Consider the following 115343-nt stretch of genomic DNA (forward strand, 5'->3'; position numbering starts at 1 on the left):
CTGCGGATGATGCTATGACCATCCTGTGTGAGCCCCCAGCCCTCGCCGTCATAGTGCAGCGTCTTGAGCTGGCGGAAGCTGAAACGGTCGTAGACGAAGGCGGTATTTGCCTTCCAGGTGAGCTGCACCAGCGTGCTGCCCCAGTCGGTGAGGCCTTCGGCAAAGTATTTCGGATCAATGTCCAGCTTCTGCAGCGCCCGCCCGGTTTCGAGATCGTCCATCCGCAGCGTGGAATGGCCATTGAGGCCGGTGCTCTCGTAAAGATGGCCATCGACAAAGATGAGGCCCTGCGTGAAAGAGTTCGGGTCGTGCGGATAGGTGTGAACGATGCTGTACGTATCGGCGTGTGTGCCGGGGTGTGTTTCCTGGGCGAAGCCGTGCGAGACCAGCGTGAGCAGGAAGAGAAGGAGGAAGGCCGGACGGAGACGAAGCATAGCTTAGGGATTCACTCGCGAGAGGTAGAAGCGGAAGAAAGCCGAGGGATCGGAGCTCAGGCAGGCATCGACATTGGGCGTGCCGGGTGTACGGCGCGTGAAGCCCTTGTCGCCCACGACGAGATGCAGCGGCGTGGTGGGGCAGATGCCGGGATGCACGGCGTAGGCGACGGTCATCGGATCGAAGAGTGTTGGAGTGAGTGCAGGACCGGCATAGGGCGAGTTCTTGCTCCACTCCGTTTCTAGCTCATGAAGCTGGTCGATAAGCGGGCTTTTCCGGGAGAAAAGCGTCTGTAATTGGTCGGAAGGGAACTTGAGGATCGTCGAATCGAGCGGCATCAACGCAATCGGGACGCCGGATGCAAAGACCTTTTGCGCGGCGGGAATGTCGCAGAGGATATTCCACTCGGGATCGGCGTGCGTGTGACCGTCGTAGCCACGCTCGACCGAGCCGCCCATGATGACGATGCGCTTCAGCTTGCGAAAGGTCGCTGGTTCCTTTTCTATCGCTGCTGCGAGATTGGTTTCCGGGCCGATGGCGAGCAGTGTGATCTGCCCAGGATGGCGCCGGATCTGGTCGAGGAGAAAATCCGGACCGGTGAGAGGCGAGAGATTGCGATCGTTTCCAGCGCGTGCGTAATCGGCTTGGGTGAAGCTGGTCTTCGGTGGTGTGGGCACACCGGTGGCAACAGGGACGGATGCGAAACCCGTTGCATCGAGATAGCGGCGCGCAAGACGTGCGCGGAGACGCGTATCGCCGAATGCGGTCGTGACACCGAGAAGCTTCAGCTCGGGACTGCGCTCGATCAGGGCAACGGCGAAGGCATCATCGATGTCGTCTCCGATGTCGGTATCGAGGATGACGAGTTGCTGCGGCGGCTGGGCTGCGAGAACCCGGCCTGCGGAGGGTATGAGCAGGCCGAGCAGTGCAAGTCCGGAGAGGACGGCGCGCCGCAGAGACTCAGGCATGGTCCTTCTCTTTTGAGCGAAGAGAAGCCAGCATAAGCAGGATGCCGCCGATCACGATCGCCGAGTCGGCTACATTGAAGTCCGGCCAGTGGTAGTGGACGATGTGGACCTCAAGGAAGTCGATGACGAGGCCGGTGCGAATGCGATCCCACAGGTTGCCGATGTCGCCGCCGAGGACCAGCGCCAGCGCAATCGTGGTCATGGTCATCCGGCGCCCAATGCGCAGCAGGATGCCGAAGACCACGATGGCCGCAAGCAGCGAAAACGCAACGAGAAACCAGCGCGTGTGATCGGGGTGCGGCGAATCTGTAAACAGGCTGAAGGCCGCGCCCGGATTGAGGATGTGCGAGATACGGAAAACGCCCGGGATCACGGTGATCGCCGAGCCTTCTCCTACGTTGTCCGAGACCAGGTGCTTCGTCCAGCGGTCGAGGCCGATGGTGAGGACGGAGATGCCGAGAAGCCATCCCCGCATATCGAGAGTCTGGTTGCGGGCGAGGGTCACGCGTTCACGCTCCCCGCAGCCTCAACGGGTGCAAACTCCGGCATCTGGCGCAGGGCAGAGGCGCAGCGTCCGCAGACATTGTTCCACGGGCCGAATTGCGCGGTGTCGGTGCGGTAGTTCCAGCAACGCTCGCACTTTACGCCGTCTGCGGGACCGACACCTACTGTTACAGCACTACTTCCAGTGGAGTCGCTCATGGCTTCTACTGACACCTGCGAGACGTTGAGCAACTCCTTTAATCCAGACTGAAATGCCCGTAGGCTCTCCAACAGAGTCCCGCGCGCAGATACGCTGACCTTGGCCTCTAGGGACTTTCCGATCTTTTTTTCTTTTCGTAGTTCTTCCAGCCTGACAAAAACTATCTCTCTCAACGAGAGTAAATCTGCCCAACTTTTGAGCAGCGCTTCGTCCTTCGCCGCGATCTCGTCAGGCTGCGGGAAGAGCGCGAGATGCACGCTGGCTTCGCGGCCTTCAATCTTCGGCAGGTAGCTCCAGATCTCTTCGGCAGTAAAGGTGAGCATCGGAGCGACGAGGCGCACGAGCGCCTCTGCGATCTTCCAGATCACGGTCTGCGCGGAGCGGCGTTCGATGCTGACCGGCGCGAAGGTGTACATGCGGTCTTTGAGCACGTCGAGGTAGAGCGCGCTCAGGTCCACGATGGTGAACTCGTTGATCGCGTGATAGACGCGATGGAATTCGAATTCGTCGTACCAGGCCGTGACCTTCTCGGTGAGCTCGCGGGTGCGGGCCAGCATGTAGCGATCGAGCGGCAGCAACTCGCTTTCGGTGACGGCATCCTTTGCAGGATCGAAGCCGCTGAGGTTGCCGAGCAGGAAGCGGAAGGTATTGCGCAGCTTGCGGTAGTTTTCGGCAGCACGCTGCATCAGGTTTTCGCTGGCGGTCACGTCCTCGCGGAAGTCGACGCTGGCGGCCCATAGGCGGACGATTTCGGCGCCGAGGCGGTCGGCGATATCGACAGGGTCGACACCGTTGCCGAGCGACTTCGAGAAGGCGCGGCCCTGTTCGTCGAGGGTCCAGCCGACAGTAGCGACCTTTTGATAAGGAGCCTGCTCCTTGATTGCGGTCGAGCAGAGCAGCGACGAGTGGAACCAGCCACGATGCTGATCCGCGCCTTCGATATAAAGCGAGGCAGGGAACTGGAGCTCCGGATTATCGACGAGCACGGCGTTCCAGCTGGTGCCGGAGTCAAACCAGACGTCGAGGATGTCAGTTTCCTTGCGGAAGGCGTCGAGTCCTTCGGACTTCTGCGCGTTGCCGCACTTGGAGCATGTGGTGCCGGCAGGCAGCAGGTCGGCAACCGAGTACTTGTGCCACGCCTCCGCGCCTTCTTCATGGAAGAGACCGACGACCTTCTGGTGAAGGGCGTGATCGTTCAGCGGCTCGTGGCACGCATTGCAGAGGAAGACGGCGATGGGCACACCCCATAGACGCTGGCGCGAGATGCACCAGTCAGGCCGGGTGGCAATCATGTTCGAAATGCGCTCTTCGCCCCAGGACGGATCCCAGGTCACGCGTTTGATCTCGTCGAGCGCGCGCTGGCGGAAGGTTGTTTCCGAACCGTCCGGGTTCTTCAGCGGCGTCTCCATGCCGATGAACCACTGTTCAGTGGCGCGGAAGATGACGGGGTTGTGGCAGCGCCAGCAGTGCGGATAGGAGTGGTAGATATCCTGGCGGCCCATGAGGACGCCGCGCTCCTGGAGGTGCTCGATGATGAGCGGGTTCGCCTCCCAGACGGTCTTGCCTTCCCACTGCGGCAGACCATTGCGCAGGCGGCCTTCGTTGTCCACATTGCAGACCTGCTCGAGGCCGTAGCGTGCGCCGGTGTAGAAGTCGTCCGCACCGTGAGCCGGAGCGGTGTGCACGGCGCCGGTGCCGGCGTCGGCCGTCACGTAATCGGCGTTGACGCCGAGGATGGTGCGCTGATCGAGGAAAGGATGACGGAAGGTGACGCGGTCGAGCTGCGCTCCCTTGAAATTCGCGATCTCCTTTGCGCTCTCGAGCTTGCAGGCTTCGCGCACGGCGGCGGCGAGGCCTTCGGCCACCACATAGACATTTCCGTCCTGCTCGAGCGCGACATAGTCGAATTCAGGGTGGAAGGCGACGGCGAGCGATGCGGGCAGCGTCCAGGGGGTCGTGGTCCAGATGATGGTCCAGACAGTTTTGCCGGCGAGCGCGGGATCGATGGCCTCAGGCGCGCTGGTTAGCGGGTAGCGGACGTAGACGCTGGGGCTGGTGTGCTGCTCGTACTCGACCTCGGCTTCGGCGAGGGCGGTCTTGTCGTGCAGGCACCAGTAGACCGGCTTCAGGCCCTTGTAGACGAAGCCCTTTTCGAAGAAGTCGTAAAAGCTCTCCAGGGTCTTGGCCTCGTAGGGCTTCGACATGGTGAGGTAGGGCTTATCCCAGTGGGCAAAAACGCCGAGGCGCACGAGCTGCGAGCGCTGGAGATCGATGAACTTCTGCGCGTATTCGCGGCAGGCGCGGAGCACCGAAAGCGCCGGCATTTCGAGCTTCTTGCGGCCAAGTTTCTCGTCGACCTTGATCTCGATGGGCAGGCCGTGGCAATCCCATCCCGGGACGAGCGGGGCATCGTAGCCGACCATGGTCTTCGACTTAAGGATGAAGTCTTTAATGCACTTCTGCAGCGCGTGCCCCAGGTGAATGGGGCCGTTGGCATAGGGAGGGCCGTAGTGGAGAATGTACTTCTCCGCTCCCTTCCTGGCCTTGCGAATCTGCTCGTAGAGGCCTTCCTCGGACCACTGCTTGAGGCGAAGCGGCTCATTCTGCGGCAGATTCGCCTTCATGGGGAACTTGGTTTCGGGCAGGGTAAGGGTCGCCTTGAGTTCGGGCGCTGCGGACATCATGTCTCCTACGTCGTGGTCCGGCCCTGCTATGCCTGAAGCGGGCCGTGGGGATATGTCTAAAAATTCATTGTATCGCTGGAAGAGACTGCGGATTGCGTAACTTAGGCCTGAGACTCTCGTCTATTAAGGGAGAAAGGCGGCGGAGATGGTTTCATCCCGCATCCCACCTCAGCAGAATTGCACCAGTTTCAAGACAAGTGGACCATCGGTCGTCCATAATGGGGGGATAGCCGGAACCTTGATCGACCGGCAGAGACTATGGGCAACGAGCAGCTCTTGACACCTCCGGATCTGGAATCACCCAAAACGCGGCCGTCAGAAGAGGAAGCACACCTTCTGGTAGAAGCCGACGGTTCCATGTGGTCGTCGCTGATTGCAAATTTGCGCGACGCCTTCTCATCTTCGAAGCAGCCTCCGCTTCAATTGAGTTCTCAGCCAGTAGCAGTCGTAGACGCAACCAAGACCGAACCGGTCTGGAAAACATTACTTGGGAGCGTGCAGGACCTGCTGTTTCCCAAGAAGCAGCCCCCGCTCGAGCTGACGTCTCAGCCGGTCGCGGTCGTGGATCGCATGGCGGTCAAGCGCGATCCGGTCTCGACGGGCGTGGCGGTTGTGCTTCACCTGCTGATCCTGTTGGCGCTGTTCTACGCATGGAAGCAGTGGAAGACGCGGCCGATCGAGAAGAAGCAGGTGGTCACGAACGTGGATGTGAAGCCGTTCATTCCCATGACGGTGAAGATGAAGGAGTCCATGGGCGGCGGCGGTGGCGGCGGTGCGCACGAGCTGGTTGAGGCGTCCAAGGGCAAGCTGCCCAAGATCGCGAAGACGCAGACTGTGCCTCCGCAGATCATCCGCAACGACCATCCGAAGCTGGCAGTCGAGCCAACGATCGTGATGCCGCAGCAGGTGAAGCTGCCGGACAATCCGAACATGCCGAATATCGGCCTGCCGAACTCTCCCCAGGTGGCGTTGGCCTCACAGGGCTCGGGCTCCGGTTCGGGTTTTGGCAACGGCAAGGGCGGAGGGATCGGTTCCGGCTCGGGCGGCGGCGTTGGACCGGGTGAGGGCGGCGGCTACGGTGGCGGTGTGATGCATCCGGGCGGCGGCGTTTCTGCTCCGCAGGTGGTTTACTCGGTCGACCCGGAATTCTCCGACGAAGCGCGTCGTGCCAAGTACCAGGGCATCTGCGTGGTTTCGGTGATCGTCGACCCGCAGGGCAATCCGCAGAGGGTTCACGTAGTTCGGCCGCTGGGCATGGGACTGGACGAGAAGGCCATCGAAGCGGTGAAGCAGTACAAGTTCAAGCCGGCATACTACCAGGGCCATCCGGTAGCCGTGGAAGTGAACATCGAAGTGAACTTCCGCATCTACTAGACCTGTCAAGCGAATGCAGAAAGGCCCGGGACATCCCGGGCCTTTCTGCGTTCGGAGGGATCAATTGCCGCTCGGACTTGCGCTGGCCGAATTTGCGCTTTCCTGGCCGGTGGCGGCTGGAGTGACGCCTGACTCGATCGTCGGCACAGGCTCCCGGGTGAGTTCAGGCGTGATGACAACTACAAGCTGCTGGTCCTGCAGGGCTCCGTTGCGGTTCGTGGTGGAGAGGCCGGGCAGCCCGGTGTTTGTTGTGGTGTCGGAATTGGTGAGGTTGCTCACCATCACTGTGGACATGCCGGGCTGGACTGAGATCGCGGAAGTGAATTCCTCGCTGTCGAGGACGGGATTGCCGTTCGCCGAACTGCCTTCGAGTGAGGCCAGAGCCAGCTTGAGGCTGAGATCCATGCTGCCGTTCCCATGAATCACCGGAGTAGCCTCGAGCGACACACCGAGATCGGCGTATTGAATCGCAGGCTGTGCGAGGGTGCTGGAAGATGTCGCCGCGTTGGTGGTCAGGCTGGTGGAGGTCGAGGTATAGGATTCCGTGATAATCGGATACTTTTCGCCGATGTGCAGCTTGCCGGTCTCATTATTTAACAGGTGCATCGTCGCATCCTGAAGCTGGGTGACCGTCGTGTCGGTGAGACTCATGTTCAGGCTTGCCGAATCCGGCTCAACGCCCGTCGTCGTGATGCCGTTGCCGAAGACCTCGAAGGATGAGCCGAGCGGAGAATTCCCGGCATATCCGTAGAGGACGAGCAGTGCCGCTTCCTCGATGACGCTGGTTGAGCTGGTGATGAGCCCTTCTTCAATAGCTGCTTCAATCACTGAGGAGTTGTCGGCGACCAGCTGATCCGCCTCCGTTGCGACGTTAAAGATCGCGGTGCTGGCCGGCGGCGTCAAACCTGCATCCAGATTGCGGTCACGACTGGTGACGTAGCACCTCACATGCAGGAGAACCTGGGTGTCATGGGTGTAAAGGCTGCGGAGGGTCGCGTTCACCTGCCGCAGCGTCTCAGGATCCGCAGTGAGAGTGATGCCGCCGCTTTGGAATGCCGAATTCGAAAGGCTGAATACATTCTTGAGAATGCTCTCGACATCGGTCTGGCGTTGCGATGCCTTCATGGCCAGTCCGGGAAGGTGAATCGTCTCGGTGTCCTTCTGGAGATATTGCTTCTGATTCGCGTCGGTGTTCGGAACGACGAGAATGATGTTCTGTTCTGTGGGGATGAAGAGTGTGTTGGTGAGCAGCGCGAGCATATCGCGCGTCGTGGATAGGTCGCTGCCATCGATATCGAAACGAAGTGGCTGGCGCGGCGGATTCCCGAGGAACTGTGGGGACTTGCCGAACTCTGCCAGGGCCTGCGTGATCACACTCTGCGCATTGCCGCGCAGATGAAAATCGTGGATTTGTTTCGCGGGATGGCCGGGCGTATCTGCATAGGCGGGCCAGGAGAACAAGGCAAGCGTTAACACGCACGCAAGCGCATTCTTTTTTCCAGAGGCTACGCTTCGCGGGGCGAACGGTCTTCCCGCTCCTCGCGTCTGTTGATTCATGAACGGTTCTACTCCGAGCATTTTGCGGGTCATCTACTAGACGGCCGGCCGCGGAGAACTGTTCGTCCGGCAGGGTTTCGAACGCATACGCGGTTGCGGTGCGCCTGCTGTGAAGACAAGCACTTTCATTGGCAGGATGGATGATCAGCAAGATTTCAGATAAGCAGTTGCGCAGAGCCACGGCCATTTCGCTGCTCGCGACCTTCGGGATGACGACGACAGCGATGGCCGAGTCGGCGAAGAAGCTCTTTAAGGAAGGTCAGACCGCTGAGGCGCGGAACGACCTCGATACGGCGTTCAAGGATTATGCGGCGGCGCTGCAGAAATCTCCCGAGGATCTCGCCTACAAAGTCGCCGTAGACCGCATCCGCACCCTGGTAGCGGCAACGCACATCCACAAGGGCGAAAGCCTGGTTCAGGGAGGGCAGGAGACGCAGGGGCTTGTAGAGTTTTTCCGCGCCAGAGAGCTCGATCCAGCCAATGAGCTAGCGCAGCAGGACATCGCGAAGACAGAGGCTTCCATCCGCCAGCATGAACAGAAGGAAGCGCAGCCTGCCGAATCGTCTGACGACACAGATGATGCAGCGCCACCGCCACATCTCGATCCGCTGCCGCCTACTCCGATGACTCTGCATATGACGGAGCAGGTTCCGACGCTCTACCGGACGATTGCGAAGATTGCGAATCTGAATGTGCTGGTGGACCCGGAACTCCCGTCGAAGACCGTCACACTCGATCTCAAAGACGTCGAGCCCGCAGAGGCGCTGCGCATTCTGGAGCAGCTTTCCGGCACGTTCTTCAAGCCGGTGACCCATAACACGATCTATGTGGCAGCGGACAGCCGGGCCAAGCGCAAGGCTCTGGAATCACAGGCGGTTCGCACGTTCTATCTGCAGAATGTCTCGGTGCAGAGCGATCTGAATGATGTGAATACGACCCTGCGGCAGATTCTGCAGAATGCGCGCTTCTCCACGGTGCCGGGACAGAATGCCATCGTGATGCGCGGCACTCCCGACGAGCTGCTGCTTGCGAAGGACGTGATCCAGGACATCGACCGTCCCAAGCCGGAGGTCCTCGTCGACGTCTACGTGATGGAGGTCAGCCGCGACAAAGAGCGGGAGCTGGGCCTCTCGCCGCCGACCTCGCTGTCTGTAACCTCGAATTCCGACACCACGACCACCCTGAATGCGATAGGCAGGAACTCTTCGTACAGCTACTCCATCGGTGAGGCGCAGGCCGAGTTGCTGTTATCCGATGCAACGACGCGCCTGCTGCAGAACCCCACCGTGCGCGCTCTCGATGGTCAGAAGGCAACGCTGACCATCGGTGAGAAGATTCCGTACTCCACCGGCTCCTATACGACTGCCACCTCCTCTACTTCGAGCGCAGTCGAAACACAGTTCCAGTACATCGACGTGGGCGTCAAGGTGGAAATGACTCCAATGATCCACGAGAACCGGGATGTCACGCTAAAGATGGCAGTGGAAGTTTCTTCGGAGCTCTCTCAGGACGACATCGACGGCGTAGAAGAGCCGGTGATCGGAGAACAGAAGGCCGAGGAGACAGTCCGTCTGAAAGACGGGGAACCAAGCATCCTGGCAGGACTCGTCGAAAAGGAGCTCACCGGATCGGTGAGTGGCTGGCCAGGCCTGGGTGAGATCCCGATTGTGAAATATCTCTTCAGTACGCAGGAGCACGAAGATGTGAAGGAAGAAATCGTCTTCATGCTGGTGCCGCACATCGTGCGCGCGGTGCAGACCGACGGCAGTGCCGGACGGGAGATCGACAGCGGAAACGGCGATTCGGTGCACATCGAGCGCATCGCGAAGGCAAAGCCGATCGAGACGGCAAAACCGGTTGTGGTGCCTGCTTCGACGACGGAACCGGCGCAGGCTACTCCGAACGCTCATCCTTAACGGCAGGTCTAATTCCAAACATGAGCCCGGCGCCTCCATGGTGCCGGGCTTATTGCTTTTCCTGCTTCTCCGTATCTGCGGTTTTCGCCTTGCCGCTGCCGGCGCATACAGGACAATCCTGTGTATCCCATGCTCCGCATTTATACGGATTCCGCACCGGAAGCTTTCCTGTTCCCATGCAGCGAGGGCAATCAATTAGTTCCATGGATGCAGCTCCTTATGCAGGGCGATTTTGATGGAGGGGACTTGGAAATGGTGCGCCCAGAAGGATTCGAACCTCCGACCTATTGATTCGTAGTCAATCGCTCTATCCAACTGAGCTATAGGCGCATGGTGGGATGCTTATATTTTTGCCGCAGCTTGTTCTGCGGATGCGATCTCAACCCGGGAGGGGAAATCATTTTGCTGCTTAAGTGCTTGATTCGTATGGTGCGCCCAGAAGGATTCGAACCTCCGACCTATTGATTCGTAGTCAATCGCTCTATCCAACTGAGCTATGGGCGCACACTGTGAGGCCTGATTTCTCGCCTCAACTTCATTCAATATAGCAACTTACCGGTTCCGATGCAACGTGCCGGGGGCATTTCCTGAGGATATCTCCCGGTACGCCTTTGGATGCCGGCGATTACTTTGCCGGGGCGGGTGCGACGGCTTCTTCAACGACTGGTTGCGGCGGGATCAGGGGCAGCTCTTCGACGAGATCGACACCGGCGCGGCGGAGCAGTTCGTAGACAGTCGGCTTGGTCAGGCGCGTGGCGTCGTACTCGACACGGATGGTCTTCCACTCCTTGTCGATCTGGATGCGACGGATGCCGTACACCTCACGGGTGTTACCGAGGGCGAAGACAGCGGCTTCTGTGGGGTGTTTCTCGTAGCGGTAGAGAACCTCGAGCTGCGTCATGCCAGCCATCATAGCAAGGACTCTGGCAGAAGAGACAGGGCATCTGTCACACCCCGTTGCGAGGTGTGGCGGGAAGCTACAGACTGCGGAGGAAACTTTGGATCTCCGGGCTGCTCCAGTCGGCTGGACCGATGAATTTGCGCCGGATGCGGCCGCTTGGATCGATGACATAACTCTCCGGCGGGCGGGTGGTGCCGAAGGCGAGGTTCGATTTCTGGCTGCGGTCCAGGGTGATGACCATATTGGTGAGGTGATTGTCCTGGATGTACTGCCGGTAGTCGGCCGGTTCGGAGTCGAAGGCGACTGCGAGCACAACGAGATTCGGAATCTTGTTCTGAAGCTGCTCCATGGAGGGAAATTCCTGGATGCAGTAGACGCACCACGAGGCCCAGAAATTGAGAACGACAGTCTTGCCGCGGTACTGGTCAAGGCTGACGGTGCGGCCTTCGTCCTGGATGGTGAAGTTGGGAGCGAGTTCACCGACCTGCGCGGGATGATCACCGCGATTGCAGCCGGAAATTGCAAAGATGCTGCATGCCAGCAGAGCAGCCGCTGCGCAAAGGGAAAGGCCTCTTCTCCAGATCGTCACCTTCTTATAATAGAGCCGTGTACGAGCCCTCTGCTGAAGCGACTCTGCGACTTTCCGTTATCGTTCCCGCCCGCAACGAGGAAGACTGCCTCGGCGACTGCCTGCGCTCACTGGTGGTGCAGTCTGACGACACCTGGCTGCTCGGCCGCGATTGGGAAATCCTGCTGATAAACGATGGCTCGACCGATCGTACTGCAGAGATTGCCCGCAGCTTTGCGGGCGTCACGGTCATGGCCGCGCCCGCTCTCGAAAAGGGCTGGACGGGCAAGGGCAACGCGGTATGGGCCGGGGCGAAGGCTGCTCGGGGCGCATGGCTGCTCTTCACCGATGCAGATACAGTCCACGAACCGGGGCACCTGAGCCGCGCAATCGTGGAGGCGGAGCGACACGCGGTGACAATGCTCTCCTATTCGCCCCGGCAGGTGGTGACGGGGCTGATGCAGAAGGCACTGATGCCGCTGGTCTTCAGCGAGCTGGCAATGGCCTATCCGCCGGCAAAGGTCTCCGATCCGGCGAGCCATGCGGCCGCTGCGAACGGGCAGTTTCTGCTGGTGAGGCGTGAGGAGTACTTCGCGAACGGTGGCCATGAAACCGTGAAAAGCGCCGTGCTCGAGGACGTGGAGCTGGCGGTGATCTGGAAGCGCCGCAAGCTGGGGTTGCGCTTCCGCTACGCGCCGGAAGCGGTGGCAACGCGCATGTATCGCAGCTTCGGAGCGATGTGTGAGGGCTGGACGAAGAACCTGGCACTGCTTTTCGGCAATCCTCTGGCGCTCGCGGCGTGGCGGATTCTGGATTTCTTCCTCCTTCTGGGATTGCCGATCCTCACGATATGGCTCTACGAGCACAGGCTCAGACCGATGTATGTGGCCGTGCTGGTTTTGCTATGGATACGGAATCTGTGGCGCTTCTACCGGCGGGTAGCAAAATCGAATTTTCCATTCTTCGATTGCCTGGTGACACCGCTGGCGTTGCCGCTCTTCGCGGTGCTGTTGTACCGGAGCTGGTTTCACCACACCATCACCAAGCGGGTAAGCTGGAAGGGACGCGAATACGCCAGCAGCAATCGGTGAAGCCGGAGGCTGACTTCCGGCATCTACGCTGAAGGTAGCCATTGCATGATTCTGTTAACGCGCAAAGCCGAGTTTTCCGCCGCACACTATTACTGGAACTCCGCATGGAGTGAAGAAGAAAACCTGCGCCGCTTCGGCAAGTGCGCCAATCGCAACGGCCACGGTCACAATTACACGCTCGAAGTTACGGTTGCCGGCGAAGTCGATCCCGATACAGGGTTTGTCGTCGATCTCAAGCAGCTCAAGGATGTGATCGAGCGCGAGGTGGTGAGTGTTTATGACCATCGCCACCTGAACCTCGAAGTCCCGGAGTTTACAAAGGCGATTCCGACGACGGAGAACATCGCCGTCGCAACGTGGAAGCGGCTCGACGGTAAGATTCCCGGGGCGAAGCTTTATCGCGTACGCGTCTACGAGTTACCCGAGCTGTTTGCCGACTATTACGGAGAGTAATGAAAGCCTACTTTGGACGACGCTACATGCTGAGCGCCTCGCACAGGCTGCACTCCGAGCATCTGAGCGCGGAGCAGAACCGCGCGACCTACGGCAAGTGCAATAATCCGCACGGGCACGGGCATAATTATTTCCTCGAGATCGTGGTCGGGGGGCCGCTGGACGAGGTGACCGGCATGGTTTGCGACCTGGTGGAACTGGACGCGTGTGTGCGCCGCGAGGTGATCGAGGTCTTCGACCACACGAACCTGAACCTGCATGAAGATTTCCGCGACCTGGTGCCGACGACAGAGAATTTCAATATCGTTGTGCATCGCAGACTTACGGCGGCGTTCCCGCTGGCCTACGGTTCGGCAGAAATTGCATCGGTTCGCATCGAGGAAACCTCCAATAATTCATTTGAGTTTCCGGTACCAGCACCGGGGACGGCGCAAGGCTTTGGAAAGGGAAGTGCGGCATGAAGAACAACCACGTGGCGACGATGCCGGCAGTGAAGACCGCAGCCAAGGGCGCGGCAAAGGATCTGCACGAAGAAGTAACGGTGAAGACCGGGCTTGAGGGCGTCTCGACGCAGGACATGTACCGCGAGCTGTTGCGGCGCTTCGACGAAGATCCAACGCGGGATGGCCTAATCCGCACACCGGAGCGCGTGGAGAAAGCGATGAGCTTTCTTACCCACGGCTATAACCAGGACCCTACAGCGATCCTGCGTGGCGCGCTCTTCGACGTCGATTACGACGAAATGGTCATCGTGAAGGACATCGAGATGTTCTCGCTGTGTGAGCACCACATGCTGCCGTTCTTCGGCCGCGTGCACGTGGCGTATATCCCGAACGGAAAGGTCATCGGGCTGAGCAAGATTCCGCGTCTCGTGGAGGTCTTTGCGCGGCGCCTGCAGGTGCAGGAGCGGCTGACGCGGCAGATCGCAGAGGCCATTGACGAGGCCATCCATCCGCAGGGCGTGGGCGTGGTGATCGAGGCCCGGCACCTGTGCATGATGATGCGCGGCGTGGAAAAGCAGAATTCGTCGACGGTGACCTCGGCCATGCTAGGTGTCTTCCAGAAACAGAACACACGCAATGAATTCCTCTCGCTGGTGCGCGAGCGGGGACAGCTCTCGTTCTAACTGCAGCTTCTCGAGAATGGTTTCTCCACGGGCCGGGCACTTATCATGGGTAAGTGAACGGTCTGTTAATCATCGATAAGCCCGGTGGGATGACTTCGCACGATGTGGTGGCGCGGGTGCGCCGCGCCACTGGCGAAAAGTCCATCGGGCACCTTGGAACCCTCGATCCCATGGCCACCGGCGTTCTGCCGCTGCTGCTGGGTAAGTACACGCGTCTGGCGCAGTTTTATGGCGCTCATGCGAAGAGCTACACCGGCACTATCCGTTTCGGATTCTCAACGGACACCTACGATGCCGAAGGGCAGGCAAACTCCGAGCCGGTGCCGGTAACATTCGGACTCAACGAAGTCCTGGCAGCGGCCTCGCGTTTCTCGGGGGAGATGGATCAGCTGCCGCCCCCTGTTTCCGCGAAGAAGATCGGCGGCAAGCCCGCCTATCAGATTGTGCGCGAGGGTGGCACGCCACAGCTGAAGACGGCACGCGTGCGTATCGACGAATTTGCCATCACCGAGTTTGAAGGCGACACGGCTGCATTTCGCATGAAGATATCGGCCGGCGGCTATGTGCGTTCGGTCGCGCATGAGCTGGGGCAGGCATTGGGGACAGGCGCTCATCTCTCGAGCCTACGGCGCGTGGCCTCCGGGCCATTCCACATCGAACAGGCGTTGCCGCTCGATGAGATCGAATCGCTGGGGCGTGCCGGCGAGCTTGCGATGCAGCTGCCGCATCCGCGCACACTGCTGCCGGAGATCCCGAGCGTGACGGCGGACATGGAGACAATCGGCCGCATGCGCAACGGCATGCAGGTAAATCTGCCCGAGTTCACGCAGGCCCCGCTGGTGAAGGTCTTCAGCGGGCAACGTGAGCTTGCGGGAGTCGCGAGGCGCATCGCGGGGACACTGTTTCATCCGACGGTGGTGCTGGCTTAGCCGACTGGCTATTTTCTGAGCAGAGGCTTGAGCAGGCCGTAGATATTCTCGGCGACAAGCTGATTGCCCTTCGCCGTAGCATGGATGCCGTCGGGCTGGATGGTACCGGGCACGGTGTAGACGTGCGCGTAGAGGAAGGGCAGCAGTGGGATGCTGTATTTCTGCGCGGCGAGCTGATAGGTCTGATTGAAGTCGTGGATGTAATCCTGGCCGTAATCGGGCGGCAGAGTGATGCCTGCCAGCACGACCTTCACGCCTGCGCCCTTGAGCGCAGCAATCATCTGATCAAGATTGGCGCGAGTTGCCGTGATGGGCAGGCCGCGCAATCCGTCATTGCCGCCGAACTCGACGACGACAATGGCAGGATGCGCAGCGAGCACGTCTTTTACGCGGGCCAATCCGTCTTTCGTCGTATCGCCGCTGATGCCTTTGTTGATGACGTGGTAGTGATATCCCCGTGTGTCGAGCAGTTGCTGCAGGTAGTCTGGGTAAGCGTGGCCGGCTTCGGCGCCGTGCCCTGCGGTGAGGCTGTCCCCAAAGCAGGCAATGACAGGCGGATTTTCGTGCGTGGCCGCCTGCGTTGCGGGATGGACGAAAAAGAAAGCAGCGGCGAGTACCAGAGAAAACAGCTTCACGCGAGCATTGTAGCCTGAAGAAGGACGGGGACCGGGATGATCGAAGTTCGTGGCTTGAGGAAGTCGATTCGCAACGGCGCGCGCACGGTGGATATTCTTCGCGGCATCGATCTGCTGATTCCGCAGGGGCAGTTCGTCGCGATCATGGGAGCTTCGGGCTCAGGCAAGAGCACCCTGCTGGGGCTATTAGCCGGACTGGACTCCCCGACCGAAGGCGATGTGCTGCTGGATGGCGTAGCCATCGGCGGACTCGATGAAGACCGCCTGGCCTTGGTGCGAGGAAGCAAGATTGGATTCGTCTTTCAGTCCTACCAGCTGATTCCTACGCTCACGGCGCTCGAGAACGTGCTGCTGCCGCATGAGCTGAATGCTCGTGGCGATGGACGCGCGAAGGCAACGCAGCTGCTGACCGCGGTGGGTCTCGCCGACCGTCTGCAACATTATCCGATCCAGCTTTCGGGCGGGGAACAGCAGCGCGTCGCGCTGGCCAGGGCCTTTATGCTGGAGCCGCCTATCGTGCTCGCGGATGAGCCGACCGGCAACCTGGATTCCGTGAATGGCCAGCACGTGCTGGAACTGCTGACCGGGCGGCAGAGAGCCTCGCAAACCACGCTGGTGATGGTAACGCACGATCCCCAGGTGGCTGCGCGCGCCGACCGGCAAATTCATCTGCGCGACGGGCTCGTGGTTTCTGATGTGCTGGCTGCGGAGCCGGTGCTATGAGCGATGCCGCGAAGCCTGCCCTGCCCTGGGGAAGCGCAGCACGGATTGCCTGGCGAGAACTGCGCGCCTCGCGTGCGAAGTTCCTCTTTGTGCTGCTGTCCGTGGCTGTCGGAGTCGCATCGCTGACGGGCGTGCGCGGTTTCAGCCAGTCTTTCCAGAAGGCACTCCTGGGCGATGCGCGCAGCATTATGGCCGCTGACCTATCGGCACGCATGTTTCGACTGCCGACGCAGCGCGAGTCGCAGGAGCTGGACGCTCTGGCGAGCAAAGGCGTGGAGCGGACCGAGGTTACGGAAACGGTTTCGATGGCTTCAGTCCATGGCGATCCGGTGCCACTGCTGGTCTCGCTGAAGGCTGTCGATCCGAATGAATATCCGTTCTATGGAACGGTGGTGCTGAATCCATCACAGCCGCTGCGCCAGGCTCTTGGCGATGACACGGCACTGGTGGATGACAATCTGCTGGTGCGCCTGCATGCGAAAGTAGGCGACCAGTTGAAGATCGGCAACCGCTATCTGCGGATTTCTGCCGTGATTTTGCGCGAACCGGATCGCATGTCAGCCGGTGTGGGATTAGGCCCGCGGGTGATGATTACCCGCCACGCGATGGAGTTGAGTGGCCTGCTCGGCGAAGGCAGTCGCGCGACGGAACGCTATCTCTTTAAGCTGCCGGGCAAAGGGGAAAGCATTGCCACGCTGCGTCCGCAGCTGGAGCGCATTTTGCCGGATGCGCAGATTTCCGACTTTCGCGAGACCAGCCCGGAGATTACGAATGGTCTCGATCGTGCGACCGGCCTGCTGAGCCTCATCTGCCTGGTGGCGATGGTGCTGGGTGCGATCGGTGTGGCGATGGCCATGCGCGCGCATCTGCAGCAGCGTATGGAAGTCCTCGCCATCATGAAGGCGATCGGCGCGCGCTCGTCGGACATCCTCCGTATCTATCTGCTGCAAACGGTCTTCCTCGGTCTTGCCGGTGGCTTGCTCGGTGTTGTCTTCGGCTTCGCTGTCGAGATGACGCTGCCAACACTCTTCGGCGCCTTGTTGCCGCTGCGGCCACCATTGGCGCTGGCCGTACGCCCGGTGGGCGCGGCTCTGGCGACTGGGGTGTTGACGACGCTGTTGTTCTGCCTACCTCCGCTACTCGATGTCCGGCACGTGCGGCCGATTGCCGTCCTGAGGCGGCAGGTGGAAGCGGCACAGGGGGATCGCCGCCGTAATTTCTTCCGGGATCGATGGCTACAGTGGGCAGCAATTGCGATCATCGTTGCGGGGCTGGCTGCGATTGCCGGCGTCCTGTCCGATTCATGGCAGAGCGGTGTAGTCTTCGCCGCCTGCCTCTCTGCCGTGCTCTTCACGACGCTGGTTGCAGCATTCCTCCTCCTGCGCATTCTGCGATGGTTTCTCAGCCGCACAAGGCTGCATCTTCCCTCTGCGCTTCGGCATGGGCTCGCGAATCTCTATCGGCCGGGGAATCAGTCGGCGGCTGTGCTTGCGGCGCTGGGTACGGGAGTGATGCTGATCTCCGCGGTCTTCCTGATGCAGCGTGCAGTGGTGCAGGAGATGCACAGCGCTGCGGCACCCGACACGCCGAACGTGTTCCTCGTCGATATTGCAAAGGACGAAGTGGACGGCGTGCGCACGCTGCTGGAGAAACAGCCGGGCGTGCAAGGCAGGCTGGAGACAATCCCGGTGATTTCTTCCCGCATCCTGAGTATTGATGGTGTGGATGTAGAGCAACTGCGGGTGAAGAACTATGCGAAGCGCCTGCTGCGCTCAGCGGCGATTACCTGGGCCAGCGCGGAGCCTCGCGGCACGAAGATCAGCGAAGGCCACTGGTGGGCGAGCGATCAGGAGCCGTCTCTCGCCGTGGTGGATAATGTTGCGCGCCGCCTACAGCTTCATCTTGGGTCAAAGGTTGTCTTTTCGGCCGACGATAAGGAAATCGCTACGACGGTTGCTGCCATCTACAAAGTGGACGGCGAGCATGCGTTCGCACGTAGCGAGTTCATCCTTGCGCCCGGCTTGCTGAAGGATGTACCTGCGACCTGGTATGGAGCGGTTCACATTGCGCCCGGTCAGATTCCTGCGCTGGAGCGAACGCTGTTCACCGCCTATCCGACGGTAACGGTGGTGAATCTTGCAGACATCTTCGAGACGATCCAGGGAGTGGTCGATCACATCACGATGGTGATCCGCTTCCTTGCAGGCTTTTCGATCCTGTCTGGCGCGATCATCCTCGCTTCCAGCGTGGCGAGCACACGCTTTCGCAGGATCCGCGAGGTTGTCGTCCTCAAGACGCTCGGCGCTCGCCGTGGCCGGATCGCGCAGGTGTTCAGCGTGGAGTTTGTTGTGCTCGGACTGCTTGCAGGATTGGTGGGAGCGTTGTTTGCGAACCTGCTGGCGCGCATTCTGCTGCATCGCATGGATGTGGCGTTCCACTTTGTGTGGGGCGGCAGCGCGGTCGCGGTGGCATGCACTGCCGTGTTAGCAGTGGTGACCGGATGGATCGCTAGCTTCAGAATTCTCGGGCAGAAGCCGCTCGAGGTACTGCGTGAGGAATAGAGCAGCGATGCTTATGCTGAAGCAGGGTTTCCGAGATAGGTGACCTCAACCAGCGTGCAGTCGTCGGCGGATGAGGCTGCGCCGCAGAAGGTCGAAAGGCTCGCGAAGATATCCTGCAGCTGCTGGCTTTGACTGAAGGCCGTTTCCAGGCGGCTGTTGCCGAAGAAGCCGTCGCATTCGTCGACCGCTTCCGTAACGCCGTCGGTGACGAGCAGCAGGCGTGTGCCAGGCTCGAGCTGCGCCTCATGCTGCTGGAAGTCGGCGTTCTCGATCATTCCCACGGGCAGGTTTGACTGTGAGAGTTCACGGACCGCCTCACCTGTCTTGAGCAGCGGATGCACGTGACCGCAGTTCACGTAGGTGAGGCGGCCATTGTTCTCGAGGCGAACGATGACGATGGTGGCGTACTTGCTGATGTCCTTGACGCAGATGTAGCGGTTGAGAGCGCGAGCGATCTGCGCGAGTGGCTGATCGGCGGCAAGCTGCGCGTAGACCATGCCTTGCAGCGTCTGCGCCAGCAGCGCTGCTGAGACACCTTTGCCGGAGACGTCGGCAATGACAACGTAAACACAGCCGTCGCCTTCCACGGCGTCATAAAAGTCGCCCCCGATCTCCTTGCAGGGAGCAAAACGCGCCTCGATCCGAGCATATTCGGTGCGTGGGGGCTGTACGGCCATCAGGTCCTGCTGGATACTGGCCGCAATGTTCAGCTCTTCGCGATAGCGGCGGGCGTGTTCTTCCTCGATGGCAAGCTGCGCGTTCTCCATCAGAGCCGCGGCTTCCGTTGCGATGGTCTTGAGCAGGTCGTTGTCGACCTTGGTCAGCCTGCCGGGGTTAAGCCGGTTGTCGAGATAGAGAATGCCGAGGACGTCACCGCGCTGCGTTTCTGCATTGATCCTGCGGCTGCGGAGCGGGATGCAGATGATAGTGCGAATATTCTGGGCGATGATGCTGTCAGAAGGCGCTCCGGTTTCGGCGCTCAGCGTATCGGTGACGATGAACTGCCCGTCCCCCTGAATGGCCTGCTGGATGGCGCTATGCGAGATCGTGACTTCGTCGCTGAGGGCAGAGCCGTCGCTGGCGCGGCCCACGGCAATTTTTAAGGATTTTGTCTCCGCGTCGGGCAGAAGTACAAAGCCACGCTCGATGCGGGTGAGCTCGAGGGTCGTTTCGACGAGCGCGGACAGAATCTGGTCGACAGCTCCGACATCGTTTAGCTTGCGCGCTGCTTCGAGAAACCAGCTGAGCTTTTCGATTGCGGTGTTGGGCTCGTTCGCTGGATGGAGCTGATTGATGAGCGACCGCATCGTGGACCCGGAGACATGGCCGCGGACGCCGAAGCGCAGCAGTGGACCGTCCGTGGTGCCGAAATGAATGGCGTCATTCAGCTCAAGCTTATGCCGCTGTACCTTCCGGCCATTTACAAAGGTTCCGTGGCGGCTTCCGCGGTCCACGAGGATGAAGTTTCCAGCTTCGAACTGAATCTCGGCGTGGCGCCGTGAGATGTATTCGTGTTCCAGCAGCAGGTCGCTCCCCGGCATACGGCCCACAGTGAATGGGCTCCGGGTGACGAAGAGCTGCACTTCGCGGGCGCCATCGATCAGGGTGAGCGGGGTAGATGGAAGCTCTGTCATACGCGGACTCCGGGAAAAAGAACGGCAGGGGAGCAGCAATGCAGATGCGATTATAACCAGCAAGGCTGGAAACCGGAGGATTACCCGTCGTTTACAAGGGAGATGTGCCGCAAGAGTAAGAGCTGCACGTCAGAGCGGAGCCGTTCTGGGGCAGCTCCGCTCTGACAACCGAAGACCTCCTACTTCGACTGCGCGTCGAGAGCGAGGTTCAGGGCCAGCACGTTGACACGTGGCTCGCCGAGGATGCCGAACTGGCGTCCGGTAATGTGGGCTTCGACGATCTGCCGGACAGCTTCGTCCGAGAGATGGCGTGCTGTGGCGACCGTATGCACCTGGTAGAGAGCTGCCGCTGGGCTGATGTCAGGATCGAGGCCCGAACCGGATGCGGTGACGAGATCGATCGGCACCGCCTGGCTGGGATTCGCTTTCTGGTAAGTGGCTACGTCTCCCGAGATACGGTCGACGAGTTTCTTGCTCGATTGTGCATAGTTGGAGCCACTGGAATTGGCAGCGTCATATCCGTTGCCCGCTGCCGAGGGGCGGCCATGGAAGTAGCGGTCGCTGGCAAAGCTCTGCCCGAGAAGCTCAGAGCCGAGGATCCTGCCGTCGTGCTGGAGGAGCTCGCCGTTGGCCTTCGCAGGCATGGTCAGATGGGCGAAGGCGGTAACGGCGAGCGGATAAAGAATGCCGAGCAGCGCGGTGGTGACGAGGGTGAAGCGGATTGCGATCTTGAGTTGCGTGGTCATCGAATTGGGTCCTGTATCTCTGTTTGTCCAGGCTTTGGGTTAGGCCAAATGCAGTGCGGTGATCACCACGTCGATGGCCTTGATACCGATGAAGGGAACGATGACGCCGCCCACACCATAAATGAGCAGGTTGCGGCGCAGCAGTGCAGCAGCCGACTTCGGCTCATACTTGACGCCCTTGAGGGCGAGAGGGATGAGGCCGATGATGATTAACGCGTTAAATATCACGGCGGAAAGAATGGCCGAATGCGGCGTGGCCAGGTGCATGATGTTCAATGCGTTCAGTACCGGGAAGGCGCCTGCGAACATTGCTGGGATGATGGCGAAGTATTTTGCCACGTCGTTGGCAATCGAGAACGTCGTCAGCGCGCCGCGCGTCATAAGAAGCTGCTTGCCAATCTCGACGATCTCGATCAATTTGGTCGGGTTCGAGTCGAGATCGACCATGTTGCCAGCTTCTTTCGCTGCCTGCGTACCGGAGTTCATGGCCACGCCTACATCAGCCTGAGCGAGCGCAGGCGCATCGTTGGTGCCGTCCCCGGTCATGGCGACGAGCTTCCCCTTGGCCTGCTCGCGCTTGATGAGGTCCATCTTGTCTTTCGGCTTGGCCTCGGCAAGGAAATCGTCGACGCCGGCTTCGCGCGCGATGACTGCGGCGGTGAGGGGATTGTCGCCGGTAATCATGATGGTACGGATGCCCATGGCGCGCAGACGGGCGAGGCGATCCTTGAGGCCGCCTTTCACGATGTCTTTGAGGTAGACGACCCCGAGCGCCGTGGTGTTCTCGGCCACGACGAGCGGTGTGCCTCCCATACGGGCGATCTCTTCGACCTTATCGCTGACCTTGCGCGGCAGGCTGGAGCCCTGCTGCTCGAGGAACCGGGCGATCGCATCGGCTGAGCCTTTGCGGATCATCGTGCCAGGCAGATCGACGCCGGACATACGGGTCTGCGCGCTGAAGGGAACGAATTCGACGCGCATGTTGGTGAGGTCGCGGCCGCGGAGGTTGTACTTCTCCTTGGCGAGCACGACGATGGAACGACCTTCGGGTGTCTCATCGGAGAACGACGCGAGTTGCGCGGCGTCGGCCAGGCGCTCGGTGCTGATGTCCGGCGCGGGGAAGAACTCGGTAGCCTGGCGGTTGCCGAGTGTGATGGTGCCGGTTTTGTCGAGCAGCAGGGTATTTACGTCGCCTGCGGCTTCTACAGCGCGGCCGCTCATCGCGAGAACGTTGTATTGCACGAGGCGATCCATGCCCGCGATGCCGATGGCTGAGAGCAGCCCGCCGATGGTCGTGGGTATGAGGCAGACGAGCAGCGAGACGAGCACGAAGATAGTCTGCGGCGCGTGCGCGTAGATGGCGAAGGGCTGCAGCGTGGCTACAGCGAGCAGGAAGATGATGGTGAGTCCGGCGAGCAGGATGCTGAGCGCGATCTCGTTCGGGGTCTTCTGCCGCGATGCTCCTTCGACGAGTGCAATCATGCGATCGAGAAAGGTTTCGCCGGGGTTTGAGGTGATGCGAATCTTCACCCAGTCGGAGAGGACGCGCGTGCCGCCGGTGACGGCTGAGCGATCGCCGCCGGCCTCGCGGATGACAGGCGCGGACTCGCCGGTAATGGCCGACTCGTCCACCGAGGCGACGCCTTCGATGACCTCGCCGTCACCGGCAATGAACTGGCCGGCTTCGACCTTGATGACGTCACCGGAGCGAAGGGTGGAACTGGAAGCAGCTTCCAGTGATCCGTCCTGCTTATAGCGATACGCGATGGTTTCGCCTTTGGCTTTGCGCAGCGTATCGGCCTGGGCCTTGCCGCGGCCCTCGGCCATGGCTTCGGCAAAGTTCGCAAAGAGGACGGTGAACCACAGCCAAAGTGTGATCTGAAGGTTGAAGCTGATGGGCCGGTGCAGGACGATGTCCTGAATGAGCAGCGCGCTGGTGAGAACGCTGCCTACCTCGACGACAAACATGACCGGGTTCTTGAGCATGGTGCGCGGATCGAGCTTGGTGATTGCACCAAGGGCCGCCTGCCCAAAGATCGCCGGATTCCAGAGACTCTGCTTTTCTGCCATTTTTCGATCTCTCCGACGTTGTTTAGAAAAGGACTCCCTGCTTCAACAGCAGGTGCTCGAGGATGGGACCGAGCGAGAGCGCAGGGAAGAAGGTGAGCGCGCCGACGATGAGGATGACGCCGGTCAGCAGCACCGTGAAGAGTGCCGAATTCACCGGGAAGGTTCCAGGCGAAGGCGGAATGCTCCGCTTCTGCGCGAGATTACCGGCAAGCGCGAGCATCGGCACCATCATCAGGAAGCGGCCTGCGAGCATCGTGAAGCCGAGGGTGATGTTGTACCAGTGCGTGTTCGCGCTGAGTCCGGCGAAGGCCGAGCCGTTGTTCCCGGCGGCCGACGTGAAGGCATAAAGGATTTCCGTCAGCCCATGTGGGCCTGCGTTGTTGAGGCTCGAAAGGCCCATCTGCGGCGCGAGCACAGAAATTGCGGTGAAGACGAGAATCACCAGCGGGAAGATGAGCACGTAAAGCATGGCCATCTTCACGTCAAAGGCTTCGATCTTCTTTCCGAGGTATTCCGGTGTGCGACCGACCATGAGGCCGGCGATGAAGACGGCCAGCACCACGTAGATCAGCATGCCGTAGAGGCCGGAGCCCACGCCGCCGAAGACGATCTCGCCTAGCATGATGTTGGCCAGCACCACGAGACCACCGAGTGGCGTGAAGGAATCGTGCATGCCATTTACAGCGCCGCAGCTGATGTCTGTTGTGGTTCCGGCAAAGAGCGCGGTGCCGGCCTGACCGAAGCGGATCTCTTTGCCTTCCTGATTGCCGCCATCCTGGAGAGCAGTGTGCTGCTGATTAACGCCATGGAGCAACGGATGAGGCTGCGATTCGGCTGCATAGATGCAGAAAACGCCGACAAACCAAAGCAGCAGCATGCAGGAGAATACCGCCCAGCCGTGTCCGGCTGAACCTGCCATGCGCCCGAGGGTGACGGTGAGCGCAGCGGGGATAAGAAACATGGCAAGAATTTCGAGAAAGTTGCTGAAGGGCGTGGGGTTCTCGAAGGGATGGGCACTGTTCGCATTCAGGAAGCCGCCGCCGTTGGTGCCGAGCATCTTGATAGCTTCCTGCGAGGCAATCGGACCCTGCGCGATGGTTTGCGTTCCATGTTCCAGCGTTTGCGCGGTGGTGTAGGGATGCAGGTTCTGCACCACGCCCTGGCCGATCAGCACAGGCGCGAGGACGAGGCAGATCGGTAGCAGGATATAGAGAACGCCACGCGTCGTGTCCACCCAGAAATTGCCGATGGTAGCGGACTGCTTGCGGGCGATGCCGCGCAGCAGCGCGATTGCGACGGCGATGCCGACGGCTCCGCTGAGAAAGTTGTGATATGCCAGGCCCACCATCTGGGTGAAGTAACTCATGGTGGCTTCAGGCACATAAGACTGCCAGTTGGTATTTGTGGTGAAAGAGCTGGCGGTATTCCATGCAAGCGCCTGCTCGACTCCTGGCAGCCCCTGCGGGTTCCAGGGGAGCATGTGCTGCAGGCGCTCGATGGCATAGGTGAGCAGCATCGAGACAAAGCTGAAGAGCAGCATCGCTGTGCCGTACTGGCGCCAGTTCATTTCCTCATCGCGTTTCACACCGCAGAGGCGGTATACAAGTCCTTCGATTGGCCGGATTACGGGATCGAGGAAAGTCTTACGGCCCTCAAACACGGCAGCTATATAGAGGCCGAGCGGGCGCATCAGTACGACAACTACAGCCAGCAGCAGAAGAATCTGCAGCCATCCATTCGCGGTCATTTCAGAATTTCTCCGGAGATAGCAGCGCAAAGACCAGATAGACCAGCAGTGCGACTGTGAGAAGAACAACGATCAGGGTCGTGATTTCCATAATTGACCTCGAGGCTTACCTCAACCGCTCGCAGGCGGCGATGTAGAGCAGGGCTGCGGCAAAGAAGGCCGCGGTGAAGATGAGCATGAGTAGATCCAGCACAATTGCTCCTTGCGTGATGCGGGCGGGTTACCAGGCGCCTTGCCGACCTCCGTACCACCACACAAGACCGAGGGTAGCGGTCGTCTGGTGATCGGAGAGCAGGCCTGTTTTGTTGGTGAGGAAGAAGGGCACGTTCGTCCAGTCACGGCGATACTCGAAACGTGCCAGCATATTGTCAGCAAGCTTGTATTCGTAAGTTCCGGTCACTTCCTTGAGTGCCTGCGTGGTGCCACTGAAGAGGCCGCCGCGATCGGATAAGTACTCCGAGCGTGCGGCGAGTGCGGTGCGCGGGGTCCATTGGAAATGCGCATAGGCAGCGCCGCCGATTACGTGCGAGGGCGCGGAAGATTCGCCCGGCGCGGCGTTAGCCCATTCGCGTTCGATCACGTAGTCGCCCTCGCCCGAGAATGTGAGGCGCGGGCTAGCGGTCCAGGTAGCGTAGCTGTCAAAGATATGCAGCTTTCCATCCGGCGCGGGATCGATCGGTGTGAAGCAAAGCCCGGGTTGCGTCGGCGTCGTGCATCCGGTCGACGAGGTGACGTCGGCATGATCCTGGCCGAGGTAGTAGTTGATGGTCCAGGAGACGCTCTTCGTCGGTTGTATGTTGAAGCCGAAGAGCTCGTCTTTGAAAGAGTTGGTTGGCTCGGTCTGATTGGTGCCGTTCACGACCCAGTAGTTCGCTGTGAGCCAGTTGTTTAACTTGTACGAGGCGCGGACTCCCATGTGATAAAAGGGCAGGTAGTAGAAGAAGAAGGACCGTGTGTAGTTCATCTGATCCTTGGTGTAATTGCCCTCTACGCCGAGTGAGCTGGCCCACTTGCCGAAGTCGACGGTGAGTCCGGAGCCGATGGGCGCAACATACGTGCCGTAGGCCTGAAAGAGATTGCGATAGATTTCCGGGCGGGGCTCGTTGGCGGGATTGCCCTGCAGTGTCTCCGTGGCCTGGCCGAACTGGAGATCAAGGCGCGCGCCGTAGCGGCGGCCGTTGGTGACATCGGGATCAAGATCGAAGACGACGCCAGCCTGGTTCAGACTGAAAGCGTTGCTCAGGACATCGTAGGCGCGAAGATATTCGACGCGGCCGATCGGGTGATTGAAGTCGTATTCGTAATAACCGTCGAGGTCATAGCCGAGCGTAGCGCCCCCGGGCAGCTGCGTCGGCAGAATCGAAGCTGCGGCTGCAGACGGCTGTGCGGGCGCAGGTGTAGTTGCCGGCGGAGGAGAAGAGATTTCTTTCGTAGCGGCGTTGAGGTTGTTTGCTTCTGCCGTGGCAGCGGGGGAATCGGTATGGGCCTGATGTCCCATCTCTGCTTCGAGAGCGGCAACGCGCTGCTCGAGGAGCTTTACCGTCTCGCGAAGCTGCTGGACTTCGGTGGCACCTGCCGGTGCTTGCTGTGTTTGCGGCGACGCTGCTTCTTGCGCGCTGAGAAATGGAACCAGACAAAAGGCCGCAAGCAGCGATGAAATCTTCAGAACGTGACGTAGGGTTTGCATACTGATCTCATCGACTGAGATTCAGTAAACATGCGGCCCGCTAAGTCCCTCGTAAGGGATTTATAAGGAAGTCATAAGGGCTATTCCGCCCCGCCGTCCGGAAGAAAGCGGTAGCCGACCCAGGGCTCGGTCTGGATGTACTCCTTGCCGCTATCGCCTTGAAGTTTCTTACGCAGTTGGCCTACAAAGACTCGAAGGTATTCCGGCTGCTGAGCGGACTGCGCCCCCCACACCGCGGTGAGCAACGCACGGTGTGTCAACACCTTGCCAGCGCTGCGGGCGAAAAGCAGAAGGAGATCGAATTCCTTGGGAGTGAGGTGGACGGAACGCCCGCCGACGGTGACAGCATGGGCGGCTACGTCGACAACAAAGTCGCCCACGCTGATGGGGGCATCGGTGACGCGCTCGGGGGCGCGGCGCAGGTGGGCACGAACGCGGGCCATCAGCTCCTGAATGCTGAATGGCTTGGTAACGTAGTCGTCCGCTCCAGCGTCGAGCGCTTCGATCTTCGAGCGCTCCTGCTCGCGAACGGAAAGCACAAGGATAGGTACTTTGCTACGGGTGCGGACGGCGCGACAAAGCTCGACGCCGGTCATGCCGGGCATCATCAGATCGGTGATGATGAGATCCGGGGACCATTCCCCGAAGAGATGGAGTGCCTCCTCCGGGTCGTTCGCGGTGCGGACATCATAGCCCTGAGCGGAGAGCGCGGTGCGCAGCACGCGGGTGATCTGCGTTTCATCGTCGACGACAAGAACTCGTTCTGCCATGGGTAGATCGGGCGCCTCTTGGGGCCCATCGTTCCTGACTGTATCATCGACGCGAGTATGGATCGACAGAGCGCACGCCGTGAACTCATTTCATTTCTAGGCATCACCGCGGCGGCGGTGGCCGTGGCGCTTGTCTATCGCTACATTGCGGAGATCAACCAGACCACCGCTGCACTGACCTTCCTGGTGCTGGTCCTGCTCACCGCATCGCGCTTCCGGATCGTGCACTCGATCTACCTCTCCATACTCTGTGCGCTGCTCTATAACTTCTTTTTCCTGCCGCCGGTCGGGACCTTTACTATCCACGATCCTCAGAACTGGATCGCGCTGGCTGCGTTTTTATCCGTGGGTGTGCTTGTGAGCCACCTCTCGGATACAGCACGACGGCAGACGCGCATCTCCGAATCGCGCCGGCGCGAGGTGGAACAGCTTTATGCATTCAGCCAACAGCTCATGCTGCAGGACGATCTGCGCTCGGTGGCGCGGCAAACGCCTTCGATTGCAGTGAGCACCTTCGGCTTCGGCGCTGTGGGACTTTATGTTCGGGATCACGATGCGGTGCATTATTCCGATCCGAAATCGGAACTGATTTCGCCCGAAGAGCTGCGCAAGGCAGCGATAGCGCTGGACACGGGCGCCCGGACGTTGGACAGCGCGCAGGTCGTGCCTTTGATGTTCGGCATGCGCTCCGTGGGGGCGATGGTGGTTTCAGGCGGTAGCGCTTCGGGCGCTCAGTTGGAGGCAATTGGCGCGCTGGTGGCGATTGCTCTGGAGCGAGCGGTCACGATCGAGCAGAGCACGCACGTGGAAGCCGCAAAAGAGAGTGAACGGCTCCGATCCGCGCTGCTGGATTCAGTCACACATGACCTGCGTACGCCGCTGACTTCCATTCGCGCGGCGGCGTCGACCTTGAGTAGCCATCCATCTCTTGATGCCGAGGCGCGGACGGATATGTACGCCGTCATCGAAGAAGAATCCGCGCGGCTGGACATGCTGATCGGACGCGCCGTCGAGATGGCGCAGCTCGACGCGCAGAGCATCCAGGTGAAGACGAAGCCCGAGAAGATCGGCGAACTGGTGCAACTGGCCCTCGAGGAGGCGCGAGCGCTGCTGGGCAGCCGCGCTGTAACGGTCGATATCCCGGATGACTTACCGCAGATCGAACTGGATCGTGAGCTGGTGCGGCGAGTGTTAAGGCACCTGATCGAAAACGCAGCGCGCTATTCGCCCGAGACGGCTCCGCTGAGGATATCCGCGAAGATCGAGGACTATCGGCTGGTCGTCCGCCTGGAAGATCAAGGGCCGGGCATCGATGAGTCAGACCAGCCCTACATCTTCGACAAGTTTTTCCGTGGAAAGAACCAGAAGCCGGGCACCTCGGGCACGGGTATGGGCCTGGCGATCGTAAAGGCCATCATGATCGCGCATGGCGGCGGGGTGACGATGGGTAACCGGCAGGGCGGAGGCGCGGTGTTTACCCTCTGGCTTCCGGCCGACGGGCAGAGCGGGGACGAAAACGCCTTGCGTTCGTGATCGGCTGAGTTTCGTACCCGATTTTCCTCAGCCGCCATTCGTGGCCGATATGAGAACGCGGCTGGCCATGAGGAATAGAATCGAGGAAGTATCATGGCTGAATTTACGCACCTGCACATCCACACCGATTACTCCCTCCTCGATGGCGCTTGCGACGTCGACAAGCTGGTGAACCGCGTTGCCGACATCGGACAGAAGGCCGTCGCGATCACGGATCACGGCAACATTTACGGAGCGGTACATTTTTTTGAAGCCGCGAAGAAGCGCGGCATCAAGCCGATCCTCGGCTGCGAGCTCTACGTCTGCAAGAAGGAGGATCATCGTGCCGATCCTCAGGGAGATGAGTACAACCATCTGCTGGTGCTGGCCGAAAACGAAGAGGGCTACCGCAATCTGGTACGCATCACCTCCGAGGCTTCGCTGCACGGCTTCTATCGCAAGCCGCGTATCAGCAAGAAATATCTGGCCGAGCATGCGAGTGGCCTGATCGGTTTCTCCGGTTGCCTCTCGGGCGAGCTTTCGGAAAATCTGCTGGCAGGGAACTATAATGCCGCGCGTGCGACAGCCAGCCAGTACCAGGACATCTTTGGCAAGGGCAACTTCTTCCTGGAGATCCAGGATCAAGGGCTGGAGCTTGAAAAGAAGATCCATGCCGATCTCTTCCGCCTCGAGAAAGAGCTGAACATCCCGCTGGTGGCGACGAACGACAGCCACTATCTCTGCGAAGACGACTCGCACGCGCATGAGGTGCTGCTGTGTGTGCAGACTGCTGGATCGATCCACGACCCGAAGCGTTTCAAGTTCGACTCCGATCAGTTCTTCGTCAAGACGGCTGCGGAGATGGAGAAGGTCTTCTCGCATGCTCCGGAAGTCGTGAGCCGGACGATGCAGTTCGCCGAGCGCTGCAATCTCAAGCTGAGCAAGGTCGACAATCCCTTCCCGGAGTTTGCGGTTCCGGCTGGTCACACGATCGATAGTTATTTCGAAGAAGTGTGCCGTGAAGGCTTCCGCAAGCGGTTGGATACGTCGATCCGCCACCTGCAGGATAAGGGCCTGCTGCGGCATCCGATCGATGCTTACCAGGCGCGCCTGGAACGCGAGATCTCCATCATCAAGCAGATGAAGTTCCCGGGCTACTTCCTGATCGTCTGGGACTTTATCCGCTATGCGCGCGAGCACGATATCCCCGTGGGACCGGGCCGTGGCTCGGCCGCCGGATCGCTGGTCGGTTACGTGATGGAGATCACCAACGTCGATCCGATCCAGAATGAGCTGCTCTTCGAGCGCTTCCTGAACCCGGAACGTGTGTCGATGCCCGATATCGATATCGACTTCGATATGAACCGGCGCGGCGAAGTGATCGAGTACGTAACGCGCAAATACGGTCGTGAGCAGGTAGCGCAGATCATCACGTTCAACACGATGGCGGCCAAGGCTTCGATCAAGGACGTCGGCCGCGCGCTCGATATGCCTTACGGCGATGTGGACCGCATCGCGAAGCTGATTCCAGCGACGATCGGCGTGACCATTGAGCAGGCACTCAAGGATTCACCGCCGCTGCAGGAAGCCTATGACGGGAATCCGCAGATTCGCGAACTGATCGATACGGCGCTCAAACTGGAGGGCCTGGTGCGTGGTGCAGGCGTTCACGCTGCCGGCGTGGTGATTGCGCCGCGTCCGCTCGCCGACCTGGTGCCGGTAACGCGCAGCAAGAACGATGAAATCGTGACCGCCTATGATATGAAAGCGGTCGAGAAGATGGGCCTGTTGAAGATGGACTTCCTCGGGCTCACGACGCTGACGGTCATTCACGATTGCCTGAAGCTCATCAAGAAGAATCGCGATGTGGTGCTGGATCTCGAGACGATTCCGCTCGACGACCAGGAGACGTACGAGAAGGTGTACCACCGCGCGCTGACTTCCGGTGTCTTCCAGTTTGAATCGGGTGGCATGCGCGATGTACTGCGCCGCTATAAGCCAACTTCGGTGGAGGATCTCACCGCTCTCAACGCGCTTTATCGTCCTGGCCCGATCCAGGGCGGCATGATCGATGACTTCATCGAGCGCAAGTGGGGACGGCGCAAGGTCGAGTACGAATTGCCTCCGCTCGAGACCATCCTCAGGGAGACGCTGGGCGTCATCGTCTACCAGGAACAAGTCATGCAGATCGCGAACGTGCTCGCCGGATACTCGCTGGGCGAAGCCGACCTGCTGCGCCGCGCGATGGGTAAGAAGGATCCTGCAGAGATGGCGAAGCAGCGTGACCGCTTCACATCGGGTGCGCTGGAGAAGGGCTTTCCGAAGGACAAGGTCGTTCGCATCTTCGACCTGATGGAGCAGTTTGCAGGATACGGCTTCAACAAGTCGCACTCGGCGGCATATGCGCTGCTTGCATACCAGACGGCGTATCTCAAGACGCATTTCCCGGTGGAGTTCATGGCGGCGCTGCTAACGTCGGAAATCTCGAAGCCGGAAAACGTGGTGAAGTACATCAAGGAATGCCGTGAAATGGAGATTCCGGTGGAACCGCCGGACGTGCTCTTTTCCGATGCAGACTTCACGCCGCATGGTAATGCCATCCGCTTCGGGCTCACGGCCATCAAGAACGTCGGACGTAACGCGATCGATTCGATCCTCGTCGCGCGCAACGAGCTTACAGAGAAGGGCAAGAGCTTCACGTCCTACTGGGAGTTCTGCGAGAAGATCGATCTCCGTCTTATCAACAAGCGTGTGCTCGAATCGCTCATCAAGGCTGGAGCTCTCGATTCGCTGGGGCGGCGTTCGCAGCTGATCGCGGCTACGGATAAGGCGATCGAGCGTGCGCAGAAGTCACAGCGTGATCTGGCTTCAGGCCAGCATGGGCTCTTCGGCATCTTCGACGATCATCCGGCGACGGCGGCCACCGAAGATCCCCTCCCGAATGTCGCAGACTGGGATGAGAATCTGCGTTTGCAATCAGAGAAGGAAGTGCTCGGCTTCTTTGTCTCGGGCCATCCGCTGGACAAGTACGCGGAGAAGCTGCGCAATGTGCCGGGAGTGGTCGATACGGCGACTGCGCTCGAAATGAAGCAGTCTTCAGCCCCCCCGAGGCGCGGACAGCCGCAGGAGCCGGATGTGGCGGTGGCCGGCGTCATCGTCGGACTGAAGGTGGCGAAGTCGAAGCGGTCGGGCGAACTCTACGCCGCGGCTTCTCTCGAGGATACGGTCGGCAAGATCGATATCATTTGCTTCCCGAAAGACTATGCCCGCCTTGCGGAGAGCCTGAAGATCGAGGTGCCGGTGCTGCTCAAGGGCAATATCCGCGCGGAAGAGGACGCAGCGCCGAAGATCGCGATCTCCTCGATTCAGCCGCTTGAGGATGTGAAGGTCAAGCTACCCTTGAATATCCGCCTGAAGGTGCCGTTGGATAAAGCCAGCGAGGCCACGCTCGAGGAGCTGAAAGCTTTGCTGGAGGGTGCGCCAGGGCCCGGCAAGCTGATGCTGAGCCTCGAAAAGAAGGGTGAATACTGCGTCATCATGGAGCCGGAGGGCTTTGCCATCGGCGCGGATCGTGGGTTTATCGATCGTACGGAAGCGCTGCTGGGACGGGGCGTGGTGCAGATTCTGGACTAACAGGCTCGGAAGTAGCAGGCCAACGATGCCGACGGGTTTGTATTGCACCGCCGGCATCCTTACAATCGGGAGAGCGACGCGGTGCAGGGAAGTGGTCTGTCACCGGCGCACATGTTTCTATGACTGATCACGCTCAAGGCACTGCACCGCATTCCACCCCCGGCGTTGAAACCGTCCCTGCTGCATGGACCAAGACAGAGTTGGCGAGGCATCCGCAGCGTCCTAACCTCATGGACTTCATCGACGCGATCTTTACGGATTTCAGCGAGATTCACGGCGATCGTCTCTTCGGCGATGATCCGGCAATGACCTGCGGCTTCGCCCGCTTCGATGGCGAAGAAGTGATGGTCATTGGAACGCGCAAAGGCCGCGCTACCAAGGAAAAGATGGCGCGCCGCTTCGGGATGCCGAATCCGGAAGGCTACCGGAAGGCTCTCCGGTGCATGAAGATCGCGGAGAAGTTCAGACGCCCGATTCTGCTGATCGTGGATGTGCCTGCGGCCTATCCTGGCGTGGAAGCAGAAGAGCGCGGTCAGGGTGAAGCGATTGCCCGGAATCTGCTCGAGATGGCGCGCCTGAAGGTGCCGACGATCTCGGTGGTGACTGGCGAAGGTGGATCGGGCGGAGCACTCGCTCTCGCGGTCGCGGATCGCGTACTTATCCTCGAGAATGCAATCTATTCGGTGATTCCGCCTGAGGGCTGCGCTGCTATTATGTGGCGCGATGCCAGCAAGCGCGACAAGGCTGCCGAAGCGATGCGTGTCATGGCGAAGGATGTGAAGGAGCTTGGCTGCGTGGACGATATCGTTCCCGAGCCAGGTAACGGCGCTCATGAAGATCCTGCGGTGGCGGCGGAACTGCTGGCGGAGAAACTGCGTTGGCATCTAAACGAGCTGAGGTCGTTTTCGACCGACGAGCTGCTGAAGCGGCGTTACGAAAAATTCCGCAACATCGCGCAGTTCTATACCGCCTGATGCAGCTTGTTTTCATCTCCTGGCAGACGAAGTATGTTCCCGGGCGCATGTTCCATCGTCAGGTGACGATATGAACCAGCGCTCGCGCTTCCGCGCATTTCTGTGGTTTCTCATTGGCGCATGCTACTTCTATGTTGCGCGCGACGTAGCGGTTCGCATTGCGCTGGGGCTCGGTTCGGGCGTATGGCTGGAGCTGATCAACCGTGCGGTGCTGCTTATCCTGCTGATCGCCGGTTATGCCGGTATGGCGTACGTAGGACAGAAGCAGCGGACGCCGATCAAGCTGATGGGGCTTGCCCGGCGCAGTGGCTGGCAGCGTGAGGTCGGGCTGGGCGCGGCTATCGGCTGGGGCGGCATGGTGGCCTGTGTGTTGCCGGTTGCGCTCTCCGGCGGCCTGATCGTGACCTTCTTCACGGGGTGGGCGCAGCTCCCGCTGCTGGTGCTGGATGTGGCGATCCTTGCCATTGCCGCGCTGGCCGAAGAAGTGGCCTTCCGCGGCTATCCGTTCCAAAGGCTGATCGAAGCGATCGGGCCGGTACCGGCCACGCTGCTGCTTTCTGTGGTATTCGCGCTGATCCATCTCGGCAATCCGGGATCGACTGCGGCCAGCACCTTTGTTACTTTCCTCGCTGGATGCCTTCTCTCGGTCGCGTGGCTCCGCACGCGCGCTCTGTGGGTGGGCTGGGGATTCCATCTGGGATGGAATATCTCGATGGGCATTCTCTTCGGGTTGCCGATCAGCGGGCTTACGAACTTCTCGCCGGTGATCCTAAGCAACACCTTCGGCCCCGCCTGGCTAACGGGCGCTGACTACGGTCCGGAAGGCAGCGCGATCTGCGTGCTGGTATTGCTGGCGTTGCTGGTCGTGGTGACCGTGGCAACTGGAGATCTGAAGCATCTGTATGCGCAGCCTGTGGTTGTACCGGGTGGTTTTCCGGTCGACCTGGATGCGATCGCTCGCCGTCAGCACGAAGCAGCCATGGGGCCAGCCGAGCCTGTTGCTCCTCAGCTGATACAGATCGGCGGGATTGCAGCGGCGCCTCGCTCAGAAAGCACCATCCCTGCACCAGCAGAAAACCCTGCCCCGAATCCTCCGCAGGAAAGCTAAAGGGTTCAGGGCAGGGCGGTATTCGTAATCGTTTTGGTTGCTTGCCGGCTACTTCACCGGCTGCGGGTCGATGAGGTGTCCCATCTTGTCCCGCTTGACCTGCAAATAACGCTCAAACGTCTTTTCCGGCTCGATTTCCGCCGAGATACGTTCCACGACCCGGATGCCGGCTGACTCCAGCGCGGCGACCTTTTCTGGGTTATTCGTAATCAACCGGACGGCGTGAATTCCCAGCTTTTTGAGGACTTCCCCGGGAAGCTCGAATTCACGGCAATCCGCCTTGAAGCCGAGTTCGAGGTTCGCCTCGATCGTGTCCAGACCCTGATCCTGGAGCTCATACGCCTTGAGCTTGGCCATCAGCCCGATGCCGCGGCCCTCCTGCTGTTCATAGAGCAGGATCCCGGTGCCTTCTTCGACAATCTTCGAGAGCGCAAGCTCCAGCTGCTGGCGGCAGTCACAGCGCAGGGAGTGAAACACGTCACCTGTCAAGCACTGCGAGTGGATGCGGACGATCGGCGGAGCTGCATGAATGTCGCCCATAACCAGCGCCACGGCACCTTCAACGCGCAACGCCGGGGCGGTCGTACCTTCCCTGCATGGTTCAGGAGATACGACATCTCCTTCAAATCCGAGGATGCGGAAGTGCCCCCAGCGGGAAGGGAAATCGGCGTCCGCAACCTTTCTAACGTTCTGCAAAGGCATAGTTACATTATAGATGCGGCTTCCGGCGCTTCGATGCAGAGGCGAGGCGGCCAGCGCGGCGTTAGAGTAGAGATGTGACCGATTCGCGGCTCATTTTTATTACGTTGCTGGTGAAGCTCGGCGTTGCAGCTGCCGTTTCGAGCGCACTTGCCCGCTCCCGTAGCTTCCAGAATCTCCTCTTTACAAGCCGCCGCCGAACGGCGCAGCTCCTCGGCCTGCTGGCGTTTGTCTGCATTCCTCTCGGGCTCGGTGTCTGGATGCGCTTCACCGTCCCGAATTTCCTTGCAGCAGATATCTCATTCGAGACAACGGTACTGCTGGGGATTCTCCTGGGTCCACTAGCGGCGCTGCTGGGCGGCGCCTTTCTGGCGCTTCCAGCGTTGCTGCACCATGAGTACCTCGCGCTGCCGTTCAATCTTGCTGTGGGTCTTACGGCCGGACTCTTTGGCAAGTTCGTGGATGAGGACGAGGTCTGGTCATTTTCTCCATTTGTCGATCTGAGCATCTATCGCTGGATCCGGCGCAACCTGCGCCGGCCGCGTTTCGACCCGCAGATTTTGCTGATGCTGCTGATCATCGGCATGGAAGTCGGCCGTGAATGGATAGCCCGGGCCTATCCACGGTGGCTGTTCTCACTCCATCCTCCGTCATGGGGAGCACGGCTGGCGATCTGGTTTGTGGCTCCAGTCGTGGTGGGCATTCCGCTGAAGGTATGGAATGCAATTCGCACCGAGCGCTCACTCGAAGAGCAGAAGCGGCTGGTGCTCGAAGCACGCCTCGACGCGCTGCAGAGGCAGATCAATCCGCACTTTCTCTTCAATACATTGAACTCGATCGCGTCGCTCGTTCGTTTCCGGCCTGAACAAGCCCGGGAACTGATCGTAAAACTGGCGAATATCCTGCGTGCACTTCTGAGGGACCACGACTCTTACATCCTCCTGCGGGAGGAGCTGAGCTTCACCGAGGATTATCTGGGCATCGAGGTCGTTCGATTCGGCGCAGACAAGCTGAAGGTGGTGAAAGAGATCGACACGCGGACACTGGACTACCCGGTGCCGAGCATGCTGTTGCAGCCGCTGGTAGAGAACAGCATCAAGCATGGGTTGGAGCCACGTATCGGCGGAGGAACGATTACACTGCGCAGCCGCCTTGAAGGGGACCGCATGATCATCGAAGTGGAAGATGACGGCGTCGGCATCGCGCCGGGCCGTTCCCACTCAAGCGGAGTGCTGCGTGGGAGCGGCATCGGCATGAAGAATGTGCGTGAGCGGCTGGAGGTGCTGTATGGCGGGGGCGCTCTCTTCGACATAACGAGCAGGCCGGGCCGAGGCACAAAGGTGACCGTGATCGTTCCGGTGGCGGGCGAGGGGTTTGAGACTCAGATCGTGACGCCGGCGGCCCGCTCTACGACACGCTCGTAGTATCTCTCGTACAGAGGAATAATTTTCGTCGCGCAGTAACGCTGCTGCGCCGTTTTACGAGCGACGGCAGCCATCGCAGCATGCTTTGTGTCATCACTCAGCAGGTCGATGGCAGCTTTTGCCATGCCATCGATGTCACCTACAGCGAAGAGCCGGCCGTTTTCGCCGTCTTGTACGAGTTCAGGCACTCCGCCCACAGCAGTTGCGATCGTTGGCACGCGGCAGGCCATGGCTTCAAGCGCAGCAAGTCCGAAAGACTCCATTTCGCTCGGCATGACCATGAGATCGGCGAGAGGCAGGAGATCGTTGACGCTGGCCTGTTTGCCCATGAAGTGAATGCGATCCTGGATGCCCTCACGGCGTGCCAGCCATTCTGCCTGTGAACGGTCCGGACCATCACCGACCATCAGCAGTTTTGCGGGGACTTGTTTTACCACTTCGGCAAAGACCTTTATTACGTCGACTGCGCGCTTTACAGGGCGGAAGTTCGAGAGATGGACGAGGATCTTCTCGCCAGGCTCCGCGAACTGGGCGCGTCCAGCCTCGCGCACCTCGGCACTGAGCGGCGTGTAGACATCGCAGTTGACGAAGTTTGGGATGACTTCAATTTCACCCTTCACCTTGAACTGCTGCAGCGTCTGCTCGCGCAGATAACTCGAGATGGCGGTGACGCCGTCGCTCTGATCGATGCCGAAGCTGGTAATCGGCAGGTAAGAATGATCGAGGCCAACGAGGGTGATGTCCGTGCCGTGCAGCGTGGTGACGAATGGCAGGCGTCGATTGCGTTCGGCAAGCATCTGACGCGCCAGGTATGCCGAGATGGAATGCGGAATTGCGTAGTGCACGTGCAACAGGTCGAGCTTGTAGTAGGCCGCGACCTCAGACATGCGCGTTGCGAGGGCGAGATCGTAGGGAGGGTACTCGAAGAGCGGATAATTCGAAACCGGAACCTCATGGTAAAAGATGCCGTGTTCGCGACCTGTGAGGCGGAAGGGCTGTGAATAGGTGATGAAGTGGACTTCGTGTCCGTTCGAGGCGAGCTCGATGCCGAGCTCCGTGGCCACCACGCCACTGCCGCCGTAAGTGGGATAACAGGTAATTCCAATCTTCATCGTCGTTCGCCGTGTTCCTTTGGACGCGCGACCGGGCGCGGAAGATGCAAGGTTCCGCGCCCGGGGCTTGTTACACGCTCCTGAAGGAGTGTACCCCGCAAGCCTGAAGGCGAGCGGAGCTTATGTATGCGGCGAGTCAACGGCGCATGTCTGCATCGTCCTCCCCAGATTTATGAGCTGGACTCTTCTCCGCGGGCTCCCTGACTGCTTCGACGAGTTGAAGATTGCCGAAGTCCGGGGCGTCATAGCGGTAGAGCGTGTTCATGAAGAACTTGTATGCGCCGTGCGACTCGGCTCTCCATTGTGGTTTGAAGCCGTAGAGGAAGACATGTCCCTTGCCGACAGACACTTCAACTGCCGCAGCCTGACCTTCGATCTTTTCAGGATGCAGAAGCACGCCGCTCTCCAGTGGATTGATGCCCTTCGGGTAACGAGCCAGGATTGCGCCTTTGAAGCCAGGTTTGACGGCGAAGGCCGGACCTTTCTCAAACATGACGATAGGATTTTCCGGGAGCCCCCAAACGGCAGGGCGTGAGCGATCGGCCAATTCGACTCGCAGCAGTGCTCCGGAACAGAAGAACTGATCGGGGCCAGCTCCTTCGAGGATATTGCTGACCGGAAGGCCGAGCAGGTCGATAACGGCGGAGGCCGCATCGTTGAAGGCTACAAGGTTGCCGCCCTGCTGCACGAATTGCCGCAAGGCCTCAACCCCGCTGTTGTCGATGCCGCCTGAATACTGGCTGGGCACAATTCCGGGCTTGAAGCCATCGAGAAGAACGCTCTTCGCAATATCAGGCAGGATGATGGTATCGAAACGCGACTTGAGATCGCCGGCCTTCATGCCTGCGTTGTAGATGCTGACCGGCGCAAAGTTGTACTTCTCGAGAATCCAGCGGGTCCAGCCTTCATCGATCGATGGGTCCCATGGGCGATAGAGCCCGACACGGGCCTTGTGGAGAGGAATGGCCTCACCACTCTTTGAGGTGGAGACCGCGGATACGCCCCACTTCTCGGCGATCGTTTCGAGGTTGGCCTTGCTTATGCCGTTGACGAGGAATGCGCCGGTCTCGCTGCCTTCGCTCGTTGGAATCGACGCGCGCGAAAACGAGACGGAGCCTCCTGCGGCGAGGATGTCGTTCACCGCCTCAAAGCTGGCATTCGATTTATGGCTGAGGGCGAAGACTGGCCCTGCACCTTCGACCGCGCCTTTCGGAGTAGCGACGGTGGTGAGGAGTTCGAGGTGCGCACGCTCTTCGCCGGAAACAGGATCCGTGACCGCATCTGCGCGGACGCCCATCTGCATAGGGAGCGTCCAGCCGGTCACGTCATAGGGTAGCGTGACTGGCTTGCCGGAGTTGCCATCGAGAATGGCCTGGGGATAGTGCTGTGGCTCAAACAGCTCCTTCACGAGATTCGACCACGGTTGATCCATGAGCACGACCCATGATCCGGCAAGATAATCGATGCCATTTGCGTGAAAGGGCTGCTTCGCGACATGCACCTCGATGCCGTTCTTCACTAGTACGTCGGCGAGCTGCGCAGCCTCAGGCGTGTCCGTCTGCGGATTGGGAAGGACATAGGCATAAGGCGGATTGTGCTGATAGTGATCGATGTTGTCATGCGCTGCCTGCCAGCGGTTGTAGAGCATCTGCTCGTGATACTTCGCGGCGGTGTCGAGCACGGACATAGAGCCTGCGACCATGTAGCGCACCGCATCTCCCAGGCGCCACCATCCGCCCTGCCACGGATCGGTGTACATGGTAAGCGCTTTGAGGTCCTGCGACTCCTTGGGGAATTCATCGACCGTATAAAAGCGCGGCGTGGCGTAGCGATAGAGCGCGGTTTCGGTGAAGAAAGAGACTTCATTGCGGAAGACGCTGGTGAAATCGAGGAAGCCTGGGTACCAGTTGTCGAAGCGATACTCCGAGATCGCGCCGGGCATGTGCTGCTCCTGCAGCGACGCAGACATCTGCGTACCGACGACGTTCAGCCAGCTGCGCATGTAGGGGCTGATGTTCGACGAGATCGGGTCGGAGAACGGAGGTATCCAGATGCGTGCGGGAAAGGGCGCGGTCTGGTGCTGGCAGTAGAAGATGGCCGGGCTCCAGTCCATCTCGGCCTTGGTGACCACCTGCGACTCGATCATGTTTTGCATATAGCCGTCGCGGTTGTTGTCGTGGCCGGCATAATCCTGGAAGAGCCATGGCATTGGGCTGACTTCATACTGCGTGCCGAGATTCTGGCGATACCAGTGCACAACCATGTCCTGCCCGTCAGGATTGAGCGTGGGCCACAGTACGAGGATGACGTTGTTCAGGATGGCGTCGACTTGCGGATCGTTTTGCGCTGAAAGCAGCTTGTAAGCCAACGCCAACGAGTGCTGGCCGCCGGCGACCTCGTTCGAGTGCAGCCCGCCGTCGATGTGAACGATGATCTTCGAGCTATGAGCGAGCTCACGTGCCTGCGCGTCAGTGAGACCGCGGGAATCCGCCAGCTTGCGGGAGTCTTCTTTATATTCGTCCAGGCGCGCCAGGTTATCGGGCGACGAGATGACAGCGATTTCGAACTCGCGGCCCTCGGTCGATTTGCCGACGGAGAAGAGCTTGATGCGGTTGGAGCTTGCGGCGAGCGCGTGAAAGTAGCGGATGGAGTCTTCGTAATCGGCGAGGTAGAAGTCATCGCCTGGGGTGTGTCCGAGGACCGAGACTGGCGTCGGTACTCCGGTTTGCGCGAACGAAGGTGTGAAGGGAATCAGCGTCACAAGCAATGGCAAAATGCCGGACAGACAGCGGCGCGAGCGGAAAGGCATGGCACTTCCTCTGAATGCGGGATGGACTTATCCTCGCATCCGGAGGCAGAAGCGCAAACATATTTCCGTTCCACAGTCCTATCGAGGTGCTTGACGCAAAGAAAAGCGCGCAAAGCAACTCTGGCTTCGCGCGCTGTAGGAAATGCCTGCCTGACTACTTCTTGAGCGAGGCCATGTCGATTACAAAGCGATACTTCACATCGCTCTTGAGCATGCGCTCATAGGCTTCGTTGATGTTCTGGATGTCGATGGTTTCGATGTCGCTGACGATGTTGTGCTCGCCGCAGAAATCGAGCATCTCCTGGGTCTCAGCGATGCCGCCGATGAGCGAGCCCGCGAGGCTGCGGCGCCCCATGATGAGGCTGAAGGAGGCGACAGGGAGCGGCTTCTCAGGCGCGCCGACCAGCACCATCGTGCCATCCACCTTGAGCAGCGACAGGTATGCGTTCAGGTCATGATCGGCAGCGACAGCGTCGAGGATGAAATCGAAGCTGTTGGCGTGCTTCTGCATCTGTTCGGCGTCCTTCGAGATGATGACTTCGTCGGCGCCGAGACGCTTCGCATCTTCCGCTTTATTGGGCGACGTAGTGAAAAGCACGGTGTGCGCGCCCAGGGCATGCGCGAACTTGAGTCCCATATGACCAAGTCCACCGAGCCCGACGATGCCGACCTTCTGGCCCTTGCTGACCTTCCAGTGGCGGAGCGGGGAGTAAGTGGTAATGCCGGCGCAGAGCAGCGGCGCGGCAGCCGCGGGATCGAGGTTATCCGGCACACGCAGAACGAAGGCTTCGTCCACAACGACGCTATCCGAGTAGCCGCCGTAGGTCATGCCGCCCAGGTGCTTGTCCGGGCTGTTGTAAGTGAGGATGGGAAACTGGACGCAGTACTGCTCGAGACCAGCCTGGCAGCTGGGACAGGTCCGGTCAGAGTCGACCATACAGCCGACACCGACAAGATCGCCTTGCCTGAACTTCGTGACCTTGGAGCCCACCGCGGTAACACGACCTACAATCTCATGGCCCGGCACGACGGGGAATACGGTGTTCTGCCATTCATTGCGGGCAGTGTGCAGATCGGAGTGGCAAACGCCGCAGAAGAGAATCTCGATGGCGACGTCAGTATCGGTGGGGGTGCGCCGCTCTAGGGCAAAAGGCGCCAGCGGAGAGGTTGCCGACTGCGCCGCGTACGACTTCGCAGAAGTAGACATGCTGATTTTTTATCCTTCCTTGCGGCCCGAATGCGAGCCAGTCTTATCAAAAACGATGGTCGCGAAAAAATCCATACACAGACCTGCGGCAAGCTTGCCTGATTCTCCAAATCCGTTGGCTTCCGGTGGGAATGTGAATTAGGCTTGAACAAAATGGATCTTATCGAACAGAATCGCCTGCGGATGGTAGACCTTCTTGCGCAACTGGCTCAGCTGGAGGGCATGCGGCCTGCACCGGTGGAGGGCGTGCGCCTGATGCGCGTAAACTGCTCCAGCTGCCGTGTGCCGGTGATGTATGAGCCGAGCATCATCATCATCGCGCGAGGCCGCAAGCGAGGCTTTCTGCACGACAAGGTGTTCCATTACGACGCACGCAACTATCTGACGCTGACCGTACCGATGCCTTTCGAATGCGATACGGAGGTCTCCGAGGATGGACCGTTTCTCGGCATTGGTGTGCGTATCGATCTGGCAGTCGTGAATGAGATTCTTATGCGCATGGAGCCGCCTGCAAGACCCTCGCTGGTGGTGGCGCCGGAGCATACCGTGAGTGCCACGCCGATGGACGCGGAGCTAAGTGGCGCGGCGGTGCGCCTGCTGGAATGCATGCTCCATCCGCTGGACGCGAGTGTGCTTGGGCCGCAGATCGTCAGGGAGATCACCTACCGTGTCCTTCGTGGCCGCCAGGGTGGTGCGTTACAGTCACTGTTACTTATGGATAGCTCGAGGCTGCAATTGCACAGGATTCTGCACCGGATGCATTCAGACTATGCCGAGACCCTCGAAGTTCCGGAGCTGGCGCAGGAGGCGGGCATGAGTATCTCCGCGCTGCATCATCACTTCAAGGCCATGACGGGGACCTCGCCTCTGCAGTATCTGAAGGCGGTGCGTCTGCACAAGGCGCGCATGATGATGGTGCAGGATTCGCTGAGCGCTGTGACCGCCTCGGAACGTGTGGGATATCAGAGTGCCTCTCAGTTCAGCCGTGAGTTTAAGCGGCTCTTCGGCAGCTCTCCCGTGGAAGAAGTTCAGCGTATGCGCGATGCGCTGCATGAGAATCTCCGTCCGGCAGCAATGGCGGGTTAAGCTCTGCCTCGAATCCTCACCCGCCACAGTCTGCTACTCCCAGCCTGTCTCAATTGCGGTGCTCTCCGTGCCCGAGACCCGCATCTTGGCAAAGTTTGATCCGCTGGACTTCTGCCCCGCAGATTTGCAGCCTCATCGAAGAGGCTGTCCGGGGCAGGCATCGGGAGTGCCGAAAATCGACATATAACCATGGAAATGGGATCGAAGACGATCGTAGTCGTGGGCGCAGGCCCAGGTGGACTTGCAGCCGCGATGGTGCTGGCAAGCCGGGGATTTGAGGTAAAAGTCTTTGAGAAGCAGGCTAGGATCGGCGGCCGCAATGCTGAGATGGAAGTAGGGCCTTATCGCTTTGATCTCGGCCCGACATTCCTCATGATGAAGTACCTGCTCGATGAAGTGTTTGAGTCAGCAGGGCGCAAGTGCGCTGACTACCTCGATTGCCGGCTTCTCGATCCAATGTACAGGCTGAATTTCGCCCACCGATCCATGCTGGTGTATTCCGATCCCGTACAGATGCGTGCGGAAATTGAGCGCGTTTTTCCCGGGGAAGGTGCGGGGCTGGAGCGGTTTCTCACGGTGGAGGAGAAGAGGTTCCGAAAGCTCTACCCCTGCTTACAGAAGCCATACGACGGCGCCCTGAGCTTGCTAAGCCCGACGCTCATGGCAGCGGCGCCTTACATTGCAGCCGGCCGTTCGCTCTACGATGTGCTGTCCGATTACTTCCGCTCGGAAGAGTTGAGGCTTGCATTCACGTTTCAGTCGAAGTATCTCGGAATGTCGCCGTGGGACTGTCCGGGGCTATTCGCGATGATCCCGTATACAGAGCATGCGCATGGGATATATCACGTGATGGGCGGACTGAACCGTATCACGCAGGCCTTTGCGCAGGTGGCACGCGAGCATGGTGCAGAGATTCACACCTCGTGCGGAGTAAAGCAGGTATTGCTTCGGCATAAGCAGGCCTGTGGGGTGGAGCTTGAAAACGGCGAACGCATTATGGCCGACGAGGTCGTAATCAATGCAGATTTCGGTCAGGCGATGCGGACGCTCTTTCCTGGTGAGGCACTGGGCAAATACGAGGTGGGGAAGCTCGAGAAGCTGAAATATTCGTGCTCGACTTTCATGATGTACCTCGGTCTGGACAAGCTCTATCCCGAGGTGGAACACCATACGATTATTTTCTCGCAGGACTATAAGAAGTGCCTCGAAGACATCACCCGCAATAAATGCATCTCCGAAGGTCTTTCGGTCTATGTTCGCAACTCGTCCCCTATCGATCCCGCATGCGCACCAGCAGGGCACTCTGCTCTTTATGTGCTCGCACCGGTACCCAATAACACCAGTGGCATCGATTGGCATGTGCATAAGTCTTCGTACCGGGAGATGATGCTCGACATACTTGAAAAGCGCAGCGGCCTGCGCGATTTGCGCAATCACATTCAGCAGGAGCTGATCGTGACGCCCGAGGATTGGGAAGAGAAGATGTCTGTCTTCCTCGGGGCAACGTTCAATCTCGGCCACAGTTGGGATCAGCTTCTTCTCTTCCGCCCTCACAACAAGTTTGAGCTCTTCGATAACACATATCTGGTTGGAGGAGGCACCCATCCCGGTAGCGGTCTGCCGACAATCTTTCAGTCGGCGATTATCTCTTCCAATTTGATCTGCGATAAGTATCGGGTTGCATACGCGGACCCGCAGCCCTTTCATGAGGCGCGAATCGCGTGACGGATTTTGCCGCGGACGGGAGCGCTGCACAACGGATGCAGGCAGCACGCCATGCACAGACTGCGTGGGCAAAGCAGACCCTGCATGAAAGAGCCTCGGTGCTCCACCGCTTGCGGCATGTAATTGCTGCCCGGATCGAGGAAATCGTCGCGGTGATACAGGACGAAATCGGCAAGCCGCCGTTGGACACGCTGGCCGGGGACATTCTTGTGACGCTGGAGCAGATCCGCTTCGACTCTCGCCACGCGCGCGAAGTGCTTTCACCCAGGCATCTCAAGTCCTCGAAACTTTTCTTTGCCCGAACTCGCTTTCTGGAATTGCATCAACCGCATGGGGTCGTCCTGGTGATTGCGCCGTGGAACTACCCGCTGCAACTGTCACTGGTTCCGGCTGCAACCGCACTGCTTGTAGGAAATGCGGTGCTGCTGAAGTGCAGCGAACACGCGCCACGAACGGCGAAGCTGATACAGGAACTGCTCAGGGAAGCGGGGCTGCCGGACGAAGTGATACAGGTCTCGTGGGAGGGGCCTGCCGGAGCAGCGCTGCTGTTAGAGGCGCAGCCGGACCTTGTGTTCTTCACCGGGAGCAGCGCGGTCGGCCGGGAGATCGTAGCACGTTGCGGGGCCTTGCTAATCCCATCCGTCATGGAGCTGGGAGGCAAAGACGCAGCGCTTATCTTTGCAACGTGTGAACTAGCGCGCACGGTGGAAGGCGTGCTCTATGGAGTTTTCTCGAATTCAGGACAGGTTTGCGTGGGCATCAAGAGACTCTACGTAGAGCGCGCGATCTACGGGCGCTTTCTTGAAGGCCTATTGTCGCGCATGCGGGAACTCCGAATCGGCAAAACCGGCGATGCAGATCTAGGAGAAGTCTTTGAGCCGGCCCGCAGACGGCTGAGCATGCAACTCGAGGACGCAGTGAAGAGAGGTGCCAGGCTGCATCGTACCCACAGCGACGCGCAGGGAGAGTTTTCTCCCGTGGTGGTTGCGAACTTACCTGCCGACGCCCGTCTCTTGACCGAAGATTCTTTTGGACCGGTGGTATGCATCTTCTCGTTCGATACGGAAGAGGAAGGAATCCGTATGGCGAACGAGTCGCCGTTTGCCTTGAGTGCCAGCGTGTGGACAGGAGATCGGTCTCAAGGTGAGCGAGTCGCGATTGCCCTGCGCGGCGGCAGTTGCGCGATCAATGATGTGATTCGGAATATCGGAAGTCCCGAAGCCGCGTTTGGCGGCAACGGCGACAGCGGCAGTGGCCGTTATCACGGATTGGAAGGCATCAGAACGTTTTCGCGCGTCAAAGTAATCATGACGAACACTCACCCCCGGCGAACGCTCCGCAATTGGTTCCCCTTCTCCACGAGGACGTATCAGCAGCTTGCAGGCGTGCTGCGCTTCCGTCACGGCTCCGGCTCGATTCGAAGCAGGTTCGCGGCATTCCGGCGATCATTCATGGGGCTTACGCTCATCGCCACGGGCCTTTGCCTGATGCCGCTGGCTTTCGGACAGGATGGCGTTGGAACACTGAGCGTGGATGTGTTGCTTCCTGCGCACGCTCAGGGACAGATTGCCTACCTCGTGTTTACTTCAGCCGAGGGCTTTCCCGACCATCGCGAGAAGGCGCTGCTGCACGGATTTGTCCCGTTGACCCATGGTGATGCTGACCAACAAAAGATCAATCTCGGAGCGCTGAAGCCAGGAAGATATGCGGTGAGTGTTTTTCTTGACGAGAACTCCAACGGAAAGCTCGATCACGGCTTCATGGGCATACCGAAGGAGCCTGTGGGAGCCTCGAATAATCCGAAGGGCCGAATGGGCCCGCCGAAGTTTGATGAGTGTGTCTTTGAACACGGCAGCGAAGCGCAGGACATTTCGATCCGCCTCGTGCATTGATGCGGATGGGGTGCGAAGGTGTGGGTGAAACGTGAGGCAAGACATAACCGGGAAGCGTGTTGTAGTGATCGGCGCAGGACTTGGCGGCATGACTGCCGCGATTCAGCTGGCGCGTGAAGGCTATCAGGTCGACCTGCTTGAGAAGAACGGCAACGTGGGCGGGAAGCTCAACCTGCATCGTGAAGCAGGATTCAGCTTCGACCTTGGCCCGTCTATCTTCACGCTGCCTGATATCTTTCGTCCTGTTTTTGAGGGTGACGGAAGGCGACTCGAAGATTACGTCACGCTTGAGCGGCTCGATCCGCAGTGGCGGAATTTTTTTGAAGACGGAGTAGTTGTCGATCTGTGGGAAGACTCGCAGCAGATGCGCCGCCAACTCGCAACCCTTGGCGAAAATGCGCTGCAGGATTACGAGTCCTTCTGTAACTACGCGAAGCTGCAATACAGCATCATCGAACGCGGGTATTTCGATCGTGGCCTCGATACGTTTTGGGATTTTGTAAGGTTCTACGGAATCAAGAATGCCAAGGGGCTCGACTACCTGGGGACGATGGCTTCGGGAATTCGGAAGCGAGTTCGCGATCCTTACCTGCGCGATATCTTCGAGTATTTCATCAAGTACGTGGGGTCTTCTGCGTATGACGCACCGGGCTTCATGAACCTGATGCCGAATATTCAACTCGAGTTCGGGTTGTGGTACGTGAAAGGCGGACTCTACGAACTCGCCAGGGCGTTTGAGCGCAGGCTTACGGAGACTGGCGTGCGGGTTCATCTGAATCAGAAGGTCCTGGAAATCGAAAAGGCGGAAGGGCATGTCACCGGTGTTACGACACAACGACAGGATGGCAGCTCTGTGAGATTGTCCGCCGACTACGTCATCTCAAATATGGAGGTGGTGCCGGCGAACAGGGATTTGCTTCGTGAGTCTCCACGCAGGCTGCGAAAGCTTAGTCGCTATGAGCCGGCATGCTCAGGGATCGTGGTCCATCTAGGGCTCGACCGCACATACCCGCAGCTCGCACATCATAATTTCTTTTATGCGAGCGACCAAAAGCGGCACTTTCATCGTGTATTCCGCGAGAAGCGATTACCGGACGATCCCACGATCTATCTCGTAGCGCCCACAAGAACGGATCCTTCGCAGGCGCCGCCGGGATGCGAGAACATCAAGATCCTGCCGCACATTCCATATCTCAATGAGAAGCACCCTTACACCTACGAGGATTGTGTCGCGCTGAAAGAACTGTGTTTCGATAAGCTCGAGCGCATGGGGCTTACCGATCTGCGAAAGCATATCGTTGTCGAAGATTTCTGGACGCCTTTTGATATCGAAGCGAAGTATCTTTCAAACGGTGGCTCCATCTACGGTGTAGTGAGTGACAGGTGGCGGAACTTCGCATTTAAGGCGCCTAAACAGAGCCCTCACTACCGCAACCTGTATTTTGTAGGCGGCAGCGTGAATCCCGGCGGAGGTATGCCGATGGTGACACTGTGCGGACGGCACGTGGCGCGGCTGGTCGTGGAATCTGCGTCGAGCTGAGCGATGGCGCTCTTGTTATTCGCACTGTGCGGCGCCGGGTTCGGAGCAGGTTGGATCCTGCTGCGTAAAGTGCCAACGGCTGCGCCCCTACCGGAAAGCTTTCAGCCGCCGCAGGTAAGCATCATCATTCCTGCACGAAATGAAGCGAGTACGCTCCCCCGGCTGCTGGATTCCATCGCCGCGAGTAGCGCGCGTCCGTGGGAAATCATTGTTGTGGATGATCAGTCCACGGACGCGACAGCAATGATTGCGGCAAAGGCGGGCGCTCGAGTCGTATCTGCGCCTGCATTGGAGGCCGGTTGGACAGGGAAGAGCTGGGCCTGTCATCACGGAGCACTGTTTGCCGCTGCCGCTGCACCTCTCCTATTTTTTCTCGATGCGGACACGTACTTTGTGAAAGATGGTTATGCACGAATCGTCAGGGAATTCTCGGCACTGCCGAAAGGCGCAGCGCTATCGGTCTTGCCATACCACCGGATGAAGTCCTGGAGTGAGCAGCTATCGCTCTTCTTCAACGTGATCACGGCTATGGCGGCTGGAGGATTTACAGGAGCGGCATCGCCGCTTCTCTTTGGGCAATCACTGCTCATCTCGAAAGAACTCTACTTTGCCGCAGGCGGCCATGCCTCGATCCGTGGTGAAATTCTCGAGAACCTGCATCTCTCTTCGTGCATCAAATCTGCCGGCGGTCAATGCCATACCCTGGGAGGACGTACGGCGCTGGAGATGCGGATGTTTCCGCACGGTGCGCGCCAGCAAAATGAGAGCTGGCGTAAAGGCTTTGCGGCCGGGGCGAGCGCGGTGCGTCCTCTGGTTCGCGCGCTCAGCGCAACGTGGCTCGGAGGTCTTGCCCTGAGCAGCCTGCTTCTCGTTCTGTCGGGAGCCCATTGGACCAGCTGGATAATCTATGCGCTTCTTGTAGCCCAACTCTCGATTCTGGCGCGGCAAGTTGGGAATTTTAATTGGATGACGCTGGCGTGCTTTCCTGTATCGCTTGCGTACTACATGCTCATCTTCACGCAGTCAGCATGGAGGCGGGCGACAGGCAAGGCTGTGACCTGGCGAGGCCGCTCGCTGTGAGTCCTGCACGCGTCATTCTGCTGAACTGCATCGGGTGGCCGGCGCTGCAGCTTTCGCTCGCATGGGGAATGGGATGCCTGCCTGCACGGTGGTTCGCGAAAGAGGCCGCATGGTCGCGGGTGTGCCAGTGGGAGAGCCCGCTCTATCGCAGAGTTCTAAGACTGCGCAGCTGGAAGCATCGATTGCCCGATGGCGCATCGTGGTTCGCAGGTGGCTTCGCCAAGAAGAAGCTGGAGATGAGGAATCGGGAGTACCTCATGCGATTTGTGGCTGAGACCCGGAGGGGAGAGCTTGCGCACTGGCTGATGATCGCCTGTGTCCCGCTCTTCTTTGTATGGAATCCGCCGTGGGCATGTGTTGTTGTCGCTTTTTATGCCCTGATCGCGAATTTGCCGTGCATCATCGTGCAGCGCTACAACCGCGCGACACTGCTTCGCGTGCCGAAAAATACGTATAGAGATAAAGCGGAATGATAGAAGCAAAGATGGCTGGCGGAGAGTGTGGGATTCGAACCCACGGTAGGATTTCTCCTACACACGCTTTCCAAGCGTGCGCCTTCAACCACTCGGCCAACTCTCCTACTTCTTTAGTGACTATAACATAGCTCGCCCTCGCTGCACGACGCAGCTACAATCTGGAAATCGTTTTAAGAGGACGATTTTCTTCATGGAGAATGAGGGCAGCTCCACCGAACATTTGATCTTTGATGAGCCCACGAATAGGCGTCCAAATCTAGGCGCGGAACTTCGGGCATTGCTCTCCCTCGCGATCCCGGTCGCACTCTCAGAGATCGGATGGATGACCATGACGGTCGTCGACGTCGTCATGGTTGGCAAGCTGGGGCCGTCCGCGATCGGCGCTGTCGGGCTTGGAAACGCCATCTACTACGCGCCATCGATCTTCGGCATCGGGCTGCTTCTCGGCCTCGACACGCTGGTCTCCCGTTCGTGGGGCGCGAAGGATTTCGACGACTGCCATCGCTCGCTCGCGCAGGCAATGTACATCGCACTCGCATTCACGCCTCTCCTCATGGCGTTTATTCTCGTCGCGGGTCCGCTGTTTACCGGGCACGGCGTGGATCCTGTCGTCGGGTTACTAACCAGGCAGTACGTTGGACTGCTGAATCTGGGTACGCTGCCGCTGCTGGTCTACGGAGGGTTCCGCCGCTATCTGCAGGGAGTCGGGCGGGTGCGTCCAGTTACCTTCGCGCTGATCTCGGCGAACCTGGTGAACCTCCTCGGCAACTGGATCTTCATCTATGGAAAGTTCGGGATGCCAGCGATGGGTGTCCGTGGATCAGCTTGCTCGACCGTCTTCGCACGTATCTACATGGCGGCGGTGCTGGTCTTTTTCGCATGGAGGCATGAGCGCCGACGCGGACATTCCCTTTTTGCCCACTGGCCGGCACCGGACTGGGTACGCATCCGTGCGCTGCTGAAGCTGGGAGTTCCGGCGGCGTCGCAGGTGATCCTCGAAGTGGCTGCATTTGGGACGGCGACAATCCTTTCGGCGCATCTCGACCCGGTTTCACTCGCGACGCATGAGATCGCTCTGAGCTGTGCCGCCTACACCTTCATGGTCCCGCTAGGGATTTCCGCAGCCGGCGCTGTGGCTGTAGGGCACGCCATCGGCGCAAAAAGCTCAGACCGCGCCCGCCGCGCCGGATGGATGGCGCTTGGGCTGGCCGTGGGATTTATGTCCCTGACAGCCCTCATCTTCTTGCTGGCGCCGCGGCCGGTTCTGCGGATCTACTCGCACGATCCGCGGGTTCTGCTGCTTGGTGCACATGTTCTGCTTATTGTTGCAGCGTTCCAGGTCTTCGATGGAGCGCAGACGGTAGCCACTGGAGCGCTGCGCGGCCTGGGCGAGACGCGCACCCCGATGCTGGTCAATCTGGTGGGCTACTGGGTGATAGGCCTGCCGCTTGGGGCGTGGCTCTGCTTCCACCTGCACTGGGGACTGTATGGATTGTGGAGCGGACTGACCACGGCGCTGATATTGATTGCCTTGTTGTTGACCTGGCGTTGGAGCCAGGCAGCAATACCGCAGCCTGTATAGAGAAGAAAGCAGGGCATGGGAGCCCTGCTGATTAACGAGGCGCTTTCTTCGAAACCTTCTTGAGAAGCTGGCTGAGGGTGATCTGTTCAAGTTCCTTCGCGACTGTCTTGCTGACCGACGTGAAGACCTGATCCAGTGCGGAGGTGACGCGAGCCTGCTGTGCGCCGGGGAAGCTCACCGTGTGAAAGATGCCGCCGGCATCCAGCGCGCGATGAATGTCGCTGAGTGTGATCTCTTTTGCCGGGCGAGCCAGGCGAGAGCCGCCATGCGGGCCCTTCTGGCTTTCCACTAGCTCTGCCTGTTGTAGCAGCGAGAAGACACGGCGGACGACCACGGGATTAGTGTTGAGCTTGCCCGCGACGTCTTCCGAGGTCTGCAGTACATCCGGTTCGGCAGCGAGCAGGAGAAGGGCGTGAACGCCAGTTGCGAATCGGGTATTGACGGCCATAACTGCCACGCTAACACAAGGCGACGCGAAACCCATACGTAGAAATGCGGACAGAGTGATATCCGGCGGGAAAAGGAATCGTAACAGTGCCAGATTCACAACCGGCAGTAAGCAAAGGGAGTTACCTGCTGTATCGAAGCGAGCTCCGCCAGGAAATGACTGCCTCGCCGATGTAGCATGAAGTAGACACTTTAGGAGGCAGTTACTCACTTGCGCATTCTCTTTGTAGGAGACGTCTTTGGCAGCGCTGGGCGCCGCATTGTGCGGGAGCATATCGCCCACGTGATCGCCGAGCGTGGCGTCGATCTGGTTATTGTGAACGCGGAGAATGCCGCAGGCGGCTTCGGCTGTACGCCCGCCATCGCAGAGGAGCTCTTCGATCTGGGCGCACACGTCCTCACCACTGGAAATCACGTGTGGGATAAGCGCGAACTTATCGATTACATGCAGTCGGTGCCCCCGGATAGCCACGAGCGTCCGCGCCGCGTGCTGCGGCCCGCGAATTACGTGGCAGGGACTCCGGGGCACGGCATCTACGAGGGAACGCTTCCCAATGGTCAGGCCTATGCGGTCATCAACCTGCAGGGCCGCGTGTTCATGGCGTCGAACGATGATCCTTTCCGCAAAATGGACGCGATTCTCGAGACGATCAAGGCCAAGGTGATCTTCGTGGATTTTCATGCCGAAGCCACCTCGGAAAAGGTTGCGCTGGGCTGGTATCTTGATGGCCGGGTGACGGCGGTGGTGGGAACGCATACGCACGTTCCGACGGCTGACAACCGCGTTCTTCCAGGTGGCACCGCGTATCAGACAGACGTGGGCATGAGCGGTCCGTATGAGAGCGTGATCGGCGTGGAAAAGGAAATGGTGCTGCATCGTTTTCTTACCGGTATGCCGGGGAAGTTTGAAGCCGCAAAGGGCGATCCGCGCATGGCTGCGCTGCTGATTGAATGTGACGGAGTGACGGGGCAGGCCTACACGACGCAGAGATTGCTGCTCGGAGAATAGGTCAACGAAGCAGTAAGCGACCGATTGCCCGCGGTCTCATCGAAAGAGTTAGGAGAAAGTATGTCGATCAATACCCCGGAAGAGCTGGCGGGAATGAAGGCTGCCGGCCGGGTAGTGCGCCAGATGCTTGAGGCGATGAAAGCGGGCGTGCGCTCCGGTGCAACGACGCGAGACCTGGATGAGATTGGTGCACATGTGATGCGCGAGGCGGGCGCGCGCTCCGCTCCGGAACTGGTCTACCAGTTCCCGGGCACCAGCTGCATCAGCGTAAACCAGGAGATCGTGCACGGTATCCCCAGCGACCGGAAGCTGCGTGCCGGGGATGTGCTCAAGCTCGATGTGACGATCGAAAAGGACGGCTTCATGGCCGATGCCTGCGAGACGGTCATCGTGGGGCGCGACAGCGTGGATGACGCGCCGCATGGACTGGGCGCAGATCTTGCCGCGTGCGCGCGGCGTGCCTTCGATGCAGCGCTGGTGGCTGCCCGTGCGGGCAACCGTGTCGCAGATATCGGCGCGGCTGTCGAGGGCGAGGTTCGCCGCAGCGGTTTCCATGTGATTCGCGAACTCTGCGGTCACGGGATCGGACGGACGATTCACGAGAGGCCGTCGGTTCCGAACTACGCCGATCCGTATGCGAAGACGCTGCTCACGGATGGCCTGGTCATCACCATCGAACCGATCATTGCCAGCAAATCGGCGAAGGCTTATCTCGCAAGCGATGGTTGGACCATGCGTACCAGCGACCGCGGGCTTGCTGCGCACCACGAGCACACCATGGTGATCACAAACAGCGAGCCCCTGCTGCTTACCGCATAAAGATGGCCCACCCAGGCCGGCGTGCCTGGGTGGGCCAAGCTTGCTTTGCTGATTAGTTCTCCTGCGTCTCTGCCGCGTTCTCCTGCTGTCTTTGCGGACGCAGCAGCGGGAAGAGAATGACGTCGCGGATGGAGCGCGCGCCGGTCAGCAGCATGGTGAGGCGATCGATGCCGATGCCTTCGCCACCCGTTGGTGGCAGGCCGTAACCAAGAGCTCGGACGTAGTCTTCGTCCATCTGGTGGGCCTCATCGTCCCCGCGCTCGCGCTCGCTGAACTGCTGCTTGAAGCGCGACTCCTGCTCGACCGGATCGTTCAGCTCGCTGAAGGCATTGCCTACCTCGAAGCCTCCGATATAGAACTCGAAGCGCTCCACCCAATCGGGCTCATCGGCCTTTTGCTTCGAAAGCGGTGAGACGGCGAGAGGGAAGTCGTAGATAATCGTCGGCTGGATAAGATGCTCTTCGGCGACCGTCTCGAAGACGGTGGCGATTGTCTTGCCGCGTGGCTCACCGGCCTGGAAGTCGACTCTCTCGCCGGTGGCACGCAGTCTCTCCACAAGACCAACCACGCCTTCATCGCTCTGGAAGACATCGAGCGAAGGTTTATCGCCTGCAGCCTCCGGCCAGAATTCGATGATGGCTTCACGCATGGAGAAGCGCCGCCATTTACCCAGGTCGATCTCTGTGCCGTTGAAGTGAGTGATCGTGGTGCCGTTCACTTCGTTCGCAACGTAGGTGATGATCTCCTCGGTCAGGTTCATCAGGTCGTGGTAATTCGCATAGGCCTGATAGAACTCGAGCATTGTGAACTCGGGATTGTGTTGCGTTGAGACGCCTTCGTTGCGGAAGTTGCGGTTGATCTCGTAGACACGATCCATGCCCCCAACCACCAGCCGCTTGAGGTAGAGCTCTGGCGCAATGCGCAGGAAAAGATCGAGATCGAGCGCATTGTGATGCGTCGTGAACGGACGCGCCGCAGCGCCGCCCGGAATCGACTGCATCATCGGCGTTTCGACTTCGATGTATCCGCGTGAATCGAAGAACCGGCGCAGCGCGGAGAGCAGCTTTGCACGCTTGACGAAGACATCGCGGACACGGATCGACTTCGCCGCAGGTTCGGGGACCGGCGTCTCCTCGGTGGCTTCCGCAGCTTCAGGCTCTTCGTTGAGCACGCCGTTCATGATGAGGTCGGCGTAGCGCTGGCGATAGCGCAACTCGATATCGGAAAGGCCGTGGAACTTGTCCGGCAGCGCCAGCATGGCTTTGGCCAGGAAGGTGATGGTCTCGACATGGATCGAGAGCTCGCCGGTGCGGGTGCGGAAGAGATAACCGGTCACGCCGATGTGGTCGCCCAGATCGAGCAGCTTGTAGAGATCGAAGCCGGTCTCGCCGACCGCGTCCTTGCGGACGTACAACTGGAGGCGGACGCCCTCCTGCTGGAGTTGTGCGAAGCCCGCTTTACCCTGGGCGCGAATGGCCATGATGCGGCCGGCTACGGTGACGTCGATGCGGGTCGCCTCGAGCGCCTCGCCGGTGACAGCGTCATACTGTTCGCGAATGGCCGCGAGGGTGTGCGTGGCGGCGAACGAATTGGGGTAGGCGCGCTGACCCAGCGCCTCAATCTGCTTCAGCTTTTCCTGGCGGAGCGTGAAAAGATTCCGCTCGAACTCTGATTCGAACACTGGACTTCCTTGAGTGAGATTCCTCCGCTAAGTATAACGGCGGCAAGCGCTAGGGGCCGCCACGGGAAGGTCGCTTGTGGTTCAATAGGAGAGCGACTCTGTCCAGCAGGTGTGCCGGCGGATGCAGGCTTAAACCATGGCGGACCTCAAACCCCAAAAGAACAGCAGCGGCAACCTGCAGAGCATCGCAAAAGCCGAGCGGCTGACGCAGATCGCCGTGGTAATGCCGTGCGCGGTGTTTATCGGCTGGGGTGCAGGGGCGCTACTGGACCACTGGCTGCACCAGCACTGGATCTACATCGTGGGCCTGATCTTCGGCGCGGTCGCGGGGCTGGTCGAGGCTGTCCGGCAGGCTTTAGGCGCGAAAGAATAGTCCGCCAGGGAATAGCCGGCCTCTGAATTGCCGATTTTTGGCCAATCACTCGCATACGAAACAGGACCATGACAGATATAGGCTCCATGCTGAACTTTACCGATGCCGATCTTGCGGCCACCATGCGCCGCGCCATGCGGCTTTGCGGCATCCTGACGCTGATCGCCTGCGGCGTTTTCGGCTTTACCCAGGGCTGGATTGCGGCGCTGGCCTGCCTTGCCGGCGGCATCATTTCCATTACCGGCCTCTACGAGTGGCAGCGGCTCATCTCCTTCGTAAACGACAAGCTGGACGGCAAACAGACGCCGCGCACCACCTTCCGGGTGGTCAGCATGTTTTTCCTGCGCCTGACCCTCGCCGGCGGGCTGCTGTATGTTACCCTAAAGTGTTCTCACGGCATGCCTTATGGGCTTGTCACGAGTCTAGGATTAGGCGTTGTTGCTCTCACCGTAGAAGCTGTCCGCCTACTCCGCTCCTGATCTGATATTGTTTCCAACTGGATTGTTATGCTGAGCCTACTCACTGCTCTGACGCACCTGCTGAATGTCTATTTCGCCGCGCCTCTCGTGCCGTTCCTGACGCGCCTGGGCATTCACGTCTCGCATCCGAACGCGCCCTTGCGCGACAACACGCTCACGCTCGAACTGCTCGTCATGTTCGGTCTACTGTTCTTCTTCGTGATCGCGCGGGCCTCGCTCAACGTGGAGAAGCCGGGCACGGTACAGGGTGTGTTCGAGTTGCTGAACGACTTCGTCAGCAGCCAGGGCGAAGCCATCATCGGCCACGGCTATGAGCCGCATGTGGCTTATGCCACGCTGATCCTGCTGTTTGTCGGCTGCTGCAATCTCTTCGGCCTGCTGCCCGGCATCGAGACGCCGACCGCGAAGCCCTACGTGCCGCTCGCGCTCGCGCTGCTCACATTCATCTACTACAACTGGAACGGCGTCCGCGCACAGGGCCCGATCGGCTACGTGAAGCATTTCGCAGGGCCGATCTGGTGGCTGACTCCGCTGATGTTCCCGATCGAGATCATTTCGCACCTCGCCCGCATCATGTCGCTCACTATCCGTCTTTACGCGAACATGTTTGCCAGCGACCTGCTGACCCTGGTCTTCTTCTCGATGATTCCGATCGGCGTACCGGTCGTGTTCCTCGGACTGCACTTCGGCGTTGCACTGATCCAGGCTTACGTTTTCATGCTGCTCACCTTCATCTATCTTTCGATGGCTGTCACGGTCGAGCACTAAAGAGATATCCGGGCAGCGGAATCGCGCTTCCGCCGCTGCGCTACGGAGCCGTTCAGCGTGAGGGGGCCAGCACGGTGAGCCTCAACCACCCACTGGCGGCACACTTTTCAGGGAAGCTTGGAGGAAGTATGCGTAAACTGCAATATCTGTTCATGACCATGGCATGCCTGCTTATCGCGTCGCCCGCCTTTGCCCAGACCGGTTCGGGTAGCGGTGCTGCCAGCTTGGTGCCGATCGGCGCCGGTATCGGCATGGGTATCGCCGCCGGCCTTTGCGGCGTCGGCCAGGGTAAGGCCACCGCTTCGGCAACCGAGGCGATCGCCCGCAACCCCGGTGCGCGCTCCGGCATCCAGCTTCTGCTCGTGCTCGGTCTCGCCTTCATCGAGTCGCTCACGCTCTTCACGCTGGTCGTGATCTTCCTCACCGCCAAGTAACCAGCTGCGATAAACGCAGTTCTGGGCTCGCAAAGGCCCCCGGGATCCGGGGGCTTTTTGCTGCCTGAAATCGATCCCGCCCGACGCTCGAGGCTCAGCCAACCCATTGCCCGTACAGACGCACCCTATCTGTGGTTGAAAAGGAGCACAGGGCATGAATAAGGATCAGGTAAAAGGCGCTCTGCAAAAGGCAGGCGGACACGTAGAAGAAGCGGCAGGGGCGCTGGTGGGCGATGCGGCGCTCAAGTCAGCCGGCCAGGAAGATCAGATCAAGGGCGACGCCCGCGAAGCCTGGGGCAATCTGCAGGAGGCCGGGGACGGACTGATCGATCGCGCCCGCGTAGCGAAGGCGGATGCGGAGATCAAGGCGGCGCGGGCAAAGGCCTGGGATCGCGAGCACGAGGTCAAGGTGGAGCTTCCCGCGGACGAAAAAACACCGGAAGCAAAATCGCCAGAAAAACCGGGCGAGGATCAATCGGCAGAGCAGAGCCAGGGCGAAAAGAAGAACGTTGCCTAGCCTGGCTGGCCGAGTACGGATTGGGCGGAAAGCAAAAGAGGATCCCTTGCGGGGATCCTCTTTTCGATTGGCCTGAACCCGAGGCTATTGCCCTTGGCTGGTGTCTGCTGTCGTCTGCGAGGGAAACAGCGTCAGAGCTCCAGCTTTGGCCTGTGAGAGGATCCTGCCCGGCGCGATGCCGAGAATGAGGGTCGTCGCAACGGTCAGAAGCAGGGCAACCAGGAGGGATACCTTGGCGCGGGGTAGAGGAGGTGCTGTGACCGCCGCATAGGGCCGGTTGTAGATCGTAGCGAGCACGCGGAGATAGTAGTACGCCGCTACGCCGCTGTTGATGAGGCCGATGATGGCCAGCCACACAAAGCCGGAGTGGATCGCCGCCGTGAAGACGTAGAACTTGCCGAAGAATCCGCCGGTGAAGGGAATGCCGATCAGCGAGATAAGGAAGAAGCCCATTGCGCCGCCGAGAAGCGGCGAACGGTAGGCGAGGCCTCGATAGTCTTCAATCTCGCTGAGGCGGTCTTCGTAGCCGCCGGCATGGCTGATGACGGCGAAGATACCCACGTTCATCGCAGCATAAGAGAGGGCATAGAAACTGGCCGCTGCGATGCCATCTGCCGAGAGTGCGGTGAAGGCGACCAGCAGGTAGCCTGCGTGCGCAATCGAAGAGTAGGCGAGCATGCGCTTGACGTTGACCTGCCGCAGCGCACCGAGGTTGCCGATGGTCATCGAGAGTGCCGCAATGATCCAGATGAGCGGTACCCAGTTGGCATGGATGGCAGGGAAGGCTCCGTAGAGAACGCGGAGCAGCACCGCGAAGGCTGCGGCCTTCGGCGCGGTAGACATAAGACCGACCACCGGCGAGGGAGCGCCTTCGTAGACATCCGGCGTCCACACCTGGAAGGGAGCGGCGGAGACCTTGAAGCCCAGACCGATAATAATCATCGCCGCACCGACGAGAGCGAGCGCGGGTGTCTGGCTGGCGGTGAGCCTCTGCGCAATGCCGGCGATGGTCGTGGTCCCGGTCGCGCCGAAGGTGAGCGCGATGCCATAGAGGAAGAATGCCGTGGCGAAAGACCCCAGCAGGAAATATTTAATTGACGCCTCGGGGGCCTTCGCGCTCTTTCTGCGGAAGCCGGCGAGGATGTAGGTGGAAATCGAAGAGATCTCGAGGCCAATGAAGACCACCAGCAGCTCGGACGCCGAAGTCATCAGCATCATGCCTACTGCGCCGAAGGTGACGAGCGCGAAATACTCGCCGAGGAACGGCGTATGCTCGTTTGTCGCGTCGAGTGCGACCAGCAACGAGACCAGCACAATGCCGGCAATGGTGATGTGGAAGAAGGAGCTGAAAGCGTCGGTCTGGACTGTGTTGAAAAAGGCCGAGCCTGGGGCCAGCGTGGTCTGGTAGTAGCTCGCGCCAAGCGACAGCAGTACACCGGCTACCGCGAGCCATCCCAGGGGTTTACGGCTGGCCTTTTCCGGCAGAATCGGCTCAGCCAGCATGATGAGGATGCCGGTGATGGTGAGAATCACCTCGGGGAGAATGCGAAGGATAGGAGCCACGGTGTTCATCGCTTCTCCATATAAGTAGCCGTCTGTGTAGCGTGGTCGGCGAGGCCGTTCACCGAGCCGTCGATTGCCCGGATCCAATAGGGCGAAGCCACGCCCATGATGAGCATCAGGATGGCCATGGGCCAGAGGAGCAGGTGCTCGCGGGCGGTGAGGTCGACCGCGGGCTTCGAGGTGACAAGCGAGGACACGGGGCCATAAAAGATCTTCTGCACCAGCACCAGCATGTAGGCAGCGCCAAGGATGACGCCGACCGTCGCCGCTGCGACCCAGCCCATGTGGCCTGCGAAGCTGCCGCTGAGGATCAGGAACTCTCCGACGAAACCATTGAGGATCGGGAGGCCCACCAGCGAAAGCGTGGTGATGACGAAGAGCGTCACCAGCCAGGGAGTCCTGGCTGCGAGACCGCCGTACTCTGGCAGTTCGTACGTGCCGAAACGATCGTAGAGAATGCCGATCAGGATCAGAATGGCCGAACCGGAAATGCCGTGATTCAGAATCTGGTAGACGGCCCCGTTAAGCCCCGTAATTGCGAAGCAGAAGATCCCGAGGGTGCAGAAGCTAAGGTGGCTCATGATGGAGTAGGCCACCAGCCGCTTCATATCGTTCTGCACGAGCGCGACACAGGCGCCGTAGAGCAGCCCGATCACCGCGAGCGCAATCATGAGCGGTGCAATCTCTCGCGCCTGTTCGGGGAAAAGGCCGAGGTTGTACCGCAGGATGGAGTAAAGTCCGAGCTTGCCGGCGACGACCATTGCCATTGCGGTCGGCGCGTCGCTGATCGTATCCGCGAGCCAGCCATGGAGCGGAAAGACTGGAACCTTCACAGCGAAGGCTGCGAGGAAAGCCAGCGAAACCCAGCAGAGCGCATTCGCGGTGAAGAGTCCGCCGCCGGAGAGCGCATGCTGTAGCTCAACATAATCGAAGGTGCCGGTCTTCGCGTAAAGATAGAGAATCGCCACCAGGAAAAGCGCGGATGGGATAAAGGTGTAAGTGAAGAACTTGATCGCTGTCTTCGGTCCGCGATCCTTGCCGAACATGGCGATCAGGATAGCCATGGGGATCAGCGAGAGCTCCCAGAACCCGTAGTAGAGGATCAGGTCGAGAGCGACGAAGACACCGAGCATCGCTGTCTGCTGCAGCAGGAAGAAGAAGTAAAACTCCTTCGCACGGTTCTCAATCGCCTTCCATGAGGCGAGCACGCCGACCACCGAGAGGAAGCCAGTGAGTACCACCAGCCACATCGAGATGCCGTCGACACCGAGATGGTAGCGGATTGCAGGGCTCGCAACCCAGGGCGCGTTTTCCTCAAACTGGAAGCCGCTCTGGCCATAAACATAGTGTGCGGGCAGGTGCAGCGTCAGCAGGAAGGTCGCGATCGACACCAGCAGCGACCACCACTGGATGAGACGCCCCTTCCTCGGCAACAGTGCGACCACCACCGCGCCCACGGCGGGTACGAAGGTGATCAGCGACAGGATCGAATGTATCTCCACGAAGAATGTCCTTATCTGTAGTGCGTCGTGTCTTCGTTGGTTGCGTTATCGCAGCGTAAAGTGCGCGGTGAAACCGAAATACGTGAGGATCAGCAGGACTGCGGCCCCCAGAGAGAGCCATCCCGCATAAGAACGCAGGTTACCGGATTGAAATCTCTGAGCAATTGCGCCAAGCCCTTGAGTGACAGAGCCTGCGGCATACGCAGCGCCGTCGATGACGCCCATATCGAACACCGTCTTCAGAGCGTAGCGAGAGAAGAGCAGCAGGGGCGTGACGATAACCAGCCCATAGAGCTCGTCTATCTTGTACTTGTTCAGCAGTAGCAGGTAGAGGCCACGCAGGCTCTGTGCCAGTTTTCCAGGCAGTTCCGGCCGTAGGAAATAAAGAAAATGGGCGGTAAACCAGCCAGCGAGAGCGGTGAGTGTGGAGACTGCCGCGAGCGTTAGTTCCAAACCATTTGAGCCTGCAGGGTTCTCCTCACCGCCGAAGATGGGAGCAAGGAAGTGTGCGAATTCGTTGTGACCGTGTAACGCAGCAGGAACGCCGATCCAGCCTCCGATAAGTGACAACAGGGCGAGGATGCCAAGCGGGATCAGCATGACTGCGGGGCTCTCATGCACACCGTGCGCGTGGCCATGACCATGTCCGTGGTCGGGCTCATCCTCGAGCGTGAGCGTCGATGAGGCGCTCGCATGTACGGCAGCACCGTGATCGTGAAGCGCCGAAGTCTCCTTCGCGCGGCTTTCACCGAAGAAGGTGAGATACCACAGCCGGAACATGTAGAACGAGGTCAGAAACGCGGTGACCAGTCCCACAAACCAGAGAATCTTGCCACCGTTCGGAGAGAGGAATGCCTGGTAAAGGATCTCGTCCTTGCTGAAGAAGCCGGCGAAGGGCGGAATACCTGAGATAGCGATTACGCCGGCCGTCATCGTCCAGAACGTTGCCGGGATCTTCTTTCTCAAGCCGCCCATCACCCGCATATCCTGCTCACCGCCGAGCGCGTGGATGACGGAGCCGGCCGCGAGGAAGAGCAGAGCCTTGAAGAAGGCGTGGGTAACGAGATGAAAGATGCCCGCGCCGTAGGAAGCGACGCCGCAGGCAAGAAACATATAGCCGAGCTGCGAGACCGTCGAGTAGGCCAGCACGCGCTTGATATCCGTCTGCACCAGGCCGATGGTCGCGGCAAAGAAGGCCGTCGCGGCGCCGATGATCGCAACGATGCTTAGAGCGAAGGGCGAGCGGTCAAAGAGCACATGCGATCGGGCGATCATGTAGACGCCAGCCGTGACCATGGTCGCCGCGTGGATGAGTGCGGAGACGGGCGTTGGGCCTTCCATCGCGTCCGGCAGCCAGACGTAGAGAGGAATTTGCGCCGATTTGCCGGTAGCTCCGACGACCAGGAAGATGGCGATCGCAGTGAGGAAACCACCCTGCCATTCCGGATGCTGCGAAATCTGCGAGAAGACGCCGCTGTAGCTCAGTGTGCCGAAGTGCGCGACCAGCAGGAACATACCCAGCAGAAAGCCGAAATCGCCGATGCGGTTAACGACGAAGGCCTTCTTGCCGGCGTTCGCTGCAGAGTCCTTCAGGAAATAGAAGCCGATGAGCAGGTAAGAAGCGAGACCCACACCCTCCCAGCCGACAAACATCAGCAGGAAGTTCTCAGAGAGTACCAGCGTGAGCATGAAGAACATGAAGAGATTCAGGTAGGCGAAGAAACGCCAGTACCCCTCTTCGTGCGCCATGTATCCGGCCGAGTAAATGTGGATGAGGAAGCCGACACCCGTCACGATGAGCAGCATGATCATCGTCAGGTGATCGAGCTGCAGGGCGAAATCGGCGTGGAAGCTGCCCGCGGTGATCCAGGTTCCCAGGTTCTCGACATAAGGTTGCGAGATCGAGCCGAGGTGGAACCAGATGTTGGCGACCAGCAGGAAGGGAATCAGGGTTGCGATCCACGCAATCCCCGTCACCAGTGCCTTGGGCAGACGGCGGCCGAGGAGCCCGTTCAGCAGGAAGCCGAGGAACGGGATAACGGGGAGAAGCCAGAGATGCAGGGAACCGGTCATGATTGCCTCGGCCTCACAGTTTCATCAGGTCGACCGAGTCGACGTTCAGGGTATTCCGCGTACGGAAGACGGCGATGATGATGGCCAGGCCGACAGCGGCCTCGGCGGCGGCTACGACCATGACGAAGAAGACGAAGATCTGTCCGCTGACCTGGTGCCAGTGGTGAGCGAAGGCGACAAAGCTGAGGTTCACGGCATTGAGCATCAGCTCAATCGACATGAAGACGCTGATGATATTGCGCTTCACCAGAAACGCAGCCACGCCGATCGAGAAGAGGATGGCGCTGAGAATCAGGTAATAGGAGATAGGAACGACCATCGATCAGTGCTCCCTTCTTGCCAGCGCGACAGCGCCGAGGATCGCTACCAGAATGAGGACGGAGGTGACTTCAAAGGGCAGAAGCAGATCGCGGAAGAGTACGCGGCTGAGGTCAGCCGTGGTCACCAGGTAGTCGCCGAGTCTCGCGCCCCCAAGCGGACCGCTGTTCTGCAGGAACATATAGACGAGCGTGGCGATGATCGCTGCCGCTCCGGGGAAGCCGACGAAGTAAGCAGCCTTGCTACCGTAGGTCTTCTCTTCCTTGCCTGCGTTCAAAAGCATGATGACGAAGGTGAAGAGCACCATGATGGCGCCGGCATAGACAATCACCTGCGCCGCGGCGAGGAATTCTGCGCCCAGTAGAAGGTAGAGCACGGCGAGCGAGCTCATGACGACGATGAGCGAGAGCGCCGAATTGATGGGATGTCTTTGCAGCAGGAGATTCAGCGCTCCTATCACGCAAAGTCCGCCGAAGATGAAGAAGAGAACCAGATGCATCGCTTCAGTCACTCACATGTGTGCCTGTTGAGTCGCACGAAGTCAGGCCGGCTGCGAAACGGAGGCTAGCCGGCACGGAATGCAAGCCAGAGGCTGGTGGCAATAATATTGAGCACCGCCAGAGGCATGAGGAACTTCCAGCCGAAGCTCATCAGCTGGTCATAACGGAAGCGCGGCAACGTGCCGCGCACCCAGATGTAGAGGAAGAGGAAGAAGAAGACCTTTGCAACAAACCAGAAGACCGGCAGCAGAGCCTGCACCACAATTCCGCCGAAGGCTGGAATCAGGCTGCCGAACGGGCTGGACCATCCACCGAGGAAGAGCAGTGTAGCAACGCAGCTCACGGTGATCATATTGGCGTATTCAGCCATGAAGAACATGGCGAACTTCATCGAGCTGTATTCGGTGTGATAGCCCGCCGTCAGCTCGCTCTCCGCTTCGGGAAGATCGAAAGGAGCGCGGTTGGTTTCAGCGTAAGCGGCGGTGAGATAGATAAAGAAAGCGACGAACTGGAATCCGCCGAAGACATTCCAGGAGAGCAGACCGTGCGTAGCCTGCACATCCACGATGTCCCGCAGACGCAGGGACTGCGAGCGCAGGATGACGCCGACGAGCGAGAGGCCGAGGGCGAGTTCGTAGCTGATGACCTGGGCGCTCGCGCGCAGCGCACCGAGCAGGGAGTACTTATTGTTCGAAGACCAGCCCGAGAGCGCGATGCCGTATACGCCAACGCCGGTGATCGCGAGCAGAATCAACAGGCCTATGTTGACGTCTGAGATCTGGAAGAGATCGACGCCTTTGTAGCGTATATCCGCGCCAAAAGGGATCATCGAGATCGACATCACCGCGCAGGCCAGCGCAATAATCGGTGCCAGCACAAAGAGCGGACGATAGACGGCTTCAGGCATCAGATCTTCCTTCAGGAAGAGCTTCAGGCCATCCGCGAGTGGCTGCAGCAGTCCGAAGGGGCCGACGCGGCTGGGACCCCAGCGGTTCTGTATGCGGCCCACCAGCTTGCGTTCCAGCAGCACCGTGTAGGCGACTGCTGTCAGCAGAATGATGGTGACCACGATCACCTTCAACACGCTCAGCAATAAGAAAATCCAGATGCTCACTTCCACAGGGGCCTTCCTGAATGCGTTCTTGATGCGTTACGTTTTTGTCCCAAAACCGTTCCGGGTTCGACTCAGTCTGCTGCCGTCTCCTCGGCGCTGGTCAGCATATTCGGAGACCTGGCAACCTCGTTCAGCTTTGCGCTGTAGCGCCCAAGCAGGCCTGAGGTATAGAGATGATCGTTGGCCGGCAGCACTAAGTCACGGCGAATAACCGTGCTGTCGATCTGCACCAGTTCAGACTTCAGATGTTCATCATTGCCAAGCAGGAGGTCGAGGCGCGGAACATCATACGCCGGCACCAGCCGCTGAATTTCGTCGAAGATCGCGAATGGATCGAAGGGGCTGAGCTTCGGCTCGAGGCTATGGGCAGCGAGCCAGACCTGATGGCGATCGGCCTCGCCCGACTGCGCGCCGCGTGTCTGACCGAAGTCTGCGCGCACGCCCTTACCCACCGGCACAAGCGTCCGGGGATTCGCGCCGAGCTTGGCCGCGAGGCGAACGATGATTTCGAAGTCCGAGCGTACGCCGCTCTTGTCCGCGCCCTTCTTCACCAACTGCAGATCGCCATAGGTGTTGGTTGCGGTACCGGCCTTTTCATAAAGGTTGGCGGCAGGGAAGACGACGTCCGCAAGCACGGCAGTCTCGGTGAGGAACATATCCTGTACAACCAGAAAGGTGTTCTCCAGTGCCGCAGGATCGACACCATAGCGGACGACGGGATTTGAGCCCACGATGTAGAGAGCGGAGAGATCGCCTGCGCCTGCGGCGTCGACCATCTGCACCAAATCGAGACCGGGCTCGGCCGGCAGCTCTCCGTACTCCCCTGCAAAATGGCCCGGTGTACCGACCGGCACATAGCCGGGCAGTAGATCGGGAAGCAGGCCCATATCCGCCGCGCCGCGCGAATTCACATAATCGCCGAGGCAGGCGACCTTTGCATTCGGAAGCGATAGCGCGAACTCGACCAGTGCCTGAATATCGCGACCACGATATTCCGAACCGAAGGCGATGACCAGCGATTCTTCCTTGCGAAGCGCCTCGCGAAAGCTCACCAGTGACTCGTTGGCCTCGATGGCGGTATCGGATCCGGAGAGATACTGCACCAGAGCCGCATAGCCGGTCTGCGGGATATCCGCCACAGCCTTGGCCTGACGGCGCAGTTTAATGTGCTCGTGGTTCGCAACGTAGAGCCGCGCACGGTTCAGGCGCACGTTGCTGCGGATCTGCCACGCCAGCGCCGGATGCTGCTCGGTAGGATTGCCGCCGAGCAAGAGAATTGCCGGGGCGTTGTAAAAGTCGCGCAGGGAAGCTTCTCGTCCGGCGTGGCCTTTCAGCGCGGCTGCGAAAGCAGCGTAGTCGGCAGTGCGGTGATGATCGACGTTATTCGTCCGGAGTACGCTACGCGCCACTTTCTGCAGCAGGTAATTTTCTTCATTCGTCGTGCGATTCGAACCAATGACGCCGATGGCCTTACCGCCACGGGTATCGCGAGTTTCGGTGAGCTTCTTCGCCGCGAAGTCGAGCGCCTCTTCCCAGCTGACCGGCGAGAGCTTACCGTCTGTGCCACGAACCAGAGGCTTCGTCAGGCGCTCCGTGTGGTTGGCAAAGTCGAAGGCGTAGCGGCCCTTGATGCAAAGGAAGTCATTATTGATGCCGCTCTTGTCTCGATTGTCGGCGCGGACGATCTCCATGCCGTCATCTGCGCGGCGCAGGCCGAGCGTCGTCTTGCAGCCGTCTCCGCAATGCGTGCACACGGTGCCGACGTGATTCATCTCCCAGGGGCGGGTCTTATAACGATAGGTCTCGGAGGTCAGCGCGCCGACAGGGCAGATATCGATGCACATGCCGCACTCTTCGCAATCCAGATTGTCGCCGCCATTCGGGGCGATGACCGCGCTGGCGCCACGGTTTTCGACGGCGAGCGCCCAGACGTCCATGCCTTCGCCGCAGACGCGCACGCAGCGATAGCAGAGGATGCAGCGAGGGCGGTCATAGTAGACAACCGGGGACCACTGCTGTTCCTCGCGGTGCTGCTTCGTCTCTACGTACTTCGATTCCCCGGCGCCGTACTTGAAGGTCATGTCCTGCAGCTCGCACTCGCCGCCGGCATCGCAAACCGGGCAGTCGAGCGGATGGTTGCCGAGCAAGAGCTCCAGCATGGCCTTGCGGGATTGCTTGATCTCTTCGGTCTCGGTCTGGACGACCATGCCCTCGGCCACCGGCGTGGTGCAGGCGGTCTGGAGCTTGGGCACCTTCTCAATGCGGACGACGCACATGCGGCAGGCAGCCTGCAGGGAGAGGTTCGGGTAATAGCAGAAGGCCGGAATCTCAATCCCCGCGGCTCTGCAGGCATCGATCAGCAGCGTGCCTGCCGGAGCGGTGAGCTTCTTGCCGTCGACTGTGAAAGTTACGTCAGCCATGCCTGTCTCTTTCTGCGCGCGTTATACCAGCGCCGGTTCACGGTCGAGCGAGGTGTGGTAGGGGCAGCCCTTACCGTTCAGGTGATCCTCGAACTCCTTGCGGAATTTCTTCACGAAGGCGATCGTCGGCATCGCCGCGGCATCGCCAAGGGGGCAGAAGGTGCGGCCCAGCATGTTCTCGGCGAGGTACTTGATGTTGTCGATGTCCTTATCGACGGCACCGCCGGCATGCAGTCGGGTGATCGATTTCTTGAGCCAGTCCGTGCCTTCTCGGCAGGGAATACACCAGCCGCAGCTTTCGTGCTGATAGAACTTGATCGTCCTGAGCGCGAACTCGACCATGCAGACGGTTTCATCGATAACGACGATGCCGCCTGAGCCGAGCATCGTGCCAGCCTTGCCCATCTGGTCGAAGTCGAGACCTACATCGATTTCATCCGGAAGCAGTACGGGTGTGGAAGAGCCGCCAGGCACGACCGCCTTCAGCGCCTTTCCGTCTTTTACGCCTCCGGCTACCTCGTAGATTGCCTTCTTGAGGTTGTAGCCCATGGGGAGCTCGTAAACCCCCGGGCGCTCGACGTGGCCGCTGATGCCGAAGAGACGCGTGCCGCCATTGCGCTCCGAGCCGGTCTTCGCATAAGGCTCTCCGCCCATCAGCAGAATGTGCGGTACCGAGGCAATAGTCTCGGCATTGTTGATGACAGTAGGACCGCCGTAAAGGCCGACAACCGCAGGGAAGGGAGGCTTGATGCGCGGCACACCACGCTTACCTTCGAGCGACTCCATCAGCGCCGACTCTTCACCTACCTCGTAGGCGCCTGCTCCGGTCTGCGTCACGATATCGAGATCGATGCCGGAACCAAAGATGTTCTTGCCGAGAAAGCCCTTCGTATAGGCATCCGCGACAGCTTTCTCCATGATCTTGAGCAGGTAGCGGTATTCGCCGCGCAAATAGATAAAGCCCATCTTCGCGCCGATGGCAAGCGCGGCGATCATGGTGCCTTCGACGACGGCATGCGGATCGTGCAGGAAGATCACGTGATCCTTGCAGGTCGCCGGCTCGCTCTCGTCGCCGTTTACGAGTACATACTTCGCCCTCTCCGACTGCTTGGGCACGAACGACCATTTCAGTCCGGTAGGGAAGCCGGCGCCGCCGCGGCCACGCAGGCCGGAGGCCTTCATCTCATTGATGATCCACTCGGGTCCCTTTTCAATGGCCGTGCGCACGGCCTTGTAGCCATCGAGCTCAATGTACTTGTCGATGTCGGTCGCGCCCTGTCCAAAGCGGCGGGAGATGATTTTCACCTCGTCAGGATGGGAAACCAGCCTGGGCATCGTTACACCGTTTCCTTTCCGCGGCCTGCCTTGTAGTCCTCGAGGATGGTGTCGACCTTCTCCGGCGTCAGCTCGTCGTAGAAGTCGTAGTTCACCTGCATGGCGGGTGCCCAACTGCAGGCTCCGATGCACTCCACCTCTTCGAGCGAGAAGAGGCCGTCCGGAGTCGTCTCCTTATGACCAATACCCAGCCGCTTCTTGCAGTGCGCATAGATGCCGTAGCCATCGCGAAGCATGCAGCTGATGTTGGTGCAAACCTGTACGTTGTATTTGCCAGCGGGCTTGGTGCGCAGCATGGAATAATAGCTGAGCACGCTCTCCACATCGTTCTCGCGCAGCTCCAGTCGCTGCGCAATCTCGGCCACAACCTCGGGCGAGATATAACCGATGTCGTCCTGCGCGTAGAGCAGCATGGGGACCAGCGCCGAGCGCTTGACCGGATAGAGCGTAACCAGCCGGTCGAAGCGCGCTGCGGTTTCTGCTGAGAATATGGTTGCCTTATCCGTAGCCAACGCCTACTCCTCGTCAAATACCTTTGCCGTGAATGCCTCGGCGGCCACTTCCAGTTCAAGCCGCCCGCGCCGGTCGCTGAATTCGACCAGACTGTCTTCCCCGATCGTGAATGTGCCCTGTTCCAACACTCGTTCAGGGCCCGGATCGTCTTCGTAAAGAGCCCAGCTTCCGGCTCCGCTTGTTAGTTCTATCTCGATAGAAAGAATACGTCTTTCGGCCCTCAATGAGAGGTGACCGTCATCACCCGCATCGACCAGTGCATGTCCCACAGGCCGGCCAATGTCGTGCGCAGCAACATAAGACCGGATGAGCGACACGAACGAAATCCAGAGTTCACGATAGAGGCCGGTATCAGCGGCTGCTGCCATGGTGATGCTCCTCTTCGTCGTCATCGTGATCGTGGTCGTGCTCCTCTTCGTCTTCCTCCTCCGCCAGTGCTTCGAGCTCGGCAATCTGCTCATAGCCACCGAGCAGCGCCTCGATGCCCCAGCGCGCTACCTGCTCGGCGAGCGGATCGTACTGCACCGCCTGCGGATCGTCGACGAAGTACGTGGTGACGTCTTCATCCGGCCCATCGATGACGCCCCAGGGCGACTGCTTGAGATGAATGACGCCGTAGTGCAGGATCTCCGATTCGAGGGGAAGCACATCGAGCAATTCCTCGGAGATGAAGGAGTAAATCAGCGTGTCGCTCAGCGTATCGAGCGCAAATTTCAGCTTGAAGAGACCGGCTGCCACGGTGAGCAGGTGGGCCTCTTCTTCTGTCACCGTAATGGTGACATATTTCGAAATCGGTTCTGCCTCGGCCAGTGTGGTCCGGGCATGCTTCAGCTCCGGCCAGAAGGCAGCGCCTGCGCCGGTACGGGCTTCCAGCGCGTCATTCAGCTCTTCGAGCCATGCGAGCGTATTCTTCGAACTCATCGATCAATTTCTCCCAGCACGATGTCGATGGATCCGATCACCGCAACTACGTCAGCTATCAGTCGGCCTTCGCACATGGTCTGCAGAGCCTGCAGGGTTGCGAAGGAAGGATTACGCATGTGCACGCGATAGGGCTTGGCTGTGCCATCGCTCACGACGAAGTAACCCATCTCGCCGCGCGGCGATTCAACGGCCTGATAAACCTGGCCGGCCGGCACCGCAAAACCTTCGGTGACAATCTTGAAGTGATGGATGAGCGACTCCATCTCGGTCTTCATCTTTTCGCGGTCGGGCAGAACGATCTTCGGCGCATTTGCCCGGATATCGCCTTCGGGCATACCGTCGAGCGCCTGCAGGCAGATCTTTACCGACTCGCGCATTTCCTCAAGGCGGATGACATAACGAGCCCAGACATCGCAGTCATTCGAGACAGGCACCTTGAACTGGAACTTGTCATAGCTCGAGTAGGGCATGTCGCGACGCAGATCCCAATCGACACCCGAAGCGCGGAGCGGGGGGCCGGTGACACCGAGCGCGATCGCATCGGCCGCGCTGAGATGACCGACATTCTTGAGTCTGCTCACCCAGATGGGATTCCCGGTAAGCAGATTCTGGTATTCGTCGATCTTCTCCGGCATCGTCTTCAGAAAATCGCGAATCGTCTTGAAGAGATCGAGTGGTGGCTCGAGCGAAAGACCACCGACACGGAAGTACGACGTCATCATGCGCTGGCCGGCGACGGCCTCGAAGATGCGCAGCACCTGCTCGCGCTCGCGGAAACAGTAGAGGAAGACAGTGAGCGCGCCGATGTCCATGGCGTGCGTGCCGAGCCATACAAGGTGCGAGTTCAGGCGCGTGAGCTCATTGAAGAGCACGCGGATCCACTGCGCACGGTCAGGGATTTCCAGCTGCAGCAGCTTCTCGACGGCCAGACAATAGCAGAGATTGTTGGTCATCGGGCTCAGGTAGTCGATGCGATCAGTCATCGGCACTACCTGCTGGTAGAACTTTGCCTCGCAGGTTTTCTCGATGCCAGTATGGAGATAACCGATATCGGGAACGACGTTGAGCACCGTCTCACCATCAATCTCAACGACCAGGCGAAGCACGCCGTGCGTGGACGGATGCTGCGGGCCCATGTTGAGGACCAGCGTTCTGTCCTTTGAGCCTACCTCCGGACGCGGCTTGATCAGCGTAGAGGTTGCGACAAATTCTGAAAGATCGGCCGGCATCAGCGGTAGCCCTCCACGGGATAGTCCTTCCGGAGCGGGTGGCCCTTCCATTCTTCCGGCATCATGATGCGGCGCAGGCTTGGGTGCTCGTGAAAACGCACACCGAAGAGGTCCCACACCTCGCGCTCATAGAAATTTGCCGAAGGCCACACCTGTGTGATGCTGTCGATCGTCGGATCGACGCTATCTACGAAGGCGATGAGGCGCACCCGTTCCTTCAGGCTGTGCGAAAGGATATGGTAGGTGACCTGAAAACGCGGCTCGCTTGGGTACCAGTCGACGCAGGTCACATCTTCGAGAAAATTGTAGCCGGCGGTCTGCACCGTTTTGCACGCGGCGCGGATCTGATCTTTTGCGATAGTAAGTGTCAGTTCATTGCGGTCGTACGTTGCATCCGTAACCGCGTCGGGATTGGCAGCAAGAAGGGAGGCAATGGCTCGATTTTCTGCGTGAGCCTCAAGAACAGAATCCTTATCGCGTGCAGATTCGGTCATCTCTTATAAATCGCCTTTGTCAGAAGCCCAGTCGAGAATGCCCTTTTTCATGATGTAGAAGAGCCCGATAAACACGAAGCCGAGGTAGACCAGCATTTCCCAGAAGCCGAACCACTGCGATCCGGTGATCTTCGGAAGCTGACGGTAGATCACCGCCCACGGCATCATGAAAACGGCTTCCACATCGAAGAGGATGAAGAGCATGGCGACCATGTAGAAGCGGACCGAGAAGCGGCCACGCGCATCGCCTTCTGCAGGAATGCCGCACTCGTATGCTTCGAGTTTGGTCTTAAGCCTGCGATGACGCCCGATGAAGAAGGAGACTGTCGTCATCGAGCAACCCATGCCCACCGCGACCAGGATCTGGATCAGCAGGGGAATATAGTTCCACGTGTATGGATGTGTAGGCATGTTCCAGTAAGACTCCGGTAGAACGTCGCTTACGGGTACGTGATGACTCTAGATTTCCAGCTGTCAAGAGTCAAGGCGTTAACGGTGAGGCTGCTGCATTCAGCGGCGATTTGGTGCAGCGAGTAGCATCCAGTTCACAGGCGAAAACAGCGGCAAATCTTTGGCACGAGCCATCATATACCCGAAGATGCACGGAAGAGAACGTAAGTTATCACACGAAAGCGAGAAATCTTATGGCAAGCTGTCACCACCTCGACCACATCCACAACGTAGCGCCGCGTACGCCGAAAGGCTGCGAAGAATGCCTCAAGTCTGGTGACGGGTGGGTGCATCTGCGGCTGTGCCTCGAGTGCGGCCATGTAGGCTGCTGCGATTCCTCACCCAACAAGCACGCGACAAAACACTTCCACGCCACGAAGCACCCGATCATGCGCTCGTTCGAGCCGGATGAGACCTGGGGCTGGTGTTTTATCGATGAAGTCGAGCTGGATTTTGCCTAACGTTCCAACCCACTTTGGAGCATATTCGGACAGATTGTTCCGTTTTGAAGGGCCACACACTTTCGCCGATAGAACCAGCAGTGAGGAGTGTGCAACGTGCCTGGCCCATCTATCAGCGCGCATGTTGAGCGGCCCCATCTGGCGCTCGTCATCAACCGGAAGACTAATTTCTTTCCGGATGAAGACCTCTACATGGAGCATCCGACCGGAGCCTTTCGCGGCCTGATGTTCGCCATGCTTTTCAACCTCGCGCTCGGCGCCATCGGCGTCCTGGTGTGGCAACTGTGGCGGGTGCTTCGCTAGGCGTCGGGAAACACCCCTGCTTACCCTGATAAAGTCAGAGTATGCAGATCACGTTGAATGGGCAGGATCGCACGATCGATGGTCTGCCCCAAGCACCGACCGTAGCCGATCTCATCGCCGCGCTTGCACTCAAAGGCGACCGCATCGCGGTTGAGCAGAACGGCGAGATCATACCCCGCAGTAGTTGGACTGCGTCGCCGTTGTCCTCAGGCGACAAGTTCGAAATCGTTCACTTCGTAGGCGGCGGCTGCTAAGAGCCTGTTATGCCTTTTTCCGCGGTCGTCGCTGAGAGCCAATTTTTCTGAGATCGAGGAGCGCGTCGTGACGGATATTGAACATATCCAAGCGGCGTGCGACGAAGAGATCGAGAAAATTGGCCCCAGCCCTCCGGGTTGCGGGGCCACGCAAAAAGGCATAACAGGCTCTCAGCCGCCGTTCCTTCGTCTACAAGATTTTTCCTACTTTTCTTTACGGCTGCGCGTAGTAGCCAGTGCGCGTTCGCACTGTGACTCCCGGTTTGTCGCTCTTCACCTGGAGCGAGTGGTAATCGTTCGGCCCATCGGCGGCCTGCGGCTGATAGGTCAGCTCGTAATAGCTCAGGCCATCCCGCACGCAGCTTGTGATCAGCCCTGCAATGTCATTGCTTGAATTGACGACCAGGCCGCCGCTTTGCACCGCGAGCACCTGAAGAGAAAGGTCAGCAGGCACGGCCTGCTGCGGCTTCTTCACGCCCTTTAGGAATTCTTCGTAATAGGTGAGGCGGAGGCTTCCTGCATCTGCCATCCCGAGAGGATTCACGGCGTAGAGCGTGATGTGCGCGCGGTGGAGGAGCTCGGACATGGCGACGATGTTTTGGAAGAGGCTCTCTTCTTCGCGCGCGGTCATGTCGGTGCGGATACCCGTCAGCAAAGGCCAGCCCGGGCTAACCCAGATGAGCAGCTTGCGGCCGGGCCGGGTCGATTCGTATCCCGCAAGGTTGGCGAGCGTGCGCGTCGAAAGGCTCAGCCGGTCTGCCGCGCCCCAATAGCCCTGCGACCGGTTGATCGCGCGCAGACCGGTGACACTCTGATTCAGCAGGTTCGCCAATCCGTTGCCGTCGCGCGTGGGCTGGGTCTGCACCCGCGTGTTCTCATCTTCGAAAACAATGAGAGAGGTGGGCAGCGGCAGCTGGCCGTCGTTCTGCTTCAGGTAGCGCTGCAGCTGGTCGCGCTCGTAGGCCACTGTTGTATAAGCTGCGTTCACGGCATCGACCAGCAGGATCACTTCGGTCGGAGGCTCCGCGTTGAGCCCTGTGACAGCGCGAAAGGAGAGCGGACTCACCACGCTCTTGTTATCCAGAAGCTGGAAGTCATTCTGGGAGAGACCGGTGACAGGCTCTCCGGAAGAGGTCGTGGCCGAAACATAGAGCTGCAGCGGACCTTTGTTGTTGCCGGCAGCGACAGTCTGGGTGGCATCGCCTGACTGTTGGGCGCAGGCGAGGAAGGTAGATGCGAGGAGCAGGAACACCGGAGAGAGTTTCGTCGCAATCTTCATAGAGCCTTTCCGTGCGCGAGTTGCGCGTGGCTCCGCTGATCTCGGGAAATCGACGGGGACACCCGTGGGCGCATATGCGGAGACGTACGATGTACGCGAAAAGACCGGAAGCGCTCGACTCGTATCTGGACTGGCCTGTATTAGCTCTCGTCTTCAGCCCTTGGGGTGTATTTCCGGGCGATGAGCAGAAGCCCGACAAAAATAGCTCCTGCAGGAATGCCGAGAACGAGAATGGCCTTTCGGAGCGCTGCCTGTGCGCGTGGCGCGGAACCTGCCGTCGTGTCCTTGCAGAGACTGCATCCCTGCAGTGCCTGCGTTTGAGGAACCGCCCAGAACAGAAGGAAGGCGAAAAAAATGGCAGGGAAGAGGCGTCGGTACATCGTCTACTGAAACCATACCAGCAGCGCGAAGAGGAAAATCCAGAAGAGCCCCATCGTGTGCCAGTACCAGGCTGCGCAGTCAACGGCGATCTGCCGCAGTTCGACGCGCTTCAACTGGAACATCCCGAAAAGCGCGGCTCCCAGAGCGAGCAGGCCAAGTACAAGGTGAGCGCCGTGGGTTCCAGTAATCAGGTAAAAGAAGTGGCTGCTGGGATCGGGCGAATCAAAGCGAAAGCCGGCAACAATCAGCTGCTTCCAGGCGATCCACTGCCCGGCGAGAAAGAGCAGGCCCAGCCCGAGCGTTGCCAGAAGCCAGGGGGTGGCTCGCTTCACGGCCGGGCGTCCAAGCCCAAGCCATTCCTCCATCACGTCGATTTCTCGAAAGAGCTGCCGCCGCGCAACCTCGATGGTGACGGAGCTGAGCAGGAGTACGGCTGTATTCAGCCAGAGAATGGGCGGCACAGCAAGCGGATGCCAGTCGGAGACATAATTGTCGCGGGCATCGAAGTGCCCGGCTCCCTGACGCACAAAGAATGCGCTCACAATGGCGACGAAGAACATCAGGTCTCCGGCCATGGCGAAGATGACGCCAAGCCGGTACCGGCTTAAAAGCTCCCGGGGGCCACGCCGCCTGGACTGATGGTCATCCCAGTTATCCCCGTCGCCACCGCCGCCGGTCGGACGCCGATCGACAGGCGGCTTTCCGCCGATCCCTGGATCTCTGCGCTCGACCTCAGCGGAATGACGAGTGAAGGTGGCGGGCATGCTGCGGCTCCCTGATGCAGACAGCTTACTCCTGTTTGGATGCAGCTTCCCACTGGCAAAGTATTACTTCCGGCGCAGCCGAATCCCGCTTTGCGCCGTGCGCTTCCCCTTCGTAATCATATGGACCGTGCGTGACCCGAAGAGGAACGCCTGCGGGCGCCCATTCGAGGGTAGTGGCCTGCCAGGGATTGGCCTCCGCGGCCTCTCCGCGCCGGGCGCTGCGGTAGATATTCCAGAGAAAAATCAGCTGTGCCGCACCCATAGTCAGTGCGGAGAAGGTAATGCCGCGTTCATTTGCCAGGATCCCGGAGAAATCCATCGCCGGGCCGGTCAGGCGCTCGTAATGGCGAGGTTCGCCAGCCAGGCCGGATAGCTGCATGGGGAAAAAGGTGCCGTACGCGCAAATCAGGGTGATCCAGAAATGTAGCTTCCCGGCGAACTCATTGAGCTTGCGGCCCGTAAGCAACGGGAACCAGTAGTAAACGCCGGCAAAAATCGAGAAAACCCCAGCCATGCCCATCACCAGGTGAAAATGGCCGACAACAAAAAAGGTGTTGTGGAGGTAGCCGTCGAGCGCAGGCTGGGCTAGGAGCGGCCCGGAAAGACCACCGGCGATGAAGAAGGACAGGAAGCCGAGCGCAAAGAGCATCGGTGTCGTGAGCCGCAAACCGCCGCGGGAGAGCAGCACGAGCCAGCCCAGCACCTCCACTGTACTGGGTATGGCGATTGCCATGGTGGTGAGTGCGAAGGCGGTTCCGGCATAGGGATTCATGCCGCTCACGAACATGTGATGGCCCCAGACAAGCAGCCCAAGGCCGCCGATGGCTACCAGCATTCCGGCCATCACTCGGTATCCGCGTACAGTTCGCCGGGAAAAGTTCGCAAAGATCGATGTTGCAAGGCCCATACCGGGAAGAATCGCGATGTAGACCTCGGGGTGGCCGAAAAACCAGAAGAGGTGCAGCCACAGCAGAGGTGAGCCGTCACCGTGACCGACGATGCGGCCATTGACGAGATCCCCCATGGGGACAAAGAAGCTCGAGCCAAGATGGCGATCTGAGAAAAGAAGCAACAGAGCTGCCAGCAGGGCGGTAAAAACCAGCAGCGTGAGGATGGAGGCGACCATCCAGCCCCAGACGGTCATCGGCACTCGGCTCCAGGTCATCCCCTGGCAACGCTCGGTGAGGATCGTAGCCAGCATGTTCACAGCGCTCAACCACGCCGAGAAGCAGAATACGGCGATGCTCGCGAGCCATACGTCCATGCCCGCGCCCTGTCCCGGGCCGGATGCCGCAACCGCGCTCATCGGCGGATAATGGGTCCAGCCGGAGATGGGTGCGCCCTGCGGCACGAAGAACGCCGCCAGAAGGATCACGAAAGACAGCACCGCGAGCCAGAAAGCCGCTGCATTCAGCCGAGGAAAGGTCATCCGGCGTGCGCCGATTTGTGCTGGCAGGACGAGATTGGCAAATCCGCTTTGCGGCGCGGTGGTCAGCACGAAGAAGACCATGATGGTGCCGTGCATAGTCACCAGCGCAAGGTAGTCCTCGGGTTTCATGAGGCCATAAAGTGGCAGCCGCCAGTCAGGCCAGATGCGGTGCACGCGGATCAGCAGCGATAGGACAGTCCCGACAGAGACGGCAGCGAGCGCGAGGTAAAGATAAAGCACGCCGAGACGGCGGTGATCGGTGGTAAAAATACGGCTCACTGCACGCCCCCCTGCGCAGATGTAGACACGGACATAGACGAGGACGAGTTCATCACCCTTGCGTGCGCCTGTTCTCGCCCGGCAAGCCAGCGGTCATAGTCGGCCTGTGGCACAACCCTCAGCAGCGCCTGCATGCGCGCATGGCCGATGCCACAGACCTGGCTGCAGAGAATGGGGTAAGTGCCAACCGCTGTCGGCGTAAAGTGCACATGCAGAAGCATGCCGGGAACGGCGTTTTGCTTGAGGCGCATCGCAGGGACAAAAAAGCCGTGGATGATGTCGAGCGACCGGATGCGGAGATCGACTTCGCGCCCGACAGGCACCATCAACACACTGGATACGAGGTCGTCGCGTCCCGCCTCGTCTGCCGGATCGATGCCGAGTGGATTGCCGGCTGCGGCGTTGACCAGCTCCGGGCGGGTAATCCCAAATTTTGCGTCGGTGCCGGGATAGCGGAAGTACCACTGAAACTGTTCGCCGACGACTTCCACCTGCATGGCCTCAAGAGACGCTCCCTGGTAGCGATTTGAGGCCCACATATGCTGCGCGCTGACCGCCATCGCAACATACAGGGCGATCAGCAGTGGAAGCAGTATCCAGCGGAGCAGGGAAGCCGGCGAACCAGCACCGGCCTGCACGGCCCGTTTTCGGCGCACCATGGCTGCAATCAGCCATACATGCGAGGCGGCAAAGCACACCAGGAGAACGATCAGATTCCAGCGCATCAGCCGGTCGAATTCTGCGCCGTGCAGCACGGCGTTCGGCGGCATGTAGAGCTTCCAGAGGGCAAGAGTCAGGAGCAGAGCGTTGCTTGCCGGCATCATGTCTGCGCCTTAGGCCCTAGCCCGGCTGCGTACCAGGTCCACGAAGCGTTGATGCACGCGGCGATCAGAAGAAAGCTCGGGATGGAAGGTCGCAGCCATCAGGTGCCCTTGTTCCACGAGAACAGGGAAGCCCTGGCGTTCGGCGAGAACCTTCACCTCTTCGCCGGAGCGCACGATCCGGGGGGCGCGGATGTAGACGAGCTCGAGCGGGCCGCCTTCGAGTGCGGTCTGCGATGTCTCAATGACGCTGTCGATCTGACGGCCGTAGGCGTTGCGCTCAATGGTGATATCGAGAACGGCGAGGCTGGCCTGTGCGGGATTGCGCACTTCCTTCGCCAACAGGATGCAACCGGCGCAGGTGCCGAAGGTGGGTTTGTTCTGTACGAACTCTTGCAGGGCGCCGAGGAAGCCATCCCGCTCAAGGAATCGCAGGAATGTAGTGGATTCACCCCCCGGAATGACCAGACCCTCGATATTTGCGAGCTCTGAAGGCTTGCGGACGAGCACGGCTTCGGCACCGGCTTCACGAAGAGCTTCGGCATGGGCAGCAAAATCACCCTGGATGGCGAGTACGCCGATACGGGGCTTCAGGTCGGAAGTGTCAGTCAAAGCTGTTTCCTGTCTCTTTCTCGAGTCTATTCACGACTGTGGCCAAGAGAAAGGACCGGGCAACCGCCCGGTCCCGTAGGGTTACGTCCGCTTGAACGGTTAGTTCCCGCGGGTCTGAAGCAATTCCTTCTCTTCGATGGCGGCAACTGCGAGACCCTTCATCGAGCCCTTTACGTCTTCGCTGGCCTTGGCCAGGATTTCGGGGTCGTTGTAATGCGTCGTAGCGATCACGATGGCCTTTGCGCGGGATTCGGCCTCGGCGCGCTCCTCGGGGTTGTTCGGCTCACCCTTCTCGTTCACCGAGACATCGAGCGGGGTGGCGCGTTCCTTCATGAAGATGCCGGAGCCGACGAAGACCGATTCGGCGCCGAGCTGCATCATGAGGGCCGCGTCTGCCGGGGTGGCAATGCCGCCGGCCGAGAAGTTCGGTACAGGCAGCTTGCCGGTCTTTGCGACCAACCGGATCAGCTCATAGGGAGCACGATGATTCTTTGCCGCGAGATAAAGCTCCTGCTCGCTGAGCACGGTGAGCTGCTTCATCTCCTGCACGATCTGGCGCATGTGCTTCACGGCGTGGATCACGTCGCCGGTGCCGGCCTCGCCCTTGGTGCGAATCATGGCCGCACCTTCGGCGATGCGGCGCAGGGCCTCGCCCAGGTCGCGCGCGCCGCAAACGAAGGGCGTCTCGAAGGCGTGCTTGTCGATGTGGTGAACTTCGTCCGCCATGGTCAGCACTTCGCTCTCGTCGATGAAGTCGACGCCGAGTTGCTGCAAGATCTGAGCTTCCACGAAGTGGCCGATGCGAGCTTTGGCCATGACCGGAATGGAGACCGACGCAATGATCTCGCGGATAAGCTTGGGGCTCGCCATGCGGGCGACACCGCCCTCGGCGCGAATCATTGCGGGGACGCGCTCAAGCGCCATCACGGCGACTGCGCCGGCGGCTTCGGCGATCTTCGCCTGCTCGACATCCATCACGTCCATGATGACGCCGCCCTTCAGCATTTCTGCGAGTCCCACCTTCAGCCGGAGGCTGGTGTTCGAAGTTCCGTTCGTATTTGCCTGCTCTGCCATATCTAACCTCTCTGTTTCGGGCGGGGTGGGCTTGGTTGGAGGCCAGGTTTGTCCCGCTGAGCGAAATGTTTCGGAAAGATGATTTTAGCAGCTTCATACGCCGATGCCTGGTCCACTCCTGAGCTGCTCTCCGCAATCCTCCAGAACAAGTTTTGTCCAGGCAAAGGCCTGAGATTTCGGGCGCTTCGTCAGAGGCCGACGCTGGAAGTCTCGTCCGGCGTCCGAACAGGAATGGCGATAAATAACGCGTTCCCGGTGGCGATGGCTGTTTTTCCCAAGCGTATCTCCGCCTCACAGAAATGCTTCCGGCCATCGGCGCGAAGATGCCGGCCGATAATCTCGATCGGCGTGCGAAGTGGTACCGGACGGAGGTAATCGACTTCGAGGCGGCGGGTCATGGCGACAACGCCTCGCACGCGGTTCGCCTTGCTCATGACCTCATCGAGGAGCGTGGCGATCACTCCGCCGTGCACGTGACCGCGAGGGCCTTCGAAACGGGCGGGAATCTTTACCCTGCAGATGACGGTGCCTTCGTCGTCGACCAGAAAGCGCAGCCGCAGCCCGGTCCGGTTGGCTTCGCCGCATCCGAAGCAGCGGTTGGCCGCTCCATGCGCCAGTGGTTTTAGCCGATTCGCAGAGCCGGTTTGTTCTTTCTGCTCCTTCAACTGGGTTAACCTCCTTTCAGCTCGTCCGGGCAGAGCCGATACGCTTGCTGCTTTATACTGAAGGGCGTGACAGACGTAGTCAAAAACCCGGCGGAGACCCCGCAAAAGACCTTCTACATCGAAACCTTCGGCTGCCAGATGAATGCCCATGACTCGGAGAAAGTCATCGGCACGCTGATCCACGAGGGCTACAACAAGGTCGAAAACGAAGAGGATGCGGATCTGATCCTCTATAACACCTGCTCGATCCGCGATAAGGCGGAACAGAAGGTGTTTAACCGCCTGAACGACTACAAGCGCCTCCATCGCCAGGGCAAACGATTCGGCGTGCTCGGCTGCGTGGCCCAGCAGGAAGGCGAGAAGATCTTCGAGCGTGCGCCGTATGTCTCGCTCGTCTCCGGTTCCGCCTCGTATAACAAACTGCCCGAGATGCTGGTTCAGCTGCAGGCAGGTGGTACGCGGATTACTGGGCTTGATGACCGCCAGACGGAAGAGACCTTCGAAACCGAGTTCACGGCGCGTTCAAACCCGCATCGCGGCTACATCACGATCATCGAAGGCTGCGACAAGTTCTGCGCCTATTGCGTCGTGCCGTACACGCGCGGCAAGGAGCGCAGCCGCACCTCGACTTCCGCACTGGAAGAAGCCCGCCGCATGGCGGATCAGGGCTATACAGAGATTCAACTCCTCGGCCAGAACGTGAATTCTTACCGCGATCCGGAAGGGAAGCGCAGCTTCGCCGAATTGCTGGCGGCCGTGGGAGAGATTCCCGGCATCCGCCGTGTGCGCTTCACCACTTCGCATCCGCGCGATTTCACAAAGGATATTGTGGACGCGATCGATGCAGTGCCTACTCTCTGCGACCACGTGCATCTGCCGGTGCAGAGCGGCTCCTCGCGCGTGCTGCACCTGATGCAGCGTGAATATACACGGGAGTGGTACCTCGAGCGCATCGCATGGATTAAGGCGGCTCGCCGCAAGATCAGCATGACGACGGATATCATCGTCGGTTTCCCAGGTGAAACGCCGGAGGACTTCGAAGAGACAATCGATATGCTGGCCGGCGTAGAGTATGACGGCGTATTCGCCTTCAAGTACTCGCCCCGACCCAACACACCGGCGGTAACGATGGCCGACTCGATCCCGGAAGAGGAGAAGTCCAAGCGCCTGCAAATCCTTCTCGACCGCCAACGGGAATTGCAAAGGGTCAACTACGCCAAGCAGATCGGCGAAGAGCTTGAAGTGATGGTTGAGGCATATAACACGGCGCGCGGACAGGTGACTGGACGCACATCGCAGAATAAGAATCTTAACTTCACGACGCGTTCGACGATTTTGCCGGCGATCGGGAGCTACCTGCAGGTAAAGGTGACGCAAAGCTTTCCGAACAGCCTGGTAGGCGAAGCGATCGGACTTTAAGACGGTCCTGGGGAGGGGAGTCACGACGATGGAAATAGAGATGAAAATCCGCGGGCTGATGGTCGATCCTTCGACCCACATGCCCATCGTGCTCCTGAAGGATCCGGGTAGCGACACGCTGCTGCCGATCTGGGTAGGTCTGTACGAGGCGAACGCAATCGCCCTGGAGATTGAAAAGAATCAGCCGCTCCGACCTCTGACTCACGATCTTCTGCGCGAGCTGGTGCGGAGCCTGAACGCAAAGGTGCTGCGCGTCGTAGTGACGGAACTGCGGGATGACACATTCTATGCAGTGATCTGGATGGAGCAGAATGGCGAGATCGTTGCGTTGGACGCCCGGCCGTCCGACGCACTCGCCCTGGCCATGCGCACCGACTGCCCCATCTACGTGGACGAGAGCGTGTTGCTGGCGGCGAAGGTTCTTCCCAATCCCGCGGAGCAGGCTTCGTCGCAGGATGTACGCAAATGGCTCGAAAACCTTAACGATGAGGACATGGGCCGCTATAAGATGTAGTTCCGGGCCGCGGGTCTTCGATGACCTGCGTGTTCCGGCACATTCGATGTCTTCACAACCGGCCAGCAGGACACGGCATTCATGAGCCTCAAGCGCATCTTGAAGATGCTCACCGCCTTTTTCATGGGGCAGGGCATTACCATTGTGTCGCAGCTCCTTATCCCGCCTTTCTTCCTGCATCGTTACGCTCATGGCCTTGAGGTCTACGGCGAATGGATCGCGCTCAGCGCTGCCATCACCTACCTCAATACGCTGAATTACGGAATACAGACATACACGACGAACCAGGCCACCATCTGTTACAGCCGTGGCGATAAGGATGAGTCGCAACGGATTCAGGCCAGCGCCCTGTTACTGCTGATTGCGGTCATCGGGGTTTTCGCGGCTGCCGGGTTAAGCCTCTTCCGCATGCCATTGGGGCGCTGGCTGAACCTGCATCAGGTGAGTTCACACGAAGCGTCACTCACCCTCTATCTGCTGCTGCTGCAAATTCTGTTCGGCATGATTCTCAGCATGACCTCGAACAGCTTCATGATCATCGGCAAGGCGCATCGCGGATCCTACTGGGAGCAGGCGCAACGGCTGGCTTCCATCCTGGCACTCGCGACGTGTGTATGGTTCCGTGCGAGCTTCCCGGTGCTTGCCCTGACCCAGTTCCTCTCGATCTTAGTTTTCACGGTGGGTGTGGTCGCGGACATTGCTCGTCATGCGCCGATGCTGCTGCCGCGCTTCCGAAAGGCAAGCTGGCGCACGGCAATCGCGATGTTGAAGCCCAGCGGACATTTCGGGCTCCTTTCATTTTCGAGCTTTCTGGTGTGGCAGGGGCCGGTGCTGCTCATCCAGCGAATGCTCGGTCCGGCGAGCGTCGCTGTTTTTTCGCTTGCACGCGTCGTTTTTGCCATGGGCCGTCAGGCGCTCGCCCTGATCAGTTTCTCCGTAGGGCAGGAGATCACGCATCTCGTAGGCCAGCGCAACTGGCCGCAGCTGAAACGGCTTTACGATCTCTCGGAGCGCGTTGTGCTGGTGCTTATTCCTTTATTCAGCGTTGGAGTTATGCTCCTTTCGCCGTTGCTATTCACGATATGGTTGCATAAGCGCAATCTGTACGACCCGACACTCTGCTTTGTGATGGCCCTGATCTCGGCGGTAATGGGGATTAAGGAGCACAAGTTCCAGTTTCAGTCTTCCAGCAACCAGCATGAACGGTTGTCGAAGTTCACTCTCGGCGCCTATGCCGTGATGATCGTAGCCGGAGCCGGTCTGCTTCGCACCTTCGGGCTCCCCGGTTTCCTTTTCGCGTGGCTTGCGGCTGAAATTGCGCAACTCATTTACGTTCTGCGGCTCAATGTGGAGTTGTTTGAAGGCTCGGAGAGCATATCCATGACTCCCGTGATTCGCCTGGCATGCCTGCTGGCGGCGGCCTTCGGAGCTGCGGCATGGCCGGCGTTTCATGCTCCGCATTGGCCACTCAGCCGCGTGGTTCTGGTGGCGACAGCTTTGACTCTTGCCATCACAGCCGTTTCATACTTCGTCTTCGGCTTGAATGAGGTGAGTTCAGTTCTACAGACACGGCTGAAGCGAAGACTTCTACCCTCGACCTGATCCAACCCGCTGCATACTCACACAGAGTTATGCCGGGCACTGAAGCTCTAGCTTTTCAGTACAGGGAATGCCGTAATCCTCAATTTCGCGGCCGCATAGGGGACGAGCTCTATCTGCTCATCTGCCTCTTCGCTGCTTACCGGGCTCTGAGGTACGGGATCGGCGACACCATCCACAGCACGCCATGAAGGTAGCTTGCGCGCGGTGGCATGGAGCTTTACCCCCGGCGTGCGCAGGGTGAAGGGAGTCTGACCGATAGCTGTCTCCTCCGTGCGTATCGTACTGGTCGAGTTCTCGTCTACGGCCAGTGCATAATTCCACTCGGAGGCGGGATACACCTGCCAGTCTGCGGACTTCTGGCGGTGATCGCGCAGCTTTACCCAATCCTGCGCGATGGCATACGAGAAGAGCAGAGGGCCGCGATTGATCGACACCGACTGCTGAAATCCGCGAGTGACGCGCGGTTCAAGCGGCAGGTGCAGTTCGACAATATCCCCGGATTTCCAGCTGCGATGCACGACGGCAAATGTTCCGGCCTTCGGTGTCGGCTGTACCTCGCCGTTCACGTGAATGACCGCCTTGTCACCGGCCCAAGAAGGGATTCTTAGCCGAAGTGGAAATCTTGTTTCTGCCTCAGGCTCGAGACGGATGCGAATGGAATTCCGGAACGGGTACTCGGTTTCTTCGACAATGCGCACCGGCGTGCCTTGCACGGAGGTGTGTACTTCGCACGGGGCGTAGGCGATAGCAGCGAGGCCGTTGTCAGCCGAACTCATCCACAGGTTTGCAGTGAGTTTTGGCCAGCCTTGATGGAAGTTCGCGGTGCAGCATCCGAAGTGCGGTGCCAGACCGTAGAGGTTGGACTCAGGGCCATCGGTCGTCCACGGTTTACTGTGCAGACTTACCTCAACCTGATTCGGCTCCTGATCGTACTGGTGTGCCCACATGTCTTCAGTAAACGTGCCGGGCAAGGCATTGAACGCAATGTGCTCGAGCCTGTCACCGATCCACGCTTCTCCGAGGACCGCCATCGCGACTTCCAGCGAATACATCGTCTCGACAACGGTACAGAGCTCGCTGCCCTGGGATGGATTCAGTCCGCCGAAGTGCTCATCGCAGGAGAACATTCCGTTGGGCAGCCCATGGTATTTATCGAGAGCATCGACCATGACGCGGAAGGCCTGGCGGTCGCTTTCGTTCCCTGAAACCGTGAACCATACTGGCGCGGCCTTCAGTGCCTGTCCATTGTTTACCCCGTGCGTTGCGAGCGCAGTGTCGCTGAGGCCATTGTTCTCGCTGAGCTTGATCAACTCTGGCGTGATGCGCTCGGTGTATCGAAAGTCAGCGAAGTTCGCTTTCCAGTCGAAACCCTGCTGATGCAAGAGCTGCAGGAGCTCCAGGAGCTTCGGATCGCCCGTGCGATTGTAGAGCCAGATAACGCTCAGCGCATTATCCTGCCAACGAAATTTACCCCAATCGCGGAGAGGCCGCGTCGGCAGCGTGATTCTCTGGTATTCGAAATAGTTCGACATGAGCGGTATCACGCGGGCATCGTCGGTCGCTTCCTGGTATTGCGTGAGTGCTTTGAGCATCACCATGCGCGGCCACCAGTCGTCATTGCTTGCAGGGCCGAACATGCCGTTCGCAGAGGCATGTGTCAGCGTCCACTCCATGAAGCGATTTGCCTTTGCCTTCAGTCGCTCATCACCAAGTTGCCAAGCGAGCGGAATGAGGCCATCAACAAAATAAGGCCCGCGCTCCCATGACTCTCCCTTGCCGCCAAGCCAGCCGCTGTCGGGTCCTACGTCGTCCCACACCTCGTCGAGATGGCCACTAAGCCCATTGACCTGTACCTCCATCTGCGTGCGCAGCCATCCGGCCGGACGGATGGAGCCAAGCGGCAGCGGGGAGAATGCGGCCGGCGTAAGAGGTGCGCGATTTCTGACAACGGGCAGTGGAATCCGTATTGCGTTGCCCGCCGATTGTGCAGAAAGCACGTGATCACGAAGAAGAGAGCTGGCGATAGCGGCGGATCCCGCCTGTTTTAGAAATCTGCGGCGGCTTGGGACGCGGGGGAAAGGCGGATTCATGCTTGCTCCGGAAGGCGTGAGACCAGCAAATGCGCGAATATGTCCCCAAAGCAGTTACGAATGCGGGAATTCTCCGGAGTTCGCGGGAGTCGCTGTCTCAATTCGGCCATTGGGACCAAGATATAAAGGGACAGCCGGATGGAGCAAGGGCTGCTTCATCCGGCGTTTGGTGTCCTCTCCAGCAGCTCTCAGGCACCGAGCGCGCGGAGACATATCCCGGCAAGTGTGGCTCCGATTGCCGGGCCCAAAACGGGAACCCACGCATACGACCAGTCCGAGTGCGATTTACCGGGGATAGGCAGAATCGCATGCGCGAGTCTCGGCCCAAAATCTCGTGCGGGATTGATGGCATAGCCTGTGGTCGCACCCAACGAAAGCCCAATGCCCCACACCAGACAGGAAACGAGATACGGTCCGATGCCCCCGGGTGCTCCAGCTGCGAGGACAAGCTTGGATCCCATGGCGCCGGCCACAATCACGAGCACAAACGTCGCGATGACTTCGCACAGCAGATTCGCCCCGTACGAGCGAATTGCCGGAGCCGTACAGAAGACGCCGCGCTTCGTATCGGCATCTTCCGTCACCGGCCAATGCGGCAAATAGAAGAGCCACACCAGCACAGCGCCGACCAGTCCCCCGGCGATTTGCGAAACCGCATATGGAATCACCTTCGAGAAGTCATGGTTCTCGATGGCAAAGGCCAGCGTGATAGCCGGATTTAGATGAGCGTCCTTGCTGCCGAAGAGCATCGCGGTAAAGATGCCACATAACACCGCGAAGCCCCATGCCGTCGTCACGACCATCCACCCAGCGTTCTCGGCCTTTGTCCGCTTCAACACGACACCGGCCACAACGCCGTCGCCGAGGAGAATCATCATCATTGTGCCCATGAACTCCCCGAGCAAGGGTGAACGCACCATGGGATGCCTCCTAGGCAGTCTTCTTCAGGCGGTATTGGCGGGCAAGCTCGTTGAAGGAATCAACCTGCTCCTGCGCCCAGCTCGCGGGTTTATCGAGTTCCGCGGCCATCAGCCGAGCTACCTCGGGAGCCATCTCTACAGCGGCATGCGCGTTGAGCAGCAGAGCGCGATTCCGTCGCGACAGTACATCCTCAAGGTTGCGCGCCATCTCTTCCCGGACAGCCCAAACCACCTCTGCCGCAATCATTGGCAACGCGGGATGTAGCTGCTTTCCAAGGCTGGAGTCTTTCTGGACAAGGGCGCGGATATCTTCTGCATCCGCGCCATACACAGCTAGACCGCCGAGAGTCGAGCTATCCTGCAGATAGCCGTGAATATGGAGCTCCCTCGTCACGCAGGGATTATCCGCCAAATTGCCAAGCGTAATGCAGTGGTTCACTGTGTCTTCAGCCATGTGACGATAGGTCGTCCACTTGCCTCCGACGATCGTAAGCAGACCAGAGGTGTCAATGTGGATGGTATGGTCTCTCGAAAGAGCAGAGGTCTTACCGGAATCTGAACCCGCAGCTTTCACCAAGGGACGAATCCCGACATACACGCTCAGCACATCCTCGCGTGTTGGTCTGCGGCTTAGATATTCACCTGCCGTCTCGAGCACAAATTCGATCTCTTCTGCAAAGGGAAGCGGTTCGTAAGAAGGCTTCTCGATGGGCGTATCGGTTGTACCGAGAACGGTATGTTCGTGCCAGGGAATCGCGAACATGACGCGGCCATCGCTGGTATGCGGCACCATGATCGCCGTGTCTCCGCGCAGGAAAGAACGATCGAGCACGAGATGGATGCCCTGGCTGGGCGTGACCATCTCGGCCGCGCTTGCATCAGCCATGCGACGAACCTCATCCGTAAAGATGCCGGTGGCATTCACCACAACCTTTGCAGAGAGATTGATCCGCTCGCCCGTCTCACGATCCTCAGCGATCACTCCGTCGATGAAGCCCTCTTCGCCCTTGCGTAGCTCGATGACTGGCGCATAATTCAACGCAACCGCACCATGATCTACCGCTGTTCGAATCAGGTGAATGAGCAGGCGCGCATCATCAAACTGTCCGTCGTGATAAACGACGCCACCCCGCAGTCCGTCTTCGCGAAGATTGGGAAGTGTCGCAAGAGTATCTTCTCTCGAGAGCAGTCGTGATCGGCCAAAGCCATACTTGCCCGCAAGCAGATCGTAGATCTTCAAACCGATGCCATAAAACGGTGCTTCCCACCAGGAATAATTGGGCACGACGAAGGGCAGGTCATGAACAAGATGCGGCGCATTCTGGCGTAGGATGCCGCGCTCTTTCAATGCTTCCATCACAAGCGATACATTGCCTTGCTCGAGATAGCGCACGCCGCCGTGCACCAGCTTGGTGCTGCGGCTGGAAGTGCCTTTTCCGAAGTCTTCGCGCTCCAGCAACAAGACTGAAAAACCGCGAGAGGCCGCATCTACTGCCACGCCCGCACCGGTGGCTCCGCCGCCGATTATGATGATGTCCCAAGGCTCTTTGCGCTCGCGAATCGCCGCAAGCATCTCGTTCCGGTTCATCCCTGCTTCTCCTTCTTGCTTTCGTGCTTTTCTTCGTGTTCTGTCCAGTTGCGCGAGCGCTTCACTGCATCGGTCCAGCGTGCCTGCAGTTTCTGCATTTCTTTGCGGTCAGCCTTCGGCTCGAATACCGTATCCTTCGCCCGCACCTTGGCGATTTCCTCGGTACTCTCCCAGAAGTTCACCGCTAGTCCTGCAAGATATGCCGCGCCGGCTGCGGTAGTTTCAAGCATGCCTGGGCGCTTTACCGGCAACTGAAGCAAATCTGCCTGGAACTGCATCAGTAGGTCGTTCGCGGCTGCGCCGCCATCGACGCGGAGCTCCTTGAAGCGATTCTTCGTGTCGTGATCCATCGCATGCAGCACGTCAGCCACCTGAAAGGCAATACTCTCGAGCGCCGCGCGTGCGATGTGGCCGATTTCCGTACCGCGCTGAATGCCTATGATCATGCCGCTCGCATATGGATCCCAATGCGGAGCTCCTAGCCCTGTAAATGCGGGTACAAAGACGACGCCATCAGAGTTCTTGACCGAAGCTGCAACCGATTCCACATCCGGAGCCGCAGTGAAGAACTTCATATTGTCGCGCAGCCATTGAATCACCGCGCCCCCGACAAAGATGCTGCCTTCGAGGGCGTATTCCAGCTTGCGATTCGGAGAGCAGGTAAGCGTAGTAATGAGCCGCTCTTTCGAAAGCGTGAACTTGTCCCCGATGTTCTGCAGCAGGAAGCAACCGGTGCCGTACGTATTCTTGGCATCTCCGGGAGAGACGCAAAGCTGGCCGAAGAGCGCGGACTGTTGATCGCCCGCGATGCCTGCAATCTGGACATTCCCGAGACCGAGCGATGTCGTGACTTCGCCGATCACTTCGCTCGACCAGCGTACTTCCGGCATCATGCTCTCAGGAATCTTCAGCAGCTTTAGCAGATCGGCATCCCATGTGTCGTCCACGATGTTGTAGAGCATCGTGCGGCTGGCATTGGTGCGATCGGTAACATGGACCTTGCCGCTGGTCAGGTTCCAGACCAGCCAGCTATCGATGGTGCCGAAGGCCAGTTCTCCTTTGTCTGCGGCGGCACGCGCTCCATCGACGTTGTCGAGAATCCAGGCAATCTTGGTGGCCGAGAAATAAGGGTCGATCAGCAGACCTGTTTTTTTTCGAATGGTTTCTTCCGCACCATCTTTCGCAAGCTTCTCGCAGAGCGGTGCTCCGCGCCGGTCCTGCCACACGATGGCGTTATAGACAGGCTTACCTGTCTTGCGGTTCCACACTACGGTGGTCTCACGCTGGTTGGTTATGCCGAGCGCGGCGACATTCCGTGGGCGCGCGGAATGCTTTCCCAGCACCTCCACGGCTGATTTCAGTTGTGACGTCAGAATGTCGTAAGGATCGTGTTCTACCCAGCCTGGTTGCGGAAAGATCTGCCGAAATTCGTGCTGCGCAATCGTCGCAGGATTGGTGTCTTTCGAGAAAAGAATAGCCCGGGAGCTCGTCGTACCCTGGTCCAATGCAAGAATAAACTGCTGCTTTTCCTGATCACTCACATTTCACCCCACAACCTTTTTGATGCACATCGCAAGTAATCGTTTTCAGGTTTTTGAGGCCCGCGTGGTTCCTCTGCTTCTGAGAGCTATGCATCCAAGCACATATACATGTGAAGGAGTAATGCTCCGTGCGCTGCCTACCTCTCCTATACCTTTGTCTCTTCAGTTCTGCTGTGACGCTCTTTGCCCAGGCGGGCGAAGAGGGAAGTGTATTACCGGATGCACCGGGCATGGCGCATTCCGAGTTCTCGATGAGCGAGATGCCAGACATGCCTTCGTCTTACCTGATTCCTTCCTTTGTTCCTCTCACGCCATCACAACAGCAGGCGCCGGTGGATGACGCAATTCCTTCTCCATCAACACCGGAAGGAGAAGGCATCTGGAGCCGCAAATACCTCTTTGGCGACTGGGATGGACAGCGCACGCGCCTCGAGAACCGCGGATTCACCTTCGACATGTACTACACGGACGACGCTCTCGGCAACGCCAAGGGAGAACGATCGGATTTTGGCGCATGGGGCCGCATCCGAGGCACATTGGACGTAGATTTCAGCAAATTTTCTCGAGCCAAAGATACAACCTTTCACATTACCGGCCTATGGCAATACGGAACGGATCTCAGCAAGCAATATACCTTCACTTCGCTCGACTCGAGCAGCCTGCCGAGTGCGCATACCGTTCGCGCAGATTCCTTCTACCTGCAGCAATATCTCTTCCATCACAAACTCGCGCTGCGTGGTGGACAAATTGCAGCCTACGACAGCTATGGCGATTCCGAATATGGCGCTTCTTTCATCAACCTCGCCATGGGCTATGCGCATAGCAATCTGAACTCCTCTGTCTACTTTGCATTTAATCCCGCGGGCGTGCCTTCATTCGAGGTGAAGGTACTGCCTACCGATCATCTGTATGTGAAAGGAATGGTCCAGTCAGAAGAGAGAGGCCCCTACACAATTGATCCATCCGGTTTTAATTTCCATCTCGGTGGGCCGGTCGTGGCAACAGAGATCGGTTATCTGGAGGATCCTCCCAAGGCCCCGGATGCAACGCTCACGATGGGCCCCGAGCCATTCATCACGGACCGGGAGACCGGCAATCACCCTGGTGTCTATAAATTCGGCGCAGGTTACGATCCGCACAACTTTACCGATCTTCGTACCGGGGTATCAAGTCCGGGCAACTACCTTCTCTATGCGCAGGCCGACCAGGCGGTGTATCGCATGGGCAATGTCGGAGAAGACCGCAACCGTGGTCTTGATCTCACCTATTCCGAGGACTATTCGCCCGGGGACGTGAGCCAGTTCAGCCACCAGCTTTGGGCAGGAGCGCGCTGGATAGGTCCGTTCGGGGGACGCTGGGCAAAGGACAGCATCGCTCTCGGATATGTCCGCACAGAAACCGGGTCGCACGCGAGCGAAGAGTCGTTTGCTCTGGGAGGGCCAAGGTTGGGGGCGGAGCACCTCGTCGAATTGAATTACCAGACGCAGCCAGCTCCGTGGCTGCTGTTGCAGCCGGTGGCGCAGTGGTATGTCAATCCCGGCGGGAATTCGAATCGTGAATCGGTTGTGGTGCTGGGCTGGCGAACGAAAATTACCTTTTAGCATCGAACTCGCAGGGCTGGAGTTGCTCTTGTCGGCGTTGACCCACAGCGCGTCTTCGTGTTTGCCGCGGGATGATTGAGCGGATAGCATTCGTCGTGTCGCGCTTCGCGACACGAGGCCAATATGGCGACGAACCCCTGGCAGATCCTGGATGTCGGCAGTATCTGGATGAGAGAGTTTGCTTCCGCGCTTGCCGAAAGCGAAGCCGTCACGGCATGGCTTCCAAAGATGGAAAAGTCCGGCGCCTTTCAACGATGGGAACGGACGGAGACGCTCGTTGATCCGCCACTCGAGACACGGCAATTTCCTCTACAGCGCGGATACAGCCGCGCGCCGCTGCGCTGGCTTCTGCCATTCGAACACGGCCTGTACAGGCGACTCCTCGCGCAGACCAGAGAGCCCGAGTTGACACCGCTCATCTGCACTACGCCGTTTTATGCCCCGATTGCCGAGTTGTGGCCGGGCCCCGTCGTCTATTACGTGACGGACCTGACCGTGGCCTACGATGGACTGCAGGCACAGCAGGTGCGATCACTTGACGTTCGCATGTGCAAAGCGGCACGGGTGGTCTGCCCGAACTCCAGGCGCATCGCGCATTATCTTGTTCACGAAGCACAGTGCAACGAGAGCAGGATCACCGTGATTCCCAACGCTACCCGCGCGAGCAATATCGCTGCAAGCCCACAGCTTCTTCCAGCGGAGCTTCCCGAGGATATTCAAGATCTGCCTCGTCCGATCATCGGCGTCCTTGGAGACCTCTCGGGGAATATGGATTGGGAGCTGATTCAACATGCGGTGAAGCAGACGCCACATCTCTCCTGGGTTTTCGTTGGACCGACGGTGCGAAAGATTCTGGATGACAAGCAGAGTGCAGCGCGGGAATGGGTGAAGGCCCGTTGCCGCTTTGTCGGAATGAAGCCATACGGTGAACTGCAGCGCTACGCGCGTTGCGTGGATGCCGCAGTCCTTCCTTATCGCAAGAAGGAGCCCACGTTCTCCGGCAGCTCTACACGTTTTTACGAGCATCTGGCGGCCGGGCGTCCAATGGTGGCAACGAAGGGCTTTGCGGAACTGCTGGAGAAACCGCCGTTGGTGGCTCTCGTTGATACTGCGGAGGAATTAGTTTCAGAGCTTCTCCGACTAGAATCCTCGGGCTTTCATGACGGGCATGAGCTTGCTCGGTGGGAAGCGAGCAAAGTGGGCACCTGGCAGGAGCGCGCGCGGACAATGCGCGCTGCTCTGTACCGCGCGGTCAACCCTTTTGAAGAAGCCGCAACCGTCGCCCGCGACTAAACACTGCATCCTGAGCTGCGCGCTGCTCCATTACGAAGCGTATTCCGTGACTGCGCGGAGAATGCAGATTCCCGGAGTAACACGCCGATTTATTTCTAAACCGATAACACATATGCAAGTAATCTCGCTGCTGATTACCGTACTCGCACGTATGGGGGTACGAAAGTACGCCACTTTCCAAGTTACTGATTATGCGCCACATAGCGGCAACAGAGCTGTCATTTTTATGGTGTCGACACTGGGCAACATTGCTAGACATTGCAATGATGATTGCGCATACTTCGTACACCAAAGCAGTCGTGGCTGCTAAATGAGTTCTCTGTTGAAGCCACCATTTTGCAAGGTTCGGCTCTGCATATAGGTACGATTCGTAAAACAGGCGATGCAGCCGTCCTATCTATGAGAACACTTTTACCGGGCTTTCCGGTGATCTGGGTGACTTCGCTCAAGGGAGACTAATGCAAATCTCTAGAGGACAAGCTAGCCATGGGAATTCTTGTAACAGCCACTTCCGCTTTCAATCGGCAAATGCCAGGCGTGGGCAATACGGAGTCGGGCAACTCAAGCATCTTTCCCGCTTACCAGAAGACGCCGGCCATGCCTCCGAGGAGAACTGAAGATCCTGCTTCGTCTATTCGCGATGTAGACTCCGCGGAACTCCCAAGCAACGACATAAGCAGCAGATTCGGACGCCGCCTGCGCGTGCTTCGGCAGGAGCGCCGCCTGACACAGGCGGAAATGGCGAAGCGATTCGGTATCGACCGAAGCTACATCAGTGAACTGGAGTGTGGCAGGAAGTCGGTCTCACTTCCGACACTCGAGATTTTAGCGATCGGTCTTGGTATGACGCTCTCAGACTTACTGCGTTCGATCTGAGAGCGCATACCAGGTTCACTCCTATATTGCACTTCTTTGGCGCGAGACGATGCTCGGGCGAATGCTACGCCCGAACTAAGTCGACCACTTAGAGTACGAGAATCTGCCCGACTGATTTGATGCCAGAGATTGCCGGCTACCCTTCCCCCACAGCAGGCGCTCGAACCCCTATGTGCACGCCCCTATCGAGGCGGCTTGCGCCAGCCATGAGACATGCTCGTTTTGTCTCTCTGAGTAGCCATGAGAAGTCTCATTTGTATTCTGATTCGAGTTACGCTCTCTGCTGCTGTCTTGGTGGCCGCCTGGTCGCAGTCTCTCCATGCGCAGGCGGGACCGGCAAGTACCGGTAAATCCACGGATGCAGCGGTGGGGAACGAGCCGGCCTCCGCACCTTCCGACTATGTGCTCGGAGGTGGGGACCAGATCCTGATCCGTGTCGAGGATATGGATGATCTGCCCGCGGCGCCCGTTCGCATCGATCCCGATGGATACCTCGATCTTCCTCTTGTGGGCCGTATGCAGGCCGGGGGATTGACGCTGACGCAGTTCAAAGCAGCATTGACGAAGAAGCTTACGAAGTACATTGATTCGCCTCAGATCTCTGTCAACCTGACCGACAATCAGAGCCGCACGGTCTCCGTGATCGGAGAGGTGAACTCTCCTGGCATTCATCCACTGCCGCAGCCGCGAGATCTGATCGATGTTCTCTCGATTGCCGGAGGGGTGAAGCCGGATGCGGGATCGAAGGTGGTGTTGACTAGGAATGTCAGCCGGGGCCTTTTACCGCTTTCCGATGCGCAACTGGATCAGAGCGGAAGGTACAGAACCGCAACCGTCTCGCTCGATAACCTGCTCGCTGCAAAACATCCAGCAGAAAACATTCTGATCCAGCCCGGCGATGTTGTGTCTGTGCCTAAGGGCGAGATCGTGTATGTCATCGGCAATGTACATAAGCCCGGAGGCTTCCCACTGAACTCTCACGAGTCGCTCTCACTGCTCCAGGCGCTATCGCTGGCAGAAGGTATTGCACCGAATGCCGGAACCAAAGACGCGAAAATCCTAAGGCCCGTTCCCGGCAACGACGCCAAGCCACAGGAGATCCCGGTGGACGTAAAGATGATCTTCGCTGGCAAAGCACCGGATGTACCGCTGTTCGCCAATGACATCTTGTTCATCCCCAACAGCGCAGCTAAGTCCGGATCGCGTCGGGCTGCGGAAGCAATTCTGCAGGTCGTCACCGGTGTGGCGATTTACTCACGTCCATAGAGGTTTTGGAAATGAAGAGACTTTCAGAGGGTATCGGCAGTACTCCTCGCCTTGCTTCTCCCGGTCAGGCACCGCTCGTTTATGGCGCCCCCGATCTCCCCGGAATTGCAGGTAGCGGAGAGAAGCAGCAGAGCATGCTGATGGACTACTACCGCACGCTGAGCAGGCATCGTGTCTTAATCCTGGGTCTGGCATTCCTTGGACTTGCGGGCAGCCTGATCTTTCACCTGACGACGCTTCCGCTTTATCGCGCGCGGACCTCGGTTGAAATCCAAAACCTGAACGGCGACTTCATGAACATCCGTTCTGTCGATCCAACAGAAGCCGTCACGACGGGAGAAACCAATATCCAGACACAGATGAAGCTGCTCGAGAGTGAGTCGCTGCTCGCGCGGGTAAATCAGCGTCTTTCGGCGGAAGCGCATCCGCCATTTCTCGCTCAGAACGACATGTTGTCGAAGTTGAGGCGGTTGCTTCGTATAGATAACGGAAGCCAGGTCTCTTTCGACGCGCTGCTTGATCAGACCGCAGGCAGCGTGAGAGTGAAGCAGCTCAGTGCGACTCGCATCATTGAAATTACGTGCGACTCCTGGGATCCGAAATTCGCAGCGCATTTTTGCGACACCCTTGTAAATGAATTTCAGAATGAGGACCTGGAAAGCAGGGGATCTCAGGCCAAGCGCACCAGTGACTGGCTGATGCGACAAGCTTCCGACATTCGGCAGAAGGCGGAAGATGCGCAACAGAGACTGGTAGCAGCGACGGGTGGGAACGGACTGGTCCTGAGCCAGGAGACCGATACCGTCGGCGAAGACCGGTTGCGCCAGATGCAGGCCGAACTGGTAAAAGCCCAGGCTGACCGCATGGAGAAAGAAGCACAGGTCAGCGTCATTCGCAGCACCTCAATCCAAGACCTCCCGGGTGGGTTAGATAGCCCAGCCTTTGCCGCCGCGAAGGCACGCGTTGCCGACCTCGAAGCAAAGGTTGCGGCACTCGTTCCTCCTCTGACGGAAGCCAACCCGAAGGTGATACATCTGCGGGCTGAAATAAAGGAGGCGCAGGAGGATGTACAGAGAGAGCGGCAGGCAAGCATACAACATCTGCAAAGTGAGTATGCCGCCGCAAGGCATCATGAAGATCTGTTAGCGCGTGCATACCGCGAGCAGGAGTCGAATGTTTCCTCTGATCTGCAAAAGGGCTCGCAGGTAAATCTGCTTCGCAGGGAAGTCGATTCCGAGCAGCAGCTCTACCAGACGCTACTGCAAAAGGCGAAAGAGGCAGGCTTCGCCTCGGCTTTGCAGGCCTCCACGATTCGTGTTGTGGACGATGCACGCCCACCCAGATTCGCTTTCTATCCTCGGCGAATCTCATCTGGGACCACATGCTTCATTCTAGGAGCATTACTGGGGATTGCCATTGCATTCTTCCGTGACCGCAATACGACTGTGGTTCGTGAACCGGGTGAGATCAAGAAGTTTCTGCATATGGAAGAGCTTGGGGTCATTCCTTCTCCGACAAAAGAGAAGTTGTACTTACCTCGCCAACACGGCGGTCCTATCTTCGACCTGCACGATGACTTCTCATCAGCTGCATTGCAGACAGCACGCTGGAAGGATGACTTCTCACTCGTCGCAGAAGCGTATCGGAATGTAACCTTGTCCATTCTGCTCGCCGGGCGGAATAAGCAGGCGCGTATCTACGTCGTCTCCTCCCCGAGTGCGGGAGAAGGGAAGACCACCGTCACTTCGAATATTGCTGTGGCATTGAGCAAGTCGAAGATGAAGGTGGTGGTAATTGACGCAGATCTTCGCAAACCTAGTCTTCATCGAGCTTTCTGCGTTTCGAATACCTTCGGGCTGAGAAATATTTTGCGAGGCGAAGTCGACATCGACCGCTTTAATGTTGCCGAGGTCTGTAAGCCCACATCGTTTCCAACCATGTGGGTCATTCCTTCCGGGGAGGGTAAAGAACAGGCGGCGGAACTGCTCCACTCGCCACGATTCGGCGATCTCTTGGCACGTCTGTCGCGCGCATTTGACGTCATTCTGGTGGACACACCTCCGATTCTGCACATGGCCGATGCACGCATCGTGGCCAGGCATGCGCATGGTGCCATCCTCATCGTCCGTTCGGGCGTGACGACACGAGAGCAGGCACTCCATGCGCGCGATGTCCTCGATCGTGATCGTGTGCCGGTAATGGGCACCATTCTGAACGACTTCAATCCAGCCAAGGCCGGCCAACCGGGCTACTACAAGTCCTACTACGCATACGAAAAGCAATCGAAGAGCGAAGAGAACCAGTTGGTCAACTCATGAGCGCGCCCACCCTCATCTCGGAAGAGCTGGTGGTTGCAGAACCGCTGGCAGAAGATACCCCGGCCATCATAGGCTCGCGGATTCCGCGCCATGTCGCACGGCAGGTCGCGGCCGGCACTTCTGCGTTAGCGCTTGGGGTGTTCATCGAGCGAGGATCTGGATTGCTTGCCAACATCCTTGCTGCAAGGCTTGGAGGGACGGCGATCTTCGGTGCGTATTCGCTCGCGTTCAGCACAGCGAACAACATCTCGACATATGCAGCCGGCGGTATAGGTGCGACGGCTACTCGATTCTCTGGCAAGTACCCCTTCGAAAGTCGCGGATATGTGACATTAGCTCGTGTGCTGGCACTGATCTCTACCGTCTCAGCTGCGACTGCCGTGATCGCCTTGTGGGCAGGAGCTCCGGCCATCGCGCAGTTGCTTCACAAGCCGGCGCTATCGAGTTTATTGCGCTGGGCATCGCTCTCCGCAGGGGGAATGATCGTCCTCGAGTGCGCGCGAGGCTTCTTCGTTGGACAAAGACGTCTCAGGGGATTAGTGCTGCTCTCTTCGATCGTTGGGATTGGAATGCTTGCGCTTTTGCCCGTAGCAGCCTGGATGCATCAGCCGATCCGAATGATTCTGGCCCAGGGCGGTGTGACTATATTCGCCGTTGCGCTTTGCTTGTTGTGCGCACGCCCACTTGGCCTGCGTCCGCCAGCCTCTGCGAATACCGGGCTTCCTTTTCTTGCAATGCTGAGAGAAGTGTGGTCGTTCGGATTTATCCAGCTTACTGGGCTAATTGCTTCAAACCTTGCCGGCTGGTGGCTTACTGCGCTGATAGCAAGGGCAGATACAACTCTGGTGCAGATGAGCTTCTTTGCAGTGGCAAGCCAGATGCGTAATCTCGCAGGCCTTGGGCCATCATTGCTGACAGAAGGAAGTTACGCGAGTATCGCCTCGCCGGAATATCGAACTCCGCATCACGTTATGGCAGCATGCACATTTGTGTCGACGGCCTTGGTTCTACTCTTGGCTTGTGTTGGGACAATACTTGCGCCACAAGGGTTGCGCCTGATCTATGGAAAGGCATATCCCAGCGCTTCGGTGGCTGTCGCGGCTGCGCTTTCGATTGCGGTGGTTCACATGGGCAATGCGCCTGCGGCTGCACGCCTCAGCGTTGTTTCCATCAAGACAACCGGGATCATCAATACGATCTGGGCAGTCGCAATTGCAGTTGCCGGAACATTGCTGTTTGCTCGCGGTGGGAATGCCGCTCTGGCGATGGGGATCTACTTCGGCGCACATGCGTTATCTGCCGCATTGGTATTGCTGATCTTGAAGAAAATAGACTACGTTCCCGCAGGAATGGCTCCATTGTTCCTACTAAGTACGGTGACCGCTTTTACTCTGACTCTATTCGCGGCACTTCGTCAGTTAGATTCTGCGCATACATGGCCGCTTTCGATTGCAATGGGGGTGTTATCTACCCTTAGCATGGCCACGCTTGCCGCTCTCGGTAAGCGTCATGGTTGGATGCCCACACTGGAAGCAGTTCGTGTGGGCGTGAGAAAGCTCGCGTCGATGGTTGGCTTCGAGACACGTGAGCACGCAACAGGGAGGGCGAATGACTTCAAGTAGTGTCATAACGCGTTCTTCTGTGCGCATCGTGGGAGAGTCGCTTGCTCGCACGAATGACTCCGCGCCCTCATTGAATCTCCTGGCATATGTGCACATGAGAAACATTCATGCTTCCACCGGTGCGGGGCGTACTGCGCGCCAGATCGTAGAGCATCTGGCGCGCCGCCCGGATGTCCGGTTGGAGATTCTTGCGGATGCGCAGGACATGCAGCAGGTCCTCCCCAGGATGGAGGAACCATGGACACAATTCCGTTATCACACCTTCAGCAGTGATACTTCGCGCCAACAAGCTCGATGGTTTCTGCTCGACCGTCCAAAGGCAGAGCGCTTCTGGCCCAAGACGCAGGTTGTCTTCTGCACGGGCGAGTCTTACGTACCTGTAAAGAAGTCGCGTCTGGTGGTGACAACTCACGACGCCGGCTACTTCGAAACAGACGCGCATACTCACGACGCAAGTTACTGGAAGCAGCGCTTCAAATGGAATCTGCTTTTCCGCAAACTGGACCGGCATGCAGACCTGTTCCACACGGTCTCCGCTTTTTCGGCTGAGCGCCTCGCTCACTTCTTCCCAGCGATTGCATCGAGGATTCGGCCTGTTCACAACGGCGTGACACCCCATTTCTTTGGTCCCATTACAAGTCAAGGGCTGACTTCCGTAGCAACCGCCGGACTGCTGGAGCGTCCATTTGTATTGGTGCCCGGGGGCCTCCACTATCGCAAGAATGCGGATCTTATTCTGTCCGCATCGAAAACACTCCTCGACCGTTGCCCCGACCTGGTAATCGCGGTCGTGAACCACTCCAATCCCTCGTACGCAAAGCAGGTTGAAGCGTTGGGCTCGAGATTCCGCATGCTGGGCTTTGTGTCCGATGAGGTGTTACATGCACTCTATGCATCTGCACGGCTGGTCTGGTTTCCATCGCGCTACGAAGGCTTTGGGCTGCCGGTAGTGGAAGCGATGGCCTGCGGCACGCCGGTGATTGCGAGCGACTCTTCCTCGATTCCCGAGATTGCAGGCGGCGCGGCCGTTCTGCTTCCGCCTACGGACGTGAGTGCTCACGTCGAGGCAGTGGTGACGCTGCTGATGAACGATTCCGAACATAACCGTTACGCTGCCGCGGGTTTTGAACGTGCGAAACGATTCACCTGGGAAAAGACCGCGTACGAACTCAAGCGACTGTTCGACGGACTACTTTAGCAGCACACTACGGGGAATTAACGATGGCAACGCTTCAAAACATTCCGGGAGTGCGTGGCTACGGCGGTTCTCTCACCGCTGTGAACCCAATGCGTCGTCGCAGGGGCGCCGTTGTCGTTCATCGCGGCGCGCGCGATTCTTATCAGCTGGCTTTGGCTCTGGCTGAGGCGGGGATTCTCGAACGTCTGGTCACAGATCTCTACTGGGATGAGGAGTCTCGCTTGGCAAAGAGTTGTCGTAAATATCTTCCCAGTGGCCTGCTTTCAGCCGCACGTCATCGTGGCGTTGCCGGAATCCGGAAAGAACGCGTGTCACTATGCGCAGGTACTGGTATCGCCAGTCTGCTGGCGGAGAAGATTCCTGGGATACCCTTCTCGTTTCTGCGCAAGATGATACGCATCTCTGACGAGGCTCTTGGACGTACCGCCGGCAAACTCGCAAATAGATGCAACTCTGCATTGTTGAGTTACAGCTATTACGGGTACTCGGCGTTTCAAACGTATGGGCGCGGCGGCATGCTGTTCCAGATGCATCCACATCCAACAACAATGCGCCGCATCCTTCGGGAAGAGTTGGAGAGGCATCCCGAATGTGCCGCTTCGCTCAAACAGGAGTGGGAACTATCGCTTCCTGAAGAAGACTACGAGCGGCTCGTTCAGGAAGTAGCGATGGCGCGCCACTATCTGGTGGCGTCCTCATTCTCGCGGAATAGCTTGATTGAAAATGGCGCCCCCGAGCGCAGCATCCGTGTAATCCCGTATGGCGTAGACCTGGACCGCTTTCAACCTGACCCGGTGAAGTACCGCAGTCGCTCTTCAAAGCTGAAATTGCTGTTCGTAGGCCGTATCAACCAGCGGAAGGGCCTTAAGTATCTGCTTGAGGCTTTGCGTCTTCTCAATACGCGTTGTGTGGAGCTCACAATCTGCGGACGCGTTGTCGATAACCTCGAACTCTTCCGCCCATTCACATCACAGGTGCGAATAAGGCCGTCTGTTAGTCAATCTGAACTCGTGAAAGCCTATCAGTCTGCGGATCTCTTTGTCTTTCCATCGGTAGGAGAAGGCTTCGGGCAGGTATTGCTTGAGTCATTGGCGTGCGGCCTTCCCATCCTGTCGACCACGAATACGGCTGCACCAGACTTAATTTGTGATGGAAGAGAAGGCTTCATCGTTGACCCTCGTCGCCCAGATCTGCTTGCTGAAAAGATCGACTGGGCAATCCGCAGCCGTAGCCAGCTTACGACGATGGGTGAGGCCGCGCGGTCGTGCGCTGAGCGTTACACCTGGCAAACGTTTCGGTCGTGCGTTGCGGAAGAGGTTGGCAAGTATCTCGATCAGGATGCGGCTTACGAGCAGACGGAGGTGCCGATTGTTTGAATTCCTGCTCGCCGCCGCTGGAGGTATCAGCATTCTTGCGGTAATCTGCGCCCTGGACGGAAGCCACGACGTCTTTCATCCACTTGTCTTCATCGCGCCGATGTTCGGTTTTCTCTATTGCTGGATGCCGTGGAAGCTTTTGAATGTCGATGGCTTGTCGCAGTATCTCTACAACGACCAAATGCTGTTTGTGCAGACTCTCAATCTGCTGGGCGTGACTGCATTTGTCGGGGCATGTCTCGCAGTGGGACTTCGTGTCCCTGCTACGGAGCACAAATACTCGTCGCCGTCATCGCCTTTAGTGCTCCGACGCTTACTGATTGGTGGATGTGTCGCAGGAGCCGTAGGTCTGACGTGCTGGGCCATCACCATCATCAATGTCGGCGGGTTTGTTAATGCGTTCAGTTCTTCTTATGCCGGCGGCTGGGACGATAACGGTTATGTGCGTGATGGAACATTGCTTATGCTCGTCGGGCTCTTGATGGCCATTACCGCAAGATCTGCGGGAGCGAGCAAGTGGCTTAGCTACACGATGATGGCTATCTTTGGCATTCCGTGGCTTTCTTCTTCACTGCTCATGGCAAGACGCGGTCCCACATTCGCATTCGTGGTCATCGTCTTAATGGGCTGGTATATCGATCGCAGAAAGAGGCCTCCTATCCTGGCGGTTGGTCTTGTCGGGGTGTTGCTTGGGTGGCTCGTTCTATTCCTGGTAACTAATCGCCAGAGCATCTATCTGGGTTCAGAGTTTGACATAAAGACGGACGTTGGCGATGTCGTTGAAAAGTCGGACACGGGCAACGAGTGGATTTATGGAGCCGGAACCGTTCTCAGCTCGGAACAGCGAGGGCACTATTTCTGGTTGCGTCGCTATGCCGCACAGATTCTAGTTCGACCGATCCCGAGTGCCTTGTGGCCCACAAAATACGAAGACTTCGGCGTACCAGAACTTTTGCACAACGCTGGCACGGGAGAGGGATTCGGGGATGCGTTGGGATGGGACGGAGCAGAAGGTTCAGCGCCTGGCATCGTAGCAGACCTCTGGGTCGAAGCATGGTGGCTGGCCGTCCCGCTCATGGGAATACTGGGCTGGGGATATGGCTATGCGTGGAAGAAAGCGGCTACCAAAGGCGGTCCCTGGTCAAGCCAGTTCGTCGTACTGTCAGCGCTTTCTATCTATCTCGTGATGCAGACCATGGAGGCAGTCATCTTTCGGACCCTTATGCTCTCTATACCTTGCTGGCTCACATGGCGTTGGGCACTTGCAGGACAAAAGCAACAGCAACGGGATTCTTCTGTGCCGTGTTATATCCGTCCCAATTACGACTTGCATTCTGCAAGAACGATGACTCTCAGGAGCAGCAATCGTGTATAGATCGCAGAAAAAGTACGCCCAAAGATCTCGTTCCCAGGCCTGCAGAGCTGTTGTTCTCTGGATCGATTGGTATCCCTATCACGTCGCTCGATTCAAGGGACTGCAAAGGGCCTTCGGTGGTACTTCGGCGGTGCGAGGTATCGAATTTGTAGGTGGGATCGGTGTCCATGCCGGGCTCAAGTTCCGTGAAGAGATTCCCGAAGATCTGCCGGTCGACACGTTATTACCGAGGAGCAGCTGGCGTGAGTCGAGCAAGATAGCTTTGGCACTTGCTGCCTGGCGCCGCCTCAGTGAATTGAACCCCGAGCTGGTGCTTGTCCCCGGCTATTACACGCTGCCCGCAGTGGCTGCTGCGATGTGGGCGAGAGTCCATAGGCGAATCAGCGTTCTTATGACGGAGAGTGGGTCAGGGGATCACGTGCGGGTACCCTGGAAAGAGAAGGCAAAGTCACTCGCGATTCGCAGTCTGTTCGACTGGGCTGTTGCCGGTGGAACAGCTCACGTTCGATATCTCGAGTCTCTGGGAGTAAAGAGCGATCGCATCCTGAATTTTTATGACGTCGTCGACAATGACGAGCTGTGCCGGCGGACGGCAGGGCTTCGACGAACTTCGAACGCAGAGGCATACAAGCTTCCCGCCAAGTATTTTCTGTATGTCGGACGACTGGCGCCAGAGAAGAATGTAGCAGGGCTAATACGTGCCTGGCAGGTGTACAGAGAGCAGGGAGGAAACTGGCCTCTCGTGCTGGTCGGAGATGGCGCGGAAGGACCTGCGCTTCGAGAACTGGCGGCACAGTCTCCTTTTGCAAAGGATGTGATCTTTGTGGGACATAAAAAGTCCCAAGAGGCCCTTCCATACTTCAGCTTTGCGGCCTGCTTTGTTCTTCCCAGCGTGCGCGAACCATGGGGTTTGGTTGTGAATGAGGCCATGGCTGCATCGTTGCCACTTATCGTCTCAAAAAAATGCGGATGTGCAGAAGACCTGGTGAGAGAAGGCCAGAACGGTTTTTTATATGATCCAGAGTTTGACACCGAGTTGACCGTGGCTCTCACAAAGATGGAGGCGCTCTCTTCGGATGAGTGGAATGACATGCGCAGAGCATCCTCCGAGCTGATTCAGAGGTTCTCACCCGATAACTTTGGAAATGAAATCGCAAGGCTTTCAACCCTCGTGCAGGAGCGCTCGGATACGCAACTAACAAATTCCGCTTCCTCGGAGCGAATGGCATGAGTGGGCAGATGAAATGTACAGTCGTGTCTCCGCTCGCGCAGCGCACTATTCCGCCGCATTCCTGCGGTAAGTGGATTGAGGCTTTGAGCCATCTTGATCCGAGATATGGAGGTATGAGTGCAGCTGTCCCACAACTCGCGTCCACACTTGTCTCCGCGCAGGGATATGACATCAATATCGCCGCTTTCGTAGACGATGACGAGAGCGTGCGAAAACCTGAGAATCCAGGGGTCACTGTCTCACGCTGGCCTTTGAGCCGAAGAGAATGGTTGCCTGGGAAAAAGAGGACAGATGAATTCCGCGACATGCTGCGTGCTGCGGATGGGATTCATATTCATGGATTGTGGGAGTCAAGCACATTTATTGGTTCTCGATCCGCGCGCCTGTTGAAGACACCGTACATTGTCTCTGCGCACGGCATGTTGGAAAGTTGGGCGCTGAATTACAAGCGGCTAAAGAAACAGCTCTACGCAGCTTTGATAGAGCGAGCGAACCTTGATGGAGCAAGTTGCGTGCACGCGCTCACCCAGGCAGAAGCGCAGGATTACAAGAAATTTGGCGTGAAGACTCCGGTCGCGATTATTCCAAACGGCATAAGTGCACCAGCCTCCGTGAGCAGAACACTCTTTTTTGAGCAGTATCCTCAGTTGGAGGGGCAGCGCATAGCCCTCTTCCTCGGCCGCATTCATCAGAAGAAAGGCATCGATATCCTGATCGAAGCCTGGGCAGCACTAGCCCGGCGCTTTTCCGACACGACATTAGTACTGGCGGGCCCTGCCACCTCAGATTCACTTCTCACGATGAGTAACCTTCTGATCCAGCACGGTGTCAGTGAGCGCACGTTTTACACAGGGATGTTAGAGGGCGAGTTGAAGTGGAGTGCACTGGCTTGCTCCGATGTCTTTATCCTGCCTTCCTATTCAGAAGGACTCAGCGTCGCAACGCTCGAGGCGATGGCGATGGGGATTCCTGTCATCGTCTCAGAGCAATGCCACATTCCTGAGGTGGAGACATATGACGCCGGTCTCGTAATCTCCGCGGATGCAAGAGCGCTCACCTGCGCGATCGATGACATCCTCAGCAATTCTCCAGCAACGAATGCAGAGATAGGAGCAAATGGGAGAAGGCTTGTAAGAAGCAGGTATTGCTGGCCAGTGGTTGCACAGCAGATGGCTGACTTGTACAGGTGGGTTACCGGCGGCGACACGCCCCAGAGTTTTGAATGGATCAGGGTGAAAGCATGAGCACTCCTATAAAGCTCCGCGACTATAACAACGACTGGTACAGGCCAGGACGATCGACTGCCTGGAGGATTGGTTGGATAATGATCGGCTCCCCAATATTTCGTTCCTCCATCCTGCCTTTCTCCAGATTGCGTGTCGCGCTTCTGCGTCTATTTGGCGCCCAGATCGGTAACGGCGTAGTTCTCCATTCAGAAATAACAGTCAAATATCCATGGCACCTCACTATCGGAGATGATGCATGGATAGGAGAACGCGCGTGGATCGACAACCTGACGACTGTTCATATCGGATCGAATGCCTGCATTTCGCAAGGTGCGTACCTCTGCACTGGAAATCACGATTGGACGAGCCCGACATTCAACCTGCGCATAGCTCCGATCTTCCTCGGCGACGGCTCCTGGGTCGCAGCTATGTCAACGTTGCTGCCAGGTGCAACGCTTGGCGAGTGTGCGATTGCCGCGGCTGGAAGCGTAGTGAGTGGTGAGATTCCGCCGTACGAAATTTTTGCGGGGAATCCAGCCGTTTTCGTGCGCGAAAGAAATGTCGAAGGTTCGAGAACAGAACAGCATGAATGGCAGGAGGTCGCTTTATGAAGATTCTCCTGCTGAATCAATTCTTCTGGCCTGACTCATCGCCCACGAGCCAGTTGCTTACTGATGTCGCGCGTGAACTGGCTGAACAGGGACATGAGGTCTTTGCGATCTGTGCTGACGGCCACTATGCGCCATCTGCCGAAGAGCATCCACCCCGCGCAACGATTTATCGCGTCAGGTCGACACCGTTCGTCAGAGGCGTAGTTGGACGTGTGCTTTCCTATGCATCCTTTTACATTTCTGCATGCTGGCGCAGTTTCAGGATGCCCAGACCTGACCTGGTGATCTCACTTACGACTCCTCCATTGCTCTCGCTTCTCGGTAATGGCTTGAGCCTGCTTTGCGGTAGCCGCCATTTCATATGGGAGATGGATATGTATCCAGACGTGGCGGTCGACCTGGGACAATTTGAGAAGGGTGGCATTGCCGACAAGATGACTGGCCTGCTCGCCGACTGGTCAAGGCGGCATGCAGATGGAATCATCGCGCTGGGCGAGTGCATGAAAGAGCGGCTCATACGCCGTGGCATTTCGGCTGAGCGTATCTCTGTGGCGCAGAATTGGGCAGATAGTAAAGCTGTTACGCCGTTGCCGTTTACTACGGAGCGAAACTACCTATCATTACTCTATTCCGGAAATTTTGGGATGGCCCACGACGCAGACACAATCCTTGACACAATGCGCATGCTTCGTGCGGATACGCGCTTCCAGTTCCTGTTTGTGGGCGGAGGAGTGCATCACACACGGCTGAAAGTGCTGGCAGAGAAAGAAGGGTTGCACTCGGTGCATGTGAAAGATTATGTGCCCCGTGCTGAACTAGGCCAATCACTGAGCGCGGCAGACATTGGCCTCGTTACACAGCGCGATCAATGTTGCGGCTCGGTCGTACCGAGCAAGGTCTACGCACTTCTTGCCGCAGCTCGCCCGATCTTATTTATCGGACCAGATCGAGCCACGCCGGCACGCCTTATTCGTGAATATGGTTGCGGATGGCATGTTCCGTGTGGAGCTGTAGATCAGCTCGTGCAGCTACTTTTCTACCTCTCCTGCCACCTCGAAGAAGTGAGATCCGCAGGGCAGCGGGCAAGGCAAGCCTTAGTTGAGTATTTTGATCTGCCATTGGGAGTGGCTCGAATCGTTCAGATTACCGGCACGCAAAACATGGCTGTTCGCAAGCACGACACTTCCATGAACCTTGGGGCGGCGATTTCGAGTACACAATCGCCAATGTAAGCAAGCATTTCACATCTTGGAGAGATATTATGTTCACCATATCTGCTCTCGGACTGACTGCCTTTGTCCTTTGCTATCTGTTGACTCCGTTGTGCCGGGACCTGGCGCTCCGATTTCATCTGGTCGATAAGCCGGATAACGTTAGGAAGCTCCACGAGACTCCTATTCCGCGTCTGGGCGGCGTCGCGATTGCAATCGCTTATGCTGGATCGCTTGCTACGGCCTTCCTGCTTACGCCGGCCAACGAGAAAATCTATGTACGACACCACGAGATCCTGCTGGCTCTCATTCCTGCGACTGCGATTATCTTTGTCACCGGGCTATTGGATGACCTTGTAGACCTGCGACCATGGCAGAAGCTCACGGGACAGTTAGCTGGCGCCGGCGTCGCAATTGGTCTCGGGCGCCACTTTGCGCCTCACGATCTAGTACTCACCGCGCAGCATTCGATCCTGGCTTCGCCATGGCTGAACTATCCCCTGAGCATTATCTGGCTGCTCGGCTGTTCGAATGCCGTAAATCTTATCGACGGCCTTGATGGGTTAGCCACAGGAGTAGGCATCCTCGCAACCGTCACAACCATGGTCGCGGGGTTGCTGAGCGGCAACGTCGGTCTCGTCCTGGCCACCGCTCCTCTTGTCGGGTGTCTCCTGGCATTTCTTCGCTACAACTTCAATCCAGCCTCTATCTATCTGGGAGATTCTGGCAGCCTCACCATCGGGTTTATGCTTGGATGCCTTGGCTTGGTCTGGGGGCAGAGAAGTGGCACGCTGCTTGGTATGGCCGCACCAATGATGGCGCTTGCACTGCCATTGATGGACGTGGGTCTGGCGATCTGCCGTCGCTGCTTGCGGCGCGTGCCAATCATGAGCGGTGACCGCAGCCACATCCATCACATTATGCTTGCGCGCGGATTCCGCACGAAAGATACCGCGATCATTCTCTACGGGGTGTGCGCACTTGCCGCATCTCTCGCTCTGATGCAGAGTTTCAGCGGCCTCTATCTGCACATTCCTGTGATCCTGATTTTTGTATTTCTTACTTGGGTTGGAGTACGCTCTTTGAACTATATCGAGTTCAATGCCGTGAGACGTGTCCTCTCTGGTAAGAACATCATGGGACGTCTCAAAGAAGAGATATATCTTACCGACCTGGATCGCTCACTCGCTCAAGCCCGAACAATCCAGCGATCCTGGACGGTGGTATGCAAAGCATGTGAGGAGCTACACGTCGCCACCGTACATATGCACATCGGTTCAGAGCACTTTGAGACGGTCTTTCCACACTCCGGCGCAGGTCAGGAATGGAAGATCACGGTTCCGCTAGGAGAAGATGGACAGCTGACGCTCAGTCATTTCGGAACGCAGAAGCCATCAAAACTTATGATGCCAGTGCTGGATCGCCTGCAGAATGCACTGGGCGGACCGCTCGGACAGGATTGAATTATTGGGCAGATCCGGCACGTACGCGGTGCAGTGTGTTTATGAGCGATATATTATTCGTGCCCGCGTTTTGATAGATAGACAGAATCGTGTCGTTATTTGTCTGCCAGTAGTCTGCGTGACCCATCAAAACCTCACCGCTCTTCACTGAGCTGGTGAGCGCCGGGATCGCGTTAGCAAGTTTAGACGCATCGACATCATTCACCATATTCACGCTGAAGGCCGTTGGGTAATATACGTGTATTTCTGGATTCGTTCCGGTATCTCCATGGTCGATGAAGCTCAGAAATGGCGCCGTGTATGCGTAATGCTTGGGAGTGGATTCTTCCGGTATGATCAGCGAATCCGGAAGTGCAGCTGCGAGTTGCTGAAAGATGTCCGCGTCTAATATCCCGCCATTTGCGTCTACGGATGAGTCTACGTAGAAGAGTGTTACACCCCAACGGTTGTGAGCGTATTGCATTTTGCGCAGGAGCTCGTTATAGACGGCACTTGTAGAGAGATATACCTGCTGCGCTGTTCCCCCGGAACCGGGAGTAAAGTGCTGTGGGCGCACGCATAGGCCGGCGCGGAACCCTGCCCCAGTAATCGTCTTGAAATAGGCATCATCGAGCTTCATCCCGTAGTACGGCGAGCTCAAGTCGGATATAAAAGTCTCCATTTCCGGAGCGATAGCAGCGATCTCATCTGGCTCGCAGACATAACTGGTAGTTTGCGGATATTCTTCGCCTTCGATATCCCATGTTATTGCTCCCTGCGCATTTAGTTGGCGAAGATTCGTAACAATATCAGAGGCTTGCTTCAGTATTTTTTGCTGGAATGCGCTGATTCCTGCGGATGTGCGTATATCGAAATCACTGGCATCACTATCGTTGAAATAGCGGCGCGGGTTGTTCGGATAGCCTCCGGGCTGCTGCGGATCCCCAGTCGGAGAGTTGGCCAGGAATACTGTGCCGATCGCTCTCCGATCGGACCAATGCAATTGCATCGGCCATGCCTGGGCCCAATGCGTATAGGCGTCAGCGGCGAGAGCGGATGCAGGTGTCGAGGATGGGGCAAAGCGCAGCGAAACAGTAAATGTCTGCGTTTGTCCGGGCATCACAGGCCGGTCATTATGCGGTTGGAAAAGAGGTAGACCATCTGGTGTGGTGCCGCTGATCAGTGGATAATAACTCGTCCCATTTCCGGTGGGCAGGAAGCCGCTGTATAAGGGCTGCGTCGCGTCCGGATCAACGGCTGCTACTTCACCATTGCCGTAGTCTGCGATTGTTATGCTCGGGCCGGTCGTATTGAAGGCAAGTTCCGGCGTGCTGGTATCTGGAAACTGTGCAGGTAGTTGCGGAAAGTGAAAGGCAAATGGGTAGATGACAGCACCGTCGAGAATCATGCCAGAGTTAGAGCCATTTGTTTCGGTGACGATCATATTCAGAGCAGTACCGCTCTGCTGGAACTGAACCTGAATGCTCCCCCACACAAATTGATAGCTCCAGGTCGATGTGCTGGCGTTCCAGGTCTTCCCGTTGTTATTTTCGCCCCATCCATATTGTCCGGTCGATACAACATTGCCGTTGAGGTCCGTCATCTTCATATGCCAGATATGAAATGCATCGGAGGGATATTGACTAAGATCCTCCAGAAGCACACCGTTGTAACTCAATTGCTGGATGCCGGATGCGCCGTAACCAACAACTAATCCCGACTGCGCGGATGTCTTGCGGCCAACTGTGATAGCGCAGAGCAACAGCAGCAGGAAGAGTGGGGTGAGGAATTTCCATCGCATAGAAACCTTCTTGATGCGAGAAAGAACACTCGGGGAATTCCAGCCAGCGGAAGGAAGGGAGTGAGGAGGCACGCCAGCAAATAGCAACTGCGAAAACCATAACACACATCACTGTTTTGGTGGCAGAGATGACATCACTCGTTCGCGAGATAACAAAGCGCCGAGTGCCCGAAGAGCGAAGAGATTTGTTAGATTGCTCTCGAGCGTCAATTTGTTCAGCGGAGCAATTCATGTCTGTCAGAAGTCGTGTTGTCGGCCGGTTTCGAATCCAGATTCAGGGTCTGCTTGCTATAGCTATCCTTCCATTCGCAGCTATTCACTCGTTTGTTCAAGCCTCTGCCGCAGACGGAGTTCAGCAAAAAGAGCCGGCGCGCCTTGTGAATCCTTTTATTGGTACAGGCAAAGGCCCGGGGGACAGTGAGAACCTCTTTCCCGGTGCCGTCACGCCCTTCGGAATGGTGCAATTGAGCCCCGATACTGAGGACCACGGCCTCGGCTATCACTATTATCAGGGGACTATCAAAGGCTTCAGCATGACTCATATGAGCGGGGTAGGTTGCTCAAATGAAGGTGAAGTCTTCCTGACGGCAACAACAGGACAGATTCAGACGCAGACGAAGGACTACGAATCTCCTTACTCTCACGATGACGAGAAGGCATCTCCTGGTTATTACCAGGTGCGCTTAAAACGCGACGGGGTCAATGCAGAGTTGACCGCAACAGAACGCACAGGTATGGTGCGGTTTACCTTCCCTGCAGGCAAGCAGGCGAATGTGTTGTTGCCTATCAGCCACACATTGAACCACACAACGGCCGCCGAAGTGCATGCGGTGGGAGACCGAGAGATTGAAGGTTATGTCGAGAATGAGGCCTTCTGTGATGTGAAGCAGACCTACAAGGTCTACTTCGATATCCACTTTGATCGCCCCTTTCCTTCATTCGGTACGTGGATCGATTCGCGTACTACGGGAGGAAACGCAAATCTTGACTCTTCGAGCCGGTCTGCGACACAGACTAGTGCTGATAAGGCGATTGGTGCCTATGCTTCATGGCCCGAAGCGGAGCATCCGGAGACGATAACCGCGCAGATCGGAATTTCCTATGTCGATCTGGCCGGAGCGAAGAACAACCTAAAGCGCGAAGCAGAGGGAAAGAGCTTCGAGCAGATTCGCAATGAAGCGGAGGCTGCATGGAATAAGTCCCTAGGGGTGATCGACGCTACCGGCGGATCGCAGACAAATGAACGCGTCTTCTACACTGCGCTCTATCACAGCCTGCTGATGCCGAGCATCCTCAGTGATGAGGATGGCCGATATCTTGGTTTCGATGGAACGATTCACACCGTAAAGCCTGGACATCTGCTTTATGGGAACTTCTCGGGGTGGGATACCTACAGGAGCCAAGCTCCTCTGCTGGCACTCATTGAGCCTCAGCGTACGGAGGATATGGCAGAGTCAGTGGCCCTGATGTATCAACAGGGCGGATGGATTGATCGCTGGCCTCAAATCAATGCTTACACAAACATCATGGCCGGCAGTCCGCTCTCGGTAATCGTGAGCACCGCATGGCTCGATGGGCTGCACGACTTCGATATGAACACTGCCTGGAAGGGGATGTGGCTCGATGCAACGCAACCTGCTCCCGCAAACAAGCCTTATCAGGGACAGGTAGGCATCGATTGGATCAACAAGATTCATTACACTCCGCAGGACAAAGTTGACTACGGCTCGGTATCGCAGATCCAGGAAGATGCGATTGCGTATGCCTCGCTGTATCGCGTAGCCAAGTCGCTCGGCAAGACAGACGAGGCAAAGACCATGTACGGTCGGGCTCTCTATTACAGGAATGTATTTGATCCCGATGATCGCTTTTTCCGCCCGCGTAATGCGGATGGAAGCTGGGTTCCTGACTTCGATCCAACGCAGAATAAAGGTTTCATTGAAGGCTCAGGCTGGCACTACCAGTGGTTCGCTCCAACGGATATGGCGTGGTTGATCCACGCGGTTGGGCCTGACCTGTTCGATCAACGCCTCACGAGCTTCTTCGATTACAAGACCCCGGGTTGGTATGGGCAATACTACAACCCCTACAACGAGACGGATCTCGAAGCACCATTTGAATTCAACTTCTCAGGCAGGCCCTGGGAGACGCAGCGCGTGGTGCGCCGTGTATTGAGTGAGAACTATCCGGATACGCCGGATGGAATCCCGGGGAATGACGACGCAGGAGAAATGTCGTCGTGGGCCGTCATGAGCATGATGGGATTTTATTCGATCGATCCCGCCAGCCTGGCATATGAACTCACGAGCCCGGTATTCCCGAAGGTCGTGATCCACCTGCGTGCGCCGTACAAGGGAAAGACGTTCACGATCGAGACATCCGCAAATCCTGGCGATACGCCGTATATTCAAGACGTAAAGTTGAATGGCGCGGCTTATGCAAAGAACTGGATCCATTTCCACGATATAAGCGATGGTGGAAAGGTGCATTTCAAACTCGGTACATCTCCGAACCAGGCTTGGGGCTCTGGGGCCGCAGATGCGCCGCCGTCGCTGAGCGAAGAGCAGCCATAAGCTTGCTGGATGCGCGAGGTGGCTCGAACAAGTCTGCCTCGCGCATTATCTCTAAACTTATTGACGATAGGCGGCTGCGGAGTGAAGTGAAGATGACAGTGCTTCCAGCAGTCGCTCATTCTGTTCGGGCAGGCCAACAGAGATGCGTACCCATGCTTTCAGTCCATAGCTGGATACAGGCCGCACGATTACCGCACGCTTGAGAAGTTCCTCTGAGATTCGCTCCCCGTCACCAACGTGTACGAGGACGAAATTACCGGCCGAACGAAGATAGGGAAGCGCAAGCAAATCGAAGCCATGGTAGAGCTGCTCTCTGCCTCGGTCGTTCAGATCGCGCGTGCATCGTACGAACTCTTCGTCAGACAAGGCAGCGAGTGCTGCAACCTGCGCGAAGCTGTTTGTGTTGAAGGCGCTGCGCACTTGGTTGAGTATCTGCGTGAGTTCCGGTTGAGCCATTGAGTAGCCGACGCGCAGTCCTGCAAGTCCATAGGCCTTCGAAAATGTGCGTAACAGAATCAGATTGCGATGACGCTCAAGGAGCGCAGCGGAATCTGTCTGGAGAGCATCAGGCAGATACTCGGCGTATGCCTCATCGAGTAGAACGACGACTTCTTTCGGGACACGAGAAAGAAAGTATTCGATCTCATCAGGTTCGATGAAGGTTCCTGTCGGATTGTTCGGATTTGCGATGTAGATAAGCTTTGTCGTCTTGTCGATCGCTGCGAGCATAGCTTCGAGATCGTGGCCGAAGTCGCGCGCCGGAATGACCACCGGCGTTGCGCCGACTGCGCTTGTATAAAGCGAGTAGAGAGCAAAGGCGTATTCCGACATGACAATGGAATCGCCCTGACCGGCAAAGGCTCTCGCCGCCAGTTCGAGAATTTCGCTGCTGCCGTTGCCGACGGTGATCCACGATTGAGGCACGCCGAAACGTTCCGCGAGACGCGCCTTCAAGGGCGCGGCTTCAGGTTCCGGATAGCAGCCCGAAGCCTGCGCCGCGAGATTGAGCATGGCTTGCTGAGCGCTTCCGGGAATGCCAAGCGGATTTTCGTTGGAAGCGAGCTTGAGGACTTCGCTCTCGGCAAAGCCATATTGCTGCGCGACGGAGGATGCGGGCTTGCCCGGAATGTATCGTGGCAGTGCTTGGATGTAGCTCTTTCCGTATGTAAAAACGTCAGCAATAGCAGCAGGCATGGAAACTCCGTTATCGATGCTTCAGGAAAAAAACAATGGTTACGACGCAGCAGAGCGTTGCTACAGCTATACGCATCACGCGCGGGTTCGTACGCTGCGCCATGCGGCCTCCCAGATAGCCGCCCGCGATGGAACCGACCGTAAGGATGATCGCCTCAGGCCAGGAAATCTTTCCGCCAATCATTAACGTGATCAGCGATGCGCCGCTCATCAGCACTCCAAACAGGTTCTTCAGCCCAAGAATGAACTGCACGTCCTCAATGCCGAACATGCTGAGCGCCGCGATCTGCAGAATGCCTGCGCCGCCTGCGAAGTAGCCGCCATATAAGGACACTGCCAGTTGTGCGGCCGATCGCGCATCGATCGTCTTTTGCGGAAGCATCCGATGCGCTTCGTCAACAGCAATCTCGGCTGCAGTACTCGAGCCTCGTCTAAAGAGCGAGAACAGGAAGAGAACAGTACCGGCGAGGAGCAGGTATGGAATAAGGTGCGAAAACAGACGCGGCGGTGTGAAGAGCACCAACAATCCGCCGGCGGTTCCCCCAAGAATGCTCATCAGGCTTACCAGCAGGAGCGAACGCCAGTGGGGCCGCAGTCGCTCACGGTATCCCCAAAAGGCGCTTAGCAGTCCAGGCCATGTTGCAAGCGAGTTCGTGGCATTTGCCGAGATGGGTGAGACGTTGCAGAACAGCAGTGCAGGGAAGCTGACAAAACTGCCGCCTCCGGCGAGCGCATTCAGACCGCCACCTATGAGCCCGGCCGACGCCAGGAGGCCAACCTGAAAGGGCGTTTCATGAAGAGAAGGCAGCACTCAGCAAGAATAGAACTTTAGGTCGATTTCAGGATTGCGTATTGGTGCGCATCTCTTTGCTAAAGCGCAATAAACGTGCATGTATGCTGGCGATGTTGGGTATATATTGCTCGATAGAGGGGTAGATGATCAAGCTCGACGAAATTGACCGCCACATCCTCCGGATTCTGCAGGATCGGGGAGACATCCCGAACACGGAACTTGCGGACTTGGTAGGACTGAC

Annotated in this window: 99 protein-coding genes and 3 tRNA genes (1 of these 102 running past the window's edge); 50 read left to right on the forward strand and 52 right to left on the reverse strand. The window is 58.5% G+C overall.

The window, feature by feature from the left end; translation table 11 throughout:
* The 4 genes from QM649_RS04385 to ileS form a co-directional block, all read right to left on the reverse strand.
* Nucleotides 1-434: glutaminyl-peptide cyclotransferase (locus tag QM649_RS04385; RefSeq protein ID WP_415197799.1), on the reverse strand; the 434-nt coding region annotated here is incomplete at its 3' end.
* A 3-nt stretch (nt 435-437) separates the two neighbouring features.
* Nucleotides 438-1403, reverse strand: a complete 966-nt coding sequence (locus QM649_RS04390) for a nucleoside hydrolase (RefSeq protein WP_415197800.1) — start codon at nt 1401-1403, stop codon at nt 438-440.
* The gene (gene lspA, locus QM649_RS04395; protein WP_415197801.1) at nt 1396-1908 is read right to left on the reverse strand and encodes a signal peptidase II; all 513 of its coding nucleotides are present in this window, start codon (nt 1906-1908) and stop codon (nt 1396-1398) included. Before lspA ends, QM649_RS04390 begins: the two co-directional genes overlap by 8 nt.
* Entirely contained in the window at nt 1905-4787 is a 2883-nt protein-coding gene (gene ileS / locus QM649_RS04400; RefSeq protein ID WP_415197896.1) for an isoleucine--tRNA ligase, read from the reverse strand. The genes lspA and ileS overlap by 4 nt, the downstream gene beginning before the upstream one ends.
* Before the next feature lie 426 nt (nt 4788-5213).
* On the opposite strand from ileS, the gene QM649_RS04405 reads away from it, so the two are divergent.
* Nucleotides 5214-6164, forward strand: coding sequence for an energy transducer TonB (locus QM649_RS04405; protein WP_415197802.1), 951 nt, complete (start codon nt 5214-5216; stop codon nt 6162-6164).
* Nucleotides 6165-6224: 60 nt separating this feature from the next.
* Here QM649_RS04405 and QM649_RS04410 read toward each other — a convergent pair whose 3' ends face one another.
* The gene (locus QM649_RS04410) at nt 6225-7640 is read right to left on the reverse strand and encodes a hypothetical protein (protein ID WP_415197803.1); all 1416 of its coding nucleotides are present in this window, start codon (nt 7638-7640) and stop codon (nt 6225-6227) included.
* A gap of 221 nt (nt 7641-7861) precedes the next feature.
* Between QM649_RS04410 and QM649_RS04415 the strand changes: the two genes are divergently transcribed.
* The gene (locus tag QM649_RS04415) at nt 7862-9637 is read left to right on the forward strand and encodes a secretin N-terminal domain-containing protein (RefSeq protein ID WP_415197804.1); all 1776 of its coding nucleotides are present in this window, start codon (nt 7862-7864) and stop codon (nt 9635-9637) included.
* A gap of 253 nt (nt 9638-9890) precedes the next feature.
* On the opposite strand, the gene QM649_RS04420 is transcribed toward QM649_RS04415, so the two are convergent.
* The 4 genes from QM649_RS04420 to QM649_RS04435 form a co-directional block, all read right to left on the reverse strand.
* Nucleotides 9891-9967, reverse strand: a tRNA-Arg gene (locus QM649_RS04420).
* A 97-nt stretch (nt 9968-10064) separates the two neighbouring features.
* Nucleotides 10065-10141: transfer RNA gene (locus QM649_RS04425), tRNA-Arg, on the reverse strand.
* A gap of 121 nt (nt 10142-10262) precedes the next feature.
* Nucleotides 10263-10550: a hypothetical protein gene (locus QM649_RS04430; protein WP_415197805.1), complete on the reverse strand. Its 288-nt coding sequence runs from the start codon at nt 10548-10550 to the stop codon at nt 10263-10265.
* Nucleotides 10551-10614: 64 nt separating this feature from the next.
* Complete coding sequence (locus QM649_RS04435; protein ID WP_415197806.1) at nt 10615-11127, reverse strand: TlpA family protein disulfide reductase; 513 nt, start codon at nt 11125-11127, stop codon at nt 10615-10617.
* Nucleotides 11128-11144: 17 nt separating this feature from the next.
* Here QM649_RS04435 and QM649_RS04440 point away from each other — a divergent pair, with 17 nt between their 5' ends.
* From QM649_RS04440 to truB, 5 genes are read left to right on the forward strand one after another with little or no spacing between them, the layout of a single operon-like run.
* Complete coding sequence (locus QM649_RS04440) at nt 11145-12197, forward strand: glycosyltransferase (protein WP_415197807.1); 1053 nt, start codon at nt 11145-11147, stop codon at nt 12195-12197.
* A gap of 45 nt (nt 12198-12242) precedes the next feature.
* Nucleotides 12243-12650, forward strand: coding sequence for a 6-pyruvoyl trahydropterin synthase family protein (locus QM649_RS04445; protein ID WP_415197808.1), 408 nt, complete (start codon nt 12243-12245; stop codon nt 12648-12650).
* Nucleotides 12650-13111 (forward strand): 6-carboxytetrahydropterin synthase, encoded by a 462-nt coding sequence (locus QM649_RS04450; RefSeq protein WP_415197809.1) that lies wholly within the window; start codon nt 12650-12652, stop codon nt 13109-13111. Before QM649_RS04445 ends, QM649_RS04450 begins: the two co-directional genes overlap by 1 nt.
* Nucleotides 13108-13776: a GTP cyclohydrolase I FolE gene (gene folE, locus QM649_RS04455; protein WP_415197810.1), complete on the forward strand. Its 669-nt coding sequence runs from the start codon at nt 13108-13110 to the stop codon at nt 13774-13776. The genes QM649_RS04450 and folE overlap by 4 nt, the downstream gene beginning before the upstream one ends.
* Before the next feature lie 53 nt (nt 13777-13829).
* Nucleotides 13830-14705: a tRNA pseudouridine(55) synthase TruB gene (gene truB, locus QM649_RS04460; protein ID WP_415197811.1), complete on the forward strand. Its 876-nt coding sequence runs from the start codon at nt 13830-13832 to the stop codon at nt 14703-14705.
* Between the two features lie 8 nt (nt 14706-14713).
* Here the strand turns inward: truB and QM649_RS04465 are convergent, their stop codons facing one another.
* On the reverse strand, nt 14714-15340 hold the full coding sequence (locus QM649_RS04465) for an arylesterase (RefSeq protein WP_415197812.1): 627 nt from the start codon (nt 15338-15340) through the stop codon (nt 14714-14716).
* A 36-nt stretch (nt 15341-15376) separates the two neighbouring features.
* Here QM649_RS04465 and QM649_RS04470 point away from each other — a divergent pair, with 36 nt between their 5' ends.
* Both QM649_RS04470 and QM649_RS04475 read left to right on the forward strand, forming a co-directional pair.
* Nucleotides 15377-16063, forward strand: a complete 687-nt coding sequence (locus QM649_RS04470) for an ABC transporter ATP-binding protein (RefSeq protein ID WP_415197813.1) — start codon at nt 15377-15379, stop codon at nt 16061-16063.
* Nucleotides 16060-18624, forward strand: coding sequence for an ABC transporter permease (locus QM649_RS04475; RefSeq protein ID WP_415197814.1), 2565 nt, complete (start codon nt 16060-16062; stop codon nt 18622-18624). Before QM649_RS04470 ends, QM649_RS04475 begins: the two co-directional genes overlap by 4 nt.
* An 11-nt stretch (nt 18625-18635) precedes the next feature.
* On the opposite strand, the gene QM649_RS04480 is transcribed toward QM649_RS04475, so the two are convergent.
* From QM649_RS04480 to QM649_RS04510, 7 genes are all read right to left on the reverse strand, one after another.
* A complete protein-coding gene (locus tag QM649_RS04480; RefSeq protein WP_415197815.1) occupies nt 18636-20258 on the reverse strand; it encodes a SpoIIE family protein phosphatase in 1623 nt (540 codons plus the stop codon).
* Nucleotides 20259-20437: 179 nt separating this feature from the next.
* Nucleotides 20438-21004 (reverse strand): potassium-transporting ATPase subunit KdpC, encoded by a 567-nt coding sequence (gene kdpC / locus QM649_RS04485; RefSeq protein ID WP_415197816.1) that lies wholly within the window; start codon nt 21002-21004, stop codon nt 20438-20440.
* Nucleotides 21005-21043: 39 nt separating this feature from the next.
* Nucleotides 21044-23074 (reverse strand): potassium-transporting ATPase subunit KdpB, encoded by a 2031-nt coding sequence (gene kdpB / locus QM649_RS04490; protein WP_415197817.1) that lies wholly within the window; start codon nt 23072-23074, stop codon nt 21044-21046.
* A gap of 22 nt (nt 23075-23096) precedes the next feature.
* Complete coding sequence (gene kdpA / locus QM649_RS04495; protein WP_415197818.1) at nt 23097-24821, reverse strand: potassium-transporting ATPase subunit KdpA; 1725 nt, start codon at nt 24819-24821, stop codon at nt 23097-23099.
* Nucleotide 24822: 1 nt separating this feature from the next.
* Nucleotides 24823-24912, reverse strand: coding sequence for a K(+)-transporting ATPase subunit F (gene kdpF, locus QM649_RS04500; protein ID WP_415197819.1), 90 nt, complete (start codon nt 24910-24912; stop codon nt 24823-24825).
* Between the two features lie 129 nt (nt 24913-25041).
* Nucleotides 25042-26508 carry an outer membrane beta-barrel protein gene (locus QM649_RS04505; RefSeq protein ID WP_415197820.1) on the reverse strand — a complete coding sequence of 489 codons (1467 nt, stop codon included), beginning with the start codon at nt 26506-26508 and terminating at the stop codon, nt 25042-25044.
* An 80-nt stretch (nt 26509-26588) separates the two neighbouring features.
* The gene (locus tag QM649_RS04510) at nt 26589-27278 is read right to left on the reverse strand and encodes a response regulator transcription factor (RefSeq protein WP_415197821.1); all 690 of its coding nucleotides are present in this window, start codon (nt 27276-27278) and stop codon (nt 26589-26591) included.
* A 57-nt stretch (nt 27279-27335) separates the two neighbouring features.
* Between QM649_RS04510 and QM649_RS04515 the strand changes: the two genes are divergently transcribed.
* From QM649_RS04515 to QM649_RS04530, 4 genes are all read left to right on the forward strand, one after another.
* A complete protein-coding gene (locus QM649_RS04515; RefSeq protein ID WP_415197822.1) occupies nt 27336-28811 on the forward strand; it encodes a DUF4118 domain-containing protein in 1476 nt (491 codons plus the stop codon).
* A 93-nt stretch (nt 28812-28904) separates the two neighbouring features.
* On the forward strand, nt 28905-32423 hold the full coding sequence (gene dnaE / locus QM649_RS04520; RefSeq protein ID WP_415197823.1) for a DNA polymerase III subunit alpha: 3519 nt from the start codon (nt 28905-28907) through the stop codon (nt 32421-32423).
* A 119-nt stretch (nt 32424-32542) separates the two neighbouring features.
* On the forward strand, nt 32543-33397 hold the full coding sequence (locus QM649_RS04525; RefSeq protein ID WP_415197824.1) for an acetyl-CoA carboxylase carboxyltransferase subunit alpha: 855 nt from the start codon (nt 32543-32545) through the stop codon (nt 33395-33397).
* 70 nt (nt 33398-33467) lie between these two features.
* Nucleotides 33468-34505 carry a lysostaphin resistance A-like protein gene (locus QM649_RS04530; RefSeq protein WP_415197825.1) on the forward strand — a complete coding sequence of 346 codons (1038 nt, stop codon included), beginning with the start codon at nt 33468-33470 and terminating at the stop codon, nt 34503-34505.
* Nucleotides 34506-34553: 48 nt separating this feature from the next.
* Here the strand turns inward: QM649_RS04530 and ribA are convergent, their stop codons facing one another.
* A complete protein-coding gene (ribA, locus tag QM649_RS04535) occupies nt 34554-35207 on the reverse strand; it encodes a GTP cyclohydrolase II (RefSeq protein WP_415197826.1) in 654 nt (217 codons plus the stop codon).
* A gap of 74 nt (nt 35208-35281) precedes the next feature.
* Here ribA and QM649_RS04540 point away from each other — a divergent pair, with 74 nt between their 5' ends.
* Nucleotides 35282-36628 carry a sensor histidine kinase gene (locus QM649_RS04540; RefSeq protein WP_415197827.1) on the forward strand — a complete coding sequence of 449 codons (1347 nt, stop codon included), beginning with the start codon at nt 35282-35284 and terminating at the stop codon, nt 36626-36628.
* On the opposite strand, the gene bshA is transcribed toward QM649_RS04540, so the two are convergent.
* The 3 genes from bshA to QM649_RS04555 all read right to left on the reverse strand — a co-directional run bounded on the left by bshA (nt 36586) and on the right by QM649_RS04555 (nt 41756).
* Entirely contained in the window at nt 36586-37740 is a 1155-nt protein-coding gene (gene bshA / locus QM649_RS04545; RefSeq protein ID WP_415197828.1) for an N-acetyl-alpha-D-glucosaminyl L-malate synthase BshA, read from the reverse strand. The genes QM649_RS04540 and bshA overlap by 43 nt on opposite strands.
* Nucleotides 37741-37876: 136 nt before the next feature.
* On the reverse strand, nt 37877-40549 hold the full coding sequence (locus QM649_RS04550; RefSeq protein ID WP_415197829.1) for a M14 metallopeptidase family protein: 2673 nt from the start codon (nt 40547-40549) through the stop codon (nt 37877-37879).
* 154 nt (nt 40550-40703) lie between these two features.
* The gene (locus QM649_RS04555) at nt 40704-41756 is read right to left on the reverse strand and encodes an NAD(P)-dependent alcohol dehydrogenase (RefSeq protein WP_415197830.1); all 1053 of its coding nucleotides are present in this window, start codon (nt 41754-41756) and stop codon (nt 40704-40706) included.
* 153 nt (nt 41757-41909) lie between these two features.
* Here QM649_RS04555 and QM649_RS04560 point away from each other — a divergent pair, with 153 nt between their 5' ends.
* The 6 genes from QM649_RS04560 to QM649_RS04585 all read left to right on the forward strand — a co-directional run bounded on the left by QM649_RS04560 (nt 41910) and on the right by QM649_RS04585 (nt 49552).
* Nucleotides 41910-42842 (forward strand): AraC family transcriptional regulator, encoded by a 933-nt coding sequence (locus QM649_RS04560; RefSeq protein ID WP_415197831.1) that lies wholly within the window; start codon nt 41910-41912, stop codon nt 42840-42842.
* Nucleotides 42843-43037: 195 nt separating this feature from the next.
* Nucleotides 43038-44567, forward strand: coding sequence for a phytoene desaturase family protein (locus QM649_RS04565; RefSeq protein WP_415197832.1), 1530 nt, complete (start codon nt 43038-43040; stop codon nt 44565-44567).
* Nucleotides 44564-46459, forward strand: coding sequence for an aldehyde dehydrogenase family protein (locus QM649_RS04570; protein WP_415197833.1), 1896 nt, complete (start codon nt 44564-44566; stop codon nt 46457-46459). Before QM649_RS04565 ends, QM649_RS04570 begins: the two co-directional genes overlap by 4 nt.
* 31 nt (nt 46460-46490) lie before the next feature.
* A complete protein-coding gene (locus tag QM649_RS04575; RefSeq protein ID WP_415197834.1) occupies nt 46491-47999 on the forward strand; it encodes a phytoene desaturase family protein in 1509 nt (502 codons plus the stop codon).
* Nucleotides 48000-48002: 3 nt separating this feature from the next.
* Entirely contained in the window at nt 48003-49079 is a 1077-nt protein-coding gene (locus tag QM649_RS04580) for a glycosyltransferase (RefSeq protein WP_415197835.1), read from the forward strand.
* The gene (locus QM649_RS04585) at nt 49076-49552 is read left to right on the forward strand and encodes a hypothetical protein (protein ID WP_415197836.1); all 477 of its coding nucleotides are present in this window, start codon (nt 49076-49078) and stop codon (nt 49550-49552) included. Before QM649_RS04580 ends, QM649_RS04585 begins: the two co-directional genes overlap by 4 nt.
* Before the next feature lie 16 nt (nt 49553-49568).
* On the opposite strand, the gene QM649_RS04590 is transcribed toward QM649_RS04585, so the two are convergent.
* A tRNA-Ser gene (locus tag QM649_RS04590) sits at nt 49569-49658 on the reverse strand.
* Nucleotides 49659-49832: 174 nt separating this feature from the next.
* Between QM649_RS04590 and QM649_RS04595 the strand changes: the two genes are divergently transcribed.
* On the forward strand, nt 49833-51137 hold the full coding sequence (locus QM649_RS04595) for an MATE family efflux transporter (RefSeq protein ID WP_415197837.1): 1305 nt from the start codon (nt 49833-49835) through the stop codon (nt 51135-51137).
* A 31-nt stretch (nt 51138-51168) separates the two neighbouring features.
* Here the strand turns inward: QM649_RS04595 and QM649_RS04600 are convergent, their stop codons facing one another.
* Nucleotides 51169-51585 (reverse strand): Rrf2 family transcriptional regulator, encoded by a 417-nt coding sequence (locus tag QM649_RS04600; protein ID WP_415197838.1) that lies wholly within the window; start codon nt 51583-51585, stop codon nt 51169-51171.
* A 210-nt stretch (nt 51586-51795) separates the two neighbouring features.
* Here QM649_RS04600 and QM649_RS04605 point away from each other — a divergent pair, with 210 nt between their 5' ends.
* Both QM649_RS04605 and map read left to right on the forward strand, forming a co-directional pair.
* A complete protein-coding gene (locus QM649_RS04605) occupies nt 51796-52593 on the forward strand; it encodes a TIGR00282 family metallophosphoesterase (RefSeq protein WP_415197839.1) in 798 nt (265 codons plus the stop codon).
* Nucleotides 52594-52653: 60 nt separating this feature from the next.
* The gene (gene map, locus QM649_RS04610; RefSeq protein ID WP_415197840.1) at nt 52654-53412 is read left to right on the forward strand and encodes a type I methionyl aminopeptidase; all 759 of its coding nucleotides are present in this window, start codon (nt 52654-52656) and stop codon (nt 53410-53412) included.
* 52 nt (nt 53413-53464) lie between these two features.
* Here the strand turns inward: map and lysS are convergent, their stop codons facing one another.
* Nucleotides 53465-55093, reverse strand: coding sequence for a lysine--tRNA ligase (gene lysS, locus QM649_RS04615; RefSeq protein ID WP_415197841.1), 1629 nt, complete (start codon nt 55091-55093; stop codon nt 53465-53467).
* A 136-nt stretch (nt 55094-55229) separates the two neighbouring features.
* Here lysS and QM649_RS04620 point away from each other — a divergent pair, with 136 nt between their 5' ends.
* The 5 genes from QM649_RS04620 to QM649_RS04640 all read left to right on the forward strand — a co-directional run bounded on the left by QM649_RS04620 (nt 55230) and on the right by QM649_RS04640 (nt 57664).
* Entirely contained in the window at nt 55230-55466 is a 237-nt protein-coding gene (locus QM649_RS04620) for an AtpZ/AtpI family protein (protein WP_415197842.1), read from the forward strand.
* 86 nt (nt 55467-55552) lie between these two features.
* Complete coding sequence (locus QM649_RS04625; protein ID WP_415197843.1) at nt 55553-55945, forward strand: ATP synthase subunit I; 393 nt, start codon at nt 55553-55555, stop codon at nt 55943-55945.
* Between the two features lie 27 nt (nt 55946-55972).
* A complete protein-coding gene (gene atpB / locus QM649_RS04630; RefSeq protein WP_415197844.1) occupies nt 55973-56713 on the forward strand; it encodes a F0F1 ATP synthase subunit A in 741 nt (246 codons plus the stop codon).
* Between the two features lie 128 nt (nt 56714-56841).
* Nucleotides 56842-57147 carry an ATP synthase F0 subunit C gene (locus QM649_RS04635; protein WP_415197845.1) on the forward strand — a complete coding sequence of 102 codons (306 nt, stop codon included), beginning with the start codon at nt 56842-56844 and terminating at the stop codon, nt 57145-57147.
* Between the two features lie 154 nt (nt 57148-57301).
* The gene (locus tag QM649_RS04640) at nt 57302-57664 is read left to right on the forward strand and encodes a CsbD family protein (RefSeq protein ID WP_415197846.1); all 363 of its coding nucleotides are present in this window, start codon (nt 57302-57304) and stop codon (nt 57662-57664) included.
* A gap of 84 nt (nt 57665-57748) precedes the next feature.
* On the opposite strand, the gene QM649_RS04645 is transcribed toward QM649_RS04640, so the two are convergent.
* The 14 genes from QM649_RS04645 to QM649_RS04710 all read right to left on the reverse strand — a co-directional run bounded on the left by QM649_RS04645 (nt 57749) and on the right by QM649_RS04710 (nt 72060).
* On the reverse strand, nt 57749-59236 hold the full coding sequence (locus tag QM649_RS04645) for an NADH-quinone oxidoreductase subunit N (RefSeq protein ID WP_415197847.1): 1488 nt from the start codon (nt 59234-59236) through the stop codon (nt 57749-57751).
* Nucleotides 59233-60729 carry a complex I subunit 4 family protein gene (locus QM649_RS04650; RefSeq protein ID WP_415197848.1) on the reverse strand — a complete coding sequence of 499 codons (1497 nt, stop codon included), beginning with the start codon at nt 60727-60729 and terminating at the stop codon, nt 59233-59235. The genes QM649_RS04645 and QM649_RS04650 overlap by 4 nt, the downstream gene beginning before the upstream one ends.
* Before the next feature lie 45 nt (nt 60730-60774).
* The gene (gene nuoL, locus QM649_RS04655) at nt 60775-62802 is read right to left on the reverse strand and encodes an NADH-quinone oxidoreductase subunit L (RefSeq protein WP_415197849.1); all 2028 of its coding nucleotides are present in this window, start codon (nt 62800-62802) and stop codon (nt 60775-60777) included.
* 13 nt (nt 62803-62815) lie between these two features.
* The gene (nuoK, locus tag QM649_RS04660; RefSeq protein ID WP_129208334.1) at nt 62816-63121 is read right to left on the reverse strand and encodes an NADH-quinone oxidoreductase subunit NuoK; all 306 of its coding nucleotides are present in this window, start codon (nt 63119-63121) and stop codon (nt 62816-62818) included.
* 3 nt (nt 63122-63124) lie between these two features.
* Nucleotides 63125-63619: an NADH-quinone oxidoreductase subunit J gene (locus tag QM649_RS04665; protein WP_415197850.1), complete on the reverse strand. Its 495-nt coding sequence runs from the start codon at nt 63617-63619 to the stop codon at nt 63125-63127.
* A 65-nt stretch (nt 63620-63684) separates the two neighbouring features.
* Nucleotides 63685-64734, reverse strand: coding sequence for an NADH-quinone oxidoreductase subunit NuoH (gene nuoH / locus QM649_RS04670; protein WP_415197851.1), 1050 nt, complete (start codon nt 64732-64734; stop codon nt 63685-63687).
* 71 nt (nt 64735-64805) lie between these two features.
* Nucleotides 64806-67154: an NADH-quinone oxidoreductase subunit NuoG gene (nuoG, locus tag QM649_RS04675; RefSeq protein WP_415197852.1), complete on the reverse strand. Its 2349-nt coding sequence runs from the start codon at nt 67152-67154 to the stop codon at nt 64806-64808.
* 21 nt (nt 67155-67175) lie between these two features.
* Entirely contained in the window at nt 67176-68489 is a 1314-nt protein-coding gene (gene nuoF, locus QM649_RS04680) for an NADH-quinone oxidoreductase subunit NuoF (RefSeq protein ID WP_415197853.1), read from the reverse strand.
* 2 nt (nt 68490-68491) lie between these two features.
* The gene (gene nuoE / locus QM649_RS04685; protein WP_415197854.1) at nt 68492-69001 is read right to left on the reverse strand and encodes an NADH-quinone oxidoreductase subunit NuoE; all 510 of its coding nucleotides are present in this window, start codon (nt 68999-69001) and stop codon (nt 68492-68494) included.
* Between the two features lie 3 nt (nt 69002-69004).
* On the reverse strand, nt 69005-69370 hold the full coding sequence (locus QM649_RS04690; protein ID WP_415197855.1) for a hypothetical protein: 366 nt from the start codon (nt 69368-69370) through the stop codon (nt 69005-69007).
* Nucleotides 69354-69923: a hypothetical protein gene (locus tag QM649_RS04695; RefSeq protein ID WP_415197856.1), complete on the reverse strand. Its 570-nt coding sequence runs from the start codon at nt 69921-69923 to the stop codon at nt 69354-69356. Before QM649_RS04695 ends, QM649_RS04690 begins: the two co-directional genes overlap by 17 nt.
* The gene (gene nuoD, locus QM649_RS04700) at nt 69920-71155 is read right to left on the reverse strand and encodes an NADH dehydrogenase (quinone) subunit D (RefSeq protein WP_415197857.1); all 1236 of its coding nucleotides are present in this window, start codon (nt 71153-71155) and stop codon (nt 69920-69922) included. The genes QM649_RS04695 and nuoD overlap by 4 nt, the downstream gene beginning before the upstream one ends.
* On the reverse strand, nt 71155-71649 hold the full coding sequence (locus QM649_RS04705; protein ID WP_415197858.1) for an NADH-quinone oxidoreductase subunit C: 495 nt from the start codon (nt 71647-71649) through the stop codon (nt 71155-71157). The genes nuoD and QM649_RS04705 overlap by 1 nt, the downstream gene beginning before the upstream one ends.
* Nucleotides 71650-71652: 3 nt before the next feature.
* A complete protein-coding gene (locus QM649_RS04710; RefSeq protein ID WP_415197859.1) occupies nt 71653-72060 on the reverse strand; it encodes an NADH-quinone oxidoreductase subunit A in 408 nt (135 codons plus the stop codon).
* Nucleotides 72061-72293: 233 nt separating this feature from the next.
* Between QM649_RS04710 and QM649_RS04715 the strand changes: the two genes are divergently transcribed.
* The 3 genes from QM649_RS04715 (at nt 72294) to thiS (ending at nt 73117) form a co-directional block, all read left to right on the forward strand.
* Nucleotides 72294-72560 carry a ubiquitin carboxyl-terminal hydrolase 14 gene (locus tag QM649_RS04715; RefSeq protein WP_415197860.1) on the forward strand — a complete coding sequence of 89 codons (267 nt, stop codon included), beginning with the start codon at nt 72294-72296 and terminating at the stop codon, nt 72558-72560.
* 96 nt (nt 72561-72656) lie between these two features.
* The gene (locus QM649_RS04720; protein WP_415197861.1) at nt 72657-72863 is read left to right on the forward strand and encodes a hypothetical protein; all 207 of its coding nucleotides are present in this window, start codon (nt 72657-72659) and stop codon (nt 72861-72863) included.
* A 41-nt stretch (nt 72864-72904) separates the two neighbouring features.
* The gene (gene thiS, locus QM649_RS04725) at nt 72905-73117 is read left to right on the forward strand and encodes a sulfur carrier protein ThiS (protein WP_415197862.1); all 213 of its coding nucleotides are present in this window, start codon (nt 72905-72907) and stop codon (nt 73115-73117) included.
* 214 nt (nt 73118-73331) lie between these two features.
* Here thiS and QM649_RS04730 read toward each other — a convergent pair whose 3' ends face one another.
* The 7 genes from QM649_RS04730 to QM649_RS04760 form a co-directional block, all read right to left on the reverse strand.
* A complete protein-coding gene (locus tag QM649_RS04730) occupies nt 73332-74396 on the reverse strand; it encodes a VWA domain-containing protein (RefSeq protein WP_415197863.1) in 1065 nt (354 codons plus the stop codon).
* 383 nt (nt 74397-74779) lie between these two features.
* Complete coding sequence (locus tag QM649_RS04735) at nt 74780-75541, reverse strand: cytochrome c oxidase subunit 3 (protein WP_415197864.1); 762 nt, start codon at nt 75539-75541, stop codon at nt 74780-74782.
* A gap of 25 nt (nt 75542-75566) precedes the next feature.
* The gene (locus QM649_RS04740; protein ID WP_415197865.1) at nt 75567-77249 is read right to left on the reverse strand and encodes a cytochrome c oxidase subunit I; all 1683 of its coding nucleotides are present in this window, start codon (nt 77247-77249) and stop codon (nt 75567-75569) included.
* Nucleotides 77246-78073, reverse strand: coding sequence for a cytochrome C oxidase subunit II (locus QM649_RS04745; protein WP_415197866.1), 828 nt, complete (start codon nt 78071-78073; stop codon nt 77246-77248). Before QM649_RS04745 ends, QM649_RS04740 begins: the two co-directional genes overlap by 4 nt.
* A gap of 9 nt (nt 78074-78082) precedes the next feature.
* A complete protein-coding gene (gene pdxT / locus QM649_RS04750) occupies nt 78083-78682 on the reverse strand; it encodes a pyridoxal 5'-phosphate synthase glutaminase subunit PdxT (RefSeq protein WP_415197867.1) in 600 nt (199 codons plus the stop codon).
* 99 nt (nt 78683-78781) lie between these two features.
* The gene (gene pdxS, locus QM649_RS04755) at nt 78782-79756 is read right to left on the reverse strand and encodes a pyridoxal 5'-phosphate synthase lyase subunit PdxS (RefSeq protein ID WP_415197868.1); all 975 of its coding nucleotides are present in this window, start codon (nt 79754-79756) and stop codon (nt 78782-78784) included.
* Nucleotides 79757-79944: 188 nt separating this feature from the next.
* Entirely contained in the window at nt 79945-80421 is a 477-nt protein-coding gene (locus QM649_RS04760) for a PaaI family thioesterase (RefSeq protein ID WP_415197869.1), read from the reverse strand.
* Between the two features lie 66 nt (nt 80422-80487).
* Between QM649_RS04760 and miaB the strand changes: the two genes are divergently transcribed.
* The 3 genes from miaB to QM649_RS04775 all read left to right on the forward strand — a co-directional run bounded on the left by miaB (nt 80488) and on the right by QM649_RS04775 (nt 83956).
* A complete protein-coding gene (gene miaB, locus QM649_RS04765) occupies nt 80488-81840 on the forward strand; it encodes a tRNA (N6-isopentenyl adenosine(37)-C2)-methylthiotransferase MiaB (RefSeq protein ID WP_415197870.1) in 1353 nt (450 codons plus the stop codon).
* Nucleotides 81841-81868: 28 nt separating this feature from the next.
* Nucleotides 81869-82354 carry a bifunctional nuclease family protein gene (locus QM649_RS04770; RefSeq protein WP_415197871.1) on the forward strand — a complete coding sequence of 162 codons (486 nt, stop codon included), beginning with the start codon at nt 81869-81871 and terminating at the stop codon, nt 82352-82354.
* A gap of 81 nt (nt 82355-82435) precedes the next feature.
* Nucleotides 82436-83956 (forward strand): lipopolysaccharide biosynthesis protein, encoded by a 1521-nt coding sequence (locus tag QM649_RS04775; protein ID WP_415197872.1) that lies wholly within the window; start codon nt 82436-82438, stop codon nt 83954-83956.
* 47 nt (nt 83957-84003) lie between these two features.
* Here the strand turns inward: QM649_RS04775 and QM649_RS04780 are convergent, their stop codons facing one another.
* From QM649_RS04780 to glpK, 4 genes are all read right to left on the reverse strand, one after another.
* On the reverse strand, nt 84004-85815 hold the full coding sequence (locus tag QM649_RS04780) for a beta-L-arabinofuranosidase domain-containing protein (RefSeq protein ID WP_415197873.1): 1812 nt from the start codon (nt 85813-85815) through the stop codon (nt 84004-84006).
* A gap of 419 nt (nt 85816-86234) precedes the next feature.
* Nucleotides 86235-86966, reverse strand: coding sequence for an MIP/aquaporin family protein (locus QM649_RS04785; protein ID WP_415197874.1), 732 nt, complete (start codon nt 86964-86966; stop codon nt 86235-86237).
* A gap of 10 nt (nt 86967-86976) precedes the next feature.
* On the reverse strand, nt 86977-88554 hold the full coding sequence (locus tag QM649_RS04790; protein ID WP_415197875.1) for a glycerol-3-phosphate dehydrogenase/oxidase: 1578 nt from the start codon (nt 88552-88554) through the stop codon (nt 86977-86979).
* Nucleotides 88551-90095: a glycerol kinase GlpK gene (gene glpK, locus QM649_RS04795; RefSeq protein WP_415197876.1), complete on the reverse strand. Its 1545-nt coding sequence runs from the start codon at nt 90093-90095 to the stop codon at nt 88551-88553. The genes QM649_RS04790 and glpK overlap by 4 nt, the downstream gene beginning before the upstream one ends.
* Nucleotides 90096-90325: 230 nt before the next feature.
* Here glpK and QM649_RS04800 point away from each other — a divergent pair, with 230 nt between their 5' ends.
* The 14 genes from QM649_RS04800 to QM649_RS04865 all read left to right on the forward strand — a co-directional run bounded on the left by QM649_RS04800 (nt 90326) and on the right by QM649_RS04865 (nt 108762).
* Entirely contained in the window at nt 90326-91696 is a 1371-nt protein-coding gene (locus tag QM649_RS04800; protein ID WP_415197877.1) for a carbohydrate porin, read from the forward strand.
* Between the two features lie 123 nt (nt 91697-91819).
* Nucleotides 91820-92989, forward strand: coding sequence for a glycosyltransferase (locus QM649_RS04805; RefSeq protein ID WP_415197878.1), 1170 nt, complete (start codon nt 91820-91822; stop codon nt 92987-92989).
* 486 nt (nt 92990-93475) lie between these two features.
* Entirely contained in the window at nt 93476-93865 is a 390-nt protein-coding gene (locus QM649_RS04810; RefSeq protein WP_415197879.1) for a helix-turn-helix domain-containing protein, read from the forward strand.
* A gap of 240 nt (nt 93866-94105) precedes the next feature.
* Entirely contained in the window at nt 94106-95131 is a 1026-nt protein-coding gene (locus QM649_RS04815) for a polysaccharide biosynthesis/export family protein (RefSeq protein WP_415197880.1), read from the forward strand.
* 11 nt (nt 95132-95142) lie between these two features.
* Entirely contained in the window at nt 95143-97449 is a 2307-nt protein-coding gene (locus QM649_RS04820) for a GumC family protein (RefSeq protein ID WP_415197881.1), read from the forward strand.
* A complete protein-coding gene (locus QM649_RS04825; protein ID WP_415197882.1) occupies nt 97446-99071 on the forward strand; it encodes an oligosaccharide flippase family protein in 1626 nt (541 codons plus the stop codon). Before QM649_RS04820 ends, QM649_RS04825 begins: the two co-directional genes overlap by 4 nt.
* Nucleotides 99072-99165: 94 nt before the next feature.
* Complete coding sequence (locus QM649_RS04830) at nt 99166-100269, forward strand: glycosyltransferase family 4 protein (RefSeq protein ID WP_415197883.1); 1104 nt, start codon at nt 99166-99168, stop codon at nt 100267-100269.
* A gap of 23 nt (nt 100270-100292) precedes the next feature.
* Complete coding sequence (locus QM649_RS04835; RefSeq protein WP_415197884.1) at nt 100293-101645, forward strand: glycosyltransferase family 4 protein; 1353 nt, start codon at nt 100293-100295, stop codon at nt 101643-101645.
* Complete coding sequence (locus tag QM649_RS04840; protein ID WP_415197885.1) at nt 101638-103020, forward strand: hypothetical protein; 1383 nt, start codon at nt 101638-101640, stop codon at nt 103018-103020. The genes QM649_RS04835 and QM649_RS04840 overlap by 8 nt, the downstream gene beginning before the upstream one ends.
* Complete coding sequence (locus QM649_RS04845; protein ID WP_415197886.1) at nt 103013-104251, forward strand: glycosyltransferase family 4 protein; 1239 nt, start codon at nt 103013-103015, stop codon at nt 104249-104251. The genes QM649_RS04840 and QM649_RS04845 overlap by 8 nt, the downstream gene beginning before the upstream one ends.
* 113 nt (nt 104252-104364) lie before the next feature.
* Complete coding sequence (locus tag QM649_RS04850; RefSeq protein ID WP_415197887.1) at nt 104365-105495, forward strand: glycosyltransferase; 1131 nt, start codon at nt 104365-104367, stop codon at nt 105493-105495.
* Complete coding sequence (locus tag QM649_RS04855) at nt 105492-106088, forward strand: WcaF family extracellular polysaccharide biosynthesis acetyltransferase (RefSeq protein WP_415197888.1); 597 nt, start codon at nt 105492-105494, stop codon at nt 106086-106088. The genes QM649_RS04850 and QM649_RS04855 overlap by 4 nt, the downstream gene beginning before the upstream one ends.
* Complete coding sequence (locus QM649_RS04860) at nt 106085-107320, forward strand: glycosyltransferase family 4 protein (RefSeq protein WP_415197889.1); 1236 nt, start codon at nt 106085-106087, stop codon at nt 107318-107320. Before QM649_RS04855 ends, QM649_RS04860 begins: the two co-directional genes overlap by 4 nt.
* A gap of 29 nt (nt 107321-107349) precedes the next feature.
* Nucleotides 107350-108762, forward strand: coding sequence for an MraY family glycosyltransferase (locus QM649_RS04865; RefSeq protein ID WP_415197890.1), 1413 nt, complete (start codon nt 107350-107352; stop codon nt 108760-108762).
* A gap of 1 nt (nt 108763) precedes the next feature.
* Here QM649_RS04865 and QM649_RS04870 read toward each other — a convergent pair whose 3' ends face one another.
* Nucleotides 108764-110542, reverse strand: a complete 1779-nt coding sequence (locus QM649_RS04870; protein WP_415197891.1) for a hypothetical protein — start codon at nt 110540-110542, stop codon at nt 108764-108766.
* A 230-nt stretch (nt 110543-110772) separates the two neighbouring features.
* Between QM649_RS04870 and QM649_RS04875 the strand changes: the two genes are divergently transcribed.
* Nucleotides 110773-113115, forward strand: coding sequence for a GH92 family glycosyl hydrolase (locus QM649_RS04875; RefSeq protein ID WP_415197892.1), 2343 nt, complete (start codon nt 110773-110775; stop codon nt 113113-113115).
* A 57-nt stretch (nt 113116-113172) separates the two neighbouring features.
* On the opposite strand, the gene hisC is transcribed toward QM649_RS04875, so the two are convergent.
* Nucleotides 113173-114309, reverse strand: a complete 1137-nt coding sequence (gene hisC / locus QM649_RS04880; RefSeq protein ID WP_415197893.1) for a histidinol-phosphate transaminase — start codon at nt 114307-114309, stop codon at nt 113173-113175.
* A gap of 10 nt (nt 114310-114319) precedes the next feature.
* A complete protein-coding gene (locus tag QM649_RS04885; RefSeq protein WP_415197894.1) occupies nt 114320-115120 on the reverse strand; it encodes a sulfite exporter TauE/SafE family protein in 801 nt (266 codons plus the stop codon).
* A 125-nt stretch (nt 115121-115245) separates the two neighbouring features.
* On the opposite strand from QM649_RS04885, the gene QM649_RS04890 reads away from it, so the two are divergent.
* The coding region annotated (locus QM649_RS04890) for an Lrp/AsnC family transcriptional regulator (protein ID WP_415197895.1) crosses the window boundary (this coding region is incomplete at its 3' end): on the forward strand, nt 115246-115343 show 98 of its 271 nt. The annotated region continues 173 nt past the right edge of the window.

Source organism: Silvibacterium sp., from assembly GCF_047605705.1.
Classification (GTDB): Bacteria; Acidobacteriota; Terriglobia; order Terriglobales; family Acidobacteriaceae; genus Silvibacterium.

Coding starts and splice junctions, on each gene's coding strand:
- QM649_RS04785 (WP_415197874.1), bottom strand. CDS start 86,966: ATGGTGCGTTCACCCTTGCTCGGGGAGTTCATGGGCACAATGATGATG.
- QM649_RS04870 (WP_415197891.1), bottom strand. CDS start 110,542: ATGCGATGGAAATTCCTCACCCCACTCTTCCTGCTGCTGTTGCTCTGC.
- QM649_RS04550 (WP_415197829.1), bottom strand. CDS start 40,549: ATGCCTTTCCGCTCGCGCCGCTGTCTGTCCGGCATTTTGCCATTGCTT.
- QM649_RS04770 (WP_415197871.1), top strand. CDS start 81,869: ATGGAAATAGAGATGAAAATCCGCGGGCTGATGGTCGATCCTTCGACC.
- QM649_RS04635 (WP_415197845.1), top strand. CDS start 56,842: ATGCGTAAACTGCAATATCTGTTCATGACCATGGCATGCCTGCTTATC.
- QM649_RS04820 (WP_415197881.1), top strand. CDS start 95,143: ATGAAGAGACTTTCAGAGGGTATCGGCAGTACTCCTCGCCTTGCTTCT.
- thiS (WP_415197862.1), top strand. CDS start 72,905: ATGCAGATCACGTTGAATGGGCAGGATCGCACGATCGATGGTCTGCCC.
- QM649_RS04645 (WP_415197847.1), bottom strand. CDS start 59,236: ATGAACACCGTGGCTCCTATCCTTCGCATTCTCCCCGAGGTGATTCTC.
- QM649_RS04775 (WP_415197872.1), top strand. CDS start 82,436: ATGAGCCTCAAGCGCATCTTGAAGATGCTCACCGCCTTTTTCATGGGG.
- QM649_RS04705 (WP_415197858.1), bottom strand. CDS start 71,649: ATGACCGAATCTGCACGCGATAAGGATTCTGTTCTTGAGGCTCACGCA.
- nuoL (WP_415197849.1), bottom strand. CDS start 62,802: ATGACCGGTTCCCTGCATCTCTGGCTTCTCCCCGTTATCCCGTTCCTC.
- QM649_RS04835 (WP_415197884.1), top strand. CDS start 100,293: ATGGCAACGCTTCAAAACATTCCGGGAGTGCGTGGCTACGGCGGTTCT.
- QM649_RS04415 (WP_415197804.1), top strand. CDS start 7,862: ATGATCAGCAAGATTTCAGATAAGCAGTTGCGCAGAGCCACGGCCATT.
- QM649_RS04445 (WP_415197808.1), top strand. CDS start 12,243: ATGATTCTGTTAACGCGCAAAGCCGAGTTTTCCGCCGCACACTATTAC.
- QM649_RS04525 (WP_415197824.1), top strand. CDS start 32,543: ATGACTGATCACGCTCAAGGCACTGCACCGCATTCCACCCCCGGCGTT.
- kdpA (WP_415197818.1), bottom strand. CDS start 24,821: ATGACCGCGAATGGATGGCTGCAGATTCTTCTGCTGCTGGCTGTAGTT.
- QM649_RS04515 (WP_415197822.1), top strand. CDS start 27,336: ATGGATCGACAGAGCGCACGCCGTGAACTCATTTCATTTCTAGGCATC.
- QM649_RS04865 (WP_415197890.1), top strand. CDS start 107,350: ATGTTCACCATATCTGCTCTCGGACTGACTGCCTTTGTCCTTTGCTAT.
- QM649_RS04830 (WP_415197883.1), top strand. CDS start 99,166: ATGAGAAACATTCATGCTTCCACCGGTGCGGGGCGTACTGCGCGCCAG.
- QM649_RS04745 (WP_415197866.1), bottom strand. CDS start 78,073: ATGATGCCGGCAAGCAACGCTCTGCTCCTGACTCTTGCCCTCTGGAAG.
- hisC (WP_415197893.1), bottom strand. CDS start 114,309: ATGCCTGCTGCTATTGCTGACGTTTTTACATACGGAAAGAGCTACATC.
- QM649_RS04665 (WP_415197850.1), bottom strand. CDS start 63,619: ATGCATCTGGTTCTCTTCTTCATCTTCGGCGGACTTTGCGTGATAGGA.
- nuoD (WP_415197857.1), bottom strand. CDS start 71,155: ATGCCGGCCGATCTTTCAGAATTTGTCGCAACCTCTACGCTGATCAAG.
- nuoF (WP_415197853.1), bottom strand. CDS start 68,489: ATGCCCAGGCTGGTTTCCCATCCTGACGAGGTGAAAATCATCTCCCGC.
- pdxS (WP_415197868.1), bottom strand. CDS start 79,756: ATGGCAGAGCAGGCAAATACGAACGGAACTTCGAACACCAGCCTCCGG.
- QM649_RS04580 (WP_415197835.1), top strand. CDS start 48,003: ATGGCGCTCTTGTTATTCGCACTGTGCGGCGCCGGGTTCGGAGCAGGT.
- QM649_RS04860 (WP_415197889.1), top strand. CDS start 106,085: ATGAAGATTCTCCTGCTGAATCAATTCTTCTGGCCTGACTCATCGCCC.
- QM649_RS04600 (WP_415197838.1), bottom strand. CDS start 51,585: ATGGCCGTCAATACCCGATTCGCAACTGGCGTTCACGCCCTTCTCCTG.
- atpB (WP_415197844.1), top strand. CDS start 55,973: ATGCTGAGCCTACTCACTGCTCTGACGCACCTGCTGAATGTCTATTTC.
- kdpF (WP_415197819.1), bottom strand. CDS start 24,912: ATGGAAATCACGACCCTGATCGTTGTTCTTCTCACAGTCGCACTGCTG.
- QM649_RS04555 (WP_415197830.1), bottom strand. CDS start 41,756: ATGTCTACTTCTGCGAAGTCGTACGCGGCGCAGTCGGCAACCTCTCCG.
- ileS (WP_415197896.1), bottom strand. CDS start 4,787: ATGTCCGCAGCGCCCGAACTCAAGGCGACCCTTACCCTGCCCGAAACC.
- QM649_RS04800 (WP_415197877.1), top strand. CDS start 90,326: ATGGCGCATTCCGAGTTCTCGATGAGCGAGATGCCAGACATGCCTTCG.
- QM649_RS04450 (WP_415197809.1), top strand. CDS start 12,650: ATGAAAGCCTACTTTGGACGACGCTACATGCTGAGCGCCTCGCACAGG.
- QM649_RS04470 (WP_415197813.1), top strand. CDS start 15,377: ATGATCGAAGTTCGTGGCTTGAGGAAGTCGATTCGCAACGGCGCGCGC.
- kdpC (WP_415197816.1), bottom strand. CDS start 21,004: ATGACCACGCAACTCAAGATCGCAATCCGCTTCACCCTCGTCACCACC.
- nuoK (WP_129208334.1), bottom strand. CDS start 63,121: ATGGTCGTTCCTATCTCCTATTACCTGATTCTCAGCGCCATCCTCTTC.
- QM649_RS04430 (WP_415197805.1), bottom strand. CDS start 10,550: ATGATGGCTGGCATGACGCAGCTCGAGGTTCTCTACCGCTACGAGAAA.
- QM649_RS04815 (WP_415197880.1), top strand. CDS start 94,106: ATGAGAAGTCTCATTTGTATTCTGATTCGAGTTACGCTCTCTGCTGCT.
- QM649_RS04505 (WP_415197820.1), bottom strand. CDS start 26,508: ATGCAAACCCTACGTCACGTTCTGAAGATTTCATCGCTGCTTGCGGCC.
- map (WP_415197840.1), top strand. CDS start 52,654: ATGTCGATCAATACCCCGGAAGAGCTGGCGGGAATGAAGGCTGCCGGC.
- QM649_RS04825 (WP_415197882.1), top strand. CDS start 97,446: ATGAGCGCGCCCACCCTCATCTCGGAAGAGCTGGTGGTTGCAGAACCG.
- QM649_RS04810 (WP_415197879.1), top strand. CDS start 93,476: ATGGGAATTCTTGTAACAGCCACTTCCGCTTTCAATCGGCAAATGCCA.
- QM649_RS04780 (WP_415197873.1), bottom strand. CDS start 85,815: ATGGAGGTACAGGTCAATGGGCTTAGTGGCCATCTCGACGAGGTGTGG.
- QM649_RS04390 (WP_415197800.1), bottom strand. CDS start 1,403: ATGCCTGAGTCTCTGCGGCGCGCCGTCCTCTCCGGACTTGCACTGCTC.
- QM649_RS04475 (WP_415197814.1), top strand. CDS start 16,060: ATGAGCGATGCCGCGAAGCCTGCCCTGCCCTGGGGAAGCGCAGCACGG.
- QM649_RS04790 (WP_415197875.1), bottom strand. CDS start 88,554: ATGAACCGGAACGAGATGCTTGCGGCGATTCGCGAGCGCAAAGAGCCT.
- QM649_RS04530 (WP_415197825.1), top strand. CDS start 33,468: ATGAACCAGCGCTCGCGCTTCCGCGCATTTCTGTGGTTTCTCATTGGC.
- QM649_RS04695 (WP_415197856.1), bottom strand. CDS start 69,923: ATGAGTTCGAAGAATACGCTCGCATGGCTCGAAGAGCTGAATGACGCG.
- QM649_RS04850 (WP_415197887.1), top strand. CDS start 104,365: ATGAGTGCAGCTGTCCCACAACTCGCGTCCACACTTGTCTCCGCGCAG.
- dnaE (WP_415197823.1), top strand. CDS start 28,905: ATGGCTGAATTTACGCACCTGCACATCCACACCGATTACTCCCTCCTC.
- QM649_RS04640 (WP_415197846.1), top strand. CDS start 57,302: ATGAATAAGGATCAGGTAAAAGGCGCTCTGCAAAAGGCAGGCGGACAC.
- folE (WP_415197810.1), top strand. CDS start 13,108: ATGAAGAACAACCACGTGGCGACGATGCCGGCAGTGAAGACCGCAGCC.
- nuoG (WP_415197852.1), bottom strand. CDS start 67,154: ATGGCTGACGTAACTTTCACAGTCGACGGCAAGAAGCTCACCGCTCCG.
- QM649_RS04715 (WP_415197860.1), top strand. CDS start 72,294: ATGGCAAGCTGTCACCACCTCGACCACATCCACAACGTAGCGCCGCGT.
- QM649_RS04620 (WP_415197842.1), top strand. CDS start 55,230: ATGGCGGACCTCAAACCCCAAAAGAACAGCAGCGGCAACCTGCAGAGC.
- ribA (WP_415197826.1), bottom strand. CDS start 35,207: ATGCCTTTGCAGAACGTTAGAAAGGTTGCGGACGCCGATTTCCCTTCC.
- QM649_RS04560 (WP_415197831.1), top strand. CDS start 41,910: ATGGATCTTATCGAACAGAATCGCCTGCGGATGGTAGACCTTCTTGCG.
- QM649_RS04730 (WP_415197863.1), bottom strand. CDS start 74,396: ATGAAGATTGCGACGAAACTCTCTCCGGTGTTCCTGCTCCTCGCATCT.
- QM649_RS04875 (WP_415197892.1), top strand. CDS start 110,773: ATGTCTGTCAGAAGTCGTGTTGTCGGCCGGTTTCGAATCCAGATTCAG.
- kdpB (WP_415197817.1), bottom strand. CDS start 23,074: ATGGCAGAAAAGCAGAGTCTCTGGAATCCGGCGATCTTTGGGCAGGCG.
- QM649_RS04690 (WP_415197855.1), bottom strand. CDS start 69,370: ATGGCAGCAGCCGCTGATACCGGCCTCTATCGTGAACTCTGGATTTCG.
- QM649_RS04710 (WP_415197859.1), bottom strand. CDS start 72,060: ATGCCTACACATCCATACACGTGGAACTATATTCCCCTGCTGATCCAG.
- QM649_RS04805 (WP_415197878.1), top strand. CDS start 91,820: ATGGCGACGAACCCCTGGCAGATCCTGGATGTCGGCAGTATCTGGATG.
- QM649_RS04855 (WP_415197888.1), top strand. CDS start 105,492: ATGAGCACTCCTATAAAGCTCCGCGACTATAACAACGACTGGTACAGG.
- QM649_RS04625 (WP_415197843.1), top strand. CDS start 55,553: ATGCTGAACTTTACCGATGCCGATCTTGCGGCCACCATGCGCCGCGCC.
- QM649_RS04510 (WP_415197821.1), bottom strand. CDS start 27,278: ATGGCAGAACGAGTTCTTGTCGTCGACGATGAAACGCAGATCACCCGC.
- bshA (WP_415197828.1), bottom strand. CDS start 37,740: ATGAAGATTGGAATTACCTGTTATCCCACTTACGGCGGCAGTGGCGTG.
- QM649_RS04565 (WP_415197832.1), top strand. CDS start 43,038: ATGGGATCGAAGACGATCGTAGTCGTGGGCGCAGGCCCAGGTGGACTT.
- QM649_RS04735 (WP_415197864.1), bottom strand. CDS start 75,541: ATGCCCGCCACCTTCACTCGTCATTCCGCTGAGGTCGAGCGCAGAGAT.
- QM649_RS04480 (WP_415197815.1), bottom strand. CDS start 20,258: ATGACAGAGCTTCCATCTACCCCGCTCACCCTGATCGATGGCGCCCGC.